Genomic DNA, 115,343 nt, shown 5'->3' with positions numbered 1-115,343 from the left:
TGATCAGCGCGCCGAGGGAGATGCGCTGCAGCGTCACGTCCATGATCTGCATGACCACGAAGACGATCGCCAGCACGAGCGGGATCGACACGGAGACCACGAGGCCGGCCCGGACGCCGAGGCTGACGAAGCTCACCGCCAGGACGATGATCACGGCCTCGACCAGCGCCTCGGTGAAGCCGCCGATTGCGTGCTCGACCTGGCGGGGCTGGTCGGAGACGAGGTGGACGCCGACACCGACCGGGAGGGTCGCCTCGATGCGGCGCATGCGCTCCTTCAGCGCCTCGCCGAAATGGAGCAGGTTAGCGCCCGGCCGCATCGCGATGGCGAGGCCGATCGCGGGCTTGCCGTCCACCCGGAACAGCGGCGCGGGCGGATCCTCGTAGCCGCGGCTGATCTCGGCGATGTCGGCGAGGCGGAAGAAGCGGTCATTGACGCGCAGGTTGAAGTCCTGAAGGGAGGCCTCCGAGGCGAAGGACCCGCTGACCCGCAGCGAGACGCGCTCGGGACCGGCCTGGACCACGCCGGAGGCCGAGACGGCGTTCTGCGTCTGCAGAGCCTTGATCAGCGCCTGGAAGTCGATGCCGTAGCCCGCGAGCTTGCGGGTTGAGAAATCGAGATAGATCGTCTCGGCCTGCGTGCCGATCAGCTGGGTCTTGCCGATGTCGGGCACCCGCAGAACCTCGGTGCGGATGGTCTCGACGTAGTCGCGCAATTGCCGGTGCGTCAGGCCATCCGCCGTGAAGGCGTAGATGTTGCCGAAGACGTCGCCGAACTCGTCGTTGAAGAACGGCCCCTGCACGCCCTGCGGAAATTGGCCCTTGATGTCGCCGAGGCGCTTGCGGACCTGATAGAAGGCCGGCTGCACCTCGCCCTTCTTCAGCGTGTCGCGGAACTGCACGAACACGGTGGACGAGCCCGGCGTCGTGTAGCTCCGGACGTAGTCGAGGCCGTTGAGCTGCTGAAGCTCCTTCTCGACGCGGTCCGTGACCTGGTCGAGGGTGTCCTTGATGGTCGCGCCCGGCCACGTGGTCTGGACGACCATGGTCTTGATCGTGAAGGGCGGATCCTCCTCGCGGCCGAGGCGGGTATAGGCCATCACGCCCGCGATCAGCGAGACGAGCATCAGGAACCAGACGAACGAGCGGTGCTCGAGCGCCCAGTCGGAGAGGTTGAAATCCTTCACTGGGGAACCCCGTGCGGTCAGCTCAGACGGCGCCGTCGGTCAGGCGCACGGCTTGGCCTTCTGCGAGTGCGTGGACACCGGCGATCACGACCCTGTCGCCCGGCTGGAGCCCCGCGGTGACGGCGATCCGGCCCGCCTCCGCCGCGCGCCGGTGCTCCGCCAGCGTGACGTCGCGGCGCATCACCGTCTTGCCATCCCTGGCGACCACCCAGACCGAGGGGCGGCCACCCTCGTCGAGCAGAGCCGAGGCGGGCAGCAGAATGTGGGGCGGCACCGCCCGGGCCAGCGAGACGTTGATGGTCGAACCCAGGCGGAACGCCGCGTTCGGATCCTCGAGGGTAATCCGGATGCGCTTCGAGCGAGTCCCTGATTCCGCGAGGGGCGACACCTCCCGCACGCGCCCGCGCGCGGTCACGTCCGGCGCGCTCTGGAGGGCGATTGTGAAGACGCCTTCCGCCGGCATCGCGCCCACGTAGGCCTCCGGGATATCGACCACGGCCTCGCGAACGTCCGGTCGTGCCACGGTCACGACGCCCTGCCCTGCGCTCAGCACCTGCCCGACTTCGGCGAGGCGCTGCGTGACCACGCCGTCGAACTCGGCCTTCAGCGCGGTGTAGCCCAGCTGGTCGCGGGCTTTCTGCAGACTCGCCAGGGCCTGATCGACCCGCGCCCGGGCGGTCTCACGCTTGGCCACCGCCTGATCGAGGGTGGCTTGCGCGACGCTGTTGCCGGTCATCAACCGGCGGGTTCGCGCCTCCGCGGCCTCGGCGTTCTCGGCCTGGGCGCGGGCATCGGCGAGATCGGCCTCGGCGCGGGTCAGATCGAAGCGCGTGACGATGACGTCGAGGGCCGCGAGACGCTGGCCCTTCTTGACGATGTCGCCGACCGTCACGTCGCGCCCGACCATCCGGCCAGGAATCTGGAAGCCGAGCTGAGCTTGGTAGCGCGGCTCGATCGTTCCGGCGAACGGGCCGAAGGTGATCGTATCGATCGGCTCGGCGACCTGGGTGAGCACCGGTCGAACCGGGCCGGACGAGGGATCGCGCGCCTCATCGCCGCGCCCATCACAGCCGCACAGAAATCCCGCGCTAAGGCCGATGGCCAGGATGGACCGCACGATCATGGTCGCCCCCCCAAATCGGTGGCGCGGACGACCTGCCCGGGCCGCAGGAACTGGATGCCGGCGACCACGACACGCTCACCCGGCTCGACACCCGATCTCAGCGCGATGATGTCGGGGCCGAAGCGATCGATCTCGACTATGCGGACCGCGACGGTGTTCCGGGCCGGGTCGTAGATCCAGACAGCGGGATGGCCGTCGTAGCGGTACAGTGCGGACCAGGGCAGTTCCACGGCGTCGTGGGGTGCGAAGCGACCGCGCCCGACCACAACGGCGCCGAGACCCATGGCGGGCGGCGTCTTGGTGAGTCCGATCTTGACGCGGACCGTGCCGGTCGATGCGTCGACGGTCGGCGAGATCTCGCGGACAATCCCGGTCGTGGCGATCGTCGGGTCGGCCTGCAGGGTGATCACGACGGCGTCGCCGGACGGGGGCTTGGTAGTCAGTGATTCGTACACGTTGAAGACCGCGTCCCGCGGACCGTCCTGGGCGACGGCCAGGACGGTCTGGCCCGATTGCACCACCTGACCGACCTCGAAGCTGCGGCTCGTGACGATCCCCGCGACCCCCGCACGCAATTCCGTGTAGGAGAACTGCTCCTGCGCGGTCCCGAGGGCGGCCTTGGCGGACTCGACCGAAGCCTGCGTGGTGCGCAGTTCCTGCTCCGCGTTGTCGTAGGTGGAGCGCGTCGTGAAGCCGCCGGCCAGAAGCTGCTTCTGCCGCTCGAAGGACATCTTGGCCTGGGTCTGAAGGGCTTCTGCCGACGTGAGTGCAGCCTTGGCGTTGTCGAGATTGGCCTGCTGGGTCAGGGGCTCCAGGCTGGCGAGGACCTGATCGGCCTCGACGTGGTCGCCGATTTCCACCCGACGCTCGGCCACCTTTCCGCTCGTCCGAAACGACACGTTGACCTGTGCCTGAGCCTGGATGTCACCCGTCAGCACCACGTCGAGCGCCACGGGCGTACGCCGGGCCTCCACGACCCGGACGCGCACCACGGTTGGGTCGACGGTTGCCGTCTCACCCTGCGCGCACCCAATACCGCCGAAGGCGGTTATCGCAAGAATATACGCGACAGGACGTAGATTGGCTTTGCGGATCATGCGGTCGACCATCCCGGCCGGGCTCGTGCAGATTGCGTGGCGTCGTCCTAGCCGATCCACTACATACCGTCCAGTCGGTTTTTAACGCAGGTGAGTGATGGAAGCGAAGCGCAGGCGGCTCGTCGAGCGTCCGGAGATCATCCTCGAAGCGGCAGCCGCAGTCCTCTTGAAGGCCGGCGCGCGCGGGCTGACCATCGATGCGGTCGCGGCGGAAGCCGGCCTGAGCAAGGGCGGGGTGCTGCATCACTACGCGTCGAAGGAGGCCCTCATCCTGGCCCTGGTCACGCGGAAGCTGACGCAGCTACGCGCGGAACTGGCCGCCTGCGAGGCCGAGATTCCACCCGGACCGTCGCAACTTCCCCGGGCGCTGGTGGCCCATGTCCGTGGGCATTACTGCGACGACGACGAGTCCTCGCACGCGCTGCTGCTGGCCTCGATGGAATCTCCGGAGGCGCAAAAGGATTACAAGGCTTTCGTGGCCGAGCAGCTGGGGCGCCTCGAAGCCGTCGCGGGTGCCAGTCCCGGAGAGGGCTCGGTGCTCTTCTTCGCGATCCTGGGCCTGTTCATGGGCCGTGCGCTCGGCTTCCATCAGCTCCGCGACGCGGACGTCGCGCCGATGCTCGACGCCTTGGAGCGGATCGCGCAGCGGTCAGACCGCTGAGATCCGCCGTCAGGCCTGGAACGCCAGCACCGCGCGGGTCCCCGGGCGCCCGGGGACGTAGGAAAGCGCCGAGCGCAGGTTGGTCGCCATGGCCCGCACGATCCGCGATCCGAGCCCCGTTCCGCGGACGGGTCCCTCCCCGGTCCACCCGATGCCGTCGTCCTCGACGGCGAGCAGGATCGTGTCGGCGGCATCCCGCGCCACCTCGACGCGGATCTCGCCCGACGTGCCCAGCGGATAGGCGTACTTGTACGCGTTGGTCACCAATTCGGTGACGACCACACCCACCGACACCGCCTTGTCGGTGGACAGCCGAACCGGTGCGGCCCGCAGACGGATCGGGTGATCCCGGCCGCTCGCCCGCATCGCGGCCTGCAGCTCTTCCACGAGGCTACCGAGATAGGCGTCCAACTCCACGCTCTCGACGTCGTCCGAGGTGTAGAGCCGACGGTGGATGCCGGCGATCGCCGAGATCCGCGCCTGCATCTCGTCGAGCGCCGCCTTGGCGGCCGGATCGGTCACCGCGTTGCGCTGCATATGCGCCAGCGCCGCCACCAGGGCGAGCGAGTTGGCGACCCGGTGGTTGACCTCGCGCAGCAGCAGCTCGGCCCGGTCGCGGGCCTCCCGCATCTCGGCCTCCGCCCGCTCCTTGTCCCGCCGCAGGGTCTCCTGCCGCAGCGCCGTGGCGACCGCCTCGCCCAGAAGCTCGCGAAACTGGCCCTGGACATCCTTCCAGACGTAGTCGACCGCTCCGGCCTTCAGCGCGGCGACGGCGACGCGACTGTCTTCAGATCCGGTCACGTAGATGACGGGCGGCGCCTGCGGCAAGGCGCGGATCTCGGGCAGGAGGTCGAGCCCGGTCTGGCCGGGCATGTGATGATCGAGCGCCACCGCGTCGATCCCGCCCGCGGCCAAGCGTGCCAGACCGTCGGCGCCGCTCTCGCAGAGCTCGACCGCGTAGCCCCGCGCCTCGAGCGAGCGCTTGACCAGGCGGCCGAGGCCGGGATCGTCGTCGATGTACAGGATGCGCGCCGCGGCGGTCGGGGCATCCGCGTCGGGGCGCTCGCGGCTCATGGGTTCTGGGGGACCTGCATGACCGAGAAGAACAGCCCGAGCTGCCGGATCGCGTTGGCGAAGCCCTCGTAGTTGACCGGCTTCGTGATGTAGACGTTCGCTCCGAGATCGTAGCACCGCTGGATCTCGCGGCTGTCGTCCGTCGTCGTAAGCACCACCACGGGGGAGCGCCGAGTGTGCGGGTTCGCCTTGACCGTCTCGAGGATATCGAGACCGGTCATGTCGGGCAGGTTGAGGTCTAGAAGGATGAGCAGGTGGCGCTTGGCGCTCGCCTCTCCGGACCCGTCCGCCCCCAGCAGGTATGCGAGCGCCGAGGTGCCGTCCCGGAATGGCACGATCTCGTTGTTGACGCCGGCCCGTCGGATGTTGCGCTCGATGAGCCGGGCGTGGCCCTCGTCATCTTCGATCATCACGATACTGACGGGATGCACGGGGCGCTCCATGCTCATTCGGCGGCCATGGGCGTCGGCTCCACGGCCTCCAGGTCCGCATTAGCCGCCCGGGACGGCAAGGTCACGTCGAACGTGGTTCCCTTCCCCAGCGTCGAGCTGACGTCGATCCGTCCGCCGAGGGAGCGCACGAGTGCCTTGACGTGGGCGAGGCCGATGCCTTCGCCGGGGCGATCCTGAGCGCCCGAGCGCCGGAACAGCTCGAAGACCCGGGCGTGATCCCGCTCCGCGATCCCGCGGCCATTGTCGGTGACGGAAAAGCAGATGCCGCGGGGGCCGGTCGAGCGGGCCGTGACGGCGATCCGTCCCGGGCGAGACGGGTCGAGGTACTTGATCGCGTTGTCCAGCAGGTTGCCGAAGATCTGCTCGACCGCGAGGCGATCGGCGACGATGCCCGGCAGAGTTGCCGGGATGATCACGTGGGCACCGGCGGCTTCGGCCTGGTGCCGGAGCGCGTCCGCAACGGCCTGGAGCACGGCCGCCATGTCGAGGTGTTCCGGCGTGAACTGCCGACGGCCCTCGCGGGACAGCTTCAGGATGGCGGCGATCAGCGCCTCCATTCGGTTCACGGCAGCCTTGATGAAACCCAGCGCCTCCGCGAAATCCGCGTCGAGCCGCGCAGCATCCGGGTGGTCACCCAGTGCCGCACCGATCTCGAGCCGCGCGGAGTCCAACTCGCTCGTGAACCCCATCACGTTGACCAGGGGCGCGCGCAGATCGTGGCTGACGATGTAGGCGTAGCGCTGGATCTCCTCGTTTGATTCCCTCAGCTCCGCTTCGGCCTCGCGCTGCTCTGTGATGTCGGTATGGACCCCGACCCACTCCCGGATGGCGCCGCGTCGGTCGAGGACCGGGACCGCACGGATCGCGTAGTGCCGCCACGTCCCGTCGCGCGATCGGACCCGATGCTCGTGAACGTAGGTTCGCCGGGCGCTGACGGTGGCGTTCCAGGTCTCGACCGACGACTTCACGTCGTCGGGATGGACCGCGTCGGCCCAGCCGAACCCCTCGTACTGCGCGCGCGTCTGCCCGGTGATGGCGCTCCAGCCGGGCTGCTCGCCCACCATCCGGCCCTCGGCATCGTTGGTCCAGAGGACTCCGCGCAGGGCCTGCACGGCCGCACGGAAGCGCGCCTCGCTCGCCTGCAGATCCTGCTGGACCCGCTGCTGATCGAGGGAGGAGGCGAGCATTGCGAGGAACAGGATGAGGAAGGTCGTGCCGGCGACGTAGACGGCGAGGCTCTCCTGACCCGCCTTCGCCATCCCGGCATGCGCGGCGGCGTCGGACGCCGTAACGGTCGCCGCGGCCATTCCGGTATAGTGCATCCCGGCCACCGCGATGCCCATGATGCAGGCAGCCACCAGTTTCTGCGCGACGCCGTGCTGGCGGAAGGCGAGCCACAGGGCGGCGGTCGCGGCTGTCACGGCGATCACGATCGAGACGGCGACGATGGAAGGGCTGTAGGAAAGGTGTCCCGGTATCCGGAGCGCCGCCATGCCGGTGTAGTGCATCCCGGCGACACCGAGGCCCATCAGCGGGCCAGCGACCAGCACGCCGTCGGGACTGCCGCCCGTCCGGGCTACCCAGGCGAAACCCGCTCCGGTCGCAGCCACCGCGATGACGAGGGAGAGGAGCGTGACGCCGAGATCGTAATCCGCCGGCAGACCCATCTCGAAGGCGAGCATGCCGACGAAGTGCATCGACCAGATGCCGCCCCCCATGGCCACGGCGGCACCGGCCACCCACGGCCAACGCGGACCCGCGACGGGCCCGCGGACCCGGGCCCCGAGGTCCAGCGCGGTGTACGAGGCGAAGACCGCGAGGCCGATCGACAGGGCGACGAGCGCCGGATTGAAGCCGGTATGGACCATTCTGAAGGCATCGACGCGCGATCTGCGTGGATCCGCATGTAGCCGGTGTTATTCGCGACCGCCATCCGGGTTGAACCGCCCCTGGGCGTCGCCGATGCGGTCAACAAGACCGCCACGTTGCAGCCGGTCCCATGACCGGTCCGTATTCACCCCGCGCACCAGCGTCGGAAAGGCATTCGCCTCGGTCAACGGCGCCGAAGCCAGCGCCGCGCAATGACCTTCCAGCATTGCGCCAGGTGTTCAGCTCGATCTTCCCCTGGGGGAACGACAACGATGAAGTTCTAGCGAGCCGTATCTGGATTATGAACCGGTATAGGAAAAGCTGATGGTTTCATCGCTCTCCTGCCGTGACGCTGCGATGGACGCTGGATGACCGCGCAGAAATCTCGATCCGGCAACGGCGCGAAATAAAAATTCCGGTTCGTCGCAGCGGCATGGCCTCTCCTGCGGTTCTCGCGCGTTGTAGGCTTCGTCGCTCCTCATCGACCATGCAGCTTCATGAACGAACACCCCGCGACGCCGTCCCCGGACCAGCTGCGTACGACCCTCGCACGGGCTCTGTACGATTCCGATCAGAGCGTCGCGGAATATCCCCCCTGGGACGACGAATCCCTCGACGGAGCGAGGTCCGACCTTCGGGAGCGCTTCCTTCACCGCGCCGACGTCGTCTTGGCGGGCCCCCTCGCGGCGTTCCTGGTCGACGCGGCGGCGCGGTCGGCCGACGACGAGGAATTACGGGTGTTGCGTCGCCAGCGGATGGCACCCGACCGGGAACGCGAGCTTCTCGAGGCCAACAACCGGATGCTCGCGCGGGCCGAGGCGGCGGAGGCCGCGCGTGACGCAGCCGATGCCGCGCATCATGCAGCCGAGGCTGCCTGCGCTGCCGCAGAAGAGGCGCTCGCCACGATGCGGCGTGAGCGGGATGTCGCGCGCGAAGCGGAGGCGTTCTGGCAGCACTTCGCTTTCGACGCGGATGATCTGGCGACGCGCCGGTTGGTCGAGCATGCGGATGCCCGAGCCTCCGCCGAGCGCGAGGCGATCCAGGAGCGAGCCCGCCGGGAGCGGGCCGAAAGCGCGCTTCGCCTGTTCGCCGACCGGGCCGACGTGATGCCCAAGGAAGGTTGGGCCTCGGATCTTGCCAAAGCCAACCGCGATATTCCGCTCTGGTGGTTCCACGCGGCCCGGGTCGCGCTGGAACCTCCGGATACGTCCGGCAAGGCTTAGGCGGCGTCGCGGTCCCGGACCGGATTCATCGGCTTCAGCGATCCCGCGGCTTCGCGACGGGCCGGCGCGCCGGCCTGAATGGCCTCGTCCCACGCGCAGGGTGCGGGCTTGTCGCGCGCATTGTGGCCGGCGGCTCACCCGCCCCGTCGACGCGGAACTCCCGAGACGCTTCCGCGCGCGGCTCCGGACGATGGACTTCACGACCCCCTCCCCGAAAGAAGAGGACCGCGGAGTTTCGCCCCCCTCAGGCCGCCGCCGGTTGCTTGGCCGATGCGGGCGGATCACGGAACAGGGCCGTGCAGCCGGAGCCGCGGTGCATGCTCAGGATCGAGGCGCGGTCGATCTCCGGATGGGTTTTGAGGACGTTCTGCACGCAGGCCAGCACGCGCTCGTACTGCGCGGCGTCGAAATTCGGCTCCAGCGGGCTGACGGCAATGTACGTTTCGACCACGAGCACGCGCTCTGCGCGATCATGGTCCACATCGACGGCGATCCAGGACGATTTGATAAGGCTGGTGCTGGCGAGCATGGGCGTTCCTCGTTCAGCGTTGCATCGTTTCGCCACCCCTGCGGGTCGGCAATTTTGACGAAATCATGGACCGCGTACGGACGAAAGCCAAGGGCTGCGGCACATAGCAGAGGTCCGAGACATGCGGACTTGTTGAGGTAGCTGGATTGTCAGCCTACGGTTGCGCGTTGAGCGGGCGTGGGCCGCACACAATAGGCACTCGCTTCCGAATGATGGCATGTGGTATACAAATCGCCGGACTCGTCACGCCGGGTCCAAACGACGGTGTCGCGACACGACGAGACCGCGCTTTGACAGGGAGTGCAGACATGATCCCTCGAAGGATGGGCCGCGCATACCGTCGCGGCGCGCGTTGCCGGTCGCAGCCTCCCGAGGGCATCCTGGAACCAGTCTGAGCGGCCTGATCCGTTCCCCCGCAATCCCGAACCGCTTCCAACTCCGAGACCGATCATGACCAAGGCCCTCGAAGGCGTCCGCATCCTGGACTTCACCCACGTCCAATCGGGTCCGACCTGCACCCAGCTGCTGGCTTGGTTCGGCGCGGACGTGATCAAGGTCGAGCGGCCGGGCGTCGGCGACGCGACGCGACAGCAGCTCCAGGATCTTCCTGAAGTGGACAGTCTCTATTTCACGATGCTGAACCACAACAAGCGTTCGATCACGCTCGATTCGAAGAACGCGAAGGGCAAGGAGGTGCTCTGGCGCCTCATCAAGGAATGCGACGTTCTGGTCGAGAACTTCGCGCCGGGGGCGCTGGCCCGCATGGGTCTGACCTGGGAGAAGATCCACGAAGCGAACCCGCGGATGATTTTGGCCTCCGTGAAGGGCTTCGGCCCCGGTCGCTATGAAGACTGCAAGGTCTACGAGAACGTCGCCCAGTGCGCCGGCGGATCCGCCTCGACGACCGGCTTCCGGGACGGCATCCCGATGGTGACGGGAGCGCAGATCGGCGATTCCGGCACCGGCCTGCACCTCGCCCTCGGCATCGTCACCGCCCTCTACCACCGCACCCAGTCGGGCCTCGGTCAGAAGGTCGACTGCGCCATGCAGGACGGCGTGCTCAACCTGTGCCGCGTGAAGCTGCGCGACCAGCAGCGCCTGGAGCACGGCCCGCTAAAGGAATACAGCCAGTTCGGCGAGGGCATCCCGTTCGGCGAGGCCACCCCCCGTGCCGGCAACGATTCCGGCGGCGGTCAGCCGGGACGCATCCTGCGGTGCAAGGGCTGGGAGCAGGATCCCAACGCCTACATCTACGTGATCACGCAGGCGGCGGTGTGGGACCCGATCTGCGACATCATCGGCGAGCCCGACTGGAAGACCGATCCCAACTACGCGACCCCGAAGGCCCGCCTGCCGCACCTCAACGAGATCTTCACGCGGATCGAAGCGTGGACGATGAAGGTCTCCAAGTTCGAGGCGATGGATACCTTGAACAAGCACGACATCCCGTGCGGCCCGATCCTGTCGATGAAGGAAATCGCCGAGGACGAGGCCCTGAGGAAGACCGGCACCATCGTGGAAGTCGATCATCCGACGCGCGGCAAGTACCTGACCGTAGGTAATCCCATCAAGCTTTCGGCGAGCCCGAGCGAGGTCAAGCGGTCGCCGCTTCTGGGCGAGCACACCGACGAGATCCTGCGTGACGTGCTCGGATACTCGGAGACGGAAGTCGGCGAAATCGCCGAGTCCGGGGCCATCGGCGCGGTGCAGAAGATCGCCGCGGAGTGACGCTGTCCTGCGGGGGCGGCGCGAGGTCACCGGACCTTCGCCGCTCGCGCGTTCATCGCCGGCCGCCAAGCTGCAACGGTCGACGCTCCGGCATACGTCGACCTTCCTCGATCCCGCCTTTCAGATCGCTGCCCGCGCCACGCGGGAGTGACGCCCAGGAGATCGCATGCGCATCGCCTTCATCGGACAGCAGGATTTCGGAAAGGCCGTCCTCGAGGCGTTCCTCAAGCGGGGCGACGAGGTGGCCGGGGTGTTCTGCGCTCCGGAGAAGCCCGGCGCCAAGCCGGATGTCCTGAGGTTGGCCGCCGAGGAGAAGGGCCTGAAGGTCTTCCAGTTTCCGAGCCTCAAGAGCGCGGAGGCGGAGGCGGCGATGGGCGGATTGAGCGCCGATATCGGCATCATGGCCTACGTGCTGCAATTCGCACCGCAGAGCTTCGTGAACATCCCGAAGCACGGCACCATCCAATACCATCCGAGCCTGCTGCCGCGTTTCCGCGGGCCGTCCTCGATCAACTGGCCGATCGCCAGGGGCGAGCTGCAGACGGGGCTCACGATCTTCCGGCCCACCGACGGCCTCGACGAGGGGCCGGTGATCCTGCAGAAATCCTGCCCGATCGGGGCCCATGCGACCCTCGGCGACATCTACTTCGAGAACCTGTTCCCGATGGGCGTCGAGGCGATGCTGGAGGCGGCCGACCTCGTCGTCGCCGGCCAGCACGTCGAGATCGATCAGGAGGAGGACGCCGCCACCTACGAAGGCTGGTTCCGCGCCGCGGAGGCCGAGATCCGTTGGTCGTCCCACGCCGAGCAGATCTACAACCTGATCCGGGCCGCCAATCCCGCTCCCGGTGCCTGGACGACCGTGGATGGCAAGAAGCTGCAGATCTTCGATTCCAGACTGCAGCCGGTGCGCCGCCTCTCCGAGGTGAAGGGCAAGCCCGGCGAGGTGATCGCCGTCGACGACGACGGATTCAGCGTGTGTGCCCAGGGCGGCCAGATCCGGGTGAGCAAGGTGAAGGCCGAGGGCGGCAAAAAAGTTTCGGCAGCCGATTACGCCCGCGAGGTTGGGCTCTCCGTCGGTCAGGTTCTCGGCCGTTAAATCGCCGCCGGGTCAGCCCGTGATCGGCGCGCCTGCATGCGCCGATCGTGCAGGCTCGGACCCTTTTCGTGCGCTCCACGGCAGCCTTGCCCGAAGGTCCGAGAGCTTCAGGCGTGCCGCAGGGGGGGTCCCTCGATCCCCGACGTGCAGGGGCGCCCCAGTGAAGAGACGAACGCGCGCGACCGCGGATCCCGCGTGCCTCACGGTTTCGACGCGTTGAGCCCGTAACCGCGGAATCGTTCGACGATCTGACCGATCTCATGGTCGGACAGGATCATCGGCGCGCCCACCTGAAGCGCCACGGCGTATTGCTGGCACAGCGTTTCCAGCTCGAACGCGAGCCAGAGTGCCTTCTCCAGGCTCTCCCCGGCCGCAATCATTCCATGATTGGCCAGGAGGCAGACGTTTCTTCCGGCGAGCGCGGCCAGGGCCAGCTCGGAGAGCTCCGCCGTGCCATAGGCCGCATAGGGCGCGCACCGCACGTTCGGACCGCCGAAAGCCGCGATCATGTAGTGCACCGCCGGGATCTCCCGCCCGCACATGGCGAAGGCGGTGCTGTGGATCGGGTGCGCGTGGACGACGGCGGCGAGTTCTGGTCGGGACGCCAGGATGTCCCGGTGGAAGCGCCATTCGGAAGACGGCCTCTGGTCCGGCGGGTGCGTGCCGTCGAATTTGAGCGGGACCACGTCGTCCGGACCCATCCGGGCGGTGGGAAGACCGGAGGGCGTGATCAGGAGGCGATCACGGAAGCGCAGCGAGACGTTGCCCGAGGTACCCCGGTTCAAGCCCTGCGCGTCCATCGCCCGCGCCGCCGCCACGACGCTCTCCCGTGCGCTGCGCTCGTCCGTTTCCATGCCCGATCTCCGGTGCGTCGGAGTCCCGGTTATGCAGGAAGCCCGGCGCCGTAAAGACGGCGCCGGGCTCTTTGGCGGATCGCGGTGGAGGTTCGAAGGCCGGACTACTGCGCCAGGGCCGGCGCGAGGCTCACATCGGGCTTCTTGGTGTAGGCCGCTCGCATCGGTTTGAGGACGAAGAGGGCGAGCAGGGCCGCGAAGATGTTGAGGGCCGCAGCCGCCAGGAACACCGCGTGCCAACTCCCCGTCATGGTCGTCAGGACGCTGGTGTAGGGCACGATGAGCGCCGCCGTGCCCTTGGCGGTATAGAGGAGGCCGGCATTCGTGGCGGCGTATTTAGATCCGAAGGTGTCGCCGCACGTTGCCGGGAACAGGGAGTAGATCTCGCCCCAGGCGAAGAACACGAGGCCGGTCAGCAGGACGAAGGCGATCGGGTTGTCGCCGAACTGGCTCAGCGCATAGATGCCCACGCCCTCGATCGCGAAGGAGATGAACATCGTATTCTCGCGACCGATATGGTCGGAGACCCAGCCGAAGAAGGGCCGCGTGACGCCGTTGAGCACCCGGTCGAGGGTCGCCGCGAAGGTCAGCGCCGGCAGGGTGATGCCCAGCAGCGAGACCGGCACGTCGGCGATCTTGAAGTCCTTCGCGATCGGGCCGAGCTGCGCAGTCGCCATCAGGCCGCCGGCGGCCATCATGACGAACATGGCGTACATCACCCAGAAGATCGGGGTGCGCACCATCTCGGCGGGCTTGTAATCGCGCTTCGACTGGCTGACGCGCGCGACTTCCGGGACCTGTCCCTTGATCGGAGAGCGCAGGAACAGGGCGATCAGCATGACGATCACGCCCTGCCCGATGCCGAAGTAGAAGAACGCCGCCTCGTAGCCCTGCGACTTGATCATCGCCTGGATCGGCACGACGGTCAGGGCCGAGCCGGCGCCGAAGCCCATGGCGGTGATGCCGGCGGCGAGCCCGCGGCGATCCGGGAACCACTTCAGCGAGTTGCCGACGCAGGTGCCGTACACCGCGCCCGCGCCCGTCCCGCCGATCGCCGCGGCGATGTAGAGGACGGTGAGCGTTTCGGCGTAGGAATTGATCACCCAGGCGATGCCGCACAGCAGGCCGCCGAACAGGGTGACAATGCGCGGACCGTACTTATCGACGAACCAGCCCTCGATCGGCACCAGCCAAGTCTCGGTGACGACAAAGAGCGTGAAGGCCACCTGGATGGCGGCTCGGTCCCAGCCGTGACGCTCCTGCATCGGGTTGACGAAGAACGTCCAGCCGTACTGCATGTTGGCGATCATGCACATGCAGATCACGCCGAAGGCGAGTTGCAGCCATCGGCCGCTTCCCACCGGTTTGTGGATCTCGGACATAACCATCCCTCCTTGGCAGTGTTCTTGTTGCCGTTCCTGATGACGGCTTCCTATGCCCTGCCGAGGCGTGCTGTGGCAGAACAATCCGAAAGCCGTTCGTATAAAAATTCTTGGCTCGCGACCAAATAATCTCTGAACTACTCCGGCACGCGCCACGCTCAATATCAACGAATACCGGGTGGTCGACGGTATGCCAGCAGGATGGTGCTGATCCCGCTGCCGCGTGTCAATCGAACCTGCAGAAAAATACCGGAATGTCGGGCTGGATTAAACCCTCTCGCCGGACGTGGCCGAATTTCGCCGCGCGGTGGACCGCGCTTCGGCGGCTCGCGCCGGGATCAGGTGCGGTCTCCTTCACAGGTCTGTGGGGCCGGGCTGCAATTGACTAGGATCTGGTCAAGGTTTGCGGTAGTTCGCTTTAGAGCGCACGACAGAGAATGCGTGCGGGAAATCATACGCGTGGGGCGACTGGAAGAGGGATGTCGAACTCTGAACCGTTGAGCGTGAAGCCGATCGTCGCCAGTTCCAGTCTCCGGACGTTGGCCTACGAGGCGCTCAAGACGGCCATCACCAACATGGATATCTACGGGCGTCCGGATGAGGTGCGGCTCGACGAGCGGAAGCTGTCGCAGGATCTCGGCGTGAGCCGTACACCCGTGCGGGAGGCGTTGACCGTTCTTGAGCAGGAGGGCTTCGTGCGTTCCGAGGCGCGGCGCGGCGTCTTCGTCATCAAGAAGAATAAGCGCGAGATCGTCAGCATGATCCACGCCTGGACGGCGCTGGAGAGCATGGCGGCCCGCCTCGCTTGCAGCCGCGCCACGGACTCGCAGCTGCGGTCGCTGCGCGAATCGTTCCCGGAATTCTACGAAGGCCAGCCCTCCGAGCACATCGACGAATACTCCGACGCGAATATCCGCTTCCACCAGCGGATCATCGCGCTCGGTCACTGCGACGCGATCGCGGATCTGACCAGCAACCTGTTGATGCATGTTCGCGGCATCCGGAGCACGGCACTCCGTCAGGGCGACCGGGCCGAACGATCGATCCGGGAACATGTGGCGATCATCGCCGCGCTGGAGGCGCGCGATGCCGACCTCGCCGAGCGCCTCGTCCGCGAGCACGGTCTTGGCCTTGCCCACCACGTCGACACGTATGGGGATTACCTGGACTGATTCGAGCGCCGGCGCGCGGTCGTTGACCGCGTGCCCAACGGCTCCTGCCCCCGATTGCGGCCGCGGCCTCTCACAACCGTGTGGGATGCGGAGGCACAGATGGAGCGACCGGCGGCCTTCGGTGCTTGGGTGACCTTTCGTAGGCCCAGCCGAACAGGATTCACGACAGCCGGTTTTCACGGCTGGGCTTCGGCTCCGGAAACCCAGTTAACGGGATGCAGGCAGTTGCGGGGCAATCCGCATGTGGCTGTCGCTGCCTCTAAGGCATGCGTACAGAAGCAACGCTGTCGAGTCCCCAGGGGCTGTTGAACGGTGCCCCACGGCTCGCCGTCCACGCAGCGACGACGGTCGAGGTCGCGCCCCCCACAGCCTCGCAAGACGGCGGACAAATACGCCGAGGAACCCTGGTGATGACGCCGCGTCGTTCGCGTCGCACCATCGCATCGTGGACGCTGGAGCAGTTTCAAGCGCCTCAACCCAACCGTGCAGCGCATGTTGGGACCCGGCTTGAGACAATCAGCGCGGCGCGCATGCACGGTTCGCATGCGCGGTATTCGTTATCTGGCATACCAGTTTGCAGAGCGGCATGGCATTTGTCGCATCGCAACATCAAGAGGCGACGCGCCTCAGACGGAGTGCCCCGATGATCGCCAGCTTCCTCGTCATCTTCGCTGCGTTCGCCGCCTGCCAGGCGCTGCTGACTGTGAAGTACGCCGACTTCCTGAGCCCGGCTTCCGACACGGGCTCGACCTCCGTCGCAGCCGCCCGCGACGTCGGAACGGCGAAGCTGGCCTGACACTCGACTGCGGAACCGAGTGGATCTCCCGAGGAATGCGTAGGGTTAACGCTTTCCTTAAGAAATCAGGCTAATGTCGGTGCATCGTTGACCATGCGGGCCAGGGAGCGACCGCGTTGGCTCTCGGCGTTGCATCACAGTCGTCGGACGGCCCCTTCGTTCTGCTGATCTCCGATCGGCCCTCGGAGCGCACGGCGCTCCAACGGGCCATCGCCCTGGTCATGGATTGCAGGGCCATGGCGGCGGACAAACCCGTTCCGAAGGAACGGCCGCACCTCGTCATCCTCGATTTGCCACCGACCCAGGCTGCGAGGCTGGATCTGGCTCTGAGCCATCGCGGGCTCCCCCTTCCCCGGCTGGTGCTCGTCCGGGGGGAACCCGCGCCGGCCGCGCCCCATCTCCGTCAGCTTCCGGCTGCGGCACCCCGTCAGGTCGTGCTGGCGAACGTGTTCGCGATGATCGAGGAGGCGACCCGCTCCGGTGAGCTGCGCAAGCGTCGGCTCGTCGAGCGCGTAACGGGCGCCACCGCGATCGTCTCGGAACTGTTCGACAGTGCAGCCCTGGGTGCCGGGCTCCAGCAGGCCGACGTCGAGCGGGGAACCGAGCTCGTGCTCGCGTCCGTCTCGGAGGTCGGCATCATGACGTGGCTCACGGAAGTCTGGCGCCACGATATCGGTGTCTATCAGCACACCCTGGGCGTCGCCGGCCACGCCGCCACCTTCGGCGCGCAGATCGGTTTGAGCCGCGCCGACCTGCGGCTGCTCGTTCGCGCAGCCCTCCTGCACGACATCGGCAAATCGCGGATCCCGGTCGAGATCCTCAACAAGCCGGGTCCGCTCACGCCGGAAGAGTTCCGCCTGATGCAGCGTCACCCCGAGATCGGCGCCGAGCTGCTGCGGGTCCAGGGCGATTTCGAGGAGACGGTGATCGACGTGGTGCGGCACCATCACGAGCGCCTCGACGGCAAGGGCTACCCGGATCGGTTGGCCGGCCCGGCGATCCGGGATCTGGTGCGCATCGTCTCGATCTGCGACGTCTTCTCGGCGCTCACCGAACGTCGGACATATCGGCAGCCGGCCAGCGCTGCCGAGGCGCTGGCAATCATGCTCGACAATTCCGGGCACCTGGATCCCGACCTTCTGCGCGTCTTCGCGCCCGTAATGCTCGGCGGCGAGGCGCTGGCGGCCTGACCGCGCGCCGGCGTTGCACCGCCGTCACGCCGCTTCGGGAACGGATGGAGCGGCGCGACGCCGCCGCGTTTCCGCCGCAACCGGCCGCGACGGAGGCCGACCATTCCTGACAGCGCGCAAACCGAACCGTGCAGAAGCATTCCCTCGCTCTCGCCCTCACGATGACACTCGCCCTCACGGGATGTGGCGGCCTCTCCGTCGGACCGGAAACGTCCGTCGAGAACGCCACCCACACGGCGGTGCTCGATGAAGTGGCGGCTGCGGCAGCAATCTCGGCCTACCGTGTCCAGCATGGCCTGAGTCCGGTGATCGTCGATTCCACCCTGGTGAAGGCGGCCGCCTTTCAGGCCGGCAACAATGCCCGCCACGGGCAGCTCAGTCACGAGATTGGCGGCAGCTTCACGTCACGCATGAATTCGATCGGCTTGGCCAAGTCGTATGCGGCCGAGAACCTGAGTGCGGGCTCCGAGACGCTCGAGCAGGTCCTGGCCCGGTGGAGAGCCAGCCCCGAGCATAACAAGAACATGCTGCTCCCCCAGATTCGCCGGATCGGCATCGCCCGCGTGGACGCGCCGGGAACGCGCTACAAGCGATTCTGGGCCCTGGTGATGGCCGGCACCTGAGACTTCGGCGATCAGCCGTCCGCGGGCGCCATATCCACGATGCGGAGTTGCGCCCGCTCGGCACCGCGCCAACGGTCGCACGACAGCGTCCCGGCCACGTGCATCTCGCGACCGATTCCGTTGAGCAGCGCGCGGCCGAGGGGCCTCTCCGCAGCCCGGAAGCAGATGGCGCCGACCGCCTGCCCGTCACGGCTGCGCAGCCGCGCCCGGACGTGACTTGAACCGACGATCCCGGCATCGACGAGCCGGTGACGGCCGAGGGCGAAGATCGGCTCAGGGGATCCCTGTCCGAACGGGCCGGCCCGTCCCAGCAGCCGAACCGTCTCGGCGGTGGCTCCGCCCGCGCTGAGACCGCCGTCGATCAGCAGCGCGTCGGCCGCGCGGGAGACGGCGACGCTCGCGGCGAGCAGCATGGAGAGATGGGCCTCGAACCGCGGAATGTCGTCGGCGCGGACGGTCACGCCCGCCGCCATGGCGTGTCCGCCGCCCTTGCTGGCGAGCCCGGCCTCGACGCAGGCCCGGACCGCGAATCCGAGATCGGCACCGGGAATCGATCGGCCCGAACCGGTTGCGCTGCCGTCCGGCCGGATCGCGAAGGCGAAAGCCGGGCGGTTGAAGCGCTCCTTCAGCCGCGACGCGATGAGCCCGACCACGCCCGGGTGCCACGCCGCGTCGCCGGTGACCAGAACCGACCGGGCCGGATCGGAGGTCAGAATGCGGTCCATCTCCGCCTCGGCCTCCATTACGGCCTGTGCCTCGATAGCTTGGCGCTCCCGGTTCAGGCGGTCGAGATCGGCGGCGATCCGAACGGCCTCGGCGGGATCCGCCGTCGTGAGCAGGCGGGCACCGAGGGCTGAGTCGCCGATACGCCCACCGGCGTTGATGCGCGGGCCGAGCACGAAGCCGAGATGCCACGCTTCGGGCGGCTCACTGAGGGACGCGGCGTCGAGAAGCGCCGCCAGCCCGGTGCGACCGCGATGCCGCATCACGGTCAGGCCCTGGGTGACGAAGGCGCGGTTCAGGCCGGCCAGCGGCACCACGTCGGCGATGGTCGCCAGCGCCACGAGATCGAGGAAATCGGTCAGTGCCGGCTCCGGCCGGTTCGGTTCGAAGAATCCTTCCAGCCGCAGGACGCGGCTGAGAGCGACCAAGGTCAGGAACACCACCCCGGCCGCGCAGAGATGGCCGAGGCCGGACAGATCGTCGAGCCGGTTGGGATTCACCACGGCACGGGCGGGTGGCAGGATCTCGCTGGCGGCGTGGTGATCGAGGACGATGACGTCGAGACCTAATTTCTCGGCTCCCGCCAGCGGTCCATGACCGCTGGTGCCGCAATCGACGCAGACCAGAAGGGTCGCCCCGTCGGCGGCAAGGGCCTCGATCGCCCCGATGTTCGGACCGTACCCCTCCGTAATCCGGTCGGGGATGTGGATGGGCGCGTGGAGACCGAGCCCGCGCAGGTAGCCCGCCAGCATCGCCGCGCTCGCGGCGCCGTCCACGTCGTAGTCGCCAAAAACCGCCACGGTCTCGCCGCGTCGCACCGCGTCAGCGAGGCGCCGGGCAGCCGCATCCATGTCGAGCAGCACGTGCGGATCGGGCATCAGATCGCGCAGGCGCGGAGCCAGGAAACGATCCACGTCGTCCGGGACGACGCCGCGGCCGGCCAACACCCGGGCCAGCAGCTCCGGCAGCCCATAGGCCTGGACCATCTTGGCGATGTGGTTCTGACCGACGCCCCCGGCGCAGCGCTCCTGCCAGCGCCGTCCGGTCACGGACGCGGCGACACCCAGGTAAGGCGGGAGTTCGGTGAGGGACGGGGCGCAGGACACGGACGCCACCCTACACCGGGTTGATCACCAAATCCCGCGCAGGTCCGCAACACCGCATCACCGAAACCGCCACAGCTGCAACGCAAAAGGGCGGACCTTGCGGCCCGCCCCGTCGCGGCTGCCTGGATGCGATCTGTCAGAGGGACTTCAGGATGGTGTCGACGACCTTCTTGGCGTCACCGAACAGCATCATCGTGTTGTCGCGGAAGAACACTTCGTTCTCGACGCCCGCATAGCCCGACCCCATGCCGCGCTTGATGAACAGAACGGTCTTGGCCCGCTCCACGTCGAGGATCGGCATGCCGTAGATCGGCGACGTCTTGTCGGTCTTCGCCGCCGGGTTGGTGACGTCGTTGGCGCCGATCACGAAGGCCACATCCGCCTGCGGGAACTCGCCGTTGATGTCCTCCAGCTCGAACACCTCGTCGTAGGGCACGTTCGCCTCGGCGAGCAGCACGTTCATGTGGCCCGGCATACGGCCTGCCACCGGGTGGATGGCGTACTTCACGTCGACGCCTTCCTTCTTCAGCATGTCGCCCATCTCGCGCAGGGAGTGCTGCGCCTGGGCGACCGCCATGCCGTAGCCCGGGACGATGATGACCCGCTCGGCGTTCTTCATGATGTAGGCCGCGTCATCGGCCGACCCCTGCTTGACGGGCCGCGTCTCGACTTGGCCCGAGCCGGCCACGGCGGTGTCGCCGCCGAAGCCGCCGAGGATCACCGAGATGAATGACCGGTTCATCGCGTGGCACATGATGTAGGAGAGGATCGCGCCCGAGGAGCCCACCAGCGAGCCGGTGATGATCAGCGCGAGGTTGCCCAGGGTGAAGCCGATGCCGGCGGCCGCCCAGCCCGAGTAGGAATTGAGCATCGACACGACCACCGGCATGTCGGCGCCGCCGATCGGGATGATGATCAGGCCGCCCAGCACCAGCGAGGCGAGAACGATCAGCCAGAAGATCGCCTTCGACTCGGTGCCGATGAACAGGGCGATCAGCAGGACGAGGCCCGCCGCCAGCAGCGCGTTGATGAGGTGACGCTGAGGCAGCATGATCGGCTTGCCGGACATCCGCCCGTCGAGCTTGGCGAAGGCGATCACCGATCCGGTGAACGTGATCGCGCCGATGGCGACGCCGAGCCCCATCTCGAACAGCGACTGCTTGTGGAAGTGGCCGTTCTCGATGATGCCGAAGGCCTGCGGTGCGTAGAGCGCGCCGGCCGCCACGAAGACGGCCGCGAGGCCGACCAGGGAGTGAAACGCCGCCACGAGCTGGGGCATGGCGGTCATCGGCACCCGCTTGGCGATCACCGCGCCGGCACCGCCACCGATGCCGAGGCCGAGGAGCACCAGGATCCAGGCGCCGAAGCCGGCCGGCGGATGGCCGACCAGCGTGGTCAGGATCGCGAGACCCATGCCGATCATGCCGTACAGGTTGCCCTGCCGGGAGGTGGTGGGGTGCGAAAGCCCCCGCAGCGCCATGATGAACAGGACGCCGGCGACGATGTAGAGAAGGGAGGAGACGTTCTCTGACACGAGCTCAGCCCTTCTTCTTGTACATGCCGAGCATGCGCTGCGTGACGAGGAAGCCGCCGAAGATGTTCACGCTGGCGAGCACGATGCCGATGAAGCCGAAGAACCGGGCCAGCCCAGTGCCCTTCTCGATGAGCGGCACACCGACGGCGAGGATGGCGCCGACGATGATCACCGACGAGATCGCGTTCGTGACCGACATGAGCGGCGTGTGGAGGGCCGGCGTCACCGACCAGACCACGTAGTAGCCGACGAAGATCGCCAGCACGAAGATCGCCAGCCGGAATACGGTGGGATCGACCGCACCGCCGGTGGCGGCGCTGAGTCCGTGACCCATGCCGTCGGCGATGGCCTGCGCCTGATCGGCGGCGTTGCGCGCCACCGCGGCCGCGGCGCGGGCGGCATCAGCCAGCACGCGCGCCTGATCGGCCGCCTGATCCGGAGGGACGATGACGTTTGCCATTCTGCTACTCCTCTCGGCCGGGCTTCACTGCGCACCCGCCGGGGCGGCCGTGCCGGAAGCCTTGTTGGCCTCCGACTTGGCCAGACCCACGGAAGCGGCTTCCGAGGCGGCGCCATCGGTCTTGGACTGGAAGGATGCGTGGACGACCGAGCCGTCCCGGGTCAGGTTCGTGGCCTTCACCAACTCGTCGTCCCAGTTGATGGCCAGGGCTTTCGTCTCCTTGTCGATCAGCGTCTCGACGAAAGCATAGAGGTTGCGCGCATAGAGGCTCGACGCCGTTGCGGCGAGGCGCCCCGGCACGTTGACGTGCCCGACGATCTTCACGCCGCGGTCGTTGGTGACGACCTCGCCGGCCTTCGCACCGGCGACGTTGCCGCCGCGCTCGACCGCGAGATCCACGAGGACCGAGCCCGGCTTCATCGATGCCACCATCTCCTCGGAGACGAGTTTCGGCGCCGGTCGGCCGGGGATCAGTGCGGTGGTGATGACGATGTCCTGCTTGGCGATGTGGCCCTTGACCAGTTCCGCCTGCTTGGCCTGGTAGCCGGCCGACATCTCCTTGGCGTACCCGCCCGCAGTCTCGGCCTGCTTGAACTCGTCGTCCTCGACGGCGACGAATTTCGCGCCGAGCGATTCGACCTGCTCCTTGGTGGCCGGCCGCACGTCGGTGGCGGTCACGACCGCGCCGAGCCGGCGGGCCGTCGCGATGGCCTGGAGGCCGGCGACGCCGACGCCCATGACGAAGACGCGGGCTGCCGGAACCGTGCCGGCGGCCGTCATCATCATCGGCATGGCCCGCCCGTACTCTGCGGCGCCGTCGACCACCGCGCGATAGCCGGCGAGGTTGGCCTGGGACGAGAGGACGTCCATGACCTGAGCGCGGGTGATTCGCGGCATCAGCTCCATGGCGAAGCCATCGACGCCCGAATCGGCCATGGCCCTGAGCGCGTCCTCGTTGCCGTAGGGATCCATGATCGCCACCACCGCGGTGCCGCGCTTCAGCTGCGGCAGCTCCTCGGCGCTCGGACGGCGGACCTTCAGGACGAGATCGGCATCGCCCGCGGCGTCCGCCGCGCTCCCGGCGATGAGGGCGCCGGCGGCCTCGTACTCGTCATCCAGGATGCCGGCCTTCCGGCCCGCACCCGCCTGCACCACCACGTCGGCGCCGAGAGCCTTGAATTTCTTGACGGTCTCGGGGACCGCGGCCACGCGCGGCTCCGCGGAATCGGTCTCGGACAGCACAGCGATGCGCATGCGCAGATTCCCCTCGGTAAGCTCGGCTTCTCGAATGCGCGAACCGGCGCCGCTTTTCGAGAGGCGGACCTAAATTATGTTGGTGGAACCGGGCCGAATGTAACTTGCGCCCAATCTAATCGATATCAAAGCATTTGACCCCGCTGCACCGGAATGCGCGGGGTCGATCAGCAGGACCGGGCGGCCGAGCGGCCGCCACATCTGCATCAAGCAAAGAACAGGTACAGCAGCAGCAGGATGGCCACGACGAGGGGGCCGCGCCAGCCGACAGCCGGGGCCAGGGCGCCGACCGCTCCCGCCGCACCGGACACAATCACGCCCAGGATGGCCAGAAGCCAAGCTTCGCGGATCCCGCCGATCGCGAGGGCGAGGACCCAGCAGATCACGACGCCGGTACCGATCTCGACGAAGCGGACGAAGCCGCGATAAGTCTGCTCGTGGGTCTTCGCGTCCATCGCCGGGCTGTAAGTGTGCCCGGCCACCGTGTCACTCTCAGCCATCGTGCGCTCGTATCCCTAAGACGCGACTTCTTGCGGTCAGGGTGGGATGTAGCTCAAGCGTTTACCTGCCGCAATCGGACGCACGCAAGTTGATTGGCCTCTCGGTGGATCCCGGGGTGGCGTCAGGCGGGCTCCGGCAGGCGGGCCTCGGCGAGTGCCCTGCCCTGCCGCGCAGTCAACTCATCGAGGGAGAAATGCTCGATCTCCGCCTCGAACAACCGGTGGTAGTTAAGCTCCGACTTCAGATGGAGGAAGACGGCGCCGAGACCCACCGCCGCGCGATCCATGAACACGAATTCCTGCGGCACGGTCACGGGCCCGCGCTCCTTGAGCGCTTGATGCACCTCGAAGGCCTGACGACGGCCATACTCGCCGGGCTTGACGCCGTCCGCGACGGTTCGGGTGCGATCCTCCAGCAGCGGACCGTAGATGAAGCGCGCCCAGATGTTCAGGATCTCGATCTTCTCTCGATCCAAGTCGCGGAAGCCCCACACCTCGTAGGCGTGGACGATGCGAGCCTCGTCGTTCTCCAGCAGGCCGCGATAGAGATCCACCACGCCGCCGACGAAGCGCGGATGGAAGATGCGCACGCAGCCGTAGTCGAGAAGATTGATGCCGGCCGCTTCCCCGCCGTCCGAGAAGACCGTGTAGTTGCCGAGATGCGGATCTCCGTGGATCACCGCGGCGCGGCTGAACGGATGCCACCACGCCTTGAACATCGCCTGGGCGATCCGGTTGCGCACCTCCACCGGTTCCTCGGCAAAGCCCAGGATCTTGTCCCCATCGAGCCATCCGAGCGTCAGGAGGCGCTTGGTCGACAGTTCGGGGAACACCCGCGGCACGCGCACGACGTCGATGTCCTTCAGCACGGCAGCGTAGAGGTCGGCGTGCTTGGCTTCACGTTCGTAATCGAGTTCCTCGCGGACGCGCGCACCGATCTCCTTGGCGATCTCCCGCGTGTCGAGCCAGGAGTTCATCCGGCGGTGCAGCGCGAAGGCGACTTCCAGCTGCTTCAGGTCTGCCTCGACCGCGGATTGCATGTCCGGATATTGGAGCTTGCAGGCGAGCCGCACGCCATCCTTCGTGCTGGCACGGTGCACCTGCCCCAGCGAGGCCGCCGCGGCAGGCTTCAGGTCGAAGCTGCCGAACCGGGCCTGCCAGCCTGCCCCCAGCTCGGACTGCATCCGGCGCCGGACGAAGGCGGCCCCCATCGGGGGGGCGTCGGCCTGGAGCTTCTGGAGTTCGGCGGCGTATTCGGGCGGCAGCAGGTCCGGCACGGTGGCGAGTAGCTGCGCCACCTTCATGATCGGGCCCTTCAGGCCGCCCAGCGCCTGGGCCAGAGCCGCCGCGTTGGTTGTGCCCTCCTTCCCGAACAGGCGCGACATCGCCATGCGGGCGGCGACGCCGCCGACATTGGCTCCCACGCTGGCGTAGCGCCCCGCGCGGGCGGTGAACCGGTTGGCTTCGCGGTCGGTCTCGGCCATCGCTCGATCTGCTTATCTGCTGCTGAGCGGGAGATATGCCGCGCCAGCGCAGGCGCCAGGGGCGTGGGTCCCTGCGCCGCGGGCGCTCAAACGGGCCAGGGCCCCCGGATCCGGCGGCTCTCGCCACCGCGGTCGATCACGTCCGGCCCGCGGCCGCAAATCGGCAGCACAACGATCGCCTGGGAGCGGGCTCGAAGACACGCTCCTCGCGGTGGATCATCCCCGGGAAGGTGGACGTCCGGTCCCACAACCCGGGGACCGGGCGCGACGCGTCAGTCAGGCCTGGCTCTCCATTCCCTCCAGCTCCACGATCATGCCTTCGATCATCCCGAGCCCGATCTGCCAGAAGCCCGGATCCTTCGCGTCGAGACCGAAGGGCGCGAGCAGTTCGCCGTAGGGTTTCGATCCGCCGGCCGAGAGGAGCGCGAAGTAGCGTTCGACAAAGCCCGCCTCAGCCTGGGCGTAGACGCCGTAGAGCGAGTTCACGAGGCAGTCGCCGAAGGCGTAGGCGTAGACGTAGAAGGGCGAGTGGATGAAGTGCGGGATGTAGGCCCAGAACGGCTCGTAGCCCGCGTCCAGCGTGATCGCCGGCCCGAGCGACTCGGCCTGCACCGACAGCCACAAAGCGTTGATCTGGTCGATCGTCAGCTCGCCCTTGGCGCGGGCAAGATGCACCTTCCTCTCGAAGGAATAAAAGGCGATCTGCCGGACCACCGTGTTGATCATGTCCTCGACCTTCGCGGCGAGCATCGCCCGGCGCTGGGTCGTGTCGCTGGTGGCCGCGAGTAGCTTCCGGAAAGTGAGCATCTCGCCGAAGACGCTCGCCGTCTCGGCCAAGGTCAGGGGCGTGGGCGCCATCAGGGCGCCGTTCGGGCCGGCGAGCACCTGATGGACGCCGTGGCCGAGTTCGTGGGCCAGGGTCATCACGTCCCGCGGCTTGCCCTGATAATTGACCAGCACGTAGGGGTGCACGGATGGCACGGTCGGATGTGCGAACGCACCCGGAGCCTTGCCGGGACGGGTCGGCGCGTCGATCCAGCGGCCATCGAAGAAGCGCTTCGCGATGCCGGCCATCTCGGGTGAGAAGGCGTCGTAGGCCGACAGCACCGTGTCGCGGGCCTCCGACCATGGGATCGTGCGCTGCTCGACCCTGGGCAGCGGCGCGTTGCGATCCCAGTAGGGCAGCGAATCCTGCCCGAACCATCTGGCCTTGAGCCTGTAGTACCGATGCGACAGGCGCGGATACGCGGCCCGAACAGCATCCACGAGGGCCTCGACGACCTCGGGCTCGACGCGGTTGGCGAGGTGGCGGGCCTCGGCCACGTCCTTGAAGCCCCGCCACCGGTCGGAGATCTCCTTATCCTTGGCCAGGGTGTTGGTGATCAAAGTGAACACGCGCAAGTTGCTGCGCAGCACCGTGCTGATCGCGCCGGCGGCCTCCTTGCGGACGGCTCCGTCCGGATCCTGAAGCTTGTTCAGGGTCGGCTCCAGCGGCATCTCCTCGCCCTGGACGGTGAATCGCAGCGAGGCGATCGTCTCGTTGAACAGGCGGTCCCACGCGGCGTTCGACGTGACGGATTTCTCCAGGAACAGCTTCTCGGTACGGTCGTCGAGCTGGTGCGGCTTCTCCCGCCGCAGATCCTCGATCCACGGCGCGTAGCGGGCGAGCGGCCCGTCCGCCATCGCGGCGTTCATTACGGCGTCGTCGACGCGATTCAATTCCAGGGCGAAGAATAACAGGTCGGCAGAGGCGTTCGTCAGACGCTCGCGGGTGTCCCCATAGAACTTGGCCCGCGCCTCGTCGGTGGTGTCACCGGAATAGATTAAGCCGGCGAAGGACATCAGCTTGCCCAGCAGATCCTCGATGCCCTCGTAGGCACGCACCGCCTCGGCGAGGCGCGTCGAAGCATCCGGAGCGCCCGCCATCTCGGCGACGCGACCGGCATAGGATTCGGAGAAGCGGCGGCATTCCTCCTCGGCGCGGGTCATGTCGGCGGAGAACTCGGGAGCGTCGAGGCCGGAATAGAGATCCGACAGGTCCCATTCCGGAAGGTGGCCGAGGTCGGCGGCCTTCGCGGCGGCGCGCGCGGCGCTCACGCCCTCGGGCAGGCGGACGTTCACCGGCGAGGCGGTGGGGCTCGGCATCATGTCGCGCGTTCCTCTCGAGAGGCGAAGGCAGGGGCAGAGGCCCCGTACCCTGATATCGATCGCGTCGCCATGCGTTCAACGCGGCCCGTTGGCTCGTGGACGGGCGTTCCCTGACGAAGCGGCGCAAACGTCGTTAAGCGGCACTTTACGTCTGTCGGTCACCCTCCGGCTCGAAACGAAACACACGCCGATTCGATGCCTGCGCCCGGGGTGAAGCCGGCGTCGCATGCCCGGTTCTCGTGTGCCGTGCAGGGAGCCTTCATGTCCACAACCGTGCTGATCGTGGACGACGATCCGGTCCAACGCCGCCTCGCCGAGGCGGCGGTGCGCCGCTTCGGCTTCGAGCCGCGCATCGCCGAGACGGGGATGGACGCCCTCACCCTCCTCAGATCCGAGGGTGCCGACGTCGTGCTCCTCGACTTGGTGATGCCAGGGCTCGACGGCCTGGGCGTGCTGGCCGAGATGCGCAAGAGCGGCCTCGCCACGCCAGTCATCGTGCAGACCTCCAACGGATCCATCGACACGGTCGTCACCGCCATGCGGGCCGGCGCCGTCGATTTCGTGGTCAAGCCGGCCGGCGCCGAGCGGCTGCAGGTCTCGATCAAGAACGCCCTGCGGGTGGATACGCTCGAGGAGGAGGTCCGCCGCATGCGGCGGAGGGCGTCCGGCGCCCTGTCGTTCAAGGACCTCACCTCCAAGAGCCCCGATATGGAACGGGTGATCCGCCTCGCCGAGCGGGCGGCGAAATCCAGCATCCCGGTCCTCATCGAGGGCGAGTCCGGCGTCGGCAAGGAAGTGCTGGCGCGGGCGATCCAGGGTTCCGGCGACCGACGCGGCAAGGCGTTCGTGACGGTGAACTGCGGCGCGATCCCCGACAACCTGGTCGAGTCCACCTTGTTCGGGCACGAGAAGGGCGCCTTCACCGGCGCCACCGAGAAGCACGCGGGCAAGTTCGTGGAAGCCTCCGGCGGTACGCTGTTCCTGGACGAGATCGGCGAACTGCCGCTGGACGCGCAGGTGAAGCTGCTGCGCGCGCTGCAGGAGGGCGAGGTCGATCCGGTCGGCGGCAAGCGGGCGGTGCGGGTGGATATCCGTCTCGTCTCGGCCACCAACCGTTCGCTCCTCGACCTCGTCAAGCAGGGCAAGTTCCGCGAAGACCTCTATTACCGCCTCAACGTCTTCCCCATGACGCTGCCGCCGCTGCGGGCGCGCCGGGAGGACATCCCCGACCTCGTGCGCTCGTTCTGCGCGCGGTTCGCGGCGGAGGAAGGCAAGCGGGTCCGGGCGATCACCCCGGAGGCGATGGCGCTACTCACGCGCTATCCCTGGCCCGGCAATGTCCGGCAACTGGAGAACGCAGTGTTCCGCGCCGTGGTGCTCGCGGACGCCGACGAGCTGACGGTCGCCGAATTTCCGCAGATCGCCGCGCAGGTCGAGGGTTTCGACGTTCGGATTCCCGCCGCGCCACACCAGCAGACCCTGCCGGCCTATGCGCCCGAGCCGGTGCGCGAGATCGTGCGGGTCGAGGTCCGTGATCCGCACGCCATGTCGCTCGTGGCCGAGGAGACCGGCGAGATGAAGCCGATGGATGTGCTGGAGGCTGAAATCATCCGGTACGCGCTGCAGTTCTACCGCCAGCGCATGTCGGAGGTCTCGCGTCGCCTCGGTATCGGCCGATCCACGCTCTACCGGAAGCTCAAGGATCTGGGCCTCGAAGGTGAGGACAAGTCGGAGGATGCGGCCTGACCGTGGTCCGCGTGCGCTAGCGCACCGGACAAAACCGCGAGCGGCGGCTGCGCTGGACCTCGGACGGCGCTCTCGACCCGCAACGATGACTGGCCGGACCGAGCGATCTGAAGCATTGACCGAAGTGCAACACCGGCAGATCTATCGGTTTATCTTCGAAGACTACGGTTGATGAAAGCCACGCTTGGGCGGATAATCAAGGTATGAGCGTGCGGTTCGGCCGCCGCACCCTGGGAGAACACGATGCGCGTCCCGCGCTCCAGCCTCATGGCGCTGGCCGCCCTGATGACCGGCACGCTGGCTTCCGCCGGTGCGCTCGGCGCCGAGACGGCGGCCCTCGATCTGCCGCCGGCCGAGTCTCCCGCCTCAACGCCGGCCACGCCGCCGCCGACGACGGAACCGGCTGCGACCTCGCTTCCCGACTACAAGCCCGAGCCCCCCGCCCCCGAACCGGCGGCCCCCGTGGCTGCAGCCCCGGTCGCCCCCGTCGATCCGCTCGGCGCCGCCGTCTTCGCCCGCCTGGGGGAGACGGCGCCCCTCCTGCTGCGCCTGACCGGCAAGGAACGCGACGCGATCCGAAGCTTCTACGAAGCGCGCGCCTACAAGCCGCTCTGGGTGGTCGACGGGGCATGGACTGAGCCCGCCAAGGCTGTCGCGGCGCGCCTGGCCGCGTCGGCCGAGGACGGCCTCGATGCGCGCGCCTACCCGGTGCCGACCCTGGCCGAGAAGCCGGACGAGAAGGCGGTGGCCGACGCCGACCTCCGCCTGTCCGCGGCCGTCATCCTCTACGCCCGCGATGCGCGCGGCGGACGGGTCAACCTGACCGCGATCTCGCGTCTGATCACACCCAAGCTCGACCTTCCGTCCGGCGCCGAGGTGCTGGGCAAGCTGAACGAGGCCGGCGGGAAGGCCGGCGACGCGTTGCAGGCCTACAATCCCGCCACGCCGGGTTACGTGGCGCTGAAGACGCGTCTGGCTGCCCTGCGGGGACCGGCGCCTACGTCCGTGAAGGCCCTGCGGCTTCCCGCCGGTCCGGTCCTGCGTCTGGGGATGCGCGACCCACGGGTGCCCCTGCTGCGAACCCATTTCGGCCTCGAATCGCGACCGGCCGCCACGCTCGACCACGGGCCCGGCGAGCCGGAGGAGTACGATGCCGTCGTGGCCGAGGCCGTCACCAAGTTCCAGCGCGGTCGCGGAGTACCGGCGAACGGGGTGCTGAATGTCCAGACGGTCCTCGCGCTGGCCGATGCCGGGCGGTCCAGCCGGCCGACCGGGAGCGAGGCCGAGCTCATCGTCAACATGGAGCGTTGGCGCTGGCTGCCGGGCGATCTCGGGCCGGACTACATCCTCGTCAACGTCCCGGAATACCGCCTGCGCGCCTATCGCGGCGGGACGCTGCGCGACGAGGCGCGCGTCATCGTCGGCAAGCCGGAATCACGCACGCCGCTGTTCTCGGGTCTGATGGAGTACGCGGTCGTCAACCCATCCTGGTACGTGCCACCCTCGATCCTGAAGACCATGGCACCCAAGCTGGCGGGCTACGGCGGGAAAACCTGGGGTGGGTACGAGGTCGTCCGCCGCGGTAGCCACGTCTCGTTGCGCCAGCCCCCGGGGGAGCGCAATGCGCTCGGCTTCATCAAGTTCATGTTCCCAAACCAGCACGCGGTCTACCTGCACGACACGCCGAACCGCTCCCTGTTCTCCGCCGCGAAGCGTGATTTCAGCCACGGCTGCGTGCGCGTGGACGATCCGTTCCGCCTCGCCGACGCGGTTCTGCCGGACTGGTCGCAGGAGCGCCTGAAGAAGCTGATTGGCAAGGGGGAGCGCACCATCCGGCTTCCCGAGAAGCTGCCGGTGCACCTCGCCTACTTCACCGCCTACGTCGACGACTCGGGCGCCTACCGCACCTTGCCCGACCTCTACGGCTACGATGCGCCGATGCGCGCGGCGCTCGGCCTGCCGGGCGGCGGCGGCCCGGCGATCGCCCGTCTGCCCGACGAGGCCCCCCGCAAGGCGGAACGCGCCGCGGCGCCGGCGAAACCACGGGTCGTGCAGCGATCCGCAACGCGCCACCACGCGTCCGACGATTGGGCGAACCGTCGGTACGAGGAGGTGGATACGCCCCGCCGCGCCGTCCGCCGCGCCGCCCGCGCGGACGCCGCTCCGGAATACGGCGAGCCGGGGCTGTGGACCCCGGCACCGCAGCAGCCAGTCTCGCGCGGTTGGTGGTAGCGCCCCCGCCAAACCGCAACTTTCAGGTGCGCATGCGCACAGCCGGGCACGATTTCGCCACGGTGCAGCCTTAGCCGTTTCGATTGAGACGCCCGCCTGACTTCCGCCACGCGCGGCCGCCGGGAGAGGATCAGGACAACCGTGCCGTATCTCCCGCGCGCCTTTCGCCACCTCGTGCTGGCCTTGTCCGGCATCGCTGTCGGCCTGATCGCCGGAACGGTCGAGACCGAGGATGCGGTCGCCAACGGCGACACACGCTCCCTGACGATCCTCCACACGCACACGCAGGAGAGCGCGACCATCACGTTCAAGCGCGACGGTCGTTACGACCGCGCGGCGCTCGACCAGCTGAACTGGCTCCTGCGCGATTGGCGCGTCAACGAGCCTACCAAGATGGATCCACGGCTCTTCGACACGGTCTGGGAAGCCTACCGGCAGGTCGGCTCGAATCAGGCGATCCATATCGTCTCGGCCTACCGGTCGCCGGGCACGAACGCGATGCTGCGGCGGCGTTCCAAGATGGTGGCCGAGTTCAGCCAGCACATGCTCGGCAAGGCGATGGACTTCTATCTGCCGGACGTGCCGATCGACCGGATCCGCGAGGTCGGGCTCCAGATGCAGCGCGGCGGCGTCGGTTGGTATCCGCATGCCGGGACACCCTTCATCCACCTCGATGTTGGGTCGGTGCGGATGTGGCCGCGCATGACGCACGACCAGCTCGCGCGCCTGTTCCCGGATGGCAAGACGGTGCACTTGGCCAGCGATAATCGCCCGTTCCCCCGCTACGAGGAGGCCAAGGCCGAGATCCTCTCGCGGGGCGGAACGGTGGCGGGCATCACGACCCAGATGGCCGGCGGCGAGGAGGAGGACGGCCCCGGCCTGTTCGGCTTCCTGGCAAGCCTCTTCGGCGGCGGCTCCTCCGCGCCGCCACCGGAGCCGGCGCAGCCGGCACCGGTCGCAAAGAAATCCCGCCCGGCACCCGTCGTGGCCGTCGCGAGCGCCGATCCGCAGGATCCCGTCGGCGGCCGCGTTGCCCTCGCCTATGCGGCACCGGTCACGGACACCGTGCTGCGCGGATCCCTCCTGGAACGCGAGCAGGCCAAGGGATCCGATCTCCGCGCGGCGGACGCCAAGGCATTGCTGACAGCCGCCAAGCCGAACCCAGCCTTCGACGAGGCCGCGTCAGTGATGGATGCGCCCTTGCCGCCGCGCCGGCCCTCGGATTTCGCCGCCGTGACCGCCGCGATCAACATGCCGTTGCCGCCGCCGCGCCCGATCCAGTTCGCCGCGCTCGGCGGAGGCATGGCCGTCCTGTCAGGGTCCACCGAGACCCGGGCGCTCGCCAAGACCATCCTGCCCGAACCTGCGCGCTCGCGCCCCGGCGCTGCGCCGGACGCCGATCCGAAGGTTCAATTGCGCGCGCTCTTCGAGGCGGTTTCGACCGGGCCGGTAGCGGCACCGGCGAGCCGGAACGCGCCTGTGCGCGTCGCCACAACCCGCGTTCGCGACGCAGCGCCCGAGGCCGTCGTGGCGGCCGCCCCCGATCGTGTATCGACGCGATTCAGCACCCGTAGCCCGGGTGACGACCTGACCGCGGCCCGATTCACGGGCTCCGCGACGCGGGCAGTACCCGCCGGACGCTGAGCCTCGACGCTTCCCGAACAATCTTCGAACACGCGGGACAGCGACGCGCCACGCGACGGGCCGATCCCTCGATCGCTCATCGCCGGCGGCGCGGGGTGCTGGTGTTCCCTCAGCGCTGCGGCTTGGACAGGTTCACCGCCAACGCCGCGACCAGCGTCGCCGCGTAGCTGTCGTCCTGCGTGGCCGTGATGCGATCCGCCTCGCCCCCGCTGTTGGCGGCCACCGACATCATCAGCATGACGGCCGTGGTCAGACCGCCGAGGGCAGGAACCAGAGCCAGGTAGGCGCGCACGGCAGCGCGGGGCGCGACGACCACCGCGGGCGTCTCACCGAGGCACAGCGACGAGGAACTGTGTGGCAGCATGGCGGACGAAACTGCGCTGGGAACGGACCGAACACGCGCATGCACCGAGCGCGTATTCAACAGTTCAACGTGCCGCGTTGAGCCGGGTTCTTGCGGAACGGCGGATTTTTCAACCGCCGATTAGTCCGTTGGTTGACGAGTGATGAGAGGGCGCCGAACCGGCGCCCCCTCGAACGCCCGTCAGCCCTCCTTGCCGGCCACCTTGCCCAAGGCTGCCTGAGCCGCAGCGAGGCGGGCGATCGGCACCCGGTAGGGCGAGCAGGACACGTAATCGAGCCCGACGTCCTGGCAGAACCCGATCGAAGCCGGGTCGCCGCCGTGCTCGCCACAGATGCCGAGCTTGATGTCGGGCCGTGTCTTACGGCCACGCTCGACGCCGATGCGGACGAGTTCGCCGACGCCTTCCTGATCGATCGTGATGAAGGGATCGGCTGGCAGGATACCCTTCTGGGTGTAAGGGCCCAGGAAGGTCGCGGCGTCGTCGCGGGAAATGCCCAGCGCGGTCTGCGTGAGGTCGTTCGTGCCGAAGGAGAAGAACTCCGCGGTCTCGGCGATCTCACCGGCCTTCAGTGCGGCGCGGGGCAGTTCGATCATCGTGCCGACCTGATAATCGAGGGTCGCACCCTTCTCCTCGGCGACCGCCTTCGCCATGGCGTCGATGTGCGCCTTGACGATGTCGAACTCGGCGCGGGTGAAGACCAGAGGCACCATGACTTCGGACGTCACCGGGCTGCCGGTATCCGCCGCAGCCTGAACTGCCGCTTCGAAGATCGCCCGGGCCTGCATCTCGGCGATTTCCGGGAAGGCGATCGCCAAGCGGCAACCGCGGAAGCCGAGCATCGGATTGTGCTCGGACAGTTCGCGGGTCCGGTGCCGGATCTTCTCCTCGGAGACTCCGGTCGCCTTCACGACCTCGGCGACCTCGGCGTCGGTGTGCGGCAGGAACTCGTGGAGGGGCGGATCGAGCAGACGGATCGTGACCGGCAGGCCGGACATGATCGTGAACAGCTCCACGAAGTCCTGCCGCTGGTAGGGAAGGATCTTGGCAAGGGCGGCGCGCCGGCCCTCGGCATCGTCCGCCAGGATCATCTCCCGCACCGCGATGATGCGGTCGCCCTCGAAGAACATGTGCTCGGTGCGGCAGAGGCCGATGCCCTCGGCGCCGAAGTTCCGGGCCGTGCGGGCGTCCGTGGGGGTGTCGGCATTCGCCCGCACCTTCATCCCACGAAAATCGTCGGCCCAGGTCATGAGGGTCGCGAAGTCACCGGACAGCTCCGGCTCCAGCATCTTCACCTCACCCCGGATGACTTGGCCAGTGGATCCGTCGATCGTGACCCGGTCGCCCGCCTTGAGCGTGAGGCCGCCGACCGTCAGCGTCTGGGCCTTGTAGTCGATGCGGATGGATCCGACGCCCGAGACGCAGGGCTTGCCCATGCCGCGGGCGACCACGGCCGCGTGGCTGGTCATGCCGCCGCGGGTCGTCAGGATGCCCTCGGCGGCGTGCATGCCGTGGATGTCCTCGGGCGACGTCTCGATGCGGACGAGAATGCACTTGCGCTCGGCCTTGCGGTGCGCCTCCGCGTCCTCGGAATTGAACACGATCTCGCCCGTGGCCGCCCCCGGCGAGGCCGGCAGGCCCGAGGCGATGACCTTGCGCTCGGCCTTGGGGTCGATGGTCGGGTGCAGGAGCTGGTCGAGGGCCCCGGGCTCCACGCGGCCGATCGCCTCCTCGCGGGAGATCAGCCCTTCGCCCGCCAGATCGACGGCGATGCGCAGGGCGGCCTTGGCCGTGCGCTTGCCGTTGCGGGTCTGGAGCATCCAGAGTTTCCCCCTCTCGATGGTGAACTCCATGTCCTGCATGTCGCGGTAGTGGCTCTCCAGGATACCGTAGATCCGGGTCAGCTCCGCGAAGCTCTCGGGCATGGCCTTCTCCATCGAAGGCTTGTCGCTCTCCGCCTCTTTCCGCGCCTTCTCGGTGATGTTCTGCGGGGTGCGGATGCCCGCCACCACGTCCTCGCCCTGGGCGTTGATCAGGAACTCGCCGTAGAGCGCCTTCTCGCCGGTGGACGGGTTGCGGGTGAAGGCCACCCCGGTGGCCGAAGTGTCGCCCATGTTGCCGAACACCATGGCCTGAACGTTCACGGCCGTGCCCCAGCTCTCCGGGATGCTGTTCAACTCCCGGTATTTCTTGGCCCGTGGGATCATCCAGGAATTGAAGACAGCGCCAATCGCCCCCCACAGCTGATCGTCGGCGCCCTGCGGGAAGTCCGAGCCGTGCTCGTCGCGCACGATCTTCTTGTAGGTCTGGATCAGGGTCTTCCAGTCGCCGGCGCCGAGTTCGGTGTCGAGGTCGAAGCCCTTGCTCTCCTTGTACTGCTCCAGCGCCTCCTCGAAGGCGTGGTGCTCCACGTTCAGCACAACGTTCGAGTACATGGTGATGAAGCGGCGATAGGAATCGTAGGCGAAGCGCTCGTCGTCGGCTTCCTTGGCCAGCGCCAGCACGGTCTCGTCGTTCAGGCCGAGGTTCAGGACCGTGTCCATCATGCCGGGCATGGAGGCCCGGGCGCCCGAGCGGACCGAGACGAGGAGCGGGTTCGTGGCATCGCCGAACTGGCGACCGGTGAGCTTGCCGACCTGCCCGAGTGCGGCAGCGACCTGATCCTTCAGCTCCGGGGGATAGGCCTTCCCGTGATCGTAGAAGTAGGTGCAGACTTCTGTGGTGATGGTGAAGCCGGGCGGTACCGGCAGGCCGAGGTTCGACATCTCGGCGAGATTGGCGCCCTTGCCGCCGAGCAGGTCGCGCATCTGCGACTTGCCTTCTGCCTTGCCGTCGCCAAAGGCGTAGACCCACTTCGCGCTGTCGGTCGCCATGTCGAACCCGTCCATTTCCGGTGCCCGGCGGCGGCCGAGCTGATGGCCGGGGTTGGACCATCCCGCACCGCAACGCAAGATGAACGCTTGACAGGGCTGTGCGCGTGAACCTGACGCCGCCAGCACTCTGTCAGGGATGGCGGAGAAGAAAGCTGTCGGCGCCGTCTCTCCGTATCAGTGGAGGATACCGAGACCGATCACGCCGATGACGATGAGGTAGATCGCCACGATGTAATTGAGAAGCCGAGGGGCGATCAGGATCAGGATACCTGCGAGGATCGCGATGACAGGCTGAAGATTCGAGATCGTGACGGTCACGGGCGCCTCCTGTGGCCAAGCTCGGCCGTGGGGTATCGACGTCCATAGCCCGTGGAGGTTCCCTGACGCTGATCTGAGACGAGGCAGCCCCATGGTCCGGGCCGCCTCGCTCATCGATCGGTCAAGGTTGGATCGGTTTCGGCGTCGGCGTGTTCGTGCCGGGGATCGGATCCTTCGCCTCGCCGGTCGGCAGGCTCGCGGAGATCGTCGGGTGCGACAGCTCCGGATAGGGTCCGATGACGTTGGCTCCGTTCAGGGGCTTGTTCGCGCCGTTGTGGCAGGTGGCGCAATTGATCTTGGGCGCATCCCCCAGGACGCCGAGACGGTTTCGGGGGAAGGTCGGGGTCAGGGGCGTCATGTAGTCCTGATTCAGCTCACGCACCATGCGGATGCCGTACCAGGCGTGGACCCGGTTCGGCGTGCTGGTGTCCCACTGCGCCACCGAGCGGGTGTTGTGACAGAAGGTACAGTTCACCCCGAGCGACTGGGACATGCTGATCATGATCGCGAAGGTTTTCTCCGCGTCCTGGATCGGCTTGCCCTTGGTTTCGGGCAGCGCCGTGGTGGCGTTGACCCGAACCGCGTCTTCGGACGTCTCCTTGTGCTGGTAGAAGGCTTGGTAGACGTCGTAGGGCAGCGAGGTGTTGCCGACTTCGGGGGAGGCGATGTTCTGGCTGTTGTTGCGCGGGATGAACCGTCCCGCACCCTGGACCGGATGGTCGAACCAGATATTCGCCGGCACCGGATTGCCGCGGTGACAGGTGTAGCAGGTCACGCCCGCCTCGTGGACGTGGTTTTCCTTCCAGGTGGAGTTGATGGTCTGCGTCATCTGGAGCATGCGGCGGGCGACGCGCTTCTGGTAAAGCTCGTCGGAAGCCATGTTCTCGGTGCTGTGGCAGTAGGTGCAGCCCTGCTGCGGTGCGACCCATTCGGTGATCGACACCATCAGCCGGTTGAACTGCTCGGCCGAGAGGTCGCCCAGCACCTGCACGTTCTCGTAGACGGCCGACGCCTTGTCGCCGCCCGCATCGGCCGGATCGGCCGGTGCCGGCGCCCTGTTGGCCTCCGCCAGCGCCTCGTTGCCGGCCCGGGTGCGGATCAGATCCATCCCGGTGCCGCGGAACCCGGTCTGCTTGACCGCCATCGGCGGGTGGGTCCAGCCGGCACCACCGAACATCGCGATGGTGAGGAAGAGGGCGAGCGCACCGCCGACGACCGCAAGAATCGTCTTCATGACGTCCTCCTTACGGCCTCGGGCCGGGTGCGAGATGAGCGGGATCGACGATCGGGCCGTAGACCTGCGGGTACGAGGGTGCGACGCCGTGCTTGACCGCCCACAGGTACCAGTTGTCGACGACGGTGCCGGTGAGCAGGATGCCGATGCCGCCGGTGAGCGTGGTCAGGACCGCGAACCACCACGCCCAGCGATGGACCGATTCCATGGTGGCGTTGAAGCCCATGGTCCAGCGCCAGAACAGGGCGGCGCGCTCGGTGGCCGTTCCCCGATCGACGATCTGGTCGATCTCGCGCTCGGCGCCGTAGCGCGAGCAGGCCAGGATGGTGCCGCCGTGCATCGCGAACAGTAGCGTCGATCCGTAGAGGAACGTGATCGAGAGCATGTGGAACGGGTTGTAGAACAGGTTCCCGTACCGGAGCGAGAAGGCGGCGGTCCAATCGAGGTGCGGGAAGATGCCGAAGGGCACGGCCTCAGACCACGACCCCATCAGCAGCGGCCGGATGAAGCCGAGGACGAGGTAGAGCCAGATCGCCGAGGCGAAGGCGTAGGGGACGTGGAGACCGAGGCCCAGCGCCTTCGCCCGCTTGTAGAGGTGCACCCACCAGAGCAGGATCGACGTGGTGAGGAAGAAGCCGGCGATCAGCCACCAACCGCCCTCGTTGAGCGGCGGCAGGACCTTCAGGCCGTATTTCGGCAGCGGCGGCTCCAGTGCGAGCCACGGCAATTGCCGCACGAACTGGACGGGATCCCAGTTGACTGAGGCCCACATGTTGAGCCCGATGATCTCGAACGCGATCACCCCGCAGGTGATCGAGAGCGCCGCGATATAGCCGATGTAGATCGGGCCGACCTGGCTGTTGCCCAGCAGGCCGAACAGGTAGCTGTTGAACGGCTTGCCGACCCGGTCGTCGACCGCGACGGGAACGCCCTGATCCGGCACGAGCGGGCGCACCTGAACCTGCGTGAAGATGTTCTGGTAATAGGCCATGGCCTGCCCTCCCCCGGAGTGCCGCGCCGCTGGGCGGCGGCGACCCGTAATGCCCGTGTCGTCTCGTCCGCGTACCGCCGGTCACCGCCAGACGGGCAGGTTGAGCCACCAGCCCCACCATTGCGGCCAGCCCTGCGTCCAGAACGGACCGCTGATCACGATGCAGACCGCGCTCCAGAATCCCGCCGACAGCGCCAGGAACAGGCCCAGGCGGTGGATGCCCAGCGTGCCGATCGAGTAGCCGATCGTGTCGCGGAAGAACGTGTCCTCGTGCTCCGGTGTCTTCACCGTCTCGCCCTTCGAAGGATTGGTCGAGGACAGGATCAGGCCGCCGTGCATGGCCAGCGCCAGGGTCGTGGTGAAGAAGAACGTCACCGCCAGCATGTGAGCCGGATTGTAGTGAAAGTGGAGATATTGATATCCCGTGTTCGAAACCCAATCGAGATGGCTGAGAATACCGTATGGGAAGCCGTATCCCCACGCGCCCATCAGGAAGGGCCGGACCACCACGAGGGTGAAGTAGGCGAAGATCGCCATGCCGAAGGCGACGGGGACGTGATAGCCGATGCCGAGCTTGCGGCAGATTTCCACCTCGCGCAGCGCCCAGGACACGAAGGAGCCCAGCGCGCAGATCGTGATGATCTGCCAGAGGCCGCCCTCCTTCAGCGGCGCCAGCTTCAAGCCGTAGCTGATATCCGGCGGCGCGATGTTGATCTGCCAGACGTTCCAGGTCGGCCCGATCGCCGCGCCGTAGATCACCAGCGCGGTGCCGAGCACCGTGAAGAACAATCCGACCACGCCGAAGAAGCCGACGAAGAATGGCCCGACCCAGAAGTCGAACAGGTCGCCGCCCAGCAGCGTACCGCCGCGGACCCTGTATTTACGCTCGAAGCTCAGCATCGCCATGGCGGCTGCTCCTCAGTCAGGCCGGAGAAGAGGGTTGGGGGTGACCGCGGCCCTCGCGCGCCGCGGTCCGGACCGGGGGTCAGGCCGGCAGGTGCGGCAGTGCGAGCGTGATGGCGTTCGCCGCCTTGTTGGCCTTCGGACCTTCCAACCAGTTGAACCGGTCGGTGGAGAGAAGGATAAAATGGATCAGCAGCGCCAGGATGAAGAGGAAGGTGAACAGAGCCACCAGCGTGCGCCGCGGATCGAACAGCAACCAAACCTTATGCATGCGAGCCTCCTCAGCCGATCATCGTGACGAGGGCGCGGGCCGCATCGGTGACGCCGTCGAGTGACGCGTAGCCCTGCGGTCCTGGAAGCCACGGACGCCACAGCCAGACGAGGATGTGGGCGACCACGGCGATCGCCGTGAAGATGAGGAAGCTCGTCAGGAAGATCGCGTGGAACTCCTTGGCTTCCGGTTCCGTCAGCCCGGACAGGCTGCTCGGTCTTTCTGTTGTGACGGGTCCACTCGCCATGGTTCAGACCTCCGTGTGTTGGCCGCGCTTCTCGCGAAGCGCGACGGGTTCAGCCGTGTCGCTGGTACGGTCACGGCCTGACTTCCCCCGCGTCACCGGTCGGAAGCATCTCGAGCAGGGCGTTCAGCCCATGAAGGCGAAGGGGATGGCCTGCACCGCCATGGCGCGGGCCTCTCCGAAGATGGTGCGGCGCACGGGCGCGAGACCCGGCCGCGAGGCATCCCGGGAGGGCCGGAGGCGCCCGGCGGCCGCGGCTGCGAGGAAGAACGGGTAGGTCGCCGCCAGGATCAGCCGGAACTGGATCTCTTCCTGGTGCTGGCGGGGAGTCGGGACCATCGTTCGCATCGTCAGGTCTCCTTCGGGGTCAAGGGAAAGCAGGGTCACGCCGGGATCCCCCCGGCGAAATCGGTGCGGGCCCGCTCGACATGGGCGGTCGCCACGGCAGGGGATTCGGTGTTGCGGGCCGCGCGCTCGGCGGCGTCGCGCAGGCGCTTGGCGGCGGAGATGCGAGCCAGGACCGGTTGCGCCTCGACCAGCGCTTCGAGGGCCTGCCGCGCCGCCTCGTCCCAGGGCAGTTCCGCGTGGCGCCGCGCCGGGGTGGCCTCCACCGTGTCCATGTCGCGGGCGAGCGGCAGGATGTGGAAGAGGGTGTCGAACAGGGCGTTGCAGACCTCTTGGACGAGGTAGGTCGCGCCGGCGTAGCCCATGAACGGCGTGCCGGTGTGCCGCCGGATGATGGCGCCGGGGAACGAGGCGGGGACGTAGGTCGCCCGCGCGCCGCACTCGGCGAGGTACATCCGCTCGTTGAACGAACCGAACAGGACCAGGGGCGGCCTGGCGGCGATGGCGGCCCGCACGGCCGCGTTGTCGGGCTTCTGGCCGGCCGAGCGGCCGAAGGCGAAATGGCAGGGCAGCCCCATCTCGTCTTCGAGGAAGTGGCGCAGGCCGCGGGCGTAGGTCTCGGTGGCGACGATGCCGAAGCTCGCCGTTCCGAAGAAGTCCTGGGTCACCGACCGCCAGAGATCCCAGACCGGCTTGATGGTCGTGTGCCGCTCCCGCTCGATGAACGGCTCGGGATCCAGGCCCAGGATCTCACCGAGCGAGCGCAGGAACTTGGTCGTCGACAGGATGCCGATCGGCGCCTGCAGGTAGGGCCGCTCCAGATCCTCGCAGAGGAGCCGGCCGAACTCCCGGTACAGGCAGATATTCGCGTCGGCGTTGACCAGCTTCGGCACGTCGGCGAGGTGCGACCCGAGCGGGAAGGTCAGGTTCACCTCGGCGCCGATCCCCTCGACCAGCCGGCGGACCTCCGCGAGATCGGACGGCATGTTGAAGGTGCCGTAGGCCGGGCCGATCAGGTTCACCCGCGGCCTCTCGCCGGGCTTGCGCTCGGGCCGGGCCGGGATGCCCTTCTTGGCGAACTTCTTGGCGCCGTATTCCTGCCAGAGCCAGCGCATTGCCCGGTCGGCCGCCTGCCACTGGTCCTCGTCGATGGTGCGCGGCAGGAAACGCTGGAGGCCGGTGCCCTCCGGCGTCACGCCGCCGCCGATCATCTCGGCGATGGATCCGGTGACCACCACGCTGGGCTGGCCGGGATCGAGGGTGGCATGGGCGCGCTTCATGGCGCCCTCGGTCCCGTGCCGGCCGAGTTCCTCCTCGGCGAGGCCGGTGACGACGATCGGGAGCTCGTGCGGCGGCAGCGCGTCGGTGTAGTGCAGCACCGAAGTGACCGGCAGGTTCTCGCAGCCCACGGGGCCGTCGATGACGACCTGCAGGCCCTTGACCGCGGTGAAGACGTAGACCGCGCCCCAGTAGCCGCCGGCCCTGTCGTGATCGAGGATCAGCATCACGCCATCTCCCCGATCGGCTTCTTCGGGCCCTCGATCTTCGGGCCCTGGCGGCGCTGCGGCACCTCCTGCCAGACGCCGGCGGCATGACCGGTGCCGACACCTTCGAAGAAGGCGCGCATCGCGGCGAACCGCGCCTTGTTGCCCATCGCCGCGTTGATCACGGTCGCGAGCGAGCCGGCGCCGGCCGCGCCCATCAGGGGGCGCGCCGAGATCAGGTTGGTGAAGTACAGCGCCGGGGTGCCGCGCTCCTTGGCCCGCTGCACGACGGGGGTCGTGCCGATGGCGAGGTCCGGCTTCAGCGACTCGAAAGCGTAGAGGTCGTCCTCCAGGGAAGCCCGGTAGCGCACCTGGGTGCCGCGGGCCTCGAGCCAGTCGCGGTCGGCCTCGGACCAGGTCGTGCGCGGGCAGGCGGTGCCCACGTAGGGAACCTCGGCGCCGCTCTCGACGAGGAGTCGCGCCACGAGGAGTTCCGACCCCTCGTAGCCGGAGAGCGTGATCCGGCCCTTGATCGGCATGGCGCCGAGCGCCCCACGGATGCCCGGCAGGATCCGGTTCTTGGCCGCCTCGACGGTGGCGCGGGCGACACCGCAGGCCTCGCCGATCCGGTCGAGCCAGTCGGCGGTGCCGTCGACGCCGACCGGGGCGGAGCCGACGATGGGCCGGCCGGCAGCCTCGAACTCACGGATGGAGGCGGTGTAGAACGGGTGGATCGCGGCCACGGCGGCACAATCGAGCGCGCTGTAGAGTTCGCGCCACTCGCGCGTCGGCACCACCGGGCCGGCCGCGAGGCCGAGCGGCTCCAGCAACGCGCCGATCACCACGGGATCGGCCGGGAAGATCTCGCCGAGGAGCGCGATGCTCGGGCGCTCGGAACGTCCGCCGCGGGGGGCGGCGACCGGACCCCGCTCGACCTCCGAACGGGCGACCTTCAGCATGGCGCCCGCCAGCACGTCCTTGGCCTCGGCGTGGGTCGGAACCCCGAAGCCCGGCACGTCGATGCCGATCACGCGGACGCCGTCGATCTCCTTCGGGAGCAGACGCAGCGGCACGCCGGAGGCGGTCGGCACGCAGAGGTTGATGACGACGACGGCGTCGTAATCCTCGGTCCGTGCGGTGGCGTGGACCGCCTCGCGGATGTCCTCGAACAGCTTGCCGGTGACGAGCGTCTCCGAGTTGAACGGCACGTAGCCGACGCTGCGCCGCGCACCGTAGAAGTGGGACGTGAAGGTCAGGCCGTAAACGCAGCAGGCCGAGCCTGACAGGATGGTGGCGGTGCGGCGCATCCGCAGACCGACCCGGAGCGAACCGAAGGCCGGACACATGCTCTGGGGCTGGTCGTGCGGCCCCTGCGGATAATCGCTCCGCAGCTGCGCCAGGGTCTCCGACATGCCGGCCGCTTCGGCTGCCGCCCGCATCGCGTCGCCGCCGGCGTGGCAACCGACCCCGTCGCCCCGGGTGGCGGCGAGGTCAACATTTGCGGGCGCCTTGCGGGCCCGCAGATCGGCGATGTCGAGGGAGACGGCCATGCGCGTCAGACCTCGTCGTAGACGACTTCGAGGGACGGCTTGGACACGTGGGCGACGCCGCACATGTCCTCGTGGCTCGCCGGGACCAAGACCACGTCGCGGCCGGTGACGTCGCTGGAGAACAGGCCGAGCAGCCCGTCCTGCGTCAGCGGCGTCGGCCGATGCGGTGCCGCGTCGGCGACGTTGGCGGCCAGATCCGAGAACAGGCTGCCCCAGCGGCTCTCCGGTCGGCCGATGATCTCGTAGTTGGCGCTCTTGCGGCGGATGTCGTCGTCTGCCGGGATCGAGGCCAGGACCGGGATGCCGGCGGCGTCCGCGAAGGCCTGGGCCTCGCCGGTGCCGTCATCCTTGTTGATCACCAGACCGCCGACGCCGACATTGCCGCCGAGCTTGCGGAAATACTCCACCGCCGAGCAGACGTTATTGGCGACGTAGAGCGATTGCAGGTCGTTCGAGCCGACGACGATGACCTTCTGGCACATGTCCCGGGCGATCGGCAGGCCGAAGCCGCCGCAGACCACGTCGCCCAGGAAATCGAGCAGGACGAAGTCGAAGCCCCAGTCGTGGAAGCCGAGCTTCTCCAGCAGTTCGAAGCCGTGGATGATGCCGCGGCCGCCGCAGCCGCGGCCGACCTCGGGACCGCCCAGCTCCATGGCGTAGACGCCGTCGCGCTTGAAGCAGACGTCGCCGATGGCCACAGCCTCGCCGGCGAGCTTCTTCTTGGTCGAAGTCTCGATGATCGTCGGGCAGGCTTTGCCGCCGAACAGGAGCGAGGTCGTGTCGCTCTTCGGATCACAGCCGATCAGCAGGACCTTCTTGCCCTGTTGAGCCATCATGTAGCTGAGATTGGCCAGCGTGAACGACTTGCCGATGCCGCCCTTGCCGTAGATCGCGATGATCTGCGTCTCTTTCTTGGCCGGCGCGGTAACGACCGGATCCGGCTCGACCGCCGCCTCGGCGCGAAGCTGCGCGGCTTGGGACAGGGCGGCCTTGTTCAGTTGAACATTCACGCGGCGTTCCTCCAGTCGAGGATCATCTTCAGGCAGGACGGATCGGCGAATGCCGTGCGATAGGCGTCCTGTGCCTGGTTCGCCGGAACACGGTGCGTGATCAGCCCGTCGAGGGAGAGCCGGCCGCTCTCGATCAGCATCGTGACGGCCGCCGTGTCTTCCGGCCGGAACTCGGCGGAGATCCGGATCCTGGCCTCCCGCATGAAGGCCGGGGGGAAGGCAAAGCTGAGCGGGGCCTCGTAGAACCCGGCCAAGACGATCTCGCCGCCCGGCGCCAGGTGCGCGATCAGGTCGTCGAGGCCGGCGGCATTCCCGCTGACATCGGTGATCGTCGTGTAGTCGCGCCGCGGGTCCGCCTGCGGCGCGAGGATCGTGTAGCCGTGGTCGCCCGTCGCGCGGATAGGATCGGTCTCCCAGATCGTCGGCTCGGCACCGGCCGCCAGCGTCAGGCGCGCCAGAAGCCGCCCGAGGACACCGTGTCCGACGATCAAGGGTTTGGCGCCGGGCCAGATGCCACCGAGCGCGCGGTAGGCCGTCGCCGCGAGAGCCAGGAGGCAGGCACGTTCGCCGAGAGCCGGATCCACCGGAACCAGTCGCTCGATTGGCGCGACGAGATGCGAGGCGGCGCCCCCGAAGAGGCCGCGAACGGAACCGAAGCAGCGCGCTCCCGGAACGTAGACGCTCTGCCCGACCCGGATCGAAGCACCTGGCTTCACGTCGACGACGGTGCCGACGGATTCGTAGCCGGGCACGAGCGGGTACCCCATCCCGGGGAACGACGGCATGCGGCCCGACCAGAGCAGGCGCTCCGTGCCGGTGCTGATACCGCTCCAGGACACGGCCACGACGGCATCGGCTTCACCGGCCGGAGTCAGCGGCAACCGCTGAATAGCAAGATGCTCCGGTTTTTCAAGGATGATGGCGAGCGCGTCCATGGCTGGAATCATCCGCCTGTGTTTGGCCGACTCTCTGGAGAGGGAGTCGCTTTGTGTCATCCTAGATAGACATACTTCAGCGTCAAGTCACACTTACACTTGGGCGTCTGATTTTTGGGCGCGGAGCACGCGAGTGAGCAGCGGCCGGCGGGTCGGAAGCTCCTGCACGTGCGCGAATCCCGCGCTCCGGAGCATCGCGCGGAGCTCCGCAGCGCGGCGCGGACGGCCGGAGCCCATCGCCAGCAGGTAAAAGCCGAAATACGCATCCCCGACCGGTTCGGCGCCGGGCGTGCCGGCCATCGGCTCCGCGAGGAGGAGCGTCCCACCGGGTGGCAAGGCGGCGCAGACGGCCGTGAGCAGCGCCAGGGCCGGTGCGTCGTCGTGGTCGTGAACGATCCGGACGAGGGAAACGGTATCGGCGCCGGCGGGCAGCGCGGCGTGGAAATCACCGCCGCGGCACGCGATTCGCGCGCCGAGCCCGACCCGCACGAGCCGGTCCGCGGCCCTATCGGCGACCGCCGGCAGATCGAAGAGGGTCAGCCTCGGTCCCGCATGCCGGCGAGCGACCGCCTCCAGGAAGGCTCCCTCTCCGCCGCCCACGTCCATGAGGTGCCCGGCCTGCGAAAGGTCGCAGGCGTCCAGCACGTCTTCGGCGATCAGCGCCTGCGAAGCGCCCATCAGGCCGCCATAGGGCGCGACCGTTCGTGCATCGCTCGCCGCGCCGTGCGCATAGGGCCAGTAGCCCGCCAACCGGGTCGGCTGGGCCGCGTCGCGCAGGAGTGCCACCGGATCCGCCAGATCGGCGTAGAGGAGCGCGTGGTGCTCGATCATCGCGGCGACGCCGGGATTGCCGACGAGCGCGGCGCCGAGATCGGCCAGCCCGTACCGGTCGCCGGATAGCGCCCGCAGCAATCCCAGCGACTCGGCGGCGCCGAGCAGGCGGCGCGCGTTCTCCGGCGGAAGCTCAAGCCGTCGCGCCAGCGCGTCGACGGACAGCGGTCCGCCGGCCAGGATCGAGAAAAGGTCCAGGCGGACGCAGGCGGTGAGGACCTGGGTGTAGACGAACCCCGCGCAGAGATCGAACAGCGCTCGGGTGTTCCGGCGCGCGATGCCGCGGGTCAGCGGGAAGCCCGCCGCCCAGCGCTGGAAGCGGGGGCTGGCGACGAGGCGGTTGCGCCACGCGAGCCATCGGTCGGTCCAGCCGCGCGGAACCGGTGGCACCGGCGGCACCGCGCCGGTGCCGGGAAGGGAGCCCGCGCTCAGGCCACCACCGCGCGCAGGCTCGCGGGCAGGAAGAGCCGCGCCTGCGCCTCAATCTCCGCGGTCAGTCCGGCCGCCCCGGGGCAAGCCGGGATCGACGCCACGGCCTCCCGGGTCAGGCGCGACAGGCGCGCCATCGCCCCGTCGGTGCCGAGCAGCGCGGCAGCGTTGGGCCGGCCCAGAGTGGCGTCGCGCCCGGCGGGCTTCCCGATCTCCTCCTGGCGGCAGGCCACGTCGCGCAGGTCGTCGGCCACTTGGTAGGCCTCGCCGAGGCACTCGCCCAGGCGGCGCCAGGGCTCCGGTTCGGCACCGGCGGCCGCCGCGCCCGCCACCGTAGCGGCTGCGAACAGGGCCCCCGTCTTGGCCTGCTGGTAATCGCTCAGGCTGATATGCGCCTCCGATTCCCAGGCCTGTCCCGCCGCGATGCCGGATGGGGAGCCGGCGGCGCGTCCGAGCAGACCGACGAGGCGGACGAGCCGCCCAGGGCGCCGGCCGGCTGCGCGGGCCACCGTCTCGAAGGCGAGGACGATGAGCGCGTCGCCGGTCAGCACGGCGATCGGCTTGCCGAAAGCCACGTGGACGGCGGGCTTCTGCCGGCGCATCGGCGCGTCGTCGAAGCAGGGCAGGTCGTCGTGGACCAGGGAGGCGCAGTGCAGGAGTTCGATCGCCGCCGCGGCGGCTTCGGAACCTGCGGGATCGTCGTCCCCGCAGGCCCGCGCCACCGAGAGGCAGAGGCGTGGGCGGATGCGGTGGCCGCCCGGGAAGACCGCATAGCGCAGGGCTTCGGCCAGGAGGGGGGGCGCACCGGGCGCCTCGGCGTAAGCGACGGCGCGATCCAGCGCCGTCTCGATTCGGCGACCCGGCTCCATGCGTTGCCCCCGTGTTGTGTGCGGTTGTCAGCAACAAGTGTCATTTCTTATTGACACTTTCGCGACCGCAGATCAATCCGGCTTCAGGGTCGAAGCGTGAGGCAAGCGTGGCGCAAGAGCGCGTCGTCGTAATCGGTGCCGGTATCGGCGGCCTCGCCGCGGCCCTCCGGCTGGCCGATGCCGGCCTCGACACGATCGTCGTCGAGAAGGCGCCGCATCCGGGCGGGAAGATGCGCAGCATCCCTGCGGGAGGCCGCATGATCGAGGCCGGCCCCACCGTCTTCACCATGCGGTGGGTCTTCGAGGAGCTGTTCGCCGAATGCGGCGCGCGATTCGCCGAGCGGGTCGCCCTCGCGCCGGCCAGTCTGCTGGCCCGACACGCCTGGAGCCGCGACGAGCGGCTCGACCTCTTCGCCGACATCGAGGCGTCGGCGGCGGCCATCGCGGATTTCGCCGGTCCCCGGGAGGCCGAGGGGTACCGGCGCTTCTGCGCGCGGTCGGCCGAGGTCTACCGGACGCTCGAGGGACCGTTCATCCGCGAGGGGCGGACCAGCCCGGCCGGCCTCGCGCAGCGGGTCGGGCTGTCGGGCCTCGGCGACCTCTGGCGGATCCAGCCCTTCGCCACCCTGTGGTCCGCCCTCGGGACCTTCTTCCGCGATCCGCGGCTGCAGCAGCTGTTCGGCCGCTACGCGACCTATTGCGGCGCATCGCCGTTCACGGCGCCGGCGACGCTGATGCTGGTCGCCCACGTGGAGCAGGCAGGGGTCTGGACGGTCGCGGATGGGCTCAGCGGGCTGGCGCGGGCGGTGGCTGACCTCGCCGCCGAGCGCGGCGCCGCGTTCCGCTACGGCGCGCAGGTCGAGCGCATCCTCACCGAGCGCGGCCGCGTCGCCGGCGTGGTGCTGGCCGACGGCGAGCGGATCGCGGCGGACCGCGTCGTCTGCAACGCCGACTGCGCCGCGCTGGGCGCGGGCCTCCTCGGACCGGAGACCGCCGCCGCTGGCGAGCGCCTGGCCCCCACCGACCGCTCGCTCTCGGCCGTGACCCTGTGCGCCGCTGCGACGACGCGGGGCTTTCCGTTGTCCCACCACACGGTCTTCTTCTCCCAAGACTACCGTGCGGAGTTCGACGCGATCCTGCGGGCGCGCCGCCTACCCGCGGATCCCACCGTCTACGTATGCGCTCAGGACCGGATCGAGGGGCACACCATGCCCGACGGGCCCGAGCGCCTTCTGATGCTGGTCAACGCCCCGGCGGACGGCCGGGACCACCCGCCCTCACCGACGGAGATCGAGACATGCGCGAGGAACCTGTTCCGCCGGCTGGGGGCCTGCGGCTTGAGCCTGGACATGGCCTCGCCGGCGGTGACGACGACGCCGCGGGACTTCAACGCGCTGTTTCCCGGGACGGGGGGAGCCCTGTACGGGCGGGCAGCCCAGGGCTGGGCGGCGACCTTCAAGCGCGCCGGAGCGCGGACGGCGGTGCCGGGCCTCTATCTGGCGGGGGGTTCGGTGCATCCCGGCCCGGGCGTGCCGATGGCGGCGCAGTCGGGCCGGCTAGCGGCGGCGGCGATCCTGGACGACCGCGCTTCGACGGCCCGGTCGCGCGGAATGGCTACGCGTGGTGGTACGTCGATGCGGTGAGCGACGACGGCCGCCAGGGCCTCACCATCATCGCGTTCATCGGCAGCGTGTTCTCACCCTATTACGGCTGGAGCATCGACAAGGACCCGTTCGCCCACTGCGCGATGAACGTGGTGCTGTACGGCAGCCCAAGCCGCTTCGCCATGACGGAGCGCGGCGCCGCCAGCCTGTCGCGCAGCGCCGACCACATCGCCATCGGCCCGAGCGCCATGCACTGGGACGGCACCGCGCTGACGGTCCGGATCGACGAGCGCGGCGCGCCGGTGCCGCACCGGATCCGCGGCACGGTGCGGCTGGAGCCCCGGGGCTTCACAGGCGGCCCGTTCCACCTCGACCGGGCCGGCCGCCACCGCTGGTGGCCGATGGCGCCCTCCTCGCGAGTGGAGGTGGCCTTCGACCAGCCGGATCTGCGCTGGCGCGGCAGCGGCTACTTCGACACGAACGACGGCGACGAGCCGCTCGCCGCCGCCTTCTCCCGCTGGACGTGGTGCCGGGCCGATCTGCCGGACGGCGCCGCGATCCTGTACGACGTCCAGCACCGGGAGGGCGGCGGCCAAAACCTGTCGCTCCGGTTCTCCGCCGATGGAAGCCGTCGCGAAATCCGGCCACCCGCCGCCGCGCCGCTGCCGGCGACGTCGTTCTGGCGCATGGCCCGCGAAACCCGCAGCGACGACGGCCGCGCCCGCGTACTGGCCACCTACGAGGACACGCCCTTCTACGCCCGGTCGCTGCTGGCCTCGACGCTGTGCGGCGAACCGGTGCGGGCGATGCACGAGAGCCTCTCGCTCGACCGGTTCCGCAACCCGCTGGTGCAGCTGATGCTGCCCTTCCGGATGCCGCGGCCGATGGCCTGACCGGGGGCGACCGGTACAGCCTCTCGGCGCCGCCGCGCGAGGCGCCGCAAGAAGCTCCTTTGCGCCGCATGCCGGCCCGGGTTGAAGGGGTCCCGGCCTGAACGTCGGGACGTCCAGTACCCTGCGGACGGCGAGGCTTTTCCGAGGGGGCGCGCTCACGCTCGTCCGTTCCGGACGGTGAAACGCCGAGACGCATCGCGCGGCGCCTCGGCTATCCAACCGGTTTGCCGCTCGGACCGGCTTGTGCGAGACGGCTGCGGCTGCGATCCTCGCGCCGTCAACCGAGGCGGTCTGAACCGATGCGCGTGGACGAGCCGGCCCCCGCCTCCCGCGTCCTGATCTACAGCCACGACACCTTCGGGCTCGGCCATTTGCGCCGCTCGCGGGCCATCGCCAACGCCATCGTCGGCGGTGACCGCGGCGCGCGGGCGATGATCGTCTCGGGATCGCCGGTGATCGACCGCTTCGCCTTCGCGGCCGGCGTGCGCACGGTCCGGTTGCCGCCGGTGACGAAGTTCCCCGACGGCAACTATGCCAGCCTCGATCCCGCGGTCCCCCTCGCCCGGACCGTGGCACAGCGCTCGGCCGCCATCGCTCGAACCTGCGCGGCCTTCCAGCCCGACCTGATCCTCGTCGACAAGGAGCCCGCCGGGTTCCAGGGCGAGCTGATGCCTGTGTTGGACAGCGCAGCCGCCCGCGGGATCCGGCTGGTGCTCGGCCTGCGCGACGTGCTGGACGACGCCGACCGCCTCGTGCCCGAATGGGAGCGCAAGGGCGCGATCGAGACGATGGCGCGATTCTACGACGAGATCTGGGTTTACGGCCTGAGCCGCATCCACGCGCCCTTGGCCGCCCTGCCGATGGATCCCGAGACGGCCGCCCGGATCGATGCGCGGTTGACCTACACGGGCTATCTCCGCAGGGAGCTGCCGGACCGCCGGGCCGGGCGCGAGGAGCCCGCCATGGCCGACGGGCCGTTCATCCTCGTGACGCCGGGCGGCGGCGGCGACGGGGCCGCGCTCATCGACTGGGTGATCGCCGCCTACGAGGCCGATCCCGGGATCCCGTTGCCGGCGCTGATCGCGTTCGGACCCTTCCTCGACGCCGCCACCCGGGACGGCTTCGCGACGCGCATCCGCGGGCTCGCCGGCCGGATCGCCGCCATCACCTTCGACAGCGAGATCGAGTTCCTGATGCGCAAGGCGGCCGGCGTCGTGGCGATGGGCGGCTACAACACCTTCTGCGAGATCCTGTCCTTCGACCGCCGCGCCATCCTCGTGCCGCGGACCGAGCCGCGCCGGGAGCAGGCGATCCGGGCCCTCGCGGCGGAGCGGCTCGGCCTCGTGCGGGTGCTGCTGGAGGAGGACGGCCGCGCGCCGGAGCGCATGGCCGCGGCCCTGCGCGCCCTGCCGGACCAGACCGAGCCGTCGCGCGTCTTGGTCCCGGGCCTGCTCGACGGGCTCGAGGCCGTGGCGCGCCGGGTGCGGGCACTCGCCCGCGCAGGGGACGGGCAGCAAGCCCTGCGGGCGATCTCGTGACGACCGGCCGGATCGCCGTGGTGCTGAAGGGGTATCCGCGGCTCTCGGAAACCTTCATCGCCCAGGAGATCCTGGCGCTGGAGCAGCGCGGTCTGCCGCTGGAGATCTGGTCGCTGCGCCAGCCCACCGACCGGGCGCGACACCCGATGCATGGGCAGATCTCAGCCCCGGTGGCCTACCTGCCGGAATACCTCCGCGCGGCGCCGCTGCGGGTGCTGCGCGGTCTCGGCGCCGCCCTGCGGCGACGCCGGCTGCCGGCGCTGCTGGCGCTCTTCGCCCGCGACCTGCGGCGCGACCCCTCGGCCTCCCGCCTGCGCCGGCTGGGGCAGGCGCTGGTGCTGGCCCGCGAGCTGCCCGGAGCGGTCACCCACATCCACGTCCACTTCCTCCACACCCCGGCCAGCGTCGCCCGCTACGCCGCCCTGCTGACGGGGCGCGGCTGGAGCTTCTCGGCCCACGCCAAGGACATCTGGACGACCCCGGACTGGGACCTCGCCGAGAAGCTGCGCGACGCCGCCTGGGGGGTCACCTGCACCCGTGACGGCCTCGCCCGCCTCGAAAGCCTCGCCCCGGGAAAAACGCTCCTCGCCTATCACGGCCTCGACCTCGGCCGCTTCCCGGCTCCCCCCGCGCGGCATGACGGGCGCGACGGAACCGATCCCGAAGCCCCTCTCCGTCTGCTCTGCGTCGGCCGGCTCGTCGCCAAGAAGGGGCACGACGACCTGATCGAAGCCCTCGCCGCGCTGCCCGCCGGGCTGCACTGGCGCCTGGACCTGATCGGCGGGGGCGAATTGCGGGAGGCCCTCCAAGGGCACGTGCGCGCCCGGGGCTTGGCCGACCGGGTCGCGTTCCGCGGGGCGCTTTCGCAACCCGAGGTCGTGGCGGCGATGCGCGCCGCGGACCTGTTCGTCCTGCCGACCAAGCCGGCCCCGGGCGGCGACCGGGACGGGTTGCCGAACGTGCTGATGGAGGCCGCGAGTCAGACGCTGCCGATCCTGGCGACCGCCTTCGCGGGCACGCCCGAATTCATCCGCGACGGTCTCCACGGGATTCTCGTGCCGCCCGGCGATCCGGCGGCGCTGGCCGGCGCCGTGCTACGCCTCGCCGGCGATCCGGATCTGCGGCACCGGATCGGCGACGCGGCGCGGGGGCGGCTCGTGCGCGAGTTCTCGGCCGAGGCCGCCGTGACGCTGATCGCGGCACGGCTGCGCGCCTCGGCGGGATTGCCGGGCGCCGCCGAGCCGGGCGAGACGGAGCTGACCGCGTGCGCGTCCTGATCGCGGTCACGCATCTCCTCGGGGCCGGACACCTCACCCGGGCAGCCGCATTGGCACGCGCCTTCGCGGAGGCCGGCCACGAAGCCGCGCTGGTCTCCGGCGGCGTACCGGCCCCGCTGGTGCGGCTCCACTGCGTCCGCCTCGTCCAGCTGCCGCCGCTGCGGATCGCCGGGACGGACTTCGCCACGCTGCTCGGATCGGATGGCCGCCCCGCCGACGCGGACCTGCTGGCGCGACGCCGGACGCTGATGGTCGAGGCGGATGCGGCCTTCGCGCCGGACGCGGTGGTGACCGAACTCTTCCCCTTCGGACGCCGGGCCCTCGCGGCCGAGTTCCTGGCCCTGGTGGAGGCCGCCCGGGCGCGCCGGCCGCGCCCGCTCGTCCTCGCCTCCGTGCGCGACATCCTCGTCGCCTCGACGAAGCCCGAGCGGATCGCGCAGGCCCATGCCCGCGTGGCGGCGCTCTACGACGCCGTGCTGGTGCACGGCGATCCGGCCCTCGCGCCGCTGGACGCGTCCTGGCCCCTTGATCCGGCCACGGCCAGCAAGCTCACCTACACCGGCTACGTGGACGAGGGCGCGCCCCCGGCCCCGGCCGCCGCCCGCGCGGGCGTGGTGGTGGCGGCCGGGTCCGGTCCGGCCGGGCTGATCCTGCTGCGCGCCGCTGCCGAGGCGGCGCGGCGGCGGCCGGAACTCGGCTGGCGTATCCTGGCGGGTCACGGCGTGCCGGAGGCGGCACTGACCGCGATGGCGCGCGACCTTCCGGACGGGACCGTTTCCCGCGCGCGGCCGGACTACCGCGACCTGCTGGTCGAAGCCGCGCTTTCCGTGAGCCAGTGCGGATACAACACCGCCACGGATCTCCTCGCCACCGGGACGCCGGCGGTTCTCGTGCCCTTCGAGGCCGGGGGCGAGACCGAGCAGCGGCTGCGTGCCGAGCGCCTCGCGGCGCGCGGCCTCGCCCGGGTCCTGCCGGAGGCGGCGTTGAGCGCCGAATCGCTCCTGCACGCCGTGGACGCGCAGCGCGCCGCGCCCCTCCCCGGCCGCCACGGCATCGACCTCGGCGGGGCCCGGCGCACGGTGGCGATCGTCGAGGAACTGCGCGCCGGGCGGGGATCGGTCCGCCACCCGCCGCGGACGCCGCGCCGGGGCCGCGATGCACTCCGTTCCGCGCTCGATACCGCTGCCGACCGCGGCCGGTCCGTGCCGTTCTTCTGGCGCGACGACGACGCGGTCACGGCGACCCCCGCCCTCGACCGACTGATCGCCCTCGCCGCGCGGCACGCCACTCCGCTGCTGCTGGCCGCGATCCCGAACGGGCTGGCGCCCGTCCTCGGGCTTCGGCTCGAGGAGGCCGGGCACGTGAGCGTCGCGATCCACGGGCTGGCACACCGCAACCACGCGCCCCCCGGTGAGAAGCCCGCCGAGTTCGGCGCCCACCGGCCGCTCGACGCTCTGCGCGCCGACGCCGCCACGGGGCTGCGGATCGCCCGCGACCGCCTGCCGAAGGCGTCGGTCCTGCCGGTCTTCGTGCCGCCCTGGAACCGCTTGGCGCCGGATTTCGCGGCCGCCCTGTCGGATCTCGGGTATCGCGGGCTCTCGGCGGTGCCCGGACCCGACGTGCCGGGCCTGCGCCGGCTTGACGCCACCCTGGATCCCATCGATTGGCGCGGCACGCGTTCCCTGGGAAACCCGGACGCGCTGCTCCGCGATCTCGCAGCCGCGGTCGCGGAGGGACGGACGGTCGGCCTCCTGACCCACCACCTCGTCCACGACGCCGCGATCTGGTCCTTCGTGGAAGAGCTGATCCCGGTGCTGGTCAAGCATCCGGCGGTACAGGTCGTGGATTTTCGACACCTGTTCGATCAGGTCACGGTGGACTCCGATGCGGGGCCTTCTAAGTCTCGGGTTGCCCGGATCGCGAGGACTGGTTGAGCCCACTTCTGTCCATCCGCGACCTTGCGGTCGCCTTCCGCACGGAGAGCGGACCGTTCGAGGCCCTGCACGGTCTGTCCCTCGACGTACCGCGCGGTCGGACCCTGGCGCTCGTCGGTGAATCGGGATCGGGCAAGTCGGTGACCGCGCAGGCGATCCTGCGGATCCTACCGCCGTCGGCCGCCATCACCCGGGGCCAGATCCTGTTCCGCGACGGATCGTCGGAGACCGACATCGCGCGGCTCCCCGCCGAGGGGCCGGCGATGCGGGCGGTCCGCGGGCAGCGCATCGCGATGATCTTCCAGGAGCCGATGACCTGCCTGTCGCCCCTCCACACGATCGGCGACCAGATCGGCGAGGCCCTGCGCATCCACACGGGCGCGGACCGCAAGGAGGCCGACGCGCGGACTGAGGAGTCGCTCGCCCGCGTCGGCTTCCCGGATCCCCACCGGGCGCTCCGGACCTACCCGTTCGAGCTCTCGGGGGGGCTGCGCCAGCGCGCCATGATCGCCATGGCGCTGATCCTGAAGCCCGCCCTGCTGGTTGCCGACGAGCCGACCACCGCGCTGGACGTCACCACCCAGGCGCAGATCCTCGCCCTCCTGGCCCGTCTCCAGGAGGAGACCGGCATGGCGATCCTGCTGATCACCCACGACCTCGGCGTCGTGGCCAACATCGCCCACGACGTGGCGGTGATGTATCGCGGCCGCCTCGTGGAGGCCGGTCCCCGGGATACGGTCATGCGCACCCCGGGCCACGCCTATCTGCGGGCCCTGCTCCACGCGGTGCCGCGGTTCGACATGGCGCCCGGCGAGCGGCTCACGCCCATCCGGCCGGCCCGGGCCGAGATTCCGCCCGGGCAGGCGCGTCCGCCGCTCGCCGGTCCGGTGCTCGAGGTCGAGGGGGTGAGCAAGACCTTCACGCTGCGCGCCGGCCGCCTGTGGCAGAAGCCGCGGCTGGTCCACGCCGTCGCGGACGTGTCCCTGAGCCTCAAGGCCGGAGAGACGCTGGGCCTCGTCGGCGAGTCGGGCTCGGGCAAGACCACCGTCTCGAAGATGATCATGCGGGCGCTGGCGCCGGATTCGGGCCGGATTTTGTTCGACGACGGCAGCGGTCCGCGCGACGTCCACACCTTGAGCGGTGACGCCCTGTTCGCCTTCCGGCGCAACGTCCAGTTCGTGTTCCAGGACCCCTACGCGTCCCTCGATCCGCGGATGACGGTGCGCCAGATCCTGTCCGAGCCGATGGAGATTCACGGCGTCCCCGCGCCGGAGCGGCGGCAGCGCTGCCGCGACCTGATGGCGATGGTCGGCCTGGAGCCGGGCGGCCTCGGTCGCTACCCGCACGCCTTCTCGGGCGGCCAGCGCCAGCGCATCGGCATCGCCCGGGCGCTTGCCGCCAAGCCGCGCCTGCTGGTGCTGGACGAGCCGGTCTCGGCCCTCGACGTGTCGGTGCAGGCGCAGATCCTGAATCTGCTCAAGGACCTCCAGGCGGCCCTGGGCCTCTCCTACCTCATCGTCTCCCACAACCTCGCGGTGATCGACTACATGGCGGATACGATCAGCGTGATGTGCCGGGGCCGGATCGTCGAGGAGGCTCCCCGCGCTGCCCTGTTCCGCCGCCCGGTCCACCCCTACACGCGGGCGCTCCTCGCCGCGGTGCCGGATCCGAGCCTCGACCACCCCCTCGACTTCGCCGCGGTGACGGCGGAGCAGAACGATCCGACCCGCTGGGCGGAGCCGTACCGGCTGGGGCCCGACGAGGCCGGCACCATGCGGGCGATCGAGGCCGGGCACCGGGTGCGCTTCGGCGGCGCGCAGGCCGCGGAGGCCGCGTGATGCAGCAGCGCCCGCCCGTATTGCTGGAGCGTCTTCGGCGCCGGGTCCTGTCGCCGCTGTTCGACCGGCTGGGCTACGACCTCGTCCCGGCGGCGCCGGACTGGAGCCATCGGCCGACCTCCGCGCACGAGGTGGCGACGCTTCTCGGAGCCGCGGCGGCGATCCTGGAGCGCGACCTCGCTGCCGCCGGCCTGGAGCCGGACGGCGACGTCCTGGAGCAGGTCCAAACGTTCTGGACGCTGATTCCGACGGCGCCGGTCCGGCAGCGCCGGGGCGGCAGCGGCTTCAACGGCGCGCTGCAGCTCTACGTGGCGATGCGGGCTCTGAAGCCGGACTTCGTGGTCGAATCGGGTGTGTTCCGCGGGCTGACCACGTGGGTGATCCGGCAGGCGCGGCCCCAGGCCGAGATCTTCTGCCACGATCCCGACCTGTCGGGGCTGCAGTACCGCGACGTCCGGGCCCGCTACAGCACCGCCGACTGGTCGACGGCGGACTGGTCCCGGCTCGATCCGGCGCGGACGGTGGCGTTCTTCGACGATCACGTCGCGCAGGGCCGGCGGGTCGTGGAGGCGCAGGCCCGCGGCGTCACCCGGCTGCTGTTCGACGACGACGCGGCCGGCCACCGGATCCACGCCCATGGCGGCCCGGCCCATCCGACCATCGCGATGATCACCGGACCCGAGCGCAGCCGGGAGCCGATCCGCTGGATCCGCAACGGCCGCCTCTTCGAGCAGCCGGCCGAGGACGCCCTCCTGCGCGAGGCAGCCGGTCTGATCGGGCGCTCCCACGCCTTCGACGACCTGCACCGGGCCACCGGGTACTCGCCGGCGCGCCTGACCTCCGTGACGCTGCGGGGTGGGCCATGAGCGGATCGGACGCGCGGATGCTCCCTCCCCTCTCTCCAGGTGAAAGCGGTCTGAGACGGGCGTCGCCGGACGAGCAGAACCGTGCAGAACGGGGGTGCGTTCGCCATGACGGGAGCGCCTCCTTCGGAAGCCACGCTTCCGTCATCGCCCCCCTCACGGCGCAGGGGCAGCCCTTCCCCGCAGGGGGGGAAGGGAGAGAAGCGGATGAGGCGATTCCGCTCGACCGGAAGGAACCCCTACATTTGCAGCCTCGAACAGCGGAGCGGGCGAGCGGCGTCTCTCGCCGTGCCCTGCTGGGCGGAGCCGGTGCCGCCCTGCTCTGGCCGCGCGGCAGCCGGGCCGATGCCGACGTCCCCGCCCCTCCCACCGCCCCCTTCGTCGCCGATCTCCCGGCCCGCGGGCGGAAGATCGGCGCGACCGGCGGGACGATCCGCACGCTGATCGCCAAGGCGCGGGACGTCCGCTACCTCTCGGTCTACGGCTACACCCGCCTCGTCGGCTACGATTCCGACCTGACCCTGCGGCCCGACGTGCTGGAGCGCGTCGACGTCGAGGGCGGCCGGTTCACCTTCACGCTGCGGGACGGCCACCGCTGGTCGGACGGGCACCCGTTCACCACGGAGGACTTCCGCTACTTCTGGGAGGATGTGGCCAACGAGAAGGCGTTGAGCCCGGAGGGGCCGCCGGCCTTCTTCCTCGTAGATGGAAAGCCGCCGCAGGTCGAGTTCCTCGATCCGCGCACGGTCCGCTACAGCTGGGACCGGCCGAATCCGATGTTCCTGCCGGCGCTCGCCGCCCCGCGCGACCCGCTGATCTACCGCCCGTCGCACTATCTCAAGCCCTTCCACGCCCGCTACGTCGGCAAGGACGCGGCGGATGCGAAGGCCAAGGCGCTGAAGCTGCGCGGCTGGCCGGCGATGCACAACCGCCTCGACGACAATTACGAGCTGAACAACCCGGATTGCCCGACCCTACAGGCCTGGGTACCCCGCACCCGGTCGCCCGCCACGCGCTTCCGCTTCGAGCGCAACCGCAGCTACCATCGCGTCGACACGGCCGGCACGCAGCTCCCCTACGTCGACTCCATCGTGATGGACGTGGCCTCGCAGGGCCTGCTCGTCGCCAAGACCAACGCGGGCGAGGCGGACCTGATGTTCCGCGGCCTGTCGATGCTCGACATCCCGAGTCTGAAGGAGGGCGAGAAGGCGCACCGGTACCGCACCAACCTGTGGCCCGTGGCCCGCGGCTCGGAGATCGCCCTCTACCCGAACCTGACCACCCTCGACCCGGTGCTGCGCGCCCTCAACCGCGACGTCCGCTACCGCCGCGCCCTGTCGCTCGCCATCGACCGGCGGACGCTCAACAACACGCTCTTGTTCGGCCTGGGCACCGAGGGCAACGACACGATCGTGCCCGAGAGCCCCTTGTTCTCGCCGGAGCTCAGGACGCTCCACGCCACCTACGAGCCCGCGCAGGCCGCGCGCCTCCTCGACGCGGTGGGGCTGGACCGCCGCGACGGCTCGGGCACGCGCCTCATGGCCGATGGGCGGCCGCTCGAGATCGTCGTGGAGAGCGACGGCGAGGCCGAGATGGTCCTCGACGCGCTCCTGCTCATCACCGAGTTCTGGCGTGAGGTCGGCATCCGCCTCATCACCAAGCCGCAGGAGCGCACGAACCTGCGCCGCCGCTCCGTGGGCGGCCTCACCGTCATGGTCGCCGCCCAGGGACTCGACCTCGCGGTGCCGACCGCGATCATGCCGCCGACGGAGCTGAGCCCGGCCCAGGCCGAGCATTATTCCTGGCCGCTCTGGAGCCTGAACGTCGAGAGCCACGGCAAGAGCGGTCAGCCCTGCGACGTGGCGGAGGTGCGACAGCTCCTCGACCTCGACCGCCGATGGCGCGACACGGACGATGCGGGGACGCAGGCCTCGATCTGGCGCGCGATGTTGGCGAACCACGCGGAGAACACCTGGGTGATCGGCACCGTGGCGGGCGCGCTGCAGCCGGTGGTCGGCGCCGACCGCCTGATCAACCTGCCCAAGCGCGCCCTGTATTCCTGGGAGCCCAACGCGATGATCGGCGTGCAGCGCCTCGACGAGATGTTCTTCGACAGCGGCGCCGACACGCGCGCGGAGGCCCGGTGATCGGCCAGATCCTCCGCCGCGTCGTGACCATGGCGCTGACGCTCCTCGTCATCTCGGCGCTGGTGTTCGTCATCATCAAGCTGCCGCCCGGCGACTACCTGACCAACCGGATCATGGAGCTTCGCGCCACCGGCGACGCGAGCTCGGTCGCGAAGGCCGAGCTTCTGATCCGGCAATACGGCCTCGACCGGCCGGTCTGGCAGCAATATCTCATGTGGATCGGCGTCATGCCCGGCGCCGCGGGCTTCTCGGGCCTGCTCCAGGGCGATTGGGGCTGGTCGTTCGAGTACGACAAGCCGGTATCCGAGGTCGTGGGCGACGCCCTCTGGCTGACGCTGCTGATCAACCTGACGGCCGTCATCTTCGTCCACCTCGTGGCGATCCCGGCGGCGATCTACTCCGCAACCCATCGGCACACCGTTGGGGACGCGGTCGTGACGCTCCTGGGCTATTTCGGGCTCGCCGTGCCGGGTTTTCTGCTGGCGCTGATCCTGCTGTTCTACGCCAACCGCCTGTTCGGCCTGTCAATCGGCGGCCTCTACGATTCGGCGCTGACCAACCAGCCCTGGACCTGGGAGAAGGTCCGCTCCCTCCTGGCGCACCTGATCGTGCCCACCCTCGTGATCGGGCTCGGTGGGACCGCGGCGATGATCCGGCGCATGCGCGCCAACCTGCTCGACGAGCTCGCCAAGCCCTACACGGTCACGGCCCGGGCCAAGGGGCTGCCGCCCCTCAAGGCGCTGCTGAAATATCCGTTCCGGATGTCGCTCAACCCGTTCGTGGCGGATATCGGCAACCTGCTGCCGCACCTCGTGTCGGGTTCGGTGCTGGTCTCCCTGGTGCTCAGCCTGCCGACCGTGGGTCCGCTGCTCCTCGACGCCCTGCGCAGCCAGGACCAGTTCATGGCCGGCTTCATCCTGATGTTCGTGGCCGGCCTGACGCTGGTCGGCATGCTGATCTCGGATCTGACCCTGGTCTGGCTCGACCCGCGCATCCGCATGGGCCTGCGATGAGCGACGGGACCGCCGCCGGCCACTACGTCGATCCGGCGCCCTTCGAGCCGGAGGCGCGGGGCGAGAGCCCGGTCGGCTCCGCCTCGGCCTGGCGGCTGATCCTGCGCAAGTTCCTGCGCCACCGCATCGCCGTCGGCTCGGCGCTGATCCTGCTCGCGCTCTACGCCACGGTGCCGTTCGTGGAGATGCTCGCCCCCTACGGCCAGGCGCGGCGCAACGGCGACTTCCTGTACGCCCCGCCCCAGGGAGTCCACCTGTTCCACGAGGGGCGGTTGGTCGGCCCGTTCGTCTACCCGTACCGGGCCCATCTCGACCTCGATACCTTCCGCCGGAACTACGTGGTGGACGGAGCGGCTCCCCAGCCGCTGCGTTTCCTCTGCCGGGGCGACGGCTACGACTGGCTGGGGCTGATCCACACCGACCTGCACCTCGTCTGCCCACCGGAGAACGGCACCCTGTTCCTGCTCGGCACCGACAAGCTGGGCCGCGACCTGTTCTCGCGCATCATCTACGGGGCGCGAATCTCCCTGACGATCGGCCTCGTGGGCGTGGCGATCTCCTTCGCCCTCGGGCTCTTCTTCGGCGGGATCGCCGGCTATTTCGGCGGGCTCGTGGATGCCGGCGTGCAGCGGCTGATCGAGGTGGTGCGCTCCCTGCCGGAGCTGCCGCTCTGGCTCGCCCTGTCGGCGGCGCTGCCGCCGAACTGGAGCCCGCTGCTGATCTTCTTCGGCATCACGGTGATCCTCGGCCTGCTCGACTGGCCCGGCCTCGCCCGTGCCGTGCGCGGCAAGCTGCTGGCCCTGCGCGAGGAGGATTTCGTGCAGGCCGCCGAGCTGATGGGCGCCTCGCCCACAAGGGTGATCGGCCGCCACCTGATTCCCAACTTCATGAGCCACCTGATCGCCTCGGCGACCCTGTCGATCCCCACCATGATCCTCGGCGAGACCGCCCTGTCGTTCCTCGGCCTGGGCCTGCGGCCTCCGGTGACGAGTTGGGGCGTCCTCCTGAACGAGTCTCAGAACCTCGCGGCGGTGCAGCTATACCCGTGGCTGCTGCTGCCGGTGCTGCCGGTTCTCGTGACCGTGCTGGCCTTCAACTTCATGGGCGACGGCCTTCGGGACGCAGCCGATCCGTATCACTGACCCCGGGGCCGAAGCGGACGGGTGGGGCGGGGATCCGGCGTCCCGGTCAAACCGCCGGACGATGGTCCGCCAGTCCGGGGCGGTGACGACGCGAACCGCCGGGCGCCGTCACGCGCCTATCCCGCCAGAGGCAGCGGCGCGATCCGGGCCGGCGCGGCAACGCTCTTGCGCTCCGCCAGGCCGGGGGCGGGCACCGGCGCGTTGATGGTGCAGACCACCCCGGTCGGCTCGTAGGACAGGCAAACGTCGCCGGCGAGTTCGCGGGCGAGGCTGCGCTCGATCAGGCGCGATCCGAACCCCGTGCGGGTCGGCTTCTTCACCGGCGGGCCGCCGCTCTCGGCCCAGCGCAGGAACAGCTGTGTCTCCGCCTCGCGCCGCACCGTCCAGGAGATCTCGACGCAGCCGCCCTCCTTCGAGAGCGCGCCGTACTTCACCGCGTTGGTGCCGAGTTCGTGCAGGGCCATGGCGATCGAGAGGGCGAGCCGCGGCGGCAGGCGCAGGGCCGGCCCGACCACTTTGAAGCGGGAGGCCCGGCCATCGGCGGATTCGAGCGGCCGGATCGCGTCCGCCACCACGGCCGACAGCTCCGCGCCCTCCCAGCTCTCCCGGGTCAGCACGTCGTGGACGCGCGCGAGCGCCAACAGCCGCGCCTCGAAGGCGGCCCGGGCCGCATCGGCCTCGGCGCCTTCCAGTCCGCGCAGGGACTGTGCGGCGATCGACTGCACGGTGGCGAGGGTGTTCTTCACCCGGTGATTCAGTTCGTGGATCAGGAGCAGCAGGTGCTCCTCGGCGTTCTTCGCCTCCGAGATGTCGATGTTGCAGCCGGTGTAGCCGAGGAAATTCTGGTCGTCGTCGAGCCGCGGCACGCCCTCACACTGAAGCCAGCGCACCACCCCGTCCTTGTCGATCACCCGAACCTCGAGGCGGAACGGACTGCGCGCGTCGAAGGCCTCCGCAAAGGCCGCGCGGAACGAGTCCAGGTCGTCGGGATGGACGATGCGGTGCCAGCCGGCGTCGGCGAACTCCGAGGCCGGCATCCCGAAGAGGTGCTCGAAATGGAGGTTCGCGAAACTGACCGCGCCGGTCTCGTCGGTCATCCAGATCAGCGCCGGTGCCGAATCAGCCATGTGGCGGAAGCGCGCCTCGCTCTCGCTGAGCGCGGTCAGGCCCCGGCGCGTGTCGGCCAGGGCCCGGTCGCGCTCCTCCTCCCGGGTGCGCAGCCGCAGCGACGCGTCCGACAGGACCGAGCCGAGCCGCTCGATCTCGTGCACCGGCGACGATACCCGCGGGATGGCCTCGCCACGCGCCAGAGCCGGCCCCGAGGCGGCCAGCAGACGGAGCGGGCGCGAGACCCGGGACCAGAGGTTCACCGCCAAGACCGACGAGGTCGCCAGCACGAGCAGGCCGAAGCCCGCAAAGGCCCAGATCCAGCGCCGCACGCGCGCGTCCACGAGGGCCTGGGGGATGCTGGTGGCGACCATCCAGCCCGTGAGCCGGGAGCGCGCCTCGATGACCACGACCGGCTTGTGCTGCCGGTCCTGGCCCTCCCAGACGCCGGGCGTCGCCGTCTGGACCTGCCGGAGGCTGGCGAGGCGCGGGCGCCCGATCACGGCCTCGGGATCCGGCAGGCGCGCCAGCACGGTGCCGGCCCGATCGGTGATTCCCGTGGTCCAGCCCGGCACGACCTCGCGGGACAGGATGCCCTGCAGGCGGGCGAGCGGAACCGTGAAGCTCAGGATGTAGGCGGCCTCGCCGTCCATCATCACCGGAACGCCGACCGAGTAGGTCGCCTCGGCGGGAGTCGGCCCCGGCACGTAGCCGCTGACCATGGCGCGCTGGGTGCCCCGGGCCAGTTCCTGGTCGAAGGGCAGCGTCATCACCGGCAGCGGCGCGCCGCGGGGAACGCCGGTGTTGACAACCTCCTGGCCGTTGGGCCGGCGCAGCAGCACATCGAGGTCGATCGATTCCCGCACGAGGCGGGCCTGCCCGTCGAAGGCCTCGAAGTCGCCCTGGCGGATCCGGGGCGAGGTGGCGAGCGTCTGCAGCACCGACACGAGCCCCGCGGTGTCGCGATCCAGCGACAGGCCGATCCCGCGGACGTTCTCGCGCGCGTCCTGCTCGAAGCGCGAGCGCTCGGCGGAAGCGTAGCGCATCAGCAGGATGCTGGTGAACAGGAGCCCGGGGCCGATGAGCGCGACCACGAGCGCGATCAGGTAGACCTGCGTGGAGAAGCCGTTGCTCCTGAAGCGGTTGATCCGCCGCGCCAGCCAGGTGCGGCGCGCGGGAATCACCGCGGGAACGCCGCCCTTCCTGTGGTGATCCGGACTCAAGCGGCGCCCCTCCCCGGCCCACGGATATCCGCGGGCGCCTGGCTGTTGCCTCGCCTCATGGCCGGTCGATATGGCCGAGATCGCGCCCCGGGTCGAGGCGATCGCGCACGCGCTGCTTGAGCGCCTTCACGTCGGGGAAGCCGCCGTCGCGCACCCGCTCCCACACGACGTGGCCGTTCATCTCGATGCGGAAGGCACCACCGGATGCGGGAACCAGGGCCACTTCGCCGAGATCGTCGCGGAAGGTCGAGAGCAGTTCCTGCGCCATCCAGGCGGAGCGCAAGAGCCAGTTGCACTGGGTGCAGTAGGTGATCGCCACGCGCGGCCGCTCCGCCCGCGCTGCGCCCTCTGCCGTCACGTCGCTGCCGGGCATCGCGCCCGCTGGCCCCTCGTGCATGCCCGCAACAGCGCACCGGGCCGGCGACGTTGTCAACCGTGGACCGGCGGCTGGCCGCAGGATCGCGCCTCGGTTTGCACCTGTGGATTGCTCCGGAGCCGGCTCGCGGTCGGTGCTGCGCTGAGTCGGAACTGGGACCCGTTTTCCTGGACGTGCCCCGGACTACGGCGCGTGGAGGGACACGCGCCGCCGGCGGCCCATGCGGCGGGCCCGGGTTGCCGTGCGGAGCCGGGAACAGGCCGGGGCAGCGGTGCCGTGCCCGGTTTTCGGCCTCACGCCACCGAAGGTGGCGCGCCGTGCTTGACGTCCTGGGCCGCCGCGCCCTAGAAGGCCCGCCACCGGGTCGCCACGCTTCGAAGCGCAGGCGGGCGCCGGGCGTACGCTTCACGCGACACGCCGGTACGGACGGTTAGCACAGCGGTAGTGCGTTCCCTTCACACGGGAAAGGTCGCAGGTTCGATCCCTGCACCGTCCACCATCCCCCTCCCCCCGAAAATCGGACCCGCGCGTCGGTTTGCCACCGGATAGACGCGTGCTAAGGGCGCACGATCGGCGAACACATAAGCTTGGATCCGGGCCGAACCCGGGTCGCGGCGACCGGTAGGGGAAGGGCGGAAACAGCCATGAAGGATATCCTCGACAAGCTCGCGGACCGCCGGGCGCAGGCCCGGCTCGGCGGCGGTGAGAAGCGCGTCGAGGCGCAGCACAAGCGCGGCAAGCTCACGGCGCGGGAGCGCATCGAACTCCTCCTCGACCACGGGTCGTTCGAGGAATTCGACATGTTCGTGCAGCATCGCTCCACCGATTTCGGCATGGAGAAGCAGAAGATCCCCGGCGACGGCGTGGTCACCGGCTGGGGCACGATCAACGGCCGCACGGTGTTCCTGTTCTCCAAGGACTTCACGGTGTTCGGCGGCTCCCTCTCGGAGGCGCACGCCCAGAAGATCGTGAAGGTGCAGGACATGGCGCTGAAGATGCGCGCCCCGATCATCGGCATCTTCGATGCCGGCGGCGCGCGGATCCAGGAGGGGGTGGCCGCGCTCGGCGGCTACGGCGAGGTGTTCCGCCGCAACGTCATGGCCTCGGGCGTAATCCCGCAGATCTCGGTCATCATGGGACCGTGCGCGGGCGGCGACGTCTACTCCCCCGCCATGACCGACTTCATCTTCATGGTCCGCGACACGAGCTACATGTTCGTCACCGGGCCGGATGTGGTGAAGACGGTCACCAACGAGGTCGTGACCGCCGAGGAACTCGGCGGCGCCAAAGTCCACACCAGCAAGTCGTCGATCGCCGACGGCTCCTTCGAGAACGACGTGGAGGCGATCCTCCAGATCCGTCGCCTGCTCGACTTCCTGCCGGCCAACAACACCGACGGCGTTCCGGAACTGGAGAGCTTCGACGACGTCAACCGCCTCGACGCCTCCCTCGACACGCTGATCCCCGACAATCCGAACAAGCCCTACCACATGGGCGAACTGATCCGCCGCGTGGTCGACGAGGGCGACTTCTTCGAGATCCAGGCGGCTTACGCGCGCAACATCATCACGGGCTTCGGCCGGATCGAGGGGCGCACGGTCGGCTTCGTGGCCAACCAGCCGCTGGTTCTGGCCGGCGTGCTCGACTCGGATGCCTCGCGCAAGGCCGCGCGCTTCGTGCGCTACTGCGACGCCTTCGGCATCCCGATCGTGACCCTGGTGGACGTGCCGGGCTTCCTGCCGGGCACGGCGCAGGAATATGGCGGGCTGATCAAGCACGGCGCGAAGCTGCTGTTCGCGTACTCGCAGGCGACGGTGCCGCTGGTCACGATCATCACCCGCAAGGCCTTCGGCGGCGCCTACGACGTGATGGCGTCCAAGCACGTCGGCGCGGACGTGAACTACGCGTGGCCGACCGCCCAGATCGCCGTGATGGGTGCCAAGGGTGCGGTGGAGATCATCTTCCGCAGCGAACTCGGCGATCCCGACAAGATCGCGGCCCGCACCGGCGAGTACGAGGACCGGTTCCTGTCGCCGTTCGTGGCGGCCGAGCGCGGCTACATCGACGAGGTGATCATGCCGCACTCGACCCGCCGCCGGATCGCCCGGGCCCTGGGCATGCTCCGCACCAAGAAGATGGAGCAGCCCTGGAAGAAGCACGACAACATCCCGCTCTGAGGCGGGCGGCAGCCCGCCCGGCGGTCCGTCGCCGGCCTCAGCTCCGGTCGCTGTGCTCGATCACGGCGCACAGGGTCAGCGGTCCCTTGTCGGGCGACACCATCGCCGAGCAGGTTACCCGTGCGCCGCCCAGATCGACGTTGCTGTGGCGCAGCTTGGTGGCGACGGCCTGAGCCTTATGGGCGGCCTCCGTGATCACCGCGGCGTCGATGCCGGTCACCGCGTGGCCGGCCTGGCCGAACAGCGTGTAGTAGCTCTCCGGCGGGTTCGCGCCGCGGTACTGCGCGCCCACCGACGACAGGGCGGGCATCCCGCAGGCGAGGGTCAGGGTCATGTCGGGCCCTGCCGTGAAGCTGGCGTAGTCGCTTCGGCGTTCGGAGGCCTTGGCCTCCGTCTCGGCCGTGACCTTGTCGATCAGGGCGTCACAGGATTCCGCGCGGGCGGACCCGTGGCCGGCCGCGAGGGCTGAGACGATCAGGACGGGAAGGAGCGCGCGCATCCCGGCGAGGTAGCGCGGCGATGCCGGGCTGACGAGCGGCGCGGCGTTCCGGCGCGGGCACAGCGGACCGCACGCTGTCGCGACCGCGATGAGGGACGCAATTCACGGTCTCCTGAGCTTCGGCGACCCGGGGCCATCGCTGGAGCGGCCATCTCCGCGGCGAGCGATGGCGCCATCGCCAACCTAACATGCGACGACGAAGCCGCTGGCGGCTTCAATGACCGCTACGGCATTCCAAAGTTCCGCAGACGGATCTGGTCTTCCGAGCGGCCGTTGGTTACGGGACGGGACCGACGGGCTTCATCGGATTCCGGGTTCCGCTGCATGGCCCCGGGATGACGCGACGAAGGCTGGAGCGGCCACGCGAGGCCCGCACGAGGCGACCGCAAGCCTCAGGCGCGATGGCGCATTCAGGTGCCCGTCCCCGCCGTTTCGCTCGAGCCGAGCTCCAGCAGAACGATCTCCGGCGGCACGCCGAAGCGGACCGGGATCCGGCTCATGCCGAATCCGCCGGACACGATCATGTGCCGTCCATCCTGGACGACGTGACCGTAGGAGTAGTCGCGGCCGTGGACCTTGCGGATCGCCGGCGAACGGCCGAACAGTCGCACCTGTCCACCATGCGTGTGCCCGGACAGGGTCAGCGCCACGCGGTCGGGCAATTCACGGAAGATGTCGGGCTCGTGGGCCATCAGGATCACCGGCGCCGAATCGGTGACCGCCGCCAGCGTGCGCGGCACGTCGGCGAAGCTCACCCATTCCCACATCTTCTGGAACGGCTGCTGATCGGCCAAGCCCGCGATCCAGAAGGGCCGGCCGTCCTTGACCAAGCGCACGGCCTGATTCTCCAGAACCGGGATGCCGCGTGCCTCCAGGATGCGCTTCACGGCCGGCGTCCCGCGTCCGGAGAGCTGGACGCCCGCGTCGTCCCACCAATCGTGGTTGCCGAGGATCGCGTGGGTGCCGAGAGGCGCCTTCAGGCCCTCGACGATCCGGGCGAAGTCGGTGAGCGGCAGCTTGCGCCACGCGATCCGCCCAGCCGGGTAGTCGCCGAGCATGAGGATGAGATCGGGCTTTAGCGCGTTGGTGGCGTCGACGATCTCCGCCACCCGGTCAAAGGGCATGAACGGCTCGCACACGTGGAAATCCGCCAGCACCGCCACGCGCAGGGTGAGCGCCGGATCCCAGTTCGGCAGATCCGGCGCGTAGGGTGTCACGACCAGCCGGTGCAGCGGCTCGACGTCGAAGGCGTAGACGCCAGTCGCAGCCATCAGGCCGGCGCCGGCCCCCAGACCCGTCAGGAACTGCCGTCGACTCGGCAGGATGAGCATCGCGATGGTCCCGTGGCGTCTGGATTTGGCGGAGATCCGTCTGGGCGCGCAGTCCGGCGAAACCGGGGCGGACGCGCGATACGGTCCAGCCAGACACGGGCATGGTTCAGAAAGTCTTGAATTCGGCCGCACAGCATGGCTTGGCGCGGCAGGCGGTCTATAAGACGTGTCTGTTCGCGCGAGCTGATCCGGAACCCCATGTTGAACCGCCCCCTGCGCATTGGAACCCGCGGCTCCCCGATGGCGCTCGCGCAGACCGGGATGGTGCGTGACCAAATCGTGGCGGCCAATCCGGGGCTCGAGACCGAGCTCGTGGTCGTCACCACGGTGGCCGACAAGATCCTGGACCGCCCGCTCTCCGAGATCGGCGGCAAGGGCCTGTTCACCAAGGAGCTGGAGCAGGCGCTGTTCGCCGGCGAGGTCGACGTGGCCGTCCATTCCATGAAGGACGTGGAGACCTGGCTTCCCGAAGGCCTGACGATCGCCTGCATCCTCGAACGCGACGACCCGCGCGACGCCTTCCTGTCGCCGCACGCGGACGGTCTGGCGGGCCTGCCCGAAGGCGCACGCGTCGGCACGTCGTCCCTGCGCCGCGGCGCGCAGGTCCTGATGCGGAGGCCGGACCTCCGCGTGGTTCCGCTGCGCGGGAACGCCAACACACGGATGCGCAAGCTCGAAGCGGGTGAGTGCGATGCGACGCTCCTGGCGCTCGCCGGCCTCCAGCGCCTCGGCCTCGAGAGCATGGCGCGCAGCGTCCTGCCGGTGGAAGAGATGCTGCCGGCCGTCGCGCAAGGGGCGCTCGGGATCGAGTGCCGATCGGACGATGCCCCGATCCGCGACCTCCTCGCGCCCATCGCCTGCGCCCGTACCACCACGGCGATCTCGGCCGAGCGCGCGCTCCTGGCCGAACTCGATGGATCCTGCCGCACGCCGATCGCCGCCCTGGCGCGGATCGCGGGCGGGAAACTGTCGCTCGACGGCCTGTTGTTCCTGCCGGACGGCAGCCGGCACTGGGCCGTCTCCCGCGACGGATCGGTGGCGGACGCGGAGCGGATCGGCCGCGATGCCGGCGCCGCCTTGAAGGCGGCGGCCGGGGACACTTACGCCCGCCACCTCCAGTGAGGCTGAGCCGATGCCGCCGGTGACCCTGGTCGACGTGTTCACCCACCAGGGACGCGGCGGCAACCCGTGCCCGGTCGTCTCGCGGGCCGACGGCCTCGACGCGGAGTCCATGCGGGCGGTCGCGGCGCAGTACGGCCACGAATCCGGCTTCGCCCTGCCCGCCGGGGACGGCGCGCACGATCTGCGGTTCCGCTTCTTCGTACCCAATCACGAGATGGAGATGTGCGCCCACGCGGCGATCGGGACGCTCTGGGTGCTCGCCCGCGAGGGACGCCTGCCGGCCTCGCCGGTGCGGATCGCCACCGCCAGCGGGTCGGTGACCGGGTTCGTGGCGGCGCGCGGTAAGGGCCTGTGGTCGGTCTCGATCACGCAGCCGGCCGGTGGCCTCCGGTTACTCGATGCCGGGCAGGACGAGGCGGTCCTGGCCGCCCTCGGGATCGGGCCCGAGATGCTGGCCGAGCGGCCGATCCGCAACGCGGTCACGTCACGGGTGAAGACGCTGGTGCCGATGCGGGACGCCGCGGCGCTGAACGCCCTCACGCCGGACCCCAATGCCGTCGAGGCCGTCTGCACGGGTATCGGCTCGACCGGGTTCTACCCCTACGCCGTGCTGGACGAACCGGACCGTGCGTTCGAGGCGCGCCAGTTTCCCCGCGCCTCCGGGTATCCCGAAGATGCGGCCACCGGGATCGCGGCGGCGGCCCTGGCCTTCGGGTTGCTGGAGGACCGCCTCGTCACCGCGGAGGACCGGCCGATCCGCATCCTCCAGGGCCGGGCCATGGGCCGGCTTTCGGAGATCCGCGTCCGCCTCGGCTTCGCGGACGGCCACCCGATCGGCTGCCTGCTGGAGGGCGACGTGGCACTCGGCACGGTAGACGCGTAGAGCCACGCCCGCATCTCTGGGGCGGCATCCCGGCTCGACGGAGGCGTGCGGATCGCAGGCACGGCCCCGAAGGCGATCGTCAGCGACGGGGACATCCAGCACGATGAAGACGCAGAAGCAGAAAATGCTGGCCGGCGAACTCTACATCGCCGACGATCCGGAACTCGCAGCCGACAACGGTCGCATCTCGGCTTGGCTGGACCGCTACAACGCCACGAGCACGCGGACCCAGCCGGAGCGTCAGGCGCTCCTGGAGGAGGCCTTCGCCAGCGTCGGGGAGGGCTGCAACATCCGCCCGCCCTTCCACTGCGATTACGGCTACAACATCAGCCTCGGCCGCGGCGTGTTCCTGAACTTCAACTGCTGCATCCTCGACGTGGTCTCGGTCACGATCGGCGACCTGACGCAGATCGGCCCGGCCGTGCAGATCCTGACGCCCGATCACCCGCGCGATCCGGTCCAGCGCCGGCAGATGCTGGAATTCGGCCGCCCTGTGGTGATCGGCGCGAATGTCTGGATCGGCGGCGGTGCCATCATCCTGCCGGGTGTGACGATCGGGGACGACGCCATCATCGGCGCCGGCAGCGTGGTCACGCGCGACGTCCCGGCCGGCGCCACGGTCATGGGCAATCCGGCCCGGCCGAAACCGTGATCCCGGAGGCGCGCTGACGGCCGCCGGCGATGCGGCCGCCACTTGGCACGGAGCGAAAGCAACAGGTCGGCGGGTCATCGCTGCGCGGCATGCGCGAGGGATGAATGCCTTCGACGGTAGCGGAAGACCGCAGGCCTACCCATCAAAGCCGAGGCTGAGGCCGGGATCAGCGGACGGCCCCGGCGAGATCCAGCGGCCAGTTCGGCCACGACGTGGCGAGATCGCCCTGGTGGAGCGGCATCCGCGCCGTGTCCGGTAAGGCCTAAGTGAAATCGCCGTCGACGTCGAGGGCGGCTCCGGTGTAGCGGGACACGGGCCCGTCGACGGCCCGGCTGCGGCAACCGGCTGATCGGCGCGGCGTCGCGGGTGGTCGAGGTGGGCAGACCGGAGCGCCCTATCAATCCGGCTTGCGGTCACGGTCGCGCCGGATGCTCCGGCGAACCGACACCAGCTGCCAGAGGCCCAATCCGAACACGACTGCGAAGGCCAGACCGAGATCGAGGGCTGCGAACAGGCCATCGCTCATGCCGGGTCCTCACGACGGCGCCGACCGGCCGAACGCCTCCCGCTCCCGCATCCGCTCGATCAGGTCCAGCACGTGCACGACGCGGCCGCCCACGTCCCACCAGGGTCGCAGGGCGGAGCGCTCGCGCGCCACGCCGAGGGGCTGAGACGTCACCGCGGCGATCAGGAACGCCGCCGCCGGAAGCGCCGGCGCCGTGGGATCGGTTGAGTCGAAGCTTTTGCGGGTCGCACGAAGGATCAGGGCCAGCTTCCGCCCCGAGCCGACCCGCGCGCGTGCCGTGACGGAATCATGTCCCTGTGCGGCGACGATGTGCCCGATCTCGGCGTAGATCAGGCTCGCCGCGCGGATCGCAGGCCGGCAGGGGGGCGGGAGCGCCGCGATGCCGGCATCCGCCCGGGCATAGAGGCGATCCGCCTCGGCGAGGAGCCGCGCGACGATGCCGGCCAGGGCCGGGCTCGGCCGCGGATCGGCCAGGAAGGCGTCCGGATCGAGCCCCGCCTCGACCATCCAGTCGAGGGGCAGGTAGAGCCGCCCCATTCGCGCGTCCTCGCCCACGTCGCGGGCGATGTTGGTGAGCTGCATCGCGGCGCCGAGGTCGCAGGCTCGGGCGAGCGCGGCCGGCCCGCGAGCGCCCATGATCAGCGCCATCATCGCCCCCACGGAGCCGGCGACCCGCGCCGCGTAGGCGTGGAGGGCGTCGAGATCGGCGTAGCGCCGTCCCTCCGCGTCCCAGGCGAACCCCTCGATCAGGGCACGCGGCAGCGCCTCGGGGATCGCGTAGGTGCCCACGACTTCCGCGAAGGCGCGGTCGGCGTGCGTATCGGCCGGCCGACCCGCGTAGGCGCGGCCGACCCGGTCGGCGAGGCGTGCCACCGCGTCGCGCCGGTCGGCGGGGTCCGCGGCCTCGTCGACGAGGTCGTCGGAGAGACGGCAGAAGGCGTAGAGGCCATAGGCAGCCTCGCGCACTTCGCCCGGGAGCAGCCGCCCGGCGGCGTAGAAGCTCTTGGAGCCGACGCGGATCGCGGCGCGGCAGGCGGTACGGTCGGCCGCAGCAGCGAATTCAGGCGGTAACGCGGGCATCGGGGACCACGCTGTCGAGGATGCGGGCAGAGGAGAGAACGCCGGGCAGGCCGGCGCCCGGATGGGTCCCGGCGCCGACCAGATAGAGGTTGCGCACGGCGCTCGACCGATTGTGCGGCCGGAACCACGCCGATTGCGTCAGCACCGGCTCCAGGCCGAATCCGGAACCGCGGTAGCTCTGGAAGTCATCCTGGAAATCCTGCGGCGTCGTCACCAGCGAGGTGACGATGGACGCGGACAGGCCCGGCATCACGCTGGCTTCCAGGATCCGGGCGATCCGCTGCCGGTACGGCTCCGCCAGCGCCCGCCAGTCCTGGCCGCCCGCGAGATTCGGCACCGGCGCCAGCACGTAGAACGCGTCGCATCCCGGCGGTGCGAGGCTCGGATCGGTGGCCGTGGGACGGTGCAGGTAGAGGCTCGCATCCTCGGCGAGCACCTTCCGGTCGAAGATGTCGGCGAGCAAGCCGCGGTAGCGCGGTCCGAGCATGATCGTGTGGTGATCCACCTCGGAATAGCGGCGCTTGGTGCCGAAATACCAGACGAACAGGCCCATCGAGGAGCGGGTACGGCGGAGGCGGCCGGGACTCCAGCGCTGGGTTTCCGGCAGGAGCCGGGCGTGCGTCACCGCCGAATCCGCGTTCGAGACCACGAGATCGGCCGCGACGGTCTCGCCGCTGGCCAGCTCGACGCCGGTGGCGGCGCCATGTTCGACGCGGATGCGGGCCACATCGACGCCCAGGCGGACCCGCCCGTTCTGGCGACGGATCAGCCGCACCAGCCCATCGACCAGCTGCCCGGTGCCGCCCAGGGCGAAATGCACGCCCCAGCGCCGTTCCAGATCGGCAATGAGGCAGTAGATGGCGCTCGCGCGGAACGGGTTTCCGCCGATCAGCAGCGGGTGGAAGCTGAACACCGTCCGCAGCCGCTCGTCGCGGATGAAGCGGGCCACCACGTCGTAGACCGAGCGGTGCCCGGACAGGCGCAGCAGGTCGGGGGCGATCTTCAGCATCGACGTGACGCTGCCGAACGGCACGTGGCCGAGCTGCTCGAAGCCGATGCGGCAGACCGCCCGGCTATGGGCCATGAAGCGCTCGTAGCCCACCACGTCGTCGGGCGCGAAGCGGGCGACCTCGGCGCGCATCCGGTCCGGGTCGCCGCTATAGGCGAAGGACGCGCCGTCGGCGAAGCGGATCCGGTAGAAGGGATCCATCGGCACCAGCGTCACGTCGTCGGAAAGGCGTCGACCGGCGAGCGTCCAGAGCTCCTCGAACAGCTGCGGGGCCGTGACGATCGTGGGTCCCGCGTCGAACGTGAAGCCGTCCTGCCGGTGAACCCGGGCGCGCCCGCCCGGCTGTTCGAGCCGCTCCAGCACCGTCACGCGGTAACCGCGGGCGCCGAGGCGAACTGAGGCGGCAAGACCACCGAAGCCGGCCCCGATAACCACCGCGTGCGGTCGCGGGTCGGTCGTCTGCGCCTGCCGGTGGTCAACCGCTAGTGTCAACATGAGTTGACACTAGCGCGACGGTTTCGTGCCGCGCAAGATCGAAAAGTGCGGCCGTCCGGATCCGGATGATCCGTGGCGTCGCTCGGACGCGATCGGACCCGCGTGACGGCCCCGTTGCGCGATTGCCATGCGCCTCAGAAAACGCGTGTTTGCGCGGCGATATCCGGCCCGGAGGAGGCTATAGGCCTTCGCGAGTTGCGCATTAATTGGGGATCAGGAAGCGAGATGGACGGTGGCGGCAAGACCATCTTCGTGGCGGGCCACCGGGGGATGGTGGGCTCCGCGATTGTGCGTCGCCTGCGCGAACTCGGGCACGGGCGGATCTTGACCGCCGATCGCGGCGCGCTGGACCTCCTCGACCAGGCGGCGGTCCTCCGGTTCTTCGGCGAACACCGGATCGATCAGGTGTATCTGGCCGCCGCCAAGGTTGGCGGGATTCATGCCAACAACACCTATCCGGCCGAGTTCATCCACGAGAACCTGCTGATCCAGTCGAACCTCATCCACGCCGCGCACGTGGCCGATGTGGACCGGCTGCTGTTCCTCGGCTCCTCCTGCATCTACCCGAAGCATGCCGAACAGCCGATGCGCGAGGATGCGCTGCTCACGGGCGTGCTGGAGCCGACCAACGAGCCCTACGCCATCGCCAAGATCGCCGGCATCAAGATGTGCGAGAGCTACAACCGGCAGTACGGGCGCCGCTACCGCAGCGTCATGCCGACCAACCTCTACGGGCCGAACGACAACTTCCACCCCGAGAACGCCCACGTCCTCCCGGCGCTGATGCGGCGCCTGCACGAGGCGAAGGCCGCCAGCAGCCCGGCCGTCACCGTCTGGGGGACCGGCCGCGCCATGCGGGAATTCCTGCACGTGGACGACATGGCCCGCGCGAGCGTCTTCGTGATGGAGATGGACGACGCGGTCTACGCCCAGAACACCCGGCCGGACCTGTCGCACATCAACGTCGGGACCGGCGAGGATTGCACCATCCGGCAACTCGCCGAATCGCTGGCGCGGGTGATCGGGTACGAGGGTGCGCTGGAGTTCGACTCCAGCAAGCCGGACGGCACGCCGCGCAAGCTGATGGATGTGTCCCGCCTGCGGACCATGGGCTGGCGGCCGGAGATCGACCTGGAAGACGGCCTCCACCAGACCTACCGCTGGTTCCTGGAGAACAACGCGACGCTCCGGCGCTGACCGGCGCGGCCGCGGGACGGTCCGGGCATCCGACGCCCCGACCGCGATCGATCATCCGCACCGAGAGGATCCGCATCATGGCCCAGGGGCCGGCTGACGAGAGCGAGCACGCGCGGCGGCAGAAGTTCCTGAAGAACTTCCGGAGCTTCGACGCCAACATCCGTTTCCCCGCGCCCTACGTGCAGTTCGCCGGGAAGCCCCAGGCGAGCATGGCGGAAACCGGCTGGCGCTACGACGCACTCGGCTACCGCAACGACGTGCACGTGCAGCCTCGGTCCGCCGGGGAGTCGCTGCGGATCTTCGTGGTCGGGGACAGCACGCTGGTCGACGGCCAGACTTTTGCCGACACGGTCCCCGGCCGCCTCGAATCGGGGCTCAAGCAGGTCCACGGTCCCGGGTCGCGCGTCCACAATTTCGGCGTGACCTCGGCCTGCCTGAACCAGATGATCGCGCTGGTCACGACGCGGCTGATGGATCTGGAGCCGGACGCGATCCTGATCGTCGGCGGATCCACCGACATCTTCCAGCCCTGGAGCTTCGATCCGCGCGCGGGCTATCCCTACAATCACTTCGCCACCGAGTGCCTCTACGACTTCGTCTTCGACCCCCGAAAGGAGGGCGGGGACGCACCCGAGTTGTCCTACGAGCGGCTGCAGGAGATGATCTTCGGCCGCCTCGAAAATCTGCGGGCGCTGACTCACTGGCAGTCGGACATCTGGGAATGGGAGGTCGTTCGGCAGTTCGAGCTGGGGCTGAAGCGCCTGGCGCGCCTCGCACCGGGGATCGGAGCGCCGATCCGCTTCGTCCTCCAGCCGAGCGTGGTCCGCAAGGTCGAGCGGGCGGGCGACGAGGCGGGAGCCGCCTCGGGCGAGTTCCTGGCCTATCTCGACCGGCAATACGGGCGCTTTGAGGGTGTCCTCGACCGGCTCGGCTCCGAGTTCGCGGCAGATGCCCCCTTCGCGGTCCGCGATCTCAGCCGGCTCTTCGCGGAGGACGCGCATCCGCTGTTCACCGACATCGTGCATCTCAACGGGGAAGGCCGGCAGCGGATGGCCGACCGGCTCCAGCAGGAGGTGGCCGACATCCTCGGCACGTCGGTCGGACCGGCCGCCTAGGGCCGTGAACGGGCCGATCGTCTTCATCGGGGATTCGATCACCGAGCTCTGGGGCTTCCACCGGGCGGCGACCTTCGAGGCCTACGACCTGATTCCCCGGGGCGGTTCCGGCGAGACGGCGCGCTGGATCACCATGCGGTTCCGCCGCGACCTCGAGGAGACCGGCGCCACGGGCGTGCATCTCCTCTGCGGCATCAACGATATCGGCCGCAATGAGGGGGCGTTCGTCCCCGCCGAGGAGATATGCCGGATCCTCGCCGGCATGCTCGATGAGGCGCGGGCCCTCGGCGTTGCCGCCTGGATCGGCGCGATCATGCCGGCGGCGCGCATCCCCTGGAATTCGGAGGTGCGGGACGCGCCGGCGATGATCGCCGCCGTGAACGCGTGGCTGCGCGACCACGCGCACGCGCACGGCGCGGTCTTCATCGACTACCACGCGGTGCTGGCGACCGGGGACGGAGCGTTGCGGGAGGAATACGGTACCGACGGGCTGCATCTCAGTCCCGCCGGCTACGCTGCCATCGAGCCGTTGATGCTCTCGGCCCTGGGACGGATCCCGCCGATGGCGGCACCGGTGCCGAAGCCGTCCACAGGCCGCCGCGCCGGCATCGCCATCGCGGCCGTTCTGGCGGCCCTGGCGGCGCTGATCCTCGGTACCCGCTGAAAGTCCAAGCGCGTGCGGTCGGCGGTGCTAGGGCGGGTCGCGGAGCGCGTCGCGTCCAACTGCGCCGCCGCGTCCCCGATCCGCCGGTCAGCCCCGGCCGGTCTGCCGCCCGGGCCTCTGATCGACCTTCGACCCGGGCCGCTCGACCTTGCGCTGGTGCTTGCCGGCGCGCGGGCTCGCGAAGCCCTTGGGGCCGCCGGGGCGGCCCTTGCGCTCGGCCGGTGCCACGTCGCCGGTGAGCGCCTCGATCTGGATCTCCGGCGAGCCGTTGCGCGCGAAGGCGTCGGCGAAGCGCGCCGCCGCGTTGCCCCGGACCTCGAACTTGGTCTCACTGTCGAAGATCCGGATTGCACCGATCTCCTGGCGGTCGACGCCGCCCCGGCGTGTCAGCATCGGTAGCAGGCGGCGCGGATCGGCGTTGTCGCGCCGACCGAGATTGAGCCGGAACCACACGGCGGGACCCATGGCGGCGATCCGCTCCGGATCCATTGGATCGTAGGGCGGCCGCTCGCCCCGGGGGGCGCGCCCCTCGCCGGGATCGCTAACCTCCTCGGGGGCCGGGAGGCGGGTGCGATAGACGCGGGCCAGGAGCGCGGCGAGTTCTTCCGGACTCTTGCCGGCCAGCAGCGTCTCGGCCAGCGCGACATCCTCCTCGGCCGGAGGCTCGGCGAAGAGCGGGTCGGAGAGCATGCGCTCGCCGTCGAGGCGACGGATTTCGTCGGCCGAGGGCGGGCCCGACCACTCGGGGCTGATCTTGGCGAGGGCGAACATCTGCTCGGCGCGCCGGCGACGGGAGTTCGGGATCAGGAGCACCGAGGTGCCCTTGCGGCCGGCACGGCCGGTGCGCCCGCTGCGGTGCTGCATCACCTCGGCGTCGTGCGGAAGGTCGGCGTGGATCACGAGGCTCAGGGACGGCAGGTCGATGCCGCGGGCGGCCACGTCGGTGGCGACGCAGACCCTGGCGCGGCCGTCGCGCAGGGCCTGGAGCGCGGCATTGCGGTCGCCCTGACCGAGTTCGCCCGACAGCGCGACCACGGAGAAGCCCCGCTCGGTCAGGCTCGCCTGGAGATGGCGGACGGCGTTGCGGGTGTTGCAGAAGACCATGGCGGTCTTGGCATCCGCCTCGCGCAGCAGGTTGAGCACCACGTGCTCGGTCTCCCGCGGCATGATCCGCACCGCCCGGTAGGCGATGTCGGCGTGCCCCCGAGTCTCACCCTTGATGGCGAGGCGGAGGGCACCGTGCTGATACCGTTCGGCCAGCGCCTCGATGCCCTTCGGCAGCGTGGCGGAGAACAGGTAGGTCGCCCGCTCCGGGGGCGTGGCCGAGAGGATGAACTCGATATCCTCGCGGAAGCCGAGATCGAGCATCTCGTCGGCCTCGTCGAGGACAACCGCCCGCAGCGCCGTCGGGTCGAGGTTGCGGCGCTCGAGGTGGTCGCGCAAGCGACCGGGCGTGCCCACGACGATGTGGGTGCCCTCGGCCAGCATCCGGCTCTCCCGCCGTGGATCCATGCCGCCGACGCAGGCCGCGACGCGGCCGCCGGCGGCGCCGTAGAGCCAGGACAGCTCGCGCTGGACCTGGAGCGCGAGTTCCCGCGTCGGGGCGATCACCAGGGCGAGCGGGGCGGCCGGCGGCGCCAGCATCTCCGCCTCGCCGATCAGGATGCTCGCCATGGCGAGACCGTACGCGACGGTCTTGCCGGAGCCGGTCTGAGCGGAGACGAGAAGGTCGCGGGAGCCGGCGGCCGCCTCGAGCACCGCGGCCTGAACCGGGGTGGGGTCCGCGTAACCGCGGTCGGCTAGAGCCCGCGCGAGGGGGGCGGGCAGGGTCGGGAAAGGCAAGTTCTGAGGACTCTCAACAGCCGCGCCGCGCCCGGCAGCGCGCCATCGCGCGGCGGGGGAATCAGACGCCGGACTTTATTCGGGTGTCGTAAGGGTAACGCGTTGCGAGCCGGCTGACCACTCCCGCCGCAGCATGGGGCGGTTGCACCCGCTCGATCCACAGTGTGGGGACCCCGTCGTCGACGGATTCGCGGTCGTATGACGGGCTGTAGACCCGACTGATCATGGCAGTGCACTGAAGGCGGCCCGAGCCAGCGCGCCCGCGTGAGCGGGGTGCAGCCGGAATGCTTCCCTGTGCGCGCAGGGACAGGGGAGCCGACTCCGTCGCGGCGGCCTGCTAAGGCACGGTCCAGGATCGCCCCTTCCCGGCCGCGCCGCGACCCGACTGGAGTACAGCCTCGTCATGATCGCAGCCCTTCGGGTGGGGACAGCCTGGGCGACGGTCCTCGCCTTCGCGTGGTTCGGCAAGGCGTGGCTCGGCGACCTGTCGCAGCCGCTCTTTGCCGGCGTCCTGTTCGCAGGGCTGCTCGCCGTCATCGTCTGGGCGGCTTTCGGAGTGGTGCACGAAGCGGAGGAGTTGGCGCACCTTCTCGGCGAGCCGTTGGGCACCCTCGTGCTGACGCTCTCCATCGTCATCATCGAGGTGGCGCTGATCTCCGCCGTGATGCTCTCGGCCAAGGACGCGCCCACGCTGGGACGCGACACGATGTTCGCGGTCCTGATGATCGTGCTGAACGGCGTGGTGGGTCTCGGCCTCCTCGTCGGCGGCCTGCGCCACCACCAGCAGCGCTACAACCTCCAGGGGGCCTCGGCCTTCCTCTCGGTGATCATCCCGCTGACCACCATCGCGCTGATCATCCCGAACTTCACCAGTTCCACGAGCGACGGCACGCTGACGACGGTCCAGGCGGTGACGTTCTCGGTGTTCACGCTCGCCCTCTACGGCGCGTTCCTGCTGATCCAAACGGGCCGTCACAGCGAGTTCTTCCTCGACGCCGAAGCCCGGGAGACGTCCGAACCCGAGAGCGCCTCCGGAGCGGTGTCGCGCGGCAGCGTCGCCAAACATGTTGGCTTGCTGCTCGCCAACGTCCTGCCGATCGTCATCCTGGCCAAGAGCCTCGCGGTGATCCTCGATCACGGGATCGCGGCCCTGGGTGCCCCATCGGCGCTGGGCGGCGTCCTGATCGCCGCCATCGTGTTCACCCCCGAGGGCATCTCGGCGCTCAAGGCGGTGGCCCGCAACGAGCTTCAGCGGGCGATCAACCTGTGCCTCGGCGCGGCGACCTCGACGGTCGGTCTCACCGTGCCGGCGATCCTGGCCATCGGCCTGCTCACCGGTCAGACGGTGGTGCTGGGGCTGAAACCGACCGAGATGACGCTGCTCGCCGTGACACTCATCCTCAGCGCCCAGACCTTCTCGGGCACGCGCACCACGGTCCTGGAGGGCGCGGTGCACCTCGTGCTGTTCTTCGTCTACCTTGTCCTGATCTTCAGCCCCTGACGGGAGGGTCGTCGGACGGCTTCGGCTGCCGCGGCCCGGCCCATCGCCGCACGGTCGGGACCCGACCCCGGCATTCAGGCGCCGAAGCGTTCGGTGCGGATCAAGCCGGGCGCGACACCGGCCGCCATGATCAGGTCGGACGCCGCGGCGACGAACCGGTTCGAGCCGCAGAGAAACACCTTCCCGGGTGCGCCGATCCGGGTCAGGGCGCCGGCGACGAGGGCGGCGTCGATCCGCTTGCCGCCGGGCTCGCGCGTCGCCGCCAGATGCAGGGAGACCTGGGGATCGGTCGCGGCGAGCTGCTCCAGTTCGGCGAGCGCGATCATCTCCGCGTGGGTCCGGGCCGAGTAGATCAGGGCCGCCGGGATCGCCCGCCAGTGCTGCGCCCGGCGGCGGAGCATCGCCAGCAGCGGCACCACGCCGGACCCGCCGCCCCCCAGGAGCAGCGGCCCGCCATCGGGTCCATCCCAGGAGAACGAGCCGCCGATCGGACCTCGCATCTCGACCCGGTCGCCCACGTCCGCGCATTGCGAGAACCAGCCGGAGACCTCGCCGTCCGGCAGAGCCTCGATCATCAGCTCGAAGGTGCCGCTGCCGTCCTGCGCCGAGGCGATCGAGTAGCTGCGCTGGGCCTGATAGCCGTCCTCGGCGGTGAGGCGGACATCGACGTGCTGCCCGGCGCGATAGGTCTGCGCGAGGGCGCAGCGCAGCCGAACGCTCTTCACGTGGGGGGTGACGGGCGCGATCGCGGTGATCTCGGCCTGGTGCCAGCGAAAGACGATGGGCTCAATCACCGATGTAGCGCTGCTCACGCCAGGGATCCCCGTACATGTGGTAGCCGCGCAGCTCCCAGAAGCCGGCGGTGTCGGTCTGGGTGAAGCGCAGGCCCTTCAGCCATTTGGCACTCTTCCAGAAGTAGAGATGCGGTACGAACAGCCGCGCCGGTCCGCCGTGATCCGGATGGATCGGCTCCCCGGCGTAGCGGGTCGCCACCAAAGCACGCCCGCCGACGAGGTCGGCCACCGGCACGTTGGTGGTATAGTCGTCGTAGGATTCCGCCAGAAGGAAGCCGGTCGGCGCGGCGATGCCGGCATCCGCCAGCAGGTCGTCGAAGCTGACGCCCTCCCACGTCGTGTCGAACTTCGACCACTTGGTGACGCAGTGGATGTCCCCATGCCACGTCGTGCGCGGCAGCGCCTCGAACTCGTCCCAGCTCCATGCCTTGATCGGCCGGGATCCCTCGCGGATCGTGAACCGCCACGTGGCGCGATCAACGATCGGGTTCGGTCCGATCTGCAGGATCGGGAAGTCGTCCGTGAGATACTGGCCGGGCGGAAGGCGCGCGCCCGTCTCGGAGGGCTGCCTGCGCCCGACGAAGCCACGTGTCACCATGCCGGTCTCCGATCACCGCTGCCGGATCGGTTTGGTGCGGCGGAACACCCCACGTCAAGCCGGTATGTGCGGCCGAACAAACGCCCCAAAGCTCAGGCGTGCTAGCAGCAGGTGCCGATGATCGGCACGAATCGCCTGCTTTCAGGGGGATGTCATGAAGTACCTTCTCGCGACGAGCCTTGTCGTCGGGAGCCTCGCCACTCTCGCGCCAGCCGCCCAGGCCCGCGACGGGATCGGTGCCGGCGGCGCGGCTGCCCTCGGCGTGCTCGGCGGCCTAGCCGTCGGCGGTGCCATCGCGTCGGCCAACAACGGCTACTACCCGGGTCGCCCGGTCTACCGTGCCCCGCCGCCCGTCTACGTGGAAGAAGATTACGGCCCGGTCTGCCACTTCGAGCGCCGCCGGACCGTCGACGCCTACGGCGACGTCTACGTCCGCCGCGTCCGCGTCTGCGAGTAGGCGGCCTCCGGGGTCGCCTCGGCGGCGCGTGCCGGCTTCAGGCGCTCGGCGCAGGCGATCCCGCAGAGTACCAGGGTCAGGGCGGCGGCTTCCGTCGTTCCGAACGGCTCGCCGACCAGCAGGACGGCGAGGAACGCGCCGAAGATCGGGACGAGGTTGACGAACAGCCCGGCCCGGTTCGGGCCGATCAGCTCGACGCCGCGCATGAAGAAGAGCTGCGCCAGCAGCGACGGCCCGAGGCCGACGAACGCCACCATGAGCCAGCCTTCCCGGTTCGGCCAGACGGCGTGCCCCGTCGCCCATTCGACCGCCAGCGGCGGCAGCGACGTCACGAGGGCGGCGAGCGCCATGGCGGCGAAGAAAGCCAGCGCCGGCACCTTCGGCCGCGTCGGCAGGAAGATCGTGTAGCCGGCGTAGAGCAGGCACGCGCCGAAGACGAGGACGTCCCCCCGGTTGAAGGCGAGGTTGGCGAGGACCGACCAGTCGCCGTGCGTGGCGGCCAAGCCCGCGCCGATCAGCGTCAGCCCGACACCCAACATCTGCCCGGCCGTGACCGGAACCCGGTACGCCAGCCGATTCAGGACGATCACCAGGACCGGGATCGCGCCCTGGAACAGAGCCAGATTGATCGCGCCGGTATGAACGCCGGCCGCGTAGAACAGGCAGTTGAAGCCCGTGTAGCCCAGCCCGCCCATCAGCAGGATGCGCAGCCAGTACGGGCGCAACTGCGGCCACGCGGCCGCGAGCCGGCGCGCGGCGAAGGGCATGAGCACTGCGCAGGCGAAAGCCCAGCGCAGCGTCGTGATCACCTGAGGGGACACGTGGCCCGGCGCCCAGCGACTGGTGACCGCATTGCCGGCCCAGAGGAGCGCCGTGACGGTGAGCAGCAGATAGGCGGACGTGGCCGAAGAAGCCCGGAACGCGGGCTTCGATCTCAACGGCGTCGGAACTGGCCGCCGCGCACGGGAGGACGCGGACCGGAGGAACGCTCGTCCTTGTGGCGGAACACGAGGCGTCCCTTCTCCAGGTCGTAGGGCGACATCTCGACCGTCACCCGGTCGCCCGCGAGCGTCTTGATGCGGTTCTTCTTCATCTTGCCAGCCGTGTAGGCCACGATCTCGTGGCCCTGGTCGAGCTGCACGCGGTAGCGCGCATCCGGCAGGATCTCGATCACGAGACCGTCGAACTGCATCAATTCTTCTTTCGCCATGCACCTTCTCCAGTCGGACCGTCCGGCAGCAGGCGTTCCGGCAATGCGTGTTCGGCTGTCATCGAGCTCGGGAAACGCCGCAGGGCGCGGATCCGATCCGACGGATCGCCCGCGCCAGCTCAGCAGCACCGCACGCATGTAGTCGCCGCGGGAACCGGCGGCAAGTCACGGCGGCGACAGCCTTTCCGTCATCGACATGAATCGACGCGATTCATGGGGCGGCAACCTCGTTGCCGGCGTAGTCGAGGCGCCCGTCCGGGCTTCGTCGCCAGATCCTCAGGACGATCGGGCTGCCGGTCCGGTCGCCACGCGCATCGAACCCTACGGGACCGAGAAGCGTGCGCATCGGCCCGGCCCGCAGGGCGTCGGCCACCGAGCGGCCATCGGCGATCCGTCCGGTCTTCGGGTCGGCGGCACGGGCCCGCTCGACGGCCTCGGCCAGGATCTGCACCGCCGCGTAGGCGCCGGAGGCCACGCTGTCCGCCTCGGAACTCCTTGCCGACGACCGGACACCGCGGACCTCCGGCAGGCGCGGTGGATCCGGTGACAGGGTCATCACGGTCCCCTCTCCCAGGGCGCCGGCCGCGGTGGCGAAGCCGGGATCGAGGATGCCATCGCTCGCCACCAGCGTCGCGGCGAGGCCGGCATCCCGCATCGCGTGGAGCAGGATCGCGGCTTCCGGGGCGAGGCCGCCGAAATACACCGCGTCGATCCGCGCCGCCTTCAACCGGGCGACGAGCTCGGACAGATCCCGCGTGCCGCGGGCAAACCCGTCGAACAGCACCTCGGGCGTGCCGGCCTCCTTCAGCCGGGCTGCCACCGCCTCGGCGAGGCCGCGACCGAAGGTCGAGCGATCGTTCAGGATGCCGATCCGGCGACCGGCGAACGCCCGTGCCAGGTAGGCTCCGGCCGCCTGACCCTGCTGCGCGTCGCTCGGGCTCAATCGAAACAGGTTCCAGAGGCCCCTGCCGGTGAGCGGCGCATAGGTTGCGGCGGATGTCACCGACACGGTGCCGGCATCCTCGTAAACGGGTGCGGCAGAGGCGACCGCGCCGGATTCGAACGGCCCGACCACGAGGCGCACGCCGTCGGCGGCGAACTTCCTGGCCACCGCCACGGCCTGCCGGCCCTCGCCCGCATCGTCGGCCGGGACGAGCACCCAGCGCGGGCGCCCCCCGGCGGCCCGATTGAGATCGATCACCGCCTGCTCGGCGCCCTGCCGAAGCCCCTGCCCGAAGGCCGCGTCTGGCCCGGTCAACGGCGCGGACAGACCGATCCGCACCGGCGCCTGTGCGCTGGCCGGGGCGACGGCAAGAAGGCCCGCGACGATCAGGGTGAGGCGACGGATCATGGCGACATTCTAAGGCCTGGAGCGCGCGTTTCGGAAGGGCCGCGGCGGTGGTGAAACCGGATCGTTGAGCGGATCGGGATGCTGATGCGCGCGGCGGCGCTGGCAAGCGGGCGCGATGTGCGAAATAAGGGCGCTGGCTCGGCTTGTCGCCGGGCGTGCCGGGGCGCCAGCGCGTCGCCGACGAAGACCCTCTGGGACGATTGACGATCATGACCTCGCTGTTCGCCGGCATCCAGGACGCGCCGCTCGATCCGATCATGCGCCTGTTCGAGGCCTTCAACGCCGATCCGAGCCCGAAGAAGCTCAACCTCGTGGTCGGCGTCTATACGGATGCGGACGGCAAGGTGCCGCGCCTACGCGCCGTGCAGACGGCGGAGAAGCGCTGGATCGAGAAGGGTCTGCCGAAGACCTACCGGCCGATCGAGGGCACCAAGCCGTTCCGGGACGCGGTCCAGGCGCTGCTGTTCGGCGCCGGCGCCCCCATTCTGTCGCAGAACCGCACGGCGACGCTCCAGAGCATCGGCGGCACAGGCGCCCTGAAGACCGGCGCGGACATCCTCGCCAAGCTCTACCCGGACGCCACGGTGGCGGTGAGCAACCCGAGCTGGGAGAACCACAAGGCCCTGTTTACCCAGGCCGGCTTCACCGTGGTGGACTATCCCTACTTCTCGGCCGAGACCGGGGGCGCCGACTACCCGGCCATGAAGGCTTACCTTCGGGATCTTCCCAAGGGCTCGATCGTCGTGCTGCACGCCTGCTGCCACAACCCGACCGGCGCCGACCTCACCATCGACGAATGGCGCGACCTCGTCCCCCTGATGGCGGAGCGCGGCCTCGTGCCGTTCCTCGACATCGCCTACCAGGGCTTCGGCAACGGTCTCGACGCCGATGCCGAGCCTGTGCGCCTGTTCGCCGAGTCGGGTCAGGAATTCCTGGTGGCGTCCTCCTTCTCCAAGTCGTTCTCGCTCTACGGCGAGCGCGTCGGCGCCCTGACCATCGTGGCCGAGAATCCGAGCGCGCGGGCGAAGGTCGAGGCGTTCGCCAAGCGCCTCGTCCGGGCGAGCTACTCCAACCCGCACACGCACGGGGCGGCCATCGTCGAGATCGTTCTCACCGATCCGGAGCTGCGCGCCGACTGGGAGCGGGAGCTCGCCGAGATGCGCGACCGGATCCGCGCCATGCGCGAGCGCATGGCCGACAGCCTGCAGCAGCGCCACCCCGAGCGCGGCTTCGACGCCATCAAGGTTCAGAAGGGCATGTTCTCCTACACCGGTCTGAGCCCGGCCGAGGCCACCCGCCTTCGTGAGGAGCACGAGGTCTATGCGCTGGAGACCGGCCGGATCTGCGTGGCGGCGGTCAACTCTCACAACATCGATCACGTCATCGACGCGATCGACGCCGTGGTGAAGGGCTGAACCGATGGCGGCCCTCAAGCGCGTTTGCCGGTTCAACGTGTGGATCAATCCGATCTTCGACGAGCGATTGAGGGCCGAATCCGACATCGACCTGCAGGTGGGTGACCTGCGGGGGCCCGAGAGCGCCCTCCAGGCGCTGCTCGAGCAAGCTCACGTCTTCCACGTCTCCCCGGCACGGGACGAGCTGCCGCGCCGGTGGCACGTGACGGACGATCTGCTCTCCTCCTGCCCGAATCTGCTCGCCGTCTCGTCGGGCGGTGCGGGCTTCGACACGGTGGATGCCGCCGCCTGCACGCGCGCCGGCGTCGCGGTGGTCAATCAGGTGGGCGGCAACGCCCGCTCGGTGGCGGAGCTGGCGATCGGCCTCATGCTCGCCGTCTCACGCAAGATCTGCGTCTCGGATCGCCTGCTCCGAACGGCGCGGGGTTTCTCGCGGGAATCGCTGATGGGTCACGAGATCGGCGGCTTGACCCTGGGACTGGTCGGGATCGGGCATACCGGTCGCGAAGTGGCCAAGCTCGCCCGCGGCTTCGACATGCGGGTCCTGGCCTACGATCCTCTGCTGACGTCGGACGAGATCAGGGCGCGCGGCGCGGAGCCGGTGGATCGGGCGCGGCTGCTAGCCGAATCCGACATCGTCTCCCTGCACTGCCCCCTCGACGACACCACCCGCGGCAGCTTCGACGCGCAGGCCTTCGCGGCGATGAAGCCGGGTGCGCTCTTCGTGACGACCGCCCGGGGCGGCGTGCACGACGAGGCCGCGCTCGCCGCGGCGCTGACATCCGGGCACTTGGCCGGTGCGGGCCTCGACGTCTGGGCGCCGGAGCCGCCGCCCCTCGACTCGGCGCTGCTCAAGCTCGACACCGTTGTGGCGACCTATCACACCGCAGGAGTCACCCACGAGGCGCGCCGCAACGTGGCGGCTTGGGGGGCCGAGCAGGTCATCGGCATCCTCAAGGGCGAGCGGCCGCCGCGCCTCGTCAATCCGGAGGTCTGGCCGGCAGTGTTGGAACGCCGGGCGCGGCTGCTGGGCTGAGCGGCCCGCGGCGGTATCGCCGAGCTTGGCAGCCCTCTAGGGTTCACAGCGATCGCTCATGGCGAGGTACCGCGCGGTAGTCCCGCGGGACATCTCCAGCCGGCCACGCGATCCCCGGCGGCCTTCACCGCGCTCCGATGCCTCCGAAGGCCACCGGGGATCAGGTGTCCCGGTCCCCTGGCAGCCCCGCTAGGTCGCCGATCGCATCCAGCCGAGCCCCGCGTCGGTCCCGGATTCGGGATGATACTCGCACCCGACGAGGCCGTGGTAGCCGACCTCCTCCAAAGCCTCGAAGATCGGATCGAACGCGATCGTCCCGGTACCGGGCTCGTGCCGGCCCGGATCGTCGGCGATCTGGACGTGAGCGATGAGCGGCGCGTGCGCCCGGATCAGCGCGGCCGGGTCGTGACCCAGGCAGACGCAGTGATAGGCGTCGAACAGGAGCTTGACGTTATCGCGGCCGATGGCCTCGATCGCCTGCACCGCGACCAGCGGATCGTCGATGACGTAGTCGGCGATCGAACCCGGCCCGATCGGCTCCACGATCACCGTCATGCCGCGTGCCTTGGCGGCGTCGGCCGCGAAGGCAAGGTTGTCGAGGTAGGTATCCCAGAGGCGTGACTGCTCGACGCCGGCCGGCCGCACCCCGGCCATCGGATGAACCATGCGGCAGCCGAGCCGGGCGACGTAATCGAGCGTCGGCTCGATGGTCGAGCGGTAGTACTCTATCTTGTCGGGTAGTGCGGCGAAGCCCTTCTCGCCCTTGGCGGCGTCACCGGCCGGGAAACCCGTCTGGACCAGCGGCACGCCCGCCCGTTCGAGCCACCCCGCCACCTCCGGCGCCGGCGTCGCGAACAGGTTCGGATGTTCGACCGCCCTGAAGCCGGCGCGCGCGGCGGCCGCGAAACGCTCGGCGAGCGGCAGCTCCGTGAAGAGGAAGCCGCAATGGCCGCTCAGGCGGTTCTTGAAGGCACCGAGCTTCATGGTTCAGGCGCTCCTGCCGGTTTCGATCATCGCGCGCATCCGGTCCACGGCCGCGTGCGGCGCCGTGAGCACGGGGATCGACACGGCCTTCCGAACCGCTTCGGCCGCCCGCGACGTGGAGAAATGCGCCAGCATGATCGCGTCGCACTCGGCCAGTTCCGGCGCCCGCTCGGCGATCAGTCGATTGTGGGTCTCGGCGTCACCGGCGCGCAGGCGCGTCATGGCTTCGTCGACCAGGATCGTCCGCAGGGTCGCCGGGCGGCCGGACTGACCCACGAACTCCTCGAACTCGTCGGTCATGGTACCGATCGATGGCCCGAAGGTCGCCAACATGCCGATGCGTTCGCCCTGGGCGATGGCCGCGCGAAACATCGCCTCGTTGGGCTTCAGCACCGGCACAGGCACGTCCTCGATCAACCGGTCGATGGCCGGTCCGAAGGCCGAGCAGGTGATCAGGATGCCGTCGGCGCCCATGTCGTGGCCGTAGCGACCGAAGCGCACGAAGCGCTCGATCATGCCCTCCGAGATCTCGCCGGGCTCCCGCGCGCGATCGAGGGACAGGCCGTCGTCGAGGAGATTGACGATTTCCGCTTCAGGCCAGCGCTCGGAAAACGCGGTCTGGATCGGCGCCATGGCGACCGGCGTCGCGTGCAGGAGGACGATGCGGGGGGCCATGCTGCGTCTCGGGTTCGGTACGCCGGCCGCGAACCCGCGCCGACGATCAACTTGTAAGCGATTTCAAAACGGGAGCAAGATAGCGCCGGCTGTGGCCTGCGCCTAGCGCGGCGGTGCGGTGCTGGCGCGGAGGATCAGCTCGGCGTCGATCTCGGTCAGGCGCACCACCGGCTTGCCCTGGATCCGGGCGATCAGGTGGTCGCCCGCCGCGTGCCCGATCTCGGCGGAGTGGATGCGGATCGTCGTCAGCGGCGGATCGAGGAAGGGCGCGAAATCGGAATCGTTGTGGCCGACCACCGAGAGATCGCCCGGTATAGCGAGCCCGCGGGCCCGGGCCTCGATCATGGCGCCGAAGGCGATCTGGTCGGTGCCGCAGATGATCGCGGTCGGCGGCGGACCGCCGGCCAGCATCTGGCGGAAGCCGTCGCGGCCGCCGCCGATGCCGTACGAGATCTCGATATCGTGCTCGGGGGCGAGCGACAGGCCGCGGGCCGCGAGCGCCTGGGCGATGCCGATCACCCGGGCGCCGCCGCGATCGTTGTCCTTCCTCAGGCCGGAGATCACGCCGATCCGGCGATGTCCCAGGTCCATCAGGTAGTTGGCCGCCCGGGCCGCCGACGCGGCGTTGTCGAACCCCACGCAGGGGCGCTGCTGCGACAGGCTGAAGGTCTGCACCATCGGAATGCCGGTGCTGGCGATCCGGGCGTGAAGGTCCGGATGGTGGATGTCGCCGACCAGCATCAGCCCGTCGACGCCGCGCTCCAGCAGAAAGGTCGCCTCCCGAAGTTCGTCCTCCAGGTCGTACCCGGCATTGGCCGCCACCAGGGTGTAGCCCGCCTGGCGCAGCCGCTCCTGGAAGCTCGAGAGAACGCGGACGAAAGCCTCGTTCTCGATATTTGGCACGACGGCGCCGACCGCCATGAACCGGCGCGTCGAGAGGGCCCGGGCAGCCCCGTTGGCGACGAAACCGAGATCCTGGGCAGCGCGCATCACGGCTTCGCGCTTGTCGGCCCGGACGCCGGCGGACCCGTTGAGCACCCGGGAGACCGTCGCGGTCGAGACACCAGCCCGTCGGGCGACATCCCGCGCGACGGGACCGCGCGACGGCGGCTCGAGGATCATGCCCGGCAGGTCCAGCACTGAAATCGGTTCTCCCCCTTGGGCGGCCTCGATGCGCATGCGCGCCGCAACCAGCGAACTGGATCGGCAGTATATTGACACCGTACCACCCCGCTGGCTATCTGAAAGCGCTTTCAAAAAACGCCGTCCGACGGGACGCTTCCGTTCCGGACGGCCATCAGGGAGACGCGGATGGCGATGCTCGACCGGCCGGCTTCCGGCGCGGGAGCGCCGGAGCGCGACTCGCCGACGGTGGGCGGGGCCGACGCGAGTGCGGCCGGCATCGCCGCCCCGCAGGCGATCGTCACAAGTTTGAAGCGCAGCGACGCGGTCACCCCTTACCGGTTCCGCGACCTGCTGGCGCTGGACGATTTCGAGCGGCACGCCCGTCGGCTGCTGCCGCCGATGATCTTCCAGTACGTCTCCGGCGGGGTCGAGACCGGTTCGGCCCTGGCGCAGAGCCGCGGCGCCTACGCCGACTACGCCCTCGTGCCGCGGCTGATGCGGGACACGTCGGCGCGGGACACCGCCACGACGCTGTTCGGCCAGACTTACGCGGCCCCCTTCGGGATCGGGCCGCTCGGCGGGGCCGCCTTCATCGCCTATCGGGGCGACCTCGTGCTGGCCGAGGCGGCGCGGCGGATGAGCCTGCCGATGTGCCTGAGCGCCTCCTCGCTGATCAAGCTGGAGGATGTGCACGCCCAGAATCCGCAGGCCTGGTTCCAGGGCTACCTGCCGGGCGATCAGAATCGCATCGACCACCTCCTCGACCGAGTCGAGGCCGCCGGCTACCGGACCTTCGTGGTGACCGCCGACACCCCCACGCTGGGCAACCGGGAGCACAACACCCGCAGCGGCTTCTCCATGCCGATCAAGGTGACGCCGAAGGTGGCGTGGCAGAGCGCGACGCACCCGCGCTGGCTACTGGGCACCGTCGCCCGCACGTTCCTTAAGCACGGGGCGCCGCACTTCGAGAACACCGAGGCCGAGCGCGGTCCCCCGATGATGTCGCAGGGCGCGGTGCGCAACACCATCGCCCGCGATCAGCTCTCGTGGAAGAATCTGGAGGCGATCCGGAAACGCTGGTCCGGGAATCTGCTCGTGAAGGGGCTGCTGGCCCCGGAGGATGTCGAGATCGCTCGGGGATGCGGCGTCGACGGGGTGATCCTCTCGACCCACGGCGGCCGGCAGCTGGACTACGCCGTCGCGCCGCTGGACGTGCTGCCGGAGATCGCCGCCCGAAAGGGCGGGCTGAAGATCATCGTCGACAGCGGCATCCGCCGGGGCACCGACGTGATGAAGGCGTTGGCGCTGGGCGCCGACTTCGTCCTGCTCGGCCGGCCCTTCATGTTCGCCGCGGCGCTCGGCGGGGTGGCGGGCGTCGAACTCGCCATGCGGATCCTCAAGGAGGAGCTGAACCGCGACATGGCGCTGATCGGCGTGAACCGCCTGTCGGAGCTGAACCCCGACTTCCTCCGTCGCGTCCCGCGGCGGGCCTGAGCCACGGGAAACGGATTGGGCATGATCGTCTCTCCAGTGACCGTCACCGCGCCGGACCGGACGGGCCGTCCGCCGTTCCGGGTGGCCGCAGGCGAGCCTGGAACAGAAGCGAGACGTTGGAGGGGCTGCGAGGCGCGATCCCGTCCCCGTGGGCCCAGAGAAGCAACCCAGGGCAGCGCGACCTCGCCGATCATGGCGCCATTCGAGTGCGTCCCCTCGCGCGCGAGAGCGACGCGAGCGTCGCAGCAGCCTATTCACTCAGCCGGACCCATCGCATGACCGGAGCCGCGCCTGCCCCTCTGGGCCTCGCCTTCGTCGGCTGCTTCACCACGGAGCGACGCAGGGCCCGCGGCCGGGGCATCGACGTGTACCGGACGGGAGCCGGCCTCGACACGTGGACGCATCTCGGCCGGGTCGAAGGGATCACCAACCCGTCTTTCCTGGTGGCCGATCCGGGCCGCGCCGTGCTCTACACGGTCCAGGGTGACGGCGAGGCGGCCAGCGCCTTCGCGGTGACGCCGGACGGAACCCTTCGCGCCCTCGGCGCGGCCGCCACGGGCGGCACCAACAGCGTGCATCAGGCCCTCGACCCGAGCGGCCGGTTCCTGATCGTCGCCAACTACGCCAGCGGCTCGGTCGCCCTGCTGCCGGTCCGCGCGGACGGCGCACTGGAAGAGGCTTGCCAGATCCTGAGCCTACCGGGCGAGCCGGGCCCGCACCGGACCGAGCAGGCCTGCGCCCACCCGCACCACGTGGTCCTGTCGCCGGATGGACGGCACGCGATCGTCCCCGACAAGGGCCTCGACCGGGTCTTCGTGCTCCGGCTGGACGGCGAGAGGCTCGCGATCGCCTCGGAGGTTGCGATGCGGCCGGGCGCCGGGCCGCGCCACCTCGCCTTCCACCCGAGCCGGAACCTCGCCTTCCTGGTCAACGAGCTCGATTCCAGCATCGCCACCTGCCGCTGGGATGCCGCGTCCGGCACGCTGCAGCCCCTGCATCTCGTCCCGACGCTCCCGCCCGACTTCTTCGGCGCGAGCACCGCCGCGGCCATCGTGGTCACGCCGGATGGCCGCCACCTCTACGCATCGAATCGCGGTCAGGACGGGATCGCGCGCTTTCACGTGGACGCGGAAGGCGGACGGCTCGACCCCGCCGGCTGGACGCAGGCGGGCGGCCGCGACCCGCGCTTCATGGTGCTGGCACCGGGCGGGACGAATCTGCTCGTCGCCAACGAGCAGGGCGACAGCCTGGCCGAGTTCGCCATCGATCCCACCAGCGGGGACCTCACCCGAACGGGTTCGCGCCCGAGCCTGAGTCCCTGCACGATCGCGTTCCTGTGAGGAGGCCCAGAGCCAGTGTGAGCGCGCGATATTGGATAGCGCCGGTTCCGCCCACCCTCTCCCCTCTGCGGGTGAAGGTAGCTCCCGGCGGTGGTCGGGTCGGGACGAAGTCTCGCGACGAAGAGGCGGCGATGCCGGGCATGGCACGCCCTGACGGGCAGGCTCCGCTCTTTTCTGGACCGTCCCGCCCCCTGCCGATGCAGGCGGCGCCCGTAGGGCCGCCCTAGCGGCCGCCGAGGAAGGACGCGCTGCGGACACCGTTCGTGTCCGCCGCCAAGTGAAACAACTAAATAAAAACGAACACTGCCGATAGATCAGAGGAAACGCCATGTTCGCCAAGCGATACAGGTTCGTCATCGCATCTTTGCTGTTCATAGCAGGGATTATCAACTACATGGACCGCGCCGCACTCGGCGTCGCGGCGCCCTTCGTCAAGCAGGATCTCAACCTGTCGCCCTCCGAACTCGGGGTGATCTTCAGCACGTTCTTCTTCGGCTACGCGATCTTCGCCTTCGTGGGCGGGCAACTCGCCGACCGCTACGGGCCGCGCAGGATCTACAGCTGGGCCGCGACCTCGTGGTCGGTCCTGTGCATGCTGACCGGCGCGGTGACCGGGTTCGCCCAGATGTTCATCGTCCGCTCCCTGTTCGGCTTCGCCGAGGGTCCGATGAATTCGACCACGAACCGCACGATCACCACGTGGTTTCCCCGCGAGGAGACCGCCCGGACCATCGGCTTCACCTTCTCGGGGCAGACGGTGGGCAGCGCCATCGCGGCGCCCGTGGTCGGGCTGCTGGCCATCCAGTACGGCTGGCGGGTGGCGTTCGTGGCCATCGGCGCCGTCGGCCTGCTCTGGGTGGTGGCGTGGCGCCTGCTGATGACCGACCGCCCCCAGGACAATCCGCGGGTCAGTCCGGAGGAGATCGCCCTCGTCGAGCGCAGCCGCGCCGTCACCCACCTCGCACCCTCCGACCACGCCCGGTCGCTCAAAGGCTACCTGTTCCTGCCGAGCACCCTGTCGCTCGGCCTCGGCATGTTCGCGGTGAACTACACCCTCTACATCTTCCTCTCGTGGCTCCCGAGCTACCTCACCGACGCCCTGCACATGCCCGTGAAGGAGATGGCCCTGGTCGCCTCGATCCCCTGGGCCTGCGGCTTCGTCGGTTACGTCGGCGGAGGCATCGTGGCCGATCTCGTCTACAAGCGCATGGGCGACAAGCTCGCCGCGCGGAAGATCACCACGATCGTGCCCCTCGCCATCGCGGGGGTCGCCCTGATCGCGGTCAATGCCGCGACCAGCACCGCCATGGCGGTCTCGCTCATCGCGCTGGCCGTGCTGATGCTGACGAGTTCGGTGCAATCCTGCTGGGCGACGATCCACGAGCTGGTGCCCGAGGCGCGGGTCGGCGGCGTGAGCGGCTTCATCCACCTCCTGAGCAACATCTCGGGGATCATCGGACCGACCGCCACGGGCTTCGCCGTGCAATACCTCGGGGGCTACGCCAGCGCCTTCGTGATCGCCGCCCTGATCGCGGCGGCGGGCGTCGTCGCCATGGCGATCTTCGTGCGGCGGCCCCGCAACCCGGCGGAAGCCGGTCCCCTCGCCGCGGTCAAGGCCGTCTGAACGATACCGTCTGAAGGCGAGCGTCCGATTCAGGAGCAGCATCCATGAGCGCCGAGACCGTTCCCCCGAAACCCGTCCTCCTGACCGGAGCCTCTGGCGCCCTCGGGCGCGTGCTGACCCGCGCGCTCGGCGAACGGGGCTGGCCGCTCCGGCTCACCGACCGCGCGCCCTTCCCGGACCCGCTGCCCGAGGGCGCGCGCTTCCAGATCGCCGACCTGGAGGACGGGCCGGCGATCCTGCGGCTGGCGGAGGGCTGCGGCACCATCCTCCACCTCGGCGGGATCTCGGTGGAGCACCCGTTCGAGACGGTGATCGGTCCCAATATCCGCGGCCTCTACCACGCCTACGAGGCGGCCCGCCGCGAGGGCGCGCGGATGATCTTCGCCTCCTCGAACCACGCCATCGGTTTCCACGAGCGGTCCGAGGTTCTGGACGATGACTGCGCCCTGGCGCCGGATGGCTTCTACGGGCTGTCGAAGGCCTACGGCGAGCTGATGGGCGGCCTGTACCGCGACAAGCACGGGGTTGAGAGCGTCTTCCTGCGCATCGGCTCCTGCTTCCCGGAGCCCACCGACGCGCGGATGCTGGCGACGTGGCTGTCCTATGCCGACCTCACCCGGCTGATCGCCCGCGCCACCCTGGCACCGAGCCTCGGGCCGAAGGGGACGGTGGTGATCTGGGGCGCCTCGAACAACAGCCGCATGACCTGGTGGCGGCGGGACGGACGCGACGTGATCGGCTGGACGCCGCAGGACAGCGCGGATTCCTACGCGGCGTCGCTGGAAGGCAAGACCAGCGGCAACAGGATCGTGGAACGCTACCAGGGTGGTGGGTTCACGGGCCTGGACTATTCCCGCCGCGAGCCCCCGGCCCCGTAAAGCCCCGGCGCCCCCCGACCGCGACGACCTCCCCGTCATTCGTGTATGCCGGAGCGGCGCCGGGAAGTCCGGGTCCTGGCACCCCGGCGCGGCGCGTGACAGGACCCGGCGTGGAGCAGGATCTCCGGGGCGTTCCTGGTCCCACGGCGCCCTGGCGCGTTACCCGTAGGACTTTACGCTCGCCGCGATGCCGGTGCGTCGTATCGGCACGACCGACAGGGCGTCGGATTCCATAAGTTGCACAAACGGCATAATATCGCCGGCCTGACACTTCATCCCGTCCGTCTCGCGCTGGTATATTGCATACCTAGAAGGGATGTGCATGATCGGCGGCGTACCACAGACGCGCCACTGCAAGGCCGCGCCGACCCAACAAGAGAGGCACGGGGATGGAACGCCAGGATTCGCCGTCGGCGAAATGGTGGCAGCTCGCCTTCGGCGTGATCTGCATGGCCATGATCGCCAACCTTCAATACGGTTGGACATTGTTCGTCGACCCGATCGATCAGCGCTACCACTGGGGTCGAGCGGCAATCCAGCTCGCCTTCACGCTGTTCGTCGCCACCGAGACCTGGCTGGTGCCGGTCGAGGCGTGGTTCGTCGACCGCTACGGTCCGAAGATCGTGGTCGCCTTCGGCGGCGTGATGATCGCCCTCGCCTGGACGATCGACGCCTACGCCGACAGCCTGTTCCTGCTCTATCTCGGCGCCGTGATCGCCGGCATTGGTGCGGGATCGGTCTACGGGACCTGCGTGGGCAACGCGCTCAAGTGGTTCCCGGATCGCCGTGGCCTCGCCGCCGGCGCCACCGCGGCCGGGTTCGGCGCGGGTGCGGCCATCACGGTGGTGCCGATCGCCCGGATGATCGCATCCAGCGGCTATCAGGACGCCTTCCTCTACTTCGGCATCGGCCAGGGCGCCGTGGTGCTGTCCCTCGCCTTCCTGTTGCGCAAGCCGTCGACCAACACGCCGGTCCAGCGCAAGAGCACGCGCCTGCCGCAGACCAAGGTCGACCGCAGCCCCCGCGAGGCGGTGCGCACCCCGGTCTTCTGGGTTATGTACGTCATGTTCGTGATGGTCGCCTCCGGCGGTCTGATGGCGGCGGCGCAGATCGCCCCGATCGCCCACGACTTCCAGGTGGCTGGCGTGCCGGTGAGCCTGTTCGGCATGCAGATGGCCGCGCTGACCCTGGCGATCTCGCTGGACCGGATCTTCGACGGGTTCGGGCGACCGTTCTTCGGCTTCGTCTCCGACCATATCGGCCGCGAGAACACGATGTTCATCGCCTTCTCGACGGCAGCGCTGGCGGTGATCGTGCTGCTGACCTACGGGCACATCCCGATGGTCTTCGTCCTGGCCACCGCAGTGTATTTCGGGGTGTTCGGCGAGATCTACTCGCTGTTTCCGGCGACTTGCGGCGATACGTTCGGCTCGAAATACGCCGCCAGCAATGCCGGCCTGCTTTACACGGCGAAGGGAACGGCGTCCTTCCTCGTGCCCTTCGCCAGCCTGATCTCCTCCGCCTACGGCTGGTCGGCCGTGTTCACGCTGATCATCGTCCTCAACGTCACGGCGGCGGCCTTGGCCATGTTCCTGCTCCGCCCGATGCGGGCCCGCTACCTTGCGGCGGCCGAGCAGCAGCCGGCGGCACTCGCCGCCCAACCGATCCGGGCGGCCTGACCGCCCAAACCCGAGAACCCGCGAGGGACGCCGAACACCCACCGATCTCCCACCCTTTGCCGCATCCTGAGGTGACGAAGCGGAGCGGAGGCCTCGAAAGAGGGCTTCCGGGATCGCCCAGACCTCCGGAGACTCCTTCGAGGCCCGCTGACGCGGGCCCCGCGGGATGAAGGGGCGGGAGATCCCCGAGCCAGCCGACGCCGAGCGCCGGCCCACCCGAAACGGATATCCCGGAGACCCCCGATGACCGCCGTGGCCAAGATCGTTCACAACACCCCTGAAATCGAGGCCGAGCCGGACCTGACCGACGGCTTCCACCTCGTCATCGACGCGCTCAAGCTCAATGGCATCGAGACGATCTACGGTGTCCCGGGCATCCCGATCACCGACCTCGGCCGCATGGCCCAGGCCGAGGGGATGCGGGTGATCTCGTTCCGGCACGAGCAACATGCCGGCAACGCCGCGGCGATCGCGGGCTTCCTCACTCAGAAGCCGGGCATCTGCCTCACCGTCTCGGCCCCGGGCTTCCTCAACGGCCTCACGGCGCTCGCCAACGCCACCACCAACTGCTTCCCGATGATCCTGATCTCGGGCTCCTCCGAGCGCGAGATCGTCGACCTGCAGCAGGGCGACTACGAGGAGATGGACCAGCTCGCCATCGCCAAGCCCCTGTGCAAGGCGGCCTTCCGGGTCCTCCACGCGGCCGATATCGGCATCGGCGTAGCCCGCGCGATCCGGGCCGCCTGCTCGGGCCGGCCGGGCGGCGTCTATCTCGACCTGCCCGCCAAGCTGTTCGCCCAGGTGATGGATGCCGAGGCCGGCCGTCAGTCGCTGGTCAAGGTGATCGATCCGGCCCCGGCGCAGCGCCCCGCCCCCGAGGCGATCGCCCGGGCGCTGGACGTCCTGAAATCCGCTAAGCGGCCGCTGATCGTGCTCGGCAAGGGCGCCGCCTACGCGCAGGCCGACGAGGCCATCCGGGCGCTGGTCGAGACCAGCGGCATCCCCTACGTGCCGATGAGCATGGCCAAGGGTCTCCTGCCCGACACCCACCCGCTCTCGGCCGGCGCCGCGCGCTCCACGGCGCTGAAGGACTCGGACGTGGTCCTGCTGATCGGCGCCCGGCTCAACTGGCTCCTGTCGCACGGCAAGGGCAAGAGCTGGGGCGAGCCGGGCTCGACCAAGTTCATCCAGATCGACATCGAGCCCCGCGAGATGGACTCGAACGTCGAGATCGTGGCGCCCGTCGTCGGCGACATCGCCTCCTGCGTGCAGGCGCTGCTGGACGGCATGGGCAAGGGCTGGCAGCAGCCCCCGTCCGACTGGATCGAGACGCTCAAGACCAAGCGCGACGCCAACATCGCAAAGATGGCGCCGAAGCTCATGAGCAACGCCTCGCCCATGACCTTCCACGCCGCCCTCGGGGCGCTGCGCACCATCGTCAAGGAGCGGCCGGACGCGATCCTGGTCAACGAGGGCGCCAACACCCTCGACCTCGCCCGGGGCATCATCGACATGTACCAGCCGCGCAAGCGCCTGGACGTGGGAACCTGGGGCATCATGGGCATCGGCATGGGCTTCGCCGTCGCGGCCGCGGTCGAGACTGGCAAGCCGGTCCTCTGTGTCGAGGGTGACAGCGCCTTCGGCTTCTCCGGCATGGAGGTCGAGACCATCTGCCGGTACGGCCTGCCGGTCTGCATCGTGGTGTTCAACAACAACGGCATCTACCGCGGCACCGACACCGACCCGACCGGTCGCGATCCCGCCACCACCGTGTTCGTGCCGGATTCCCGCTACGACCGGATGATGGAGGCCTTCGGCGGCGTCGGCTACCACGTGACCACGCCGGACGAGCTGACCCGGGCGGTCAACGAGGCGATGAACTCGGGCCGTCCCGCCTTGGTCAACGCCGTCATCGACCCGGCCGCCGGCAGCGAGAGCGGCAATATCGGCAGCCTCAACCCGCAGAGCGGCATCAAGAAGAAGAAGTGAGGTCGGCGGGCCGAAGGCCCTGACCCGACGCGCGTTACGACGGCCGGATCGCTCAGCGGTCCGGCCGTTTTCAATGGAGTCGCGCACTTCCTTCGGCCCGGGACGCGGCGCGAACGGAGCAAGCCAGGGACTTCGCGCCATGATCGATCCCGATCTCGCCGGACGACTGCACTTCCGTCACCGTCTGCCCGACCGCGAGCCGCTGGCGCCGGGCCGGCACGACCTGGGCCTCTTTGCCGAGCGCGACGCCGTGCTGGTCGTTCCCGCGGGGCTCGATCCGCGCCGTCCCTGCCGGCTCGTGGTGCTGTTCCACGGCGGCGGCGGCAGCGCCGCGCGGATCCTGCCGATGCTGGAGGCCCATGCGCACGCGGAGCGATTTCTGCTCCTGGCGCCGCAATCGCTGTTTCCGACCTGGGACCTCGTCATCGGCGGCCACGGACCGGACCGGGAGCGGGTCTCGGTCGCGCTGGCCGCGGTGGCGGACCGGTTCCTGCTCGACCCAGACCGTCTCTGTTTCGCCGGCCACTCGGACGGGGGCAGCTACACGCTGTCGCTCGGCCTCGCCAACGGCGACGTAGCGCGCCACCTGATCGTCTCGTCGGCCGGCTTCCTGTCCGTGCATATGCAGGTCGGCGCGCCCCGAATCTTCCTGTCGCACGGCGTCCGCGACGAGCAGATCCCGATCAATCGGAGCGCGCGCATCCACGTGCCCAAGCTGCGGGACGCCGGCTACGACGTGACCTACGTGGAATATGACGGCCCCCACGCGCACCAGCCGCCAATCGTCGCGCAGGCCGTGGCGTTCATCATGGCGAGCGCGGCGTAGCGGGTCACAGCCAAGGTCGATGCCGGTTGCCGTGGAGATTCCGGGCACCGCCGGTGGCGTTGCGACACGCCGCGCCGCCCGACGCTTCGGTGATCCCAGGGCCACCCCGATCTGAGGGGGCCGCAGCATGGCGGAGGCCGAGAAGGCGACGTCCAGAGGACGCTGCGGTCTCCGGAGAGCACCGGCGCGGCAGGAGGCGTTGCAGCTCGGGATGAGGGATCAGGTCCGATCTCGGTCTGCGTGGACGGGCGAGGCCCTGTCTGCGTCGCGGGGAGGGCGAACGAAACCGGGTGTGGTTTCTCATAGAAAAAGGACGGCGCCCGGAGGCGCCGTCCTCTCTCAGGATCGCGAAGGCTGGCGCTGGATCAGACCGCACGGGCCTCGTGCATCGCCTGGATCTGCTCCCGCGTGTATCCGAGGCCTTCCAGCACCTCGTCGGTATGCTCGCCGAGCAGCGGCGAGGCCTTCACCTCGACCTGCATGTCGGAGAACTTGATCGGGCTTCCGACGGTCAGGTACTTGCCGAGCTTCGGATGCGCCACCTCGACGACGGTGCCGCTCTCGCGCAGGGACTTGTCCTCGGCGATCTCCTTCATCGACAGCACCGGCGCGCAGGGGATGTCGTAGGTTCGCAGGATGTCCACCGCCTCGAACTTGGTCTTGTCGGCGAGCCATTCCTCGATCGTCTTGAATATGTCGAAGATCTTGTCCTGACGGGCGCGGGGCGTGTTGTAGCTCGAATCGGTGATCCACTCCTCCTTGCCCAGCACCTTGCAGATCGGCGCCCAGGCATGGCCCTGGATGGTGAAGTAGATGTAGGCGTTCGGGTCGGTCTCCCAGCCCTTGCACTTGAGCACCCAGCCGGGCTGGCCGCCGCCGCCCGCGTTGCCGCCGCGCGGCACCACGTCGGAGAACTCGCCGTGCGGGTACTGCGGGTACTCCTCGAGGTAGCCGAGCGCGTCGAGGCGCTGCTGGTCCCGCAGCTTCACGCGGCAGAGGTTGATCACCGAGTCCTGCATCGACACGGCGACCTTCTGGCCCCGGCCGGTCTTGTTCTTCTGGTGGAGCGCCGTGAGGATGCCGATAGCGAGGTGCATGCCGGTGTTGGAGTCACCGAGCGCCGCGGCGCTGACGGTGGGCGGCCCGTCCCAGAAGCCCGTGGTCGAGGCGGCACCGCCCGCGCACTGGGCGACGTTCTCGTAGACCTTCAGGTCCTCGTAGTGGTGTCCGTCCGAGAAGCCCTTCACCGAGGCGAGGATCATGCCCGGGTTCAGCTCTTGGATGCGCGCCCAGGAGAAGCCCATCCGATCCAGCGCGCCGGGGCCGAAATTCTCGACCATCACGTCGGAATCCTGGATCAGCTTCTCCAGAACCTCCTTGCCGGCCTGGGTCTTGGTGTCGAGGGTGAGCGACCGCTTGTTCGAATTCAGCATCGTGAAGTAGAGGGCGTCCGCGTCCTCGACGTGGCGCAGCTGCGTGCGGGTCACGTCGCCGGCCCCGGGGCGCTCGACCTTGATCACGTCGGCGCCGAACCACGCGAGCAACTGCGTGCAGGCAGGTCCCGCCTGGACGTGGGTGAAGTCGATGATCTTGATGCCTTCCAGCGGCTTGCTCATTGGGCGTTCTCCCTGTGCGCTTCGGTGATCGTGTCCTTCGGACCGTCCGGCGGGCTCAAGACCCTTGGCTGGCACGGTCCGCGGAGGCTTCGAGTTCGGCCACGCGCTGACGCAGGCGCTTCTCCTCGGCCCAGCGCTCGGTCTCGTCGCGGATCACGGCGACGATCCCGGTCACCCGGTGGGAGGCATCCCGCACCATCCCCACCGTGAAGGCGATGGAGAGCTGGCGGCCGTCCTTGTGCAGTGCCGGCACCCGCAGGGTCTCCGCCCCGTAGCGGGTCTCGCCGGTACGCATGGTCTTGGCGTAGCCGTCCCAGTGACGGCGCCGATGCCGCTCGGGCGTGATGAGATCGAGGGTCTGGCCCAGCGCCTCGGCGGCGGTGAAGCCGAAGATGCGCTCGGCGGCCGGGTTCCACACGGTGATGGACCCCTCCGGGTCCGACACCACCACGGCATCGCCGATCGCCGCGGACAAGCTCAGGCTGCCGTCCGGGATCCGCGCATCCGCCATCGGCTCAGGATCCGGCACGAACCGGGCCGGTCGAGACGCGAGGGCGTCCGTCGTTTCCTTTCGCGCACACGCCATCGAATTCGGCTTGGATCGTCATTGGCCCCCCTGCCCGCTCCGGAGCTAAAGTTCCAACTTGCGTCGACGCCTCGGCTCCGCCCCCTGGCTGACTTGGTATTTGGTATGCCAAATCTGGAATGCCGTCAACGCTGGCGCTTACAAAAGGCACTTTCCTTCCAGCTCGCCTCCGCCGCACCTCGGGCGGGATTGGCGGATCGGCCGCCGCGGCCGGGTGACGCCGGAGCTTCCCGCTCTTTGATGTCCGCAATTGGGAATGTTCCGTTGCTGCGAGAGGCCACGCGGCGAATTCGGCCGCTTCCTGATGTCCCGCGAAGCCTGCGTCCTCGTTCGCCGCGCGCTGGTAGTCAGGTCCTGCCGCGGAGACATGCCCTGCTCCATCCCCCGGACCGCGCGTACCAGGGATCACGCAGTTCGACGGACGTACATCTCCGCGCCGGGCCATCGCGGCGCGAAGACATGCTTTTGCCGTGTCGCCGTGCGAGAGCGGCGCCCGGTCGGTGGTGCCCAGCAGCGGCGGACCGACCTACGGATCGACCTTCAGGGCCGGGAGGCCGGGAACCAAGCCATGAACATGGAGATCCGGAGAGCCGAGGGGCAGCCGGTCACGACCACTGACCGGCAGCAGGCGATTTCCGAATCGCTGCGGCAGATCGCGCGCATGTCGCGCTTCGCCGATCGCAAGAAAGGCATTCGGTCCTATCACAACCAGGTCAAGAACGATCCTTGGATCCCGATCCTGTTCGTGATCTGCTTCGTGCTGCCGGTGCTGGCGGGCGCGATCTACTACGGCCTGATCGCATCGAACCGCTACGTGAGCGAGGCGCGGTTCGCGATCCGCCCGGCGATCGGCGCCAGCGAGAAGGGCTCCTCCGAGGGAGGATCCGGGTCCGGGTCCACCTCCAGCGTCCAAAGCCAGATGGCCGCTCAGGACACGATGATCACCCGTGAGTACATCCTGAGCCGGCCCATGCTGGAAATCCTCGAGGCGCAGCTGCCGCTGCGCCAGTGGTTCAGCAGCGACAGCATCGACTACTTCTCGCGGTTCGACCCGGAGAAGCCGATCGAGAAGTTCGTTCGCTACTGGAAGCGGCGCGTCGATGTCGAGGTCGAGGCGGGGTCCGGAATCATGTCGGTGACCGTCGCGGCGTTCGACCCCGACCATTCCCTCGCCATCGCCCGGGCCATCGTGAAGGAGGCCGAGCGGATGGTGAACGATCTCAGCGTCCGATCCCGCACGGAGGCGATGGCCGAGAGCACCCGCGAGCTGAAGCTCGCCGAGGAGCGCATGACCAAGATCCGCCTCGCGACGCGGGATCTGCGTCACCAAGAGGGGGTGCTCGACGCGGAGAAGTCGAACATCGCCAACCTCAAGATGATCGCAGAGCTGCGCTCGGCCCGGATTAACCTCGCGGTGCAGCTTGCCATCGGCCAGCGCGACCTCGGCCCGGAGGCCCGCCGGATCCTCGACATCAAGCAGCAGATCAAGGATCTCGATGAGAACGTCGCCCGGATCGAGCGCCAGTCCGCCAGCCAGGATCCGGAGCAGAAGCGCCTTCTCTCCGATGCGTTGACGCGGTTCGAGACGTTGGACAGCGACCGCAAGAATGCCGAGAAATACTACCAGCAGGTGTTCACCGCCTACGAGCGGTCGCGCATCATCGCGGCCCGGCAGGTTGAATTCTTCAGCCCGATCGTAGAGCCCGTGAAGGCGACATCCTCCGTCGAGCCGCGGCGCATGCTGATGATCACCCTGATCACGGCGGGTGCCGCTCTGCTGTTCGCGGCTTCCATGTTTGCCCGGAAGACGATGGCCTGAGCGGTCATTCGCGGCGCCGAGGCAGCGCCGCGCTGCCGGCGCCCAAACTCGCCGCTCCGGCGACCGATCGCTTCATCCGGTCTTGTCCGCCCGGCGCGGCTCATGCCCCGAAGGCATCCCGGCCTGGGGAAGCGTTGCGCGCGCCACCCCTTACTCGCCTGCCGGGATGCAAACCGCGAAGGAGCGCTGCCGAGCCCATTAGATCAACTGACGGCTTCCCGGTCGCCTCGCCGCCTTAAGGAGCGGTTTGAGGCGGGATCGCAATCGCCCGGCCAAGCCGCGTCGGCGCGCGGCTTCTAGGAGGCCGAACGATCGGCCGACGGGCCCACGGAGCCGCCGGTCCAGCCCTGCGCCCGCCAACCTTCGGCGCGCTCGTCGAGGTCGATCGAGCCCGCCCGGTTGAGGAGGCTCAGGGCGCGGTCGGCCTGGGTCTCATCAGCTCGCACGGTCACCAGCGTGCCGCCGCGGCGGACGCCCTCGGCGTAGGTCTCCGCCTCACCCTCGCTCAAACCCGCCCCCGTCAATCCGCCGATCAGCCCGCCGGCCGCGGCTCCGACGCCGGCGCCCGTCACGGCGGCCACCAGCCACCCGGCCGCCACCACGGGACCGAGACCCGGTATGGCGAGAAGTCCGAGGCCGGCGAGCAGGCCCGCGCTGCCGCCCAGGACCGTCCCGACCGTGGCGCCGGTCCCGGCGGAATCCGTGGCATCCGCCACCACGGGCGCGGTCCCACCCGGGGGCTGTTCGGACGGCTGCGGCGTAGGTCTCCGGGTGTCGGCCCGATTCGAGATGATGCTGATGTCGGTATGCGGGATGCCGGCGGCCTCCAGCTGGTCCACCGCGCTGGCGGCGGCGTCGTAATCGTCGAACAGGGCGGTCAGGGCGCGTGCGGCCATGGGAATCTCCGCGAACCTCGGGTCTGCGCCCGAACGAGTGACGGCAACGCGGCCGGCCCGAGTGACGCGGGGCGGGCCCGAGAGGTTGCCGACCGGTCAAGCGGCAGACCCAACCCAGGTTCCAGGGGTCGGCGGTGTAAAACTTAACGCCGCGCTAACCATCCGCCCGGCAGATCTTGCCGGGTACGCCGTAGGGAAGGTTTTCCGGCGGGCGGCGACGGGTGGGATCGATGGCGGAGACGGCGAGCGCGCCGGCACGGGTTGGAGCTGCCGCGATCCTGAGCCAGCTCACGCTGCCCACGCGCGGCGACCTGCAGGCGCTGTCCAAACGCTCGGATCTGCTATTCGCCACCGGCGTCATGGCAATCCTGGCGGTGCTGATCTTCCCGCTGCCGGCGATCCTGCTCGACCTGCTCCTGGCCGTATCGATCATCCTGTCGGTGCTGATCATGATGACCGGCCTGTCGATCGACAATCCGCTTGAATTCACCGTCTTCCCGACCCTGCTGCTCATCGCCACGATGCTGCGGCTCGCCCTCAACCTCGCCTCGACCCGCCTGATCCTGGGTCACGGCCACGAGGGCACCGCGGCGGCCGGCCACGTGATCGAGGCGTTCGGCCACTTCGTCATGGGCGGCAACTTCGTCATCGGGATCATCGTGTTCGCAATCCTGATCATCGTGAACTTCGTCGTGATCACGAAGGGCTCAGGACGCATCGCCGAGGTCGCCGCCCGCTTCACCCTCGACGCCATGCCGGGCAAGCAGATGGCCATCGATGCGGACCTGTCGGCTGGCCTGATCGACGAGAAGGCCGCCAAGGCCCGCCGCGCGGCCCTGGAGGAGGAATCATCCTTCTTCGGCGCCATGGACGGTGCCTCGAAGTTCGTCCGCGGCGACGCCGTGGCGGCCCTGCTGATCACCTTCATCAACGTGGTCGGCGGCATCATCATCGGGGTGGCGCAGCAAGGCCTCAGCTTCGGCGACGCCGCCAAGAGCTACACGCTGCTCACCATCGGCGACGGGCTGGCCAGTCAAGTACCGGCGCTGATCGTCTCCACGGCCGCGGGCCTCCTGGTCTCGAAGGCCGGCGTGAAGGGCGCGGCCGACAAGGCGCTGGGAAAGCAGCTCGCGCACTATCCCAAGGCCCTCGGCATGTCGGCGGCCGTGATGCTGCTGATTGCGCTCCTGCCCGGCATGCCGATGCTGCCGTTCCTGCTGCTGGGCGGCGGCGCGGGTTACGCCGCATGGCGGATCAACAAGACCGCCAAGGAGGCGCCGCCCCTCGACGCGACGGGCGCCCCCATGGACGCCAAAGCGGTGGCGGCCGCGGCGGCCGCCAAGGAGGAGACGGTCACCGACCTCCTGAAGCTCGACGACCTCAAGCTCGAGATGGGCTACGCCCTGCTGGCCCTCGTCAACGGCGAGGGTCAGGATCGACTCACCGACCAGATCAAGGCCCTGCGCCGCCAGCTCGCGGCGGAACTCGGCTTCGTGATGCCGTCCGTGCGCATCCTCGACAACGTGCAGCTCGACGCCAACACCTACGTGGTCCGGGTCAAGGAGATCGAGGCCGGCACGGGACGGATCTTCCCGGGCCAGTTCATGGCGATGGACCCGATGGGCGGGCAGGTGCAGTTACCCGGCCAGCACCTGCTGGAGCCGACCTTCGGATTGCCGGCCACCTGGATCGACGCGGCGCTGCGCGATCAGGCGCAGCTCAAAGGCTACACGGTGGTCGACGCCGCCACGGTCGTCTCGACCCACCTCACCGAGGTGATCAAGGCCCACGTGTCCGAGTTGCTCAACCACGTCGAGGTCTCGAAGCTGCTGCGCGAGTTGCCGAAGGAGCATGCCGAGCTGCTTAAGGAGATCGTGCCGTCGCAGATCTCGACCACCGGGGTCCAGCGGGTGCTGCAGTTCCTCCTCGCCGAGCGGGTCTCGATCCGCGACCTGGGTGCGATCGTCGAGGCGATCGCCGAGGTGGCGGGCGGGGTCAAGAATCCCCGCGACGTGGTCGAGCACGTTCGCGCCCGGCTCGGCCGGCAGATCTGCGCCCAGTATCAGGACCACGGCGGTACCCTGCCGATCATCACCCTGTCGCCGGCCTGGGAGCAGGCCTTCATGGAATCGATCGTGGGCGAGCGCGAGGAGCGCTACCTCGCGATGCAGCCCTCCAAGCTTAGCGAGTTCGTCACTGCCGTCCGCGACCGGTTCGAGGCGGCTGCGCGCCAGGGCGAGATGCCGGTCCTGGTGACCTCGGCGCAGACGCGCCCCTTCGTCCGCTCGATCATCGAGCGCTTCCGTCGGGAAACCCCGGTGATGAGCCAGGCGGAGATCCACCCGCGGGCGCGGCTGCGGACGGTCAGCTCGATCTGATTGATCGGGCCGGTGGATGCCCGCGGCGATCACCGCCGAAGGATGGCCGGGGGATGGTCGCTGAAACGATGTAGGTCCGGACGGACCATCCCATCCCGACCGCGTCGATCCGGGACCGCGGCGCAGTCCGCGGTGTCTCGATACGCACGACACTCCGTGTTCGCGCTGTCCCGGGTCCGGGAGTCCGGCTTCGCCTGCGGCGCCCCGGAATGCGCGGTTGGGCCGTCCTCCAGCCTGGGTTCGCGAGACGAAGATGCGAACGGCGTTCGCGCCGCGGCCTCGTGATGCGATGCCCCGGGCGGACGCCCGCGTCCCTCAGATCGCCTTCTGCTTGAGCTCCCGCTCCAACTCGTGAGCGTCGAGTCCGGGAACGATCACCGGCGGCTCCGGCACCGTGACCGCCTTCGAACCGTTCGCGCCCGAGCCGATCGCGGCGGCCAGACGCGAGCGCTCGAAGGCGATCACGACGACGACCGAGACGAGGGCCGGAATCCAGAAATAGAAGATCCGGAAGATGATAACGGCCGCGATGATCGCGTCCTTCTGCGCCTCGTCGGTGATGTGCATCGCGGTGATGAACACGATCTCGAAGACGCCGAGGCCCCCCGGGGCATGGGAGGCGAGCGCCACCGAGAACGATGCGAGGAAGATCGCCAGGACCGGGATGAAGCCGGGGTTCATCGCCTCCGGAAGGGCGAAGTAGATGATGCCGGCCGCGCCCAGCAGTTCGAGGGGGGCCGCCAGCAGCTGGCGGCCCATGATGCCGGGGCGCGGGTATTCGAGCTTGAACGAGCGGATGTGAAGCGGGCGCAGCCGCAGGATCGAGCCCAGCACGTAGAGGGCGACGAAGCCCAGCATGCCGATGCCGACCGCGAGCGCGGTCTTGGGATCGGTGAGGAAGCCGGGGAGCTTGCCCTCGAGGCGCGAGAGCAGGGTCGGATCGACCACGAGGGTGAACCCGCCGAGCAGGATCGTGCCGAGGAAGAAGGTGAACGAGCAGAGGGCCACCAGCACGGCCACCTGGGCGGCGGTCAGCCCCTTCGCCGTATAGGCCCGGTAGCGCACGAGGGCGCCGGAGAAGACCGAGGCGCCGATATTGTGCGAGAGCGCGTAGGTCGTGAACGAGCAGAGGGAGACGAACAGCAACGAGATGTGGCGGACGCCCAGGTGTAGAAGCGCGATCCGATCGTACCAGGCCAGCGCCGCGTAGGCGACGAGCGTGGACAGGGCCGCGAGCAGGATCCGGTGCGGCGGGATCGCGAGGATCGCCGCCCAGATCGCCGACAGCGACGTCGTCTTCAGCTCCTGGTAGAGGAAATAGCCCGATACGACCACGGCGGCGAGGCCGATCAAGGGCCAGATGAACTCGCTGAGCTTCTTCATAAATACCGACGCCCCGGGAAGAGCCCCTGATGCGCCGGCACGCGACGCGCTGCAAGCGGCCTGACGACCACAGCGCCCCCCCTTGTCAGCTGATCGTGACGGTTTCGTGCCGCCCCGGGACGCCGCCCGCGACGGGTCCGCCGGACCGCCCCGGTCAGCCCCGGGCGCGGTTCAGGCCGATGCCGTCCATGGCGGCCTGATCGCGGGCCGCGTCGGCGGCACGCTCGGCGGTGCGCTCGCGGTCGTTGAGGATCTCGACCTTCTTCAACTCCTCGAAGGCCTCACCGAGTTCGGCCTTCGCCTCGGCGAGCTGCTCCTCCAGGGCCTGGGCGGACTGGCGCATGTTGTCCCGGCGGGTGGCCGCCGCGCGGGCGTAGGTCGGGTAGGCGAAGTGGCCCACGTCGGTGATGCCCGCCCGCGATTCCTCGACGGCGACCTCCCGGTCGAGTTCCACCGCCATGCGCTGGAAGTCGGCCATCATCATCTCGATCTGGGTCACGCGCCGCCGCTTCTCGTCGACCTGGAAGCGGCGCAGGCGGATCAGCGTGTCACGCGATTTCATCAGGACGCTCACTCCACGCAACGCTCAGGGCCGGCCCGAGGATCATGCCCCGCCCGTGCCCCTGAACGAACCTGCCGGAGGCAGATCCGCTCGGGTACTCACTCGGCATCTGATCCGCTGGCGCGATGGCTCCAGACCGGCGCATGAGGCCTAGGCCCCGCCGAGGATCTGGCCGAGCCGTGCGTAACCATCGCCGATGGACGTTGCTTCTTCCTTACCCTGCCCCAGAAAAGCCTCAAGCTGGGGCATGAGCGCCACGGCTTCGTCGACCTCCTGCGACGCGCCCGCGCGGTAGGCGCCGAGGCGGATCAGCTCCTCCATGTCGGCGTAGGTCGACAGCACCCGGCGCGCCCGCCGGACCACCGGCAGATGGGCCGGATCGCAGGCGCGCGGCATGGTCCGCGAGACCGAGCGCAGCACGTTGATCGCAGGGTAGCGGCCGCGCTCGGCGATCGCCCGCTCCATCACGATATGGCCGTCGAGGATGCCGCGCACCGCGTCGGCCACCGGCTCGTTGTGGTCGTCGCCCTCGACCAGCACGGTGAACAGGGCCGAGATCGTCCCCTGCCCCACGCCGGGTCCTGCGCGTTCGAGCAGGCGCGGCAGTTCGGAGAACACCGTCGGCGTGTAGCCCTTGGCGGTGGGCGGCTCGCCGGCCGCGAGGCCGATATCCCGCTGGGCCATCGCGAACCGCGTGATCGAATCGATCATGCAGAGGACCTTGGCGCCCTGGTCGCGGAAATGCTCGGCCACCGACAGGGTCACGTAGGCGGCGTTGCGGCGCATGAGCGCCGGCTCGTCGGAGGTCGCCACCACGACGACCGAGCGGGCGAGACCGGCCGCTCCGAGATCGTCCTGGAGGAACTCCTGGACCTCGCGGCCGCGCTCGCCCACCAGCCCGATCACCGCCACGTCGGCGGCGGTGTAGCGGGCGAGCATCGAGAGCAGCACCGACTTGCCGACCCCGGAACCCGCGAATATCCCCATCCGCTGGCCGGCGCACATGGTCAGGAACGTGTTGATGCAGCGGACGCCCAGATCCAGCGGTCCGCCGACGCGGGCCCGGGCATGGGCCGGGGGCGGGTCGGCGCGGAGCGCGTAGACATCCGCACCCTGCGGCAAAGCTCCCAGCCCATCCACCGGCCGCCCCAGGGCATCGACCACCCGGCCGAGCCAGCCCGCCGACGGGCGGATCGCTCCGGCCGATTCGTCGCGCACGTAGGCCGGGCAGCCACGCCGGACGCCGTCCAGCGAGCCGAACGGCATGGCGAGGGCGCGGTCGCCCTGGAAGCCGATGATCTCACAGGGCACCAGCCCGAGACCGTTCGCTCCCTCGACGTCGATCCGGCCGCCGAGCCGCATGGCGGCCACGGGGCCGGCGACTTCCACCAGCAGCCCGCGGATCGCCACCACGCGCCCGAACGTCTCCAGCACTTCCACCCGCTCCAGGGCTGCCCTGGCCGACGCCAGGGAGGACACGGACCTTGCCGAATCTCTTGCCGGATCGTGTGTCATCCGCCTGGCCCTCAACGCTTCGTTTACCGGCCTCCTTAACACTGCGGTCAACGGGCTCGTAGCGGCTCGATCCGGGTCTCGGTCGCGGCCGGGCAATACGAAGTCGTACCGCTGTGTCGCCGCGATCACAGCGGGGATCGAAGCGTGACGGGGGAAGTACTTACGCCGACGGGGGCGGACGGTTCGAACGCGGGCGGCGCGGAATCAGGCTCTGAAGCGCGGTGGGGGAAACGCTGTTTCTCCTGTCAAGCTCATGGAACTGCGAACGCGGCGCTTGCGGTCGGGAAACAGGTTTTGTTAACGATTAATCCATAGCGTTCACGTCTAGGGCGACGTAGCGCCCGTCCACAGGCCGGTGGCGGGCGAGCGGTAAGGACGTGTCTGCGCGCTGATGCGGCCGGCTGGGCTGGGGACCGACGATGCGGGTACTTTTGATCGAGGACGACAGCGCCACCGCGCAGAGCATCGAGCTGATGCTCAAGTCCGAGAACTTCAACACCTACACCACCGACCTCGGGGAAGAGGGTGTCGATCTCGGTAAGCTGTACGACTACGACATCATCCTCCTCGATCTGAACCTGCCCGACATGTCGGGCTACGAGGTGCTCCGTAACCTGCGCGTGGCGAAAGTAACCACGCCGGTACTCGTCCTCTCTGGCTTGGCTAGCATTGAGGACAAGGTGAAGGGTCTGGGCTTCGGCGCCGACGACTATCTCACCAAGCCGTTCCACAAGGACGAGCTGGTGGCGCGCATCCATGCCATCGTGCGCCGGTCGAAGGGCCATGCCCAATCCACCATCGCGATCGGCGATCTCCTGATCGACCTCGATGAGAAGATGGCGTCGATCGGCGGCAAGCGCATTCCGCTGACCACGAAGGAGTACCAGATGCTGGAACTCCTCGCGCTTCGGAAGGGCTCCACAATCACCAAGGAGATGTTCCTCAACCATCTCTACGGCGGCATGGACGAGCCGGAGCTGAAGATCATCGACGTGTTCATCTGCAAGCTGCGCAAGAAGCTCGCCAACGCCAGCCAAGGCAAGAATTACATCGAGACCGTCTGGGGCCGCGGCTACGTACTGCGAGACGAAGAGCCCGAGCTGCGCGCCATGGCGGGTTAAGAATTTTCCAGTAGAAACATCGAAGAGCTTCAGCTCGTATTGATTTCCAGTGTTTGTCGGTACAAACGTCCTGCTTCGCTTAAGCAGGTGCGACATGGACGAGAACGCAGGGACGATCGAGGCTCAAGCCATCGATTATGTAGAACTCACGGCCGATATCGTCTCGGCCTACGTGTCCAACAACTCGGTACGGCCTGCCGATATAGCGGAGCTGATCGCCAGCACGCACACCGCGCTCACTGGGCTCGGGCAGAGCGTCGCGAATGGTACTCCGGCAGTCGAGAAGCCTACCCCGGCTCAGATCCGCAAGTCGATTACCCCGGACGCGCTGATCAGCTTCATCGACGGCAAGCCGTACAAGACGCTGAAGCGGCACCTCACCGGCAACGGGTTGACGATCGATGAGTATCGCCAGCGCTTCGGCCTGCCGCGGGACTACCCCACGACGGCCGCAAGCTACTCGGCGCAGCGCTCCGAACTTGCTAAGAGCCTCGGCCTCGGCAATCAGCGCCGGAAGGCGGCTCCGAAGGCTGCAGATCCTGCTGAGACCGTCTCCAAGAAGCCGAAGCGCGCCGGTCGGCCGCGGAAGGCGGAGGAGCCGGTAGGCGCCTGACGCTGCGCTGAGATAGCGTTACTGCGTTAGCCGTAATTTCCCGATGCTGGCCTGTATCTTCTGGAAGGCGGCAAGCAAATCGTCGGAAGTATTGGCGAGAAAATATTGATCCGACGATGAAGCGCAGTTCTTTAGGAGCGTCTGGCCGGCCGCGTCGATGGGGTCTGATGAGATGCTAAAGCCGATCGTGTAAATGGATATGTTGACGGCTTTCGCATTCTTGCATGCGAGGGCCGTCAGTGCATCGAGAGCATTTCGGGCACTGCTCGCATCTGAAACGTTCTGATTAGAGGATGGAAGACGGCTGTTCGGATTGGACCCATCTACATTCTTGAAATAGCCAGACGCGAAGTGCATTGAGTTATTATAGTTGGTGTAAGGATTGTCTGGCCAGCTGTTCGTTCCATCTGTCATCAGGATAATGATCTTGTTTATGGTGTTCGCGTTCGTGGTGTTGGAACTAGAGGAATAGGCGGCGCCGTCTGCAAAAACGCTGAGCGGCGAGAGCGTCCGCCAGCCCCACATGAAGCCTTCATGGATGTTGGTCGACCCCAGGGGCGCCATCTTGTTAATCAGGTTCTTCAGAATGGCCGTGTCTTTGGTAAGCCGCTGCAGTGGCTGGGTCGTGCAGCCGAAATTGGGCCCGTTCGGAATGCCGGTATAGGAATTCAGTGATGTCGGTGAAGCGTCCTGCGGATTGAGATATTTACAAGCGCGGCCTTCAGCGGCAGCGAAAGTTGTGCTCTGGGTCGGTTTAGCGCAGCTTCCACTGCTTGTGTAATCGTCGATGTAGCTGTTGAAGCTTATATTCTGAGTGCCGATGTAGGTGTAGCTACCATAACCTGTGCTGCCATCGCCCGGTTCGTCGGGAGCAAACAACGGAACATAGAGCGAGTCCTTGTTGCCCGAAGTCGGTGCTCCATCCTGAACATTCAGAGGATATGGCAACGTCTCCAAGCAGCCTGCCCAGCCCCAGCCGGAGTAAGCCGTCCGAAGCTTATTGAAGATATCAAACCGGCTGGTGAAGCCTGTACCGCTGAGCGAATTTACGTTGATCCAGTGATAGCTCGACTGACCGTTTACATCGATCCATGAGGCATAGCGGTAAGTGGACGGATCAACCGCCACGGCGCCCGCGAACGGCACGAGCGCGATGCGAGTCGCGCTGGAAAAGGCATTGCTGCTGTAGACATAGTTGACGAAGTTCGTCGCCGCGGTCTGGACTGCCTGTAGCTTCGACTGGCCGCCGCTCGACGCGGCCATCGAGCCGGTGTTGTCGAGAACTAGGGCGATCTCGAAGGTTTTGGGCAGCGGCGTGGCGCATTGCGACTTGGCGCCGGGATTGATGCGCGTGGTGCCGGTGAGCTTGCCGAAGAAGGTCGTCGACAGCTTATGGGCCGTCAGGGTGATCTGGCGCGGGTCGCTGGCGATGGTCAGCGGGTCCACCACGAGATTGGCCGATCCCACGGCGCCGGTCATCGTCGTCTGCGCCATCGCGTTGAGGTCGGCCGTCGTCGTGGTCAACGGCGTTTGGCACAGGAGGAGCGCGGTGGCGTCGGTCGCCCCCTGAAGCTTCGTCTCAAGCCGGGTCGCGAAGCCGTAATCGATCGCCGCACCGGAGAGCATCAGCATCGGCACGCTGAGGAAGGCGAACAGGATCGCGACGTTGCCGTCACGGCTACGCAGAAGCAACTTGCTGAGTGTTGCAAGACATCGGCTCTGAAGCCGGGCTTTTGTGTTAGAATGCTGAGGCATTGCCCGTCGAAAACGTTCTATCTAAAGACAGGCTCCTAGCAGGTTCGCAAATCGGTTAATTCAAACTTACTGTCGGCGGTTCATGCCTATTTTAAACAAATCAGAAACATCTTATCGGAACTCTCCTACTGAATGTTTTAGAGGACCTTCGCTCGCCGGACGTGGTCAGCTGCCGGCCGTGGCTCGCAATGGCCTGATTGATCCATGATCGAAGCGAGGCCGCCGGGCTGTACCTTCGTTACAGATGGTGCTCACGATGCCGGCTCGTCACTCGAAGCACTAGCAGACAACCCATGCGACGCTCTCTCGCGCTCCTCGCCGCTCTGGCCGCCCTCGCCTGCCTCCCTGTCGCGGGAGGCGCACAGAGCACGTCTGACCGAACGCGAAAGCCGGCTCTAGACGCAACATCGGGCGGCGAGGAAGCTGCGTCGGCTGTTGACCCAGCGGTGCTCAATCGCTGTTGGCAGCGGGCAGACAGTCAGAAGCTCAAGGAAGGACCTGAGCGGAAGGCCTTCATGGGGACCTGCGTCACGCCGGAGGATTGAAGCGCGACTTCGCACAGCTGCTCCAACCCCTCATAGGAACCCGCTGCCCGAGTGCCCCTTGAAGGCGTTCGCCCGCCGGATGTAGCCGACAACAGTCCGCGGATCCCGGTGACCGGACTGATCCATGATCCGGGCGAGGTCCGCACCGCGCTCGGCCGCTGTCGTGATGTAGCCGGCCCGCAGCGAATGCGCCCCGAACGTCGAGGCATCGAGCCCCGCGGCGGCGCAGTAGCTCTGCAGGATGTTGGCGACCGAACGATCTGTGAGGCGAGGAGGTTTCTGGGCAACTTGCCCAGAAACTAGGTCATCCGAAACTGGCGCAACTTGCGCCGGTTTCCGCACCCTCCCCGACCGCGACACCGGCCGGAACACCGGACCCGCCGAGATCCCGGCCGCGTCGAGCCATTCCCGCACGAGCGCCACCGGCCGGACGAACCGGCCGTGCGGGATCGCCTTCTCGAACCCCCTGCCCTCCTGGTCGACCTTGGACCGG

Annotated in this window: 99 protein-coding genes and 1 tRNA gene (1 of these 100 running past the window's edge); 44 read left to right on the top strand and 56 right to left on the bottom strand. The window is 69.1% G+C overall.

What is annotated here, in order from left to right:
• The 3 genes in view from MKK82_RS22535 to MKK82_RS22525 are tightly spaced (at most 22 nt apart) and all read right to left on the bottom strand, a layout consistent with a single transcriptional unit that may run on beyond the window.
• Positions 1–1,186, bottom strand: partial view of an efflux RND transporter permease subunit gene (locus MKK82_RS22535; RefSeq protein ID WP_243986898.1) — the beginning only. 1,877 nt of this gene lie to the left of the window's left edge; the window shows 1,186 of its 3,063 coding nt (coding positions 1–1,186); it begins with the start codon at positions 1,184–1,186; its stop codon lies beyond the left edge, outside the window.
• 22 nt (positions 1,187–1,208) lie between these two features.
• The gene (locus MKK82_RS22530) at positions 1,209–2,309 is read right to left on the bottom strand and encodes an efflux RND transporter periplasmic adaptor subunit (protein WP_238285588.1); all 1,101 of its coding nucleotides are present in this window, start codon (positions 2,307–2,309) and stop codon (positions 1,209–1,211) included.
• Positions 2,306–3,406: an efflux RND transporter periplasmic adaptor subunit gene (locus tag MKK82_RS22525; protein ID WP_238285589.1), complete on the bottom strand. Its 1,101-nt coding sequence runs from the start codon at positions 3,404–3,406 to the stop codon at positions 2,306–2,308. The genes MKK82_RS22530 and MKK82_RS22525 overlap by 4 nt, the downstream gene beginning before the upstream one ends.
• Before the next feature lie 97 nt (positions 3,407–3,503).
• On the opposite strand from MKK82_RS22525, the gene MKK82_RS22520 reads away from it, so the two are divergent.
• A complete protein-coding gene (locus MKK82_RS22520) occupies positions 3,504–4,067 on the top strand; it encodes a TetR/AcrR family transcriptional regulator (protein ID WP_238285590.1) in 564 nt (187 codons plus the stop codon).
• 9 nt (positions 4,068–4,076) lie between these two features.
• On the opposite strand, the gene MKK82_RS22515 is transcribed toward MKK82_RS22520, so the two are convergent.
• Genes MKK82_RS22515 through MKK82_RS22500 form a run of 4 tightly spaced genes read right to left on the bottom strand, consistent with a single transcriptional unit; the run spans position 4,077 to position 7,689 of the window.
• Positions 4,077–5,141: a response regulator gene (locus MKK82_RS22515; protein ID WP_238285591.1), complete on the bottom strand. Its 1,065-nt coding sequence runs from the start codon at positions 5,139–5,141 to the stop codon at positions 4,077–4,079.
• A complete protein-coding gene (locus MKK82_RS22510; protein WP_238285592.1) occupies positions 5,138–5,584 on the bottom strand; it encodes a response regulator in 447 nt (148 codons plus the stop codon). Before MKK82_RS22510 ends, MKK82_RS22515 begins: the two co-directional genes overlap by 4 nt.
• A gap of 2 nt (positions 5,585–5,586) precedes the next feature.
• Positions 5,587–7,461 carry an MHYT domain-containing protein gene (locus tag MKK82_RS22505; protein WP_243986896.1) on the bottom strand — a complete coding sequence of 625 codons (1,875 nt, stop codon included), beginning with the start codon at positions 7,459–7,461 and terminating at the stop codon, positions 5,587–5,589.
• 48 nt (positions 7,462–7,509) lie between these two features.
• Positions 7,510–7,689 (bottom strand): hypothetical protein, encoded by a 180-nt coding sequence (locus MKK82_RS22500; protein ID WP_238285595.1) that lies wholly within the window; start codon positions 7,687–7,689, stop codon positions 7,510–7,512.
• Positions 7,690–7,959: 270 nt separating this feature from the next.
• Here MKK82_RS22500 and MKK82_RS22495 point away from each other — a divergent pair, with 270 nt between their 5' ends.
• The gene (locus MKK82_RS22495) at positions 7,960–8,685 is read left to right on the top strand and encodes a hypothetical protein (protein ID WP_243986894.1); all 726 of its coding nucleotides are present in this window, start codon (positions 7,960–7,962) and stop codon (positions 8,683–8,685) included.
• Positions 8,686–8,929: 244 nt separating this feature from the next.
• Here the strand turns inward: MKK82_RS22495 and MKK82_RS22490 are convergent, their stop codons facing one another.
• The gene (locus MKK82_RS22490; RefSeq protein WP_238285597.1) at positions 8,930–9,214 is read right to left on the bottom strand and encodes a hypothetical protein; all 285 of its coding nucleotides are present in this window, start codon (positions 9,212–9,214) and stop codon (positions 8,930–8,932) included.
• 450 nt (positions 9,215–9,664) lie between these two features.
• Here MKK82_RS22490 and frc (MKK82_RS22485) point away from each other — a divergent pair, with 450 nt between their 5' ends.
• Both frc (MKK82_RS22485) and MKK82_RS22480 read left to right on the top strand, forming a co-directional pair.
• Positions 9,665–10,942 carry a formyl-CoA transferase gene (gene frc, locus MKK82_RS22485; RefSeq protein ID WP_238285598.1) on the top strand — a complete coding sequence of 426 codons (1,278 nt, stop codon included), beginning with the start codon at positions 9,665–9,667 and terminating at the stop codon, positions 10,940–10,942.
• Between the two features lie 166 nt (positions 10,943–11,108).
• Positions 11,109–12,041, top strand: a complete 933-nt coding sequence (locus tag MKK82_RS22480) for a methionyl-tRNA formyltransferase (RefSeq protein ID WP_238285599.1) — start codon at positions 11,109–11,111, stop codon at positions 12,039–12,041.
• 200 nt (positions 12,042–12,241) lie between these two features.
• Here MKK82_RS22480 and MKK82_RS22475 read toward each other — a convergent pair whose 3' ends face one another.
• Positions 12,242–12,895, bottom strand: a complete 654-nt coding sequence (locus MKK82_RS22475) for a class II aldolase/adducin family protein (RefSeq protein ID WP_243986893.1) — start codon at positions 12,893–12,895, stop codon at positions 12,242–12,244.
• A 104-nt stretch (positions 12,896–12,999) separates the two neighbouring features.
• Positions 13,000–14,277: an oxalate/formate MFS antiporter gene (oxlT, locus tag MKK82_RS22470; RefSeq protein WP_238285601.1), complete on the bottom strand. Its 1,278-nt coding sequence runs from the start codon at positions 14,275–14,277 to the stop codon at positions 13,000–13,002.
• Positions 14,278–14,756: 479 nt separating this feature from the next.
• On the opposite strand from oxlT (MKK82_RS22470), the gene MKK82_RS22465 reads away from it, so the two are divergent.
• From MKK82_RS22465 to MKK82_RS22450, 4 genes are all read left to right on the top strand, one after another.
• Complete coding sequence (locus tag MKK82_RS22465) at positions 14,757–15,449, top strand: GntR family transcriptional regulator (protein WP_238285603.1); 693 nt, start codon at positions 14,757–14,759, stop codon at positions 15,447–15,449.
• Positions 15,450–16,092: 643 nt separating this feature from the next.
• Entirely contained in the window at positions 16,093–16,245 is a 153-nt protein-coding gene (locus MKK82_RS22460; protein WP_238285605.1) for a hypothetical protein, read from the top strand.
• 116 nt (positions 16,246–16,361) lie between these two features.
• A complete protein-coding gene (locus MKK82_RS22455) occupies positions 16,362–17,435 on the top strand; it encodes an HD-GYP domain-containing protein (protein WP_238285606.1) in 1,074 nt (357 codons plus the stop codon).
• Positions 17,436–17,596: 161 nt separating this feature from the next.
• Positions 17,597–18,058, top strand: a complete 462-nt coding sequence (locus MKK82_RS22450) for a CAP domain-containing protein (protein WP_279603223.1) — start codon at positions 17,597–17,599, stop codon at positions 18,056–18,058.
• Between the two features lie 11 nt (positions 18,059–18,069).
• Here MKK82_RS22450 and recJ read toward each other — a convergent pair whose 3' ends face one another.
• The 7 genes from recJ to MKK82_RS22415 form a co-directional block, all read right to left on the bottom strand.
• Positions 18,070–19,887 (bottom strand): single-stranded-DNA-specific exonuclease RecJ, encoded by a 1,818-nt coding sequence (gene recJ / locus MKK82_RS22445; RefSeq protein WP_238285608.1) that lies wholly within the window; start codon positions 19,885–19,887, stop codon positions 18,070–18,072.
• Positions 19,888–20,023: 136 nt separating this feature from the next.
• A complete protein-coding gene (locus MKK82_RS22440) occupies positions 20,024–21,421 on the bottom strand; it encodes an NAD(P)(+) transhydrogenase (Re/Si-specific) subunit beta (RefSeq protein ID WP_238285609.1) in 1,398 nt (465 codons plus the stop codon).
• A 4-nt stretch (positions 21,422–21,425) separates the two neighbouring features.
• Entirely contained in the window at positions 21,426–21,881 is a 456-nt protein-coding gene (locus MKK82_RS22435) for a proton-translocating transhydrogenase family protein (RefSeq protein ID WP_238285610.1), read from the bottom strand.
• 24 nt (positions 21,882–21,905) lie between these two features.
• Entirely contained in the window at positions 21,906–23,135 is a 1,230-nt protein-coding gene (locus MKK82_RS22430; protein ID WP_238285611.1) for a Re/Si-specific NAD(P)(+) transhydrogenase subunit alpha, read from the bottom strand.
• Positions 23,136–23,341: 206 nt separating this feature from the next.
• A complete protein-coding gene (locus MKK82_RS22425; protein WP_238285612.1) occupies positions 23,342–23,635 on the bottom strand; it encodes an aa3-type cytochrome c oxidase subunit IV in 294 nt (97 codons plus the stop codon).
• A 122-nt stretch (positions 23,636–23,757) separates the two neighbouring features.
• The gene (locus tag MKK82_RS22420; protein WP_238285613.1) at positions 23,758–25,119 is read right to left on the bottom strand and encodes an ABC1 kinase family protein; all 1,362 of its coding nucleotides are present in this window, start codon (positions 25,117–25,119) and stop codon (positions 23,758–23,760) included.
• A 276-nt stretch (positions 25,120–25,395) separates the two neighbouring features.
• Complete coding sequence (locus tag MKK82_RS22415) at positions 25,396–27,267, bottom strand: M3 family oligoendopeptidase (RefSeq protein ID WP_238285615.1); 1,872 nt, start codon at positions 27,265–27,267, stop codon at positions 25,396–25,398.
• Positions 27,268–27,528: 261 nt separating this feature from the next.
• Between MKK82_RS22415 and MKK82_RS22410 the strand changes: the two genes are divergently transcribed.
• The 3 genes from MKK82_RS22410 to MKK82_RS22400 all read left to right on the top strand — a co-directional run bounded on the left by MKK82_RS22410 (position 27,529) and on the right by MKK82_RS22400 (position 32,889).
• Complete coding sequence (locus MKK82_RS22410; protein ID WP_238285616.1) at positions 27,529–29,013, top strand: sigma-54-dependent transcriptional regulator; 1,485 nt, start codon at positions 27,529–27,531, stop codon at positions 29,011–29,013.
• Between the two features lie 243 nt (positions 29,014–29,256).
• Entirely contained in the window at positions 29,257–31,245 is a 1,989-nt protein-coding gene (locus MKK82_RS22405; RefSeq protein ID WP_243986892.1) for a murein L,D-transpeptidase, read from the top strand.
• 141 nt (positions 31,246–31,386) lie between these two features.
• The gene (locus MKK82_RS22400) at positions 31,387–32,889 is read left to right on the top strand and encodes a DUF882 domain-containing protein (protein ID WP_238285618.1); all 1,503 of its coding nucleotides are present in this window, start codon (positions 31,387–31,389) and stop codon (positions 32,887–32,889) included.
• 109 nt (positions 32,890–32,998) lie between these two features.
• On the opposite strand, the gene MKK82_RS22395 is transcribed toward MKK82_RS22400, so the two are convergent.
• The 15 genes from MKK82_RS22395 to MKK82_RS22325 form a co-directional block, all read right to left on the bottom strand.
• Complete coding sequence (locus MKK82_RS22395; protein WP_243986891.1) at positions 32,999–33,253, bottom strand: hypothetical protein; 255 nt, start codon at positions 33,251–33,253, stop codon at positions 32,999–33,001.
• 180 nt (positions 33,254–33,433) lie between these two features.
• The gene (gene ppdK, locus MKK82_RS22390) at positions 33,434–36,124 is read right to left on the bottom strand and encodes a pyruvate, phosphate dikinase (protein WP_238285620.1); all 2,691 of its coding nucleotides are present in this window, start codon (positions 36,122–36,124) and stop codon (positions 33,434–33,436) included.
• Between the two features lie 174 nt (positions 36,125–36,298).
• Complete coding sequence (locus MKK82_RS22385; protein WP_238285621.1) at positions 36,299–36,442, bottom strand: DUF3096 domain-containing protein; 144 nt, start codon at positions 36,440–36,442, stop codon at positions 36,299–36,301.
• Between the two features lie 121 nt (positions 36,443–36,563).
• Positions 36,564–37,676 carry a photosynthetic reaction center cytochrome PufC gene (gene pufC / locus MKK82_RS22380; protein ID WP_243986890.1) on the bottom strand — a complete coding sequence of 371 codons (1,113 nt, stop codon included), beginning with the start codon at positions 37,674–37,676 and terminating at the stop codon, positions 36,564–36,566.
• A gap of 10 nt (positions 37,677–37,686) precedes the next feature.
• Positions 37,687–38,667, bottom strand: coding sequence for a photosynthetic reaction center subunit M (gene pufM, locus MKK82_RS22375; RefSeq protein WP_238285624.1), 981 nt, complete (start codon positions 38,665–38,667; stop codon positions 37,687–37,689).
• A gap of 81 nt (positions 38,668–38,748) precedes the next feature.
• Positions 38,749–39,573 carry a photosynthetic reaction center subunit L gene (gene pufL / locus MKK82_RS22370; RefSeq protein ID WP_238285625.1) on the bottom strand — a complete coding sequence of 275 codons (825 nt, stop codon included), beginning with the start codon at positions 39,571–39,573 and terminating at the stop codon, positions 38,749–38,751.
• Positions 39,574–39,652: 79 nt separating this feature from the next.
• A complete protein-coding gene (pufA, locus tag MKK82_RS22365) occupies positions 39,653–39,841 on the bottom strand; it encodes a light-harvesting antenna LH1, alpha subunit (RefSeq protein ID WP_238285626.1) in 189 nt (62 codons plus the stop codon).
• Between the two features lie 10 nt (positions 39,842–39,851).
• The gene (pufB, locus tag MKK82_RS22360) at positions 39,852–40,088 is read right to left on the bottom strand and encodes a light-harvesting antenna LH1, beta subunit (RefSeq protein WP_238285627.1); all 237 of its coding nucleotides are present in this window, start codon (positions 40,086–40,088) and stop codon (positions 39,852–39,854) included.
• Positions 40,089–40,211: 123 nt separating this feature from the next.
• A complete protein-coding gene (locus MKK82_RS22355; RefSeq protein ID WP_238285628.1) occupies positions 40,212–40,433 on the bottom strand; it encodes a hypothetical protein in 222 nt (73 codons plus the stop codon).
• 35 nt (positions 40,434–40,468) lie between these two features.
• Positions 40,469–41,935, bottom strand: coding sequence for a chlorophyllide a reductase subunit Z (bchZ, locus tag MKK82_RS22350; protein WP_238285629.1), 1,467 nt, complete (start codon positions 41,933–41,935; stop codon positions 40,469–40,471).
• The gene (bchY, locus tag MKK82_RS22345) at positions 41,935–43,464 is read right to left on the bottom strand and encodes a chlorophyllide a reductase subunit Y (protein WP_238285630.1); all 1,530 of its coding nucleotides are present in this window, start codon (positions 43,462–43,464) and stop codon (positions 41,935–41,937) included. Before bchY ends, bchZ begins: the two co-directional genes overlap by 1 nt.
• Before the next feature lie 5 nt (positions 43,465–43,469).
• Positions 43,470–44,474 (bottom strand): chlorophyllide a reductase iron protein subunit X, encoded by a 1,005-nt coding sequence (locus tag MKK82_RS22340; protein WP_243986889.1) that lies wholly within the window; start codon positions 44,472–44,474, stop codon positions 43,470–43,472.
• Positions 44,471–45,409: a chlorophyll synthesis pathway protein BchC gene (gene bchC, locus MKK82_RS22335; protein WP_243986888.1), complete on the bottom strand. Its 939-nt coding sequence runs from the start codon at positions 45,407–45,409 to the stop codon at positions 44,471–44,473. Before bchC ends, MKK82_RS22340 begins: the two co-directional genes overlap by 4 nt.
• A gap of 93 nt (positions 45,410–45,502) precedes the next feature.
• The gene (locus MKK82_RS22330; RefSeq protein ID WP_238285634.1) at positions 45,503–46,630 is read right to left on the bottom strand and encodes an acetylserotonin O-methyltransferase; all 1,128 of its coding nucleotides are present in this window, start codon (positions 46,628–46,630) and stop codon (positions 45,503–45,505) included.
• A 38-nt stretch (positions 46,631–46,668) separates the two neighbouring features.
• On the bottom strand, positions 46,669–47,538 hold the full coding sequence (locus MKK82_RS22325) for a polyprenyl synthetase family protein (protein ID WP_243986887.1): 870 nt from the start codon (positions 47,536–47,538) through the stop codon (positions 46,669–46,671).
• A gap of 107 nt (positions 47,539–47,645) precedes the next feature.
• On the opposite strand from MKK82_RS22325, the gene crtD reads away from it, so the two are divergent.
• The 10 genes from crtD to MKK82_RS22275 all read left to right on the top strand — a co-directional run bounded on the left by crtD (position 47,646) and on the right by MKK82_RS22275 (position 61,787).
• Positions 47,646–49,181, top strand: a complete 1,536-nt coding sequence (gene crtD, locus MKK82_RS22320; RefSeq protein WP_238285636.1) for a 1-hydroxycarotenoid 3,4-desaturase CrtD — start codon at positions 47,646–47,648, stop codon at positions 49,179–49,181.
• Positions 49,178–50,035, top strand: coding sequence for a carotenoid 1,2-hydratase (locus MKK82_RS22315; RefSeq protein WP_238285637.1), 858 nt, complete (start codon positions 49,178–49,180; stop codon positions 50,033–50,035). The genes crtD and MKK82_RS22315 overlap by 4 nt, the downstream gene beginning before the upstream one ends.
• A 299-nt stretch (positions 50,036–50,334) precedes the next feature.
• Positions 50,335–51,573, top strand: a complete 1,239-nt coding sequence (locus MKK82_RS22310; protein ID WP_243986885.1) for a glycosyltransferase family protein — start codon at positions 50,335–50,337, stop codon at positions 51,571–51,573.
• A complete protein-coding gene (locus tag MKK82_RS22305; protein WP_238285639.1) occupies positions 51,570–52,850 on the top strand; it encodes a glycosyltransferase family 4 protein in 1,281 nt (426 codons plus the stop codon). Before MKK82_RS22310 ends, MKK82_RS22305 begins: the two co-directional genes overlap by 4 nt.
• Positions 52,838–54,784 (top strand): glycosyltransferase, encoded by a 1,947-nt coding sequence (locus MKK82_RS22300; RefSeq protein ID WP_243986883.1) that lies wholly within the window; start codon positions 52,838–52,840, stop codon positions 54,782–54,784. Before MKK82_RS22305 ends, MKK82_RS22300 begins: the two co-directional genes overlap by 13 nt.
• Positions 54,781–56,622: an ABC transporter ATP-binding protein gene (locus tag MKK82_RS22295; RefSeq protein WP_238285641.1), complete on the top strand. Its 1,842-nt coding sequence runs from the start codon at positions 54,781–54,783 to the stop codon at positions 56,620–56,622. The genes MKK82_RS22300 and MKK82_RS22295 overlap by 4 nt, the downstream gene beginning before the upstream one ends.
• Positions 56,622–57,488 (top strand): hypothetical protein, encoded by an 867-nt coding sequence (locus tag MKK82_RS22290; RefSeq protein WP_238285642.1) that lies wholly within the window; start codon positions 56,622–56,624, stop codon positions 57,486–57,488. Before MKK82_RS22295 ends, MKK82_RS22290 begins: the two co-directional genes overlap by 1 nt.
• Before the next feature lie 242 nt (positions 57,489–57,730).
• A complete protein-coding gene (locus MKK82_RS22285) occupies positions 57,731–59,632 on the top strand; it encodes an ABC transporter substrate-binding protein (RefSeq protein WP_238285643.1) in 1,902 nt (633 codons plus the stop codon).
• Complete coding sequence (locus MKK82_RS22280) at positions 59,629–60,645, top strand: ABC transporter permease (protein ID WP_238285644.1); 1,017 nt, start codon at positions 59,629–59,631, stop codon at positions 60,643–60,645. The genes MKK82_RS22285 and MKK82_RS22280 overlap by 4 nt, the downstream gene beginning before the upstream one ends.
• Entirely contained in the window at positions 60,642–61,787 is a 1,146-nt protein-coding gene (locus MKK82_RS22275) for an ABC transporter permease (protein WP_238285646.1), read from the top strand. The genes MKK82_RS22280 and MKK82_RS22275 overlap by 4 nt, the downstream gene beginning before the upstream one ends.
• A 116-nt stretch (positions 61,788–61,903) precedes the next feature.
• Here MKK82_RS22275 and MKK82_RS22270 read toward each other — a convergent pair whose 3' ends face one another.
• On the bottom strand, positions 61,904–64,117 hold the full coding sequence (locus tag MKK82_RS22270; RefSeq protein ID WP_238285647.1) for a sensor histidine kinase: 2,214 nt from the start codon (positions 64,115–64,117) through the stop codon (positions 61,904–61,906).
• Positions 64,118–64,172: 55 nt separating this feature from the next.
• Entirely contained in the window at positions 64,173–64,514 is a 342-nt protein-coding gene (locus MKK82_RS22265) for a SelT/SelW/SelH family protein (protein ID WP_409566831.1), read from the bottom strand.
• Between the two features lie 403 nt (positions 64,515–64,917).
• Here MKK82_RS22265 and MKK82_RS22260 point away from each other — a divergent pair.
• Positions 64,918–64,992 (top strand) — tRNA-Val (locus MKK82_RS22260).
• 145 nt (positions 64,993–65,137) lie between these two features.
• A complete protein-coding gene (locus MKK82_RS22255; protein WP_243986881.1) occupies positions 65,138–66,670 on the top strand; it encodes an acyl-CoA carboxylase subunit beta in 1,533 nt (510 codons plus the stop codon).
• A 37-nt stretch (positions 66,671–66,707) separates the two neighbouring features.
• Here MKK82_RS22255 and MKK82_RS22250 read toward each other — a convergent pair whose 3' ends face one another.
• Together MKK82_RS22250 and MKK82_RS22245 are read right to left on the bottom strand one after the other, a co-directional pair.
• On the bottom strand, positions 66,708–67,169 hold the full coding sequence (locus tag MKK82_RS22250; protein ID WP_238285650.1) for an ABC transporter ATPase: 462 nt from the start codon (positions 67,167–67,169) through the stop codon (positions 66,708–66,710).
• 410 nt (positions 67,170–67,579) lie between these two features.
• Positions 67,580–68,500 (bottom strand): metallophosphoesterase, encoded by a 921-nt coding sequence (locus tag MKK82_RS22245; RefSeq protein WP_238285651.1) that lies wholly within the window; start codon positions 68,498–68,500, stop codon positions 67,580–67,582.
• A gap of 198 nt (positions 68,501–68,698) precedes the next feature.
• Between MKK82_RS22245 and hemC the strand changes: the two genes are divergently transcribed.
• From hemC to MKK82_RS22230, 3 genes are all read left to right on the top strand, one after another.
• Entirely contained in the window at positions 68,699–69,622 is a 924-nt protein-coding gene (gene hemC, locus MKK82_RS22240; RefSeq protein WP_238285652.1) for a hydroxymethylbilane synthase, read from the top strand.
• A 10-nt stretch (positions 69,623–69,632) separates the two neighbouring features.
• Positions 69,633–70,505 carry a PhzF family phenazine biosynthesis protein gene (locus tag MKK82_RS22235; RefSeq protein WP_238285654.1) on the top strand — a complete coding sequence of 291 codons (873 nt, stop codon included), beginning with the start codon at positions 69,633–69,635 and terminating at the stop codon, positions 70,503–70,505.
• A 103-nt stretch (positions 70,506–70,608) separates the two neighbouring features.
• Positions 70,609–71,157, top strand: coding sequence for a sugar O-acetyltransferase (locus MKK82_RS22230; RefSeq protein ID WP_238285656.1), 549 nt, complete (start codon positions 70,609–70,611; stop codon positions 71,155–71,157).
• 397 nt (positions 71,158–71,554) lie between these two features.
• On the opposite strand, the gene MKK82_RS34050 is transcribed toward MKK82_RS22230, so the two are convergent.
• From MKK82_RS34050 to MKK82_RS22220, 3 genes are read right to left on the bottom strand one after another with little or no spacing between them, the layout of a single operon-like run.
• Positions 71,555–71,683 (bottom strand): hypothetical protein, encoded by a 129-nt coding sequence (locus MKK82_RS34050; RefSeq protein ID WP_279603211.1) that lies wholly within the window; start codon positions 71,681–71,683, stop codon positions 71,555–71,557.
• A 9-nt stretch (positions 71,684–71,692) separates the two neighbouring features.
• The gene (locus tag MKK82_RS22225; RefSeq protein ID WP_243986879.1) at positions 71,693–72,763 is read right to left on the bottom strand and encodes a phytoene/squalene synthase family protein; all 1,071 of its coding nucleotides are present in this window, start codon (positions 72,761–72,763) and stop codon (positions 71,693–71,695) included.
• Complete coding sequence (locus MKK82_RS22220) at positions 72,744–74,267, bottom strand: phytoene desaturase (RefSeq protein ID WP_243986877.1); 1,524 nt, start codon at positions 74,265–74,267, stop codon at positions 72,744–72,746. The genes MKK82_RS22225 and MKK82_RS22220 overlap by 20 nt, the downstream gene beginning before the upstream one ends.
• Before the next feature lie 225 nt (positions 74,268–74,492).
• Here MKK82_RS22220 and MKK82_RS22215 point away from each other — a divergent pair, with 225 nt between their 5' ends.
• The 3 genes from MKK82_RS22215 (at position 74,493) to MKK82_RS22205 (ending at position 77,243) form a co-directional block, all read left to right on the top strand.
• On the top strand, positions 74,493–75,464 hold the full coding sequence (locus MKK82_RS22215; protein WP_238285659.1) for a GDP-L-fucose synthase family protein: 972 nt from the start codon (positions 74,493–74,495) through the stop codon (positions 75,462–75,464).
• A 77-nt stretch (positions 75,465–75,541) separates the two neighbouring features.
• The gene (locus tag MKK82_RS22210) at positions 75,542–76,579 is read left to right on the top strand and encodes an SGNH/GDSL hydrolase family protein (protein WP_238285660.1); all 1,038 of its coding nucleotides are present in this window, start codon (positions 75,542–75,544) and stop codon (positions 76,577–76,579) included.
• Between the two features lie 4 nt (positions 76,580–76,583).
• Positions 76,584–77,243, top strand: a complete 660-nt coding sequence (locus MKK82_RS22205; RefSeq protein WP_238285661.1) for a GDSL-type esterase/lipase family protein — start codon at positions 76,584–76,586, stop codon at positions 77,241–77,243.
• Positions 77,244–77,330: 87 nt separating this feature from the next.
• Here the strand turns inward: MKK82_RS22205 and MKK82_RS22200 are convergent, their stop codons facing one another.
• On the bottom strand, positions 77,331–79,085 hold the full coding sequence (locus MKK82_RS22200) for a DEAD/DEAH box helicase (RefSeq protein ID WP_238285662.1): 1,755 nt from the start codon (positions 79,083–79,085) through the stop codon (positions 77,331–77,333).
• Between the two features lie 403 nt (positions 79,086–79,488).
• Here MKK82_RS22200 and MKK82_RS22195 point away from each other — a divergent pair, with 403 nt between their 5' ends.
• On the top strand, positions 79,489–80,586 hold the full coding sequence (locus tag MKK82_RS22195; RefSeq protein ID WP_243986876.1) for a calcium:proton antiporter: 1,098 nt from the start codon (positions 79,489–79,491) through the stop codon (positions 80,584–80,586).
• Positions 80,587–80,660: 74 nt separating this feature from the next.
• Here the strand turns inward: MKK82_RS22195 and MKK82_RS22190 are convergent, their stop codons facing one another.
• Both MKK82_RS22190 and MKK82_RS22185 read right to left on the bottom strand, forming a co-directional pair.
• On the bottom strand, positions 80,661–81,398 hold the full coding sequence (locus tag MKK82_RS22190) for an FAD-binding oxidoreductase (protein WP_238285664.1): 738 nt from the start codon (positions 81,396–81,398) through the stop codon (positions 80,661–80,663).
• A complete protein-coding gene (locus MKK82_RS22185) occupies positions 81,373–81,978 on the bottom strand; it encodes a sulfite oxidase-like oxidoreductase (protein ID WP_238285666.1) in 606 nt (201 codons plus the stop codon). The genes MKK82_RS22190 and MKK82_RS22185 overlap by 26 nt, the downstream gene beginning before the upstream one ends.
• A 154-nt stretch (positions 81,979–82,132) precedes the next feature.
• On the opposite strand from MKK82_RS22185, the gene MKK82_RS22180 reads away from it, so the two are divergent.
• On the top strand, positions 82,133–82,435 hold the full coding sequence (locus tag MKK82_RS22180; RefSeq protein ID WP_238285667.1) for a hypothetical protein: 303 nt from the start codon (positions 82,133–82,135) through the stop codon (positions 82,433–82,435).
• Here the strand turns inward: MKK82_RS22180 and MKK82_RS22175 are convergent.
• From MKK82_RS22175 to MKK82_RS22165, 3 genes are all read right to left on the bottom strand, one after another.
• Complete coding sequence (locus MKK82_RS22175) at positions 82,405–83,373, bottom strand: DMT family transporter (protein WP_238285668.1); 969 nt, start codon at positions 83,371–83,373, stop codon at positions 82,405–82,407. The two genes, MKK82_RS22180 and MKK82_RS22175, sit on opposite strands and share 31 nt — an antisense overlap.
• Positions 83,370–83,645: a translation initiation factor IF-1 gene (infA, locus tag MKK82_RS22170; RefSeq protein ID WP_012320343.1), complete on the bottom strand. Its 276-nt coding sequence runs from the start codon at positions 83,643–83,645 to the stop codon at positions 83,370–83,372. Before infA ends, MKK82_RS22175 begins: the two co-directional genes overlap by 4 nt.
• A gap of 211 nt (positions 83,646–83,856) precedes the next feature.
• Positions 83,857–84,996 (bottom strand): branched-chain amino acid ABC transporter substrate-binding protein, encoded by a 1,140-nt coding sequence (locus MKK82_RS22165; protein WP_238285669.1) that lies wholly within the window; start codon positions 84,994–84,996, stop codon positions 83,857–83,859.
• Between the two features lie 209 nt (positions 84,997–85,205).
• Here MKK82_RS22165 and MKK82_RS22160 point away from each other — a divergent pair, with 209 nt between their 5' ends.
• Both MKK82_RS22160 and MKK82_RS22155 read left to right on the top strand, forming a co-directional pair.
• Positions 85,206–86,411, top strand: a complete 1,206-nt coding sequence (locus tag MKK82_RS22160) for an amino acid aminotransferase (protein ID WP_238285670.1) — start codon at positions 85,206–85,208, stop codon at positions 86,409–86,411.
• Between the two features lie 4 nt (positions 86,412–86,415).
• Entirely contained in the window at positions 86,416–87,447 is a 1,032-nt protein-coding gene (locus tag MKK82_RS22155; protein WP_238285671.1) for a hydroxyacid dehydrogenase, read from the top strand.
• Between the two features lie 189 nt (positions 87,448–87,636).
• On the opposite strand, the gene MKK82_RS22150 is transcribed toward MKK82_RS22155, so the two are convergent.
• The 3 genes from MKK82_RS22150 to MKK82_RS22140 all read right to left on the bottom strand — a co-directional run bounded on the left by MKK82_RS22150 (position 87,637) and on the right by MKK82_RS22140 (position 90,246).
• Positions 87,637–88,431, bottom strand: coding sequence for a hydroxypyruvate isomerase family protein (locus MKK82_RS22150; RefSeq protein WP_238285672.1), 795 nt, complete (start codon positions 88,429–88,431; stop codon positions 87,637–87,639).
• 3 nt (positions 88,432–88,434) lie between these two features.
• Entirely contained in the window at positions 88,435–89,106 is a 672-nt protein-coding gene (locus MKK82_RS22145; RefSeq protein ID WP_238285673.1) for an aspartate/glutamate racemase family protein, read from the bottom strand.
• A 102-nt stretch (positions 89,107–89,208) separates the two neighbouring features.
• Entirely contained in the window at positions 89,209–90,246 is a 1,038-nt protein-coding gene (locus tag MKK82_RS22140; RefSeq protein ID WP_243986875.1) for a LacI family DNA-binding transcriptional regulator, read from the bottom strand.
• A gap of 171 nt (positions 90,247–90,417) precedes the next feature.
• Between MKK82_RS22140 and MKK82_RS22135 the strand changes: the two genes are divergently transcribed.
• The 7 genes from MKK82_RS22135 (at position 90,418) to MKK82_RS22105 (ending at position 100,061) form a co-directional block, all read left to right on the top strand.
• Positions 90,418–91,725 (top strand): alpha-hydroxy acid oxidase, encoded by a 1,308-nt coding sequence (locus tag MKK82_RS22135; protein ID WP_243986874.1) that lies wholly within the window; start codon positions 90,418–90,420, stop codon positions 91,723–91,725.
• A gap of 275 nt (positions 91,726–92,000) precedes the next feature.
• Entirely contained in the window at positions 92,001–93,065 is a 1,065-nt protein-coding gene (locus tag MKK82_RS22130; RefSeq protein WP_238285677.1) for a lactonase family protein, read from the top strand.
• Positions 93,066–93,393: 328 nt separating this feature from the next.
• On the top strand, positions 93,394–94,689 hold the full coding sequence (locus MKK82_RS22125; RefSeq protein WP_238285678.1) for an MFS transporter: 1,296 nt from the start codon (positions 93,394–93,396) through the stop codon (positions 94,687–94,689).
• 44 nt (positions 94,690–94,733) lie between these two features.
• Positions 94,734–95,567, top strand: a complete 834-nt coding sequence (locus MKK82_RS22120) for an NAD-dependent epimerase/dehydratase family protein (RefSeq protein ID WP_238285679.1) — start codon at positions 94,734–94,736, stop codon at positions 95,565–95,567.
• A 389-nt stretch (positions 95,568–95,956) separates the two neighbouring features.
• Positions 95,957–97,246: an oxalate/formate MFS antiporter gene (gene oxlT / locus MKK82_RS22115; RefSeq protein ID WP_238285680.1), complete on the top strand. Its 1,290-nt coding sequence runs from the start codon at positions 95,957–95,959 to the stop codon at positions 97,244–97,246.
• Positions 97,247–97,489: 243 nt separating this feature from the next.
• Entirely contained in the window at positions 97,490–99,235 is a 1,746-nt protein-coding gene (oxc, locus tag MKK82_RS22110; protein WP_238285681.1) for an oxalyl-CoA decarboxylase, read from the top strand.
• A 139-nt stretch (positions 99,236–99,374) separates the two neighbouring features.
• Positions 99,375–100,061, top strand: coding sequence for an alpha/beta hydrolase (locus MKK82_RS22105; protein WP_243986873.1), 687 nt, complete (start codon positions 99,375–99,377; stop codon positions 100,059–100,061).
• Positions 100,062–100,426: 365 nt separating this feature from the next.
• On the opposite strand, the gene frc (MKK82_RS22100) is transcribed toward MKK82_RS22105, so the two are convergent.
• Together frc (MKK82_RS22100) and MKK82_RS22095 are read right to left on the bottom strand one after the other, a co-directional pair.
• Complete coding sequence (frc, locus tag MKK82_RS22100; RefSeq protein ID WP_238285684.1) at positions 100,427–101,677, bottom strand: formyl-CoA transferase; 1,251 nt, start codon at positions 101,675–101,677, stop codon at positions 100,427–100,429.
• Positions 101,678–101,732: 55 nt separating this feature from the next.
• Entirely contained in the window at positions 101,733–102,188 is a 456-nt protein-coding gene (locus MKK82_RS22095) for a PAS domain-containing protein (protein ID WP_238285686.1), read from the bottom strand.
• A 643-nt stretch (positions 102,189–102,831) separates the two neighbouring features.
• On the opposite strand from MKK82_RS22095, the gene MKK82_RS22090 reads away from it, so the two are divergent.
• On the top strand, positions 102,832–104,082 hold the full coding sequence (locus tag MKK82_RS22090) for a capsule biosynthesis protein (RefSeq protein ID WP_238285688.1): 1,251 nt from the start codon (positions 102,832–102,834) through the stop codon (positions 104,080–104,082).
• A gap of 296 nt (positions 104,083–104,378) precedes the next feature.
• Here the strand turns inward: MKK82_RS22090 and MKK82_RS22085 are convergent, their stop codons facing one another.
• The gene (locus tag MKK82_RS22085; RefSeq protein ID WP_238285689.1) at positions 104,379–104,978 is read right to left on the bottom strand and encodes a hypothetical protein; all 600 of its coding nucleotides are present in this window, start codon (positions 104,976–104,978) and stop codon (positions 104,379–104,381) included.
• A gap of 230 nt (positions 104,979–105,208) precedes the next feature.
• On the opposite strand from MKK82_RS22085, the gene flhA reads away from it, so the two are divergent.
• Entirely contained in the window at positions 105,209–107,356 is a 2,148-nt protein-coding gene (gene flhA, locus MKK82_RS22080; protein WP_238285690.1) for a flagellar biosynthesis protein FlhA, read from the top strand.
• Positions 107,357–107,671: 315 nt separating this feature from the next.
• On the opposite strand, the gene MKK82_RS22075 is transcribed toward flhA, so the two are convergent.
• The 3 genes from MKK82_RS22075 to fliI form a co-directional block, all read right to left on the bottom strand.
• Positions 107,672–108,739 (bottom strand): lysylphosphatidylglycerol synthase domain-containing protein, encoded by a 1,068-nt coding sequence (locus MKK82_RS22075; RefSeq protein ID WP_238285691.1) that lies wholly within the window; start codon positions 108,737–108,739, stop codon positions 107,672–107,674.
• A gap of 154 nt (positions 108,740–108,893) precedes the next feature.
• Positions 108,894–109,301: a flagellar export protein FliJ gene (gene fliJ, locus MKK82_RS22070; RefSeq protein ID WP_238285692.1), complete on the bottom strand. Its 408-nt coding sequence runs from the start codon at positions 109,299–109,301 to the stop codon at positions 108,894–108,896.
• 150 nt (positions 109,302–109,451) lie between these two features.
• Positions 109,452–110,816, bottom strand: coding sequence for a flagellar protein export ATPase FliI (fliI, locus tag MKK82_RS22065; RefSeq protein ID WP_238285693.1), 1,365 nt, complete (start codon positions 110,814–110,816; stop codon positions 109,452–109,454).
• 419 nt (positions 110,817–111,235) lie between these two features.
• Here fliI and ctrA point away from each other — a divergent pair, with 419 nt between their 5' ends.
• On the top strand, positions 111,236–111,937 hold the full coding sequence (gene ctrA / locus MKK82_RS22060) for a response regulator transcription factor CtrA (RefSeq protein WP_243986872.1): 702 nt from the start codon (positions 111,236–111,238) through the stop codon (positions 111,935–111,937).
• A 94-nt stretch (positions 111,938–112,031) separates the two neighbouring features.
• Positions 112,032–112,550 carry a MucR family transcriptional regulator gene (locus MKK82_RS22055; RefSeq protein ID WP_243986871.1) on the top strand — a complete coding sequence of 173 codons (519 nt, stop codon included), beginning with the start codon at positions 112,032–112,034 and terminating at the stop codon, positions 112,548–112,550.
• Positions 112,551–112,568: 18 nt separating this feature from the next.
• Here MKK82_RS22055 and MKK82_RS22050 read toward each other — a convergent pair whose 3' ends face one another.
• Together MKK82_RS22050 and MKK82_RS22045 are read right to left on the bottom strand one after the other, a co-directional pair.
• Positions 112,569–114,242, bottom strand: a complete 1,674-nt coding sequence (locus MKK82_RS22050) for a TadE/TadG family type IV pilus assembly protein (protein ID WP_243986870.1) — start codon at positions 114,240–114,242, stop codon at positions 112,569–112,571.
• Positions 114,243–114,880: 638 nt separating this feature from the next.
• Positions 114,881–115,343, bottom strand: a 463-nt coding sequence (locus MKK82_RS22045; RefSeq protein ID WP_243986868.1) for a tyrosine-type recombinase/integrase, incomplete at its 5' end; no start/stop codon positions are given.

The sequence above is a fragment of the Methylobacterium sp. E-046 genome (assembly GCF_022829625.1).
GTDB classification, from domain to species: Bacteria; Pseudomonadota; Alphaproteobacteria; order Rhizobiales; family Beijerinckiaceae; genus Methylobacterium; species Methylobacterium longum.
This window is presented reverse-complemented; position numbering and strand designations above follow the sequence as displayed.

Excerpts from the sequence above, each read along its gene's own strand:
- MKK82_RS22530 (WP_238285588.1), bottom strand. The coding sequence starts at position 2,309 with ATGATCGTGCGGTCCATCCTGGCCATCGGCCTTAGCGCGGGATTTCTG.
- MKK82_RS22525 (WP_238285589.1), bottom strand. The coding sequence starts at position 3,406 with ATGATCCGCAAAGCCAATCTACGTCCTGTCGCGTATATTCTTGCGATA.
- MKK82_RS22520 (WP_238285590.1), top strand. The coding sequence starts at position 3,504 with ATGGAAGCGAAGCGCAGGCGGCTCGTCGAGCGTCCGGAGATCATCCTC.
- MKK82_RS22515 (WP_238285591.1), bottom strand. The coding sequence starts at position 5,141 with ATGAGCCGCGAGCGCCCCGACGCGGATGCCCCGACCGCCGCGGCGCGC.
- MKK82_RS22510 (WP_238285592.1), bottom strand. The coding sequence starts at position 5,584 with ATGGAGCGCCCCGTGCATCCCGTCAGTATCGTGATGATCGAAGATGAC.
- MKK82_RS22505 (WP_243986896.1), bottom strand. The coding sequence starts at position 7,461 with ATGGTCCATACCGGCTTCAATCCGGCGCTCGTCGCCCTGTCGATCGGC.
- MKK82_RS22500 (WP_238285595.1), bottom strand. The coding sequence starts at position 7,689 with ATGCTGGAAGGTCATTGCGCGGCGCTGGCTTCGGCGCCGTTGACCGAG.
- MKK82_RS22495 (WP_243986894.1), top strand. The coding sequence starts at position 7,960 with ATGAACGAACACCCCGCGACGCCGTCCCCGGACCAGCTGCGTACGACC.
- MKK82_RS22490 (WP_238285597.1), bottom strand. The coding sequence starts at position 9,214 with ATGCTCGCCAGCACCAGCCTTATCAAATCGTCCTGGATCGCCGTCGAT.
- frc (WP_238285598.1), top strand. The coding sequence starts at position 9,665 with ATGACCAAGGCCCTCGAAGGCGTCCGCATCCTGGACTTCACCCACGTC.
- MKK82_RS22480 (WP_238285599.1), top strand. The coding sequence starts at position 11,109 with ATGCGCATCGCCTTCATCGGACAGCAGGATTTCGGAAAGGCCGTCCTC.
- MKK82_RS22475 (WP_243986893.1), bottom strand. The coding sequence starts at position 12,895 with ATGGAAACGGACGAGCGCAGCGCACGGGAGAGCGTCGTGGCGGCGGCG.
- oxlT (WP_238285601.1), bottom strand. The coding sequence starts at position 14,277 with ATGTCCGAGATCCACAAACCGGTGGGAAGCGGCCGATGGCTGCAACTC.
- MKK82_RS22465 (WP_238285603.1), top strand. The coding sequence starts at position 14,757 with ATGTCGAACTCTGAACCGTTGAGCGTGAAGCCGATCGTCGCCAGTTCC.
- MKK82_RS22460 (WP_238285605.1), top strand. The coding sequence starts at position 16,093 with ATGATCGCCAGCTTCCTCGTCATCTTCGCTGCGTTCGCCGCCTGCCAG.
- MKK82_RS22450 (WP_279603223.1), top strand. The coding sequence starts at position 17,597 with ATGACACTCGCCCTCACGGGATGTGGCGGCCTCTCCGTCGGACCGGAA.
- MKK82_RS22435 (WP_238285610.1), bottom strand. The coding sequence starts at position 21,881 with ATGGCAAACGTCATCGTCCCTCCGGATCAGGCGGCCGATCAGGCGCGC.
- MKK82_RS22430 (WP_238285611.1), bottom strand. The coding sequence starts at position 23,135 with ATGCGCATCGCTGTGCTGTCCGAGACCGATTCCGCGGAGCCGCGCGTG.
- MKK82_RS22425 (WP_238285612.1), bottom strand. The coding sequence starts at position 23,635 with ATGGCTGAGAGTGACACGGTGGCCGGGCACACTTACAGCCCGGCGATG.
- MKK82_RS22420 (WP_238285613.1), bottom strand. The coding sequence starts at position 25,119 with ATGGCCGAGACCGACCGCGAAGCCAACCGGTTCACCGCCCGCGCGGGG.
- MKK82_RS22415 (WP_238285615.1), bottom strand. The coding sequence starts at position 27,267 with ATGATGCCGAGCCCCACCGCCTCGCCGGTGAACGTCCGCCTGCCCGAG.
- MKK82_RS22410 (WP_238285616.1), top strand. The coding sequence starts at position 27,529 with ATGTCCACAACCGTGCTGATCGTGGACGACGATCCGGTCCAACGCCGC.
- MKK82_RS22405 (WP_243986892.1), top strand. The coding sequence starts at position 29,257 with ATGCGCGTCCCGCGCTCCAGCCTCATGGCGCTGGCCGCCCTGATGACC.
- MKK82_RS22395 (WP_243986891.1), bottom strand. The coding sequence starts at position 33,253 with ATGCTGCCACACAGTTCCTCGTCGCTGTGCCTCGGTGAGACGCCCGCG.
- ppdK (WP_238285620.1), bottom strand. The coding sequence starts at position 36,124 with ATGGCGACCGACAGCGCGAAGTGGGTCTACGCCTTTGGCGACGGCAAG.
- pufC (WP_243986890.1), bottom strand. The coding sequence starts at position 37,676 with ATGAAGACGATTCTTGCGGTCGTCGGCGGTGCGCTCGCCCTCTTCCTC.
- pufM (WP_238285624.1), bottom strand. The coding sequence starts at position 38,667 with ATGGCCTATTACCAGAACATCTTCACGCAGGTTCAGGTGCGCCCGCTC.
- pufL (WP_238285625.1), bottom strand. The coding sequence starts at position 39,573 with ATGGCGATGCTGAGCTTCGAGCGTAAATACAGGGTCCGCGGCGGTACG.
- pufA (WP_238285626.1), bottom strand. The coding sequence starts at position 39,841 with ATGCATAAGGTTTGGTTGCTGTTCGATCCGCGGCGCACGCTGGTGGCT.
- pufB (WP_238285627.1), bottom strand. The coding sequence starts at position 40,088 with ATGGCGAGTGGACCCGTCACAACAGAAAGACCGAGCAGCCTGTCCGGG.
- MKK82_RS22355 (WP_238285628.1), bottom strand. The coding sequence starts at position 40,433 with ATGCGAACGATGGTCCCGACTCCCCGCCAGCACCAGGAAGAGATCCAG.
- bchZ (WP_238285629.1), bottom strand. The coding sequence starts at position 41,935 with ATGCTGATCCTCGATCACGACAGGGCCGGCGGCTACTGGGGCGCGGTC.
- bchY (WP_238285630.1), bottom strand. The coding sequence starts at position 43,464 with ATGGCCGTCTCCCTCGACATCGCCGATCTGCGGGCCCGCAAGGCGCCC.
- bchC (WP_243986888.1), bottom strand. The coding sequence starts at position 45,409 with ATGGACGCGCTCGCCATCATCCTTGAAAAACCGGAGCATCTTGCTATT.
- MKK82_RS22325 (WP_243986887.1), bottom strand. The coding sequence starts at position 47,538 with ATGGAGCCGGGTCGCCGAATCGAGACGGCGCTGGATCGCGCCGTCGCT.
- MKK82_RS22310 (WP_243986885.1), top strand. The coding sequence starts at position 50,335 with ATGCGCGTGGACGAGCCGGCCCCCGCCTCCCGCGTCCTGATCTACAGC.
- MKK82_RS22290 (WP_238285642.1), top strand. The coding sequence starts at position 56,622 with ATGCAGCAGCGCCCGCCCGTATTGCTGGAGCGTCTTCGGCGCCGGGTC.
- MKK82_RS22275 (WP_238285646.1), top strand. The coding sequence starts at position 60,642 with ATGAGCGACGGGACCGCCGCCGGCCACTACGTCGATCCGGCGCCCTTC.
- MKK82_RS22265 (WP_409566831.1), bottom strand. The coding sequence starts at position 64,514 with ATGCACGAGGGGCCAGCGGGCGCGATGCCCGGCAGCGACGTGACGGCA.
- MKK82_RS22255 (WP_243986881.1), top strand. The coding sequence starts at position 65,138 with ATGAAGGATATCCTCGACAAGCTCGCGGACCGCCGGGCGCAGGCCCGG.
- MKK82_RS22250 (WP_238285650.1), bottom strand. The coding sequence starts at position 67,169 with ATGCGCGCGCTCCTTCCCGTCCTGATCGTCTCAGCCCTCGCGGCCGGC.
- MKK82_RS22245 (WP_238285651.1), bottom strand. The coding sequence starts at position 68,500 with ATGCTCATCCTGCCGAGTCGACGGCAGTTCCTGACGGGTCTGGGGGCC.
- hemC (WP_238285652.1), top strand. The coding sequence starts at position 68,699 with ATGTTGAACCGCCCCCTGCGCATTGGAACCCGCGGCTCCCCGATGGCG.
- MKK82_RS22235 (WP_238285654.1), top strand. The coding sequence starts at position 69,633 with ATGCCGCCGGTGACCCTGGTCGACGTGTTCACCCACCAGGGACGCGGC.
- MKK82_RS22230 (WP_238285656.1), top strand. The coding sequence starts at position 70,609 with ATGAAGACGCAGAAGCAGAAAATGCTGGCCGGCGAACTCTACATCGCC.
- MKK82_RS34050 (WP_279603211.1), bottom strand. The coding sequence starts at position 71,683 with ATGAGCGATGGCCTGTTCGCAGCCCTCGATCTCGGTCTGGCCTTCGCA.
- MKK82_RS22225 (WP_243986879.1), bottom strand. The coding sequence starts at position 72,763 with ATGCCCGCGTTACCGCCTGAATTCGCTGCTGCGGCCGACCGTACCGCC.
- MKK82_RS22220 (WP_243986877.1), bottom strand. The coding sequence starts at position 74,267 with ATGTTGACACTAGCGGTTGACCACCGGCAGGCGCAGACGACCGACCCG.
- MKK82_RS22215 (WP_238285659.1), top strand. The coding sequence starts at position 74,493 with ATGGACGGTGGCGGCAAGACCATCTTCGTGGCGGGCCACCGGGGGATG.
- MKK82_RS22210 (WP_238285660.1), top strand. The coding sequence starts at position 75,542 with ATGGCCCAGGGGCCGGCTGACGAGAGCGAGCACGCGCGGCGGCAGAAG.
- MKK82_RS22195 (WP_243986876.1), top strand. The coding sequence starts at position 79,489 with ATGATCGCAGCCCTTCGGGTGGGGACAGCCTGGGCGACGGTCCTCGCC.
- MKK82_RS22185 (WP_238285666.1), bottom strand. The coding sequence starts at position 81,978 with ATGGTGACACGTGGCTTCGTCGGGCGCAGGCAGCCCTCCGAGACGGGC.
- MKK82_RS22180 (WP_238285667.1), top strand. The coding sequence starts at position 82,133 with ATGAAGTACCTTCTCGCGACGAGCCTTGTCGTCGGGAGCCTCGCCACT.
- infA (WP_012320343.1), bottom strand. The coding sequence starts at position 83,645 with ATGGCGAAAGAAGAATTGATGCAGTTCGACGGTCTCGTGATCGAGATC.
- MKK82_RS22165 (WP_238285669.1), bottom strand. The coding sequence starts at position 84,996 with ATGATCCGTCGCCTCACCCTGATCGTCGCGGGCCTTCTTGCCGTCGCC.
- MKK82_RS22160 (WP_238285670.1), top strand. The coding sequence starts at position 85,206 with ATGACCTCGCTGTTCGCCGGCATCCAGGACGCGCCGCTCGATCCGATC.
- MKK82_RS22155 (WP_238285671.1), top strand. The coding sequence starts at position 86,416 with ATGGCGGCCCTCAAGCGCGTTTGCCGGTTCAACGTGTGGATCAATCCG.
- MKK82_RS22150 (WP_238285672.1), bottom strand. The coding sequence starts at position 88,431 with ATGAAGCTCGGTGCCTTCAAGAACCGCCTGAGCGGCCATTGCGGCTTC.
- MKK82_RS22145 (WP_238285673.1), bottom strand. The coding sequence starts at position 89,106 with ATGGCCCCCCGCATCGTCCTCCTGCACGCGACGCCGGTCGCCATGGCG.
- MKK82_RS22135 (WP_243986874.1), top strand. The coding sequence starts at position 90,418 with ATGGCGATGCTCGACCGGCCGGCTTCCGGCGCGGGAGCGCCGGAGCGC.
- MKK82_RS22130 (WP_238285677.1), top strand. The coding sequence starts at position 92,001 with ATGACCGGAGCCGCGCCTGCCCCTCTGGGCCTCGCCTTCGTCGGCTGC.
- MKK82_RS22125 (WP_238285678.1), top strand. The coding sequence starts at position 93,394 with ATGTTCGCCAAGCGATACAGGTTCGTCATCGCATCTTTGCTGTTCATA.
- MKK82_RS22120 (WP_238285679.1), top strand. The coding sequence starts at position 94,734 with ATGAGCGCCGAGACCGTTCCCCCGAAACCCGTCCTCCTGACCGGAGCC.
- oxlT (WP_238285680.1), top strand. The coding sequence starts at position 95,957 with ATGGAACGCCAGGATTCGCCGTCGGCGAAATGGTGGCAGCTCGCCTTC.
- oxc (WP_238285681.1), top strand. The coding sequence starts at position 97,490 with ATGACCGCCGTGGCCAAGATCGTTCACAACACCCCTGAAATCGAGGCC.
- MKK82_RS22105 (WP_243986873.1), top strand. The coding sequence starts at position 99,375 with ATGATCGATCCCGATCTCGCCGGACGACTGCACTTCCGTCACCGTCTG.
- frc (WP_238285684.1), bottom strand. The coding sequence starts at position 101,677 with ATGAGCAAGCCGCTGGAAGGCATCAAGATCATCGACTTCACCCACGTC.
- MKK82_RS22095 (WP_238285686.1), bottom strand. The coding sequence starts at position 102,188 with ATGGCGGATGCGCGGATCCCGGACGGCAGCCTGAGCTTGTCCGCGGCG.
- MKK82_RS22090 (WP_238285688.1), top strand. The coding sequence starts at position 102,832 with ATGAACATGGAGATCCGGAGAGCCGAGGGGCAGCCGGTCACGACCACT.
- MKK82_RS22085 (WP_238285689.1), bottom strand. The coding sequence starts at position 104,978 with ATGGCCGCACGCGCCCTGACCGCCCTGTTCGACGATTACGACGCCGCC.
- flhA (WP_238285690.1), top strand. The coding sequence starts at position 105,209 with ATGGCGGAGACGGCGAGCGCGCCGGCACGGGTTGGAGCTGCCGCGATC.
- MKK82_RS22075 (WP_238285691.1), bottom strand. The coding sequence starts at position 108,739 with ATGAAGAAGCTCAGCGAGTTCATCTGGCCCTTGATCGGCCTCGCCGCC.
- fliJ (WP_238285692.1), bottom strand. The coding sequence starts at position 109,301 with ATGAAATCGCGTGACACGCTGATCCGCCTGCGCCGCTTCCAGGTCGAC.
- fliI (WP_238285693.1), bottom strand. The coding sequence starts at position 110,816 with ATGACACACGATCCGGCAAGAGATTCGGCAAGGTCCGTGTCCTCCCTG.
- ctrA (WP_243986872.1), top strand. The coding sequence starts at position 111,236 with ATGCGGGTACTTTTGATCGAGGACGACAGCGCCACCGCGCAGAGCATC.
- MKK82_RS22055 (WP_243986871.1), top strand. The coding sequence starts at position 112,032 with ATGGACGAGAACGCAGGGACGATCGAGGCTCAAGCCATCGATTATGTA.